The organism is Streptomyces sp. NPDC051214, from assembly GCF_040682375.1.
GTDB lineage: Bacteria > Actinomycetota > Actinomycetes > Streptomycetales > Streptomycetaceae > Streptomyces.
The window spans coordinates 169,101-282,099 of sequence record NZ_JBFBAT010000005.1 but is presented as its reverse complement, the minus strand read 5'-3'; the positions used below and the strand labels follow the sequence as shown (position 1 = coordinate 282,099).

The window sequence follows — 112,999 nt, the reverse complement described above, 5'->3', positions numbered from 1 at the left end:
TGTGTGCTGAGTACGGCGCGGCAGGCCGCGCACATCACTGACCGTCGGAGGGACAAAGCCGTGGAGGTCAAGATCGGCGTGCAGTACGCGCCCCGCGAGATCGTGCTGGAGAGCGGCCAGAGTGCCGAGGAAGTCGAGCACGCGGTGTCCGAGGCGCTGACCGGCAAGTCGCCGCTGCTGAGCCTCGTGGACGACCACGGCCGCAAGGTCCTGGTTCCGGCCGACCGCCTCGCGTACGTCGAGCTCGGTGAGCCGACCGCACGCAAGGTGGGCTTCAGCGCCCTGTAGTTCAAGGCGCTGCACGCATCGCAACACACGAGAACGGCCCGGTGGTTGTCGACCACCGGGCCGTTCTCGTGCGTCGCGATGCGTTGAGGTGACCCGCGGGGGAAGGCTTTGGAGGATTGCATTCCGGCCGCCAGGGGTAAGACCGGCTACGACCGTTTTGCACCTGGCCGCGAGGGAGGGAAGACCCTGTGATTCTGGAAGCACTCGGCTCCGCACTGCTCGGTTTCGCCCTGGCATGGGCGGCGGCCCACCGACTGTCCGCGCGGCTCCCCGCGCGCAAGCTGGTCCTGTCGACCGGCGCGGCCGGCGCCGTGATCGGCGCATTCGTCACACACATGGCCCTGGGCGCAGGCCACGCCCTCGGCACACTCACCGGCGCGGTAGCCGTAGCAACAGCCCTGCTCTCACTACTCCTCCGCCCCACCCGCGGCCACCTACGCCGTCGCTCAGCGACGGCGTAGGGAGCGAAGCTGGGGGCTCCACCGGCGGAGGCGCGACAAACCACAACGCACCCCGCAGGCAACGACGGCGAACGGGCCCCGCAAGGGGCGCGGGGAACGGCGCGACAAGCCCCCACGCACCCCGCAGCCGACCACGGCGGACAGGCCCGGTAAGGGGCGCGGGGAACTGCGCAAGAGACCCCCACCCACCCGCAGCCGACCACGGCGGACAGGCCCGGTAAGGGGCGCGGGGAACGGCGCGAGAAACCACAGCGCACCCCCCAGCCGACAACGGCGACCGGGCCCCGCAAGGGGCGCGGGGAACTGCGCGACAAGCCACAACGCCCCCGCAGCCGACAACCGCTCCAGCCCCGCAGGGTGCCGCGGGGAACGGCGCGGGAAACCCCAACCCACCCGCAGCCAAGACCCCACCCCCGGAGCCCCAGCGACTACGCCGCCAACCCCAACGCAGCCATCCGCTTAGTGTGCGCCTCAGTGATCCGCGAGAACATCCGCCCGACCTCGGCAAGGTCGAACCCATCGGCCACGCCCCCGACCAGCATGGTCGACAACGCGTCACGATCAGCGACCACCCGCTGCGACTGCGAAAGCGCCTCCCCCATGAGCCGCCGCGCCCACAGCGCAAGCCGCCCACCCACCCGCGGATCCGCGTCGATCGCGGCCCGCACCTTCTCCACCGCGAAGCTCGCATGCCCCGTGTCATCGAGCACACCGAGGACGAGACGCCGGGTGTCCCCGTCGAGCCGCGCCGCGACCTCGCGGTAGAAGTCACTGGCGATCGAGTCACCCACGTACGCCTTGACCAGGCCCTCGAGCCAGTCGGACGGCGCCGTCTGCCGGTGGAAGCCGTCGAGCGCCGCCACGAACGGCTCCATCGCCTCGGTCGCGTCCGCGCCGATCGCCGAGAGCCGGTCCCGCAACTGCTCGAAGTGGTGGAATTCAGCCGACGCCATCTTCGCCAGCTCCGCCTTGTCGCCGAGCGTCGGCGCCAGCTTCGCGTCCTCCGCGAGCCGCTCGAACGCCGCGAGCTCTCCGTAGGCAAGCGCTCCGAGCAGGTCCACGACCGCGGCGCGGTAGTTCGGGTCGGCGGAAGCGGTCGTCCAGTCCTGGGCAGCGATTCCCGTGGGTTCGGCAGGTGTGTCAGCGGCGGTGTCAGGCGTCTCCATAAACCGCACAATAGCCCGCGCGCAGCAACGTGTAAGGGCCTGGTCAGTGACTGTGACGACAGTGACGTGACGAATTCGCCAGACACGGCTGCGAGATTCCGGGGTACAGTGGTAATGCGCCCGCCGAATATTCGACGGGCCGTACGAATGAGGATGCCCGGTCGGAGGCCCGATCGGCTCCGACCCGACAGCCCTCCAGGCGGCCCGCACAGTGCGGACGGCACGATGAGGGAACCTCAGCGGTACGAGCGCTCGAGCGCAGGCAGTGGTCCCGCGCCCCCGGCCCCGCCCCCCAAGCAGCCGGCGGTAGTGGCACGGTCACGACCCCCCAGCGTTCGCCTCGGGCCGCGTCTCACAGAAGAGGCAATGCCCTGACTACGACTTTCCGCGATCTCGGAATTCTCTCCGAGACGGCCGAGGCCCTAGAGGCCGTCGGCATCATCAGCCCTTTCCCCATCCAAGAGATGACGCTCCCCGTCGCGCTCTCGGGCAGCGACGTCATCGGCCAGGCCAAGACCGGCACCGGCAAGACGCTCGGCTTCGGACTCCCGCTCCTGGAGCGCGTCACCGTCCCCGCGGACGTCGAGGCCGGCCGGGCCAAGCCCGAGCAGCTGACCGACGCCCCGCAGGCGCTCATCGTCGTCCCCACGCGTGAGCTCTGCCAGCAGGTCACGAACGACCTCCTGACCGCCGGCAAGGCACGGAACGTACGCGTCCTCGCCATATACGGCGGCCGTGCCTACGAGCCGCAGGTCGAGGCCCTCAAGAAGGGCATCGACATCGTCGTCGGCACGCCGGGTCGTCTGCTCGACCTCGCGGGCCAGAAGAAGCTCAACCTCAAGCACATCAAGTGCCTGGTCCTCGACGAGGCCGACGAGATGCTCGACCTGGGCTTCCTGCCCGACGTCGAGCGGATCATCAACATGCTTCCGGCCAAGCGTCAGACGATGCTGTTCTCGGCCACCATGCCGGGCGCGGTCATCGGCCTGGCCCGTCGCTACATGTCGCAGCCCACGCACATCCGCGCCACCGCGCCGGACGACGAGGGCCAGACGGTCGCGAACACGAAGCAGCACGTGTTCCGCGCGCACAACATGGACAAGCCCGAGATGGTCTCGCGCATCCTGCAGGCCGAGGGCCGCGGACTCGCGATGATCTTCTGCCGTACGAAGCGGACCGCCGCCGACATCGCCGAGCAGCTCGAGAAGCGCGGCTTCGCCTCGGGCGCCGTACACGGCGACCTCGGGCAGGGCGCCCGTGAGCAGGCGCTGCGCGCGTTCCGCAACGGCAAGGTGGACGTGCTCGTCTGCACGGACGTCGCCGCGCGCGGCATCGACGTCGGTGGCGTCACGCACGTCATCAACTACCAGTCCCCCGAGGACGAGAAGACGTACCTCCACCGCATCGGCCGCACCGGCCGCGCGGGTGCCAAGGGCATCGCGATCACGCTGGTCGACTGGGACGACATCCCGCGCTGGCAGCTGATCAACAAGGCGCTGAACCTCGGCTTCAACGACCCGGTCGAGACGTACTCCAGCTCTCCTCACCTGTACGAGGAGCTGAACATCCCGGCGGGCACCAAGGGTGTGCTGCCGCGCGCCGAGCGGACCCGTGCCGGGCTGCGCGCCGAGGAGATCGAGGACCTCGGCGAGACCGGCGGCAAGGGCGGCGCGCGTGGCCGCGACCGCGGGCGTGACGGCGGCCGTGACGGCGGCCGTGACCGTGACCGCGGGCGCGCCCCCGAGCAGGAGCGCGAGCCGCGTGAGGCGCGTACGCCGCGTCGCCGCCGCCGCACCCGTTCCGGTACGCCGCTGGATGCGCCGGCGGTGGCAGTCGCCGAGGCCGCGGCACCCGCAGCGGTAGCCGCCCCCGAGGCCGAGCCGACGGAGCCGCGCACGCCGCGTCGCCGCCGCCGGACGCGAAGCGGTGCGGAGGCTGCGGAAGCAGCGATCGAGACGGTCGCCCCGGTGGAAACCGAGGCCCCGCCCACAAAGCCGCGCCGCACCCGCAAGACTACGGCGGAAGCAGCGGTGGACACGGCCGAGGCAACCGAGGCCCCCGCGCCGACGGAGAAGCCCCGCCGCAGGACCCGCAAGGCAGCGGAGCCGGTGACGAAGACGGCAGAGGCCACCGAGCCCGAGGCAGAGAAGCCGCGCCGCCGCACCCGCAAGACTGCGGCGGAAGCAGCGGTGGACACAGCCGAGGCAACCGAGACCCCGGCGCCGACGGAGAAGCCCCGCCGCAGGACCCGCAAGGCAGCAGAGCCGGCAGAGGCCACCGAGCCCGAGGCACCCGCCACCAAGCCGCGCCGCACCCGCAAGGCAGCGGTCGCCACGGCGGAAACCGACACCCCGGCAGAGAAGCCGCGCCGCACCCGCAAGGCTGCGGTCGCCACGGCGGAGACCGACACCCCGGCGGAGAAGCCGCGCCGCAGGACCCGCAAGGCAGCGGAGCCGGTGGCGGAGGTGGCCGAGGCCGGGATCCCCGCTCAGCCGACGGAGGAGACCAAGCCGCGTCGCCGTACGCGCAAGGCAGCGGAGGCTCCGGCCGCCGCCTCCGAGGAGGCCACGGTCACGAAGCCGCGCCGCAGGACCCGCAAGGCGGTGGCCGCACCGGCCGAGGAAAGCTGACGCACTCCACCAAGCAGCAAGCAACACCCGAAGGCCCGGCCCCCAAAGGGGGACCGGGCCTTCGCCCTACCTACCTACCCGCCCACCCACGCACCCGATCACCCCGCATCCACACGACCGCAAAAAAATCCCACCCACATCGCTCTGACCACGGGAAACCGGCTGGAAGGGTGGGAGAAATCTGCACGAAGCACGAGCAAGACGCCCACAGCACACCAGCCGCAAAGCCCAGCCCCGCGCAACTGCGGGCGCTCGGCTGAGCAGCGCAACCCGCGCACCGGGTCGCCCCTGACACCCGCAACGCACCAGCCGAACAACCCCGCCCGTACGACTGCGGGGCCATCGGCGGGCGGGCAGGCGGGCAGGCGGGCAGGCGGGCAGGCGGGCAGGCGGGCAGGCGGGCAGGCGGGCAGGCGGGCAGGCGGGCAGGCGGGCAGGCGGGCAGGAACCGCCTGAGGCCGGGCAAGACACGCGCAACGCACCAGCAAGCAGCCCCACCCACCGCGCTTCGCCGCCCCCGGGGCGACCGGGCCGAGGGCGGTAGGGAGGGCGCGCGAAGCGCGCGCATGACACCCACGGCGCCCCCGCCGACAAGTCCCGCCCCGTGACGGCAGGGCGTTCGGGTGGGCGGGAGCGAAGGATTCACGCGACGCACGGGCAAGACACCTGCAACGCACCAGCCGAACAGTCCGGCGCCCCTTGCAACTGCGGGGCAATCGGGCGGGTGGGCGGGAGATCCGCGCGAAGCGCGGGCAGAACGCTCACGGCGCGTCAGCCGCACAGTCCCCCTACGGCTGCACGGTGCTCGGGCGCGCGAAAAAGGTTCGCGCGGGCATGCCACCCGCGGCGTGCCAGACCAGCCCCGCCCCCCCTGCAACTGCGGGGCTGGCGGGGAGAATCCGCGCGAGCGCGGGCACGACAGGCGCGGCGCAGCAGACGCACAGCCACGCCTCCCCCTGCAACTGCGGGGCGCTCGGGTGGGCGGGGGGGACATTCGCGCGAAGCGCGGGCACGGGATCATCGGCGCGTCAGCCGAACAGGCCCGCCTGCGACTGCAGGGTGCTCCGGCGGCGGGGAAGACCGCACGAAGTGCGGGCACGACAAGCACGGCGCAGCAGACACACAGCCCCGCCTCCCCAGCAACTGCGGGGCGCTCGGGTGGGTGGGTGGGGAAGATCCGCGCGAAGCGCGGGCATGACAGGCACGGTGCGGCAGACGACCAGCCCCGTCCCCTCTGCAACTGCAGGGTGCTCGGGTGGGCGGGTGGGGAAGATCCGCGCGGAGCGCGGGCATGGCGTCATCGGCGCGGCAGCCGAACAGGCCCCCTCCGGCGGGCCGGGAAGCGGGCCGCCGCCCCCGGCAAAGGCACCTCGCACCAGCAGGAGCCCCGCATGGGCCCCGTACCCGCACAACCCCCGCCCCGCCCGCCAGCTAGCCTCAAGGCATGAGCAGGCCCCCGACCTTCACCCCGCCCCCCGGCGTCGACGCCCTGCGCCTGCGAACGGCGCGCGGCGACTTCGCCGCCCTGGACGCCCGCCCGGCCGGCAAGGCCAAGGGCACCGTCCTGCTGCTCCCCGGCTTCACCGGGAGCAAGGAGGACTTCATCGCGCTGCTCAAGCCCCTCGCAGACGCCGGTTACCGAGCCGTCTCCGTCGACGGACGCGGCCAGTACGAGTCCGAGGGTCCCACCGACGACGAACTCCCCTACGCCCAGGACGAGTTGGCCCAGGACGTCCTCGCCCAAGCCACCGCCCTCACGCAACTCGGCGCCGAAGCCACCCCGCACCTCCTGGGCCACTCCCTCGGAGGCCTCATCGCCCGCGCCGCAGTCCTCCGCACCGGCACCCACCAAGCCCCCACCTTCGCCTCCCTCACCCTGATGGCGTCAGGCCCGGCCCAGATCGCCCCCTCGCAGCAGGCGCGCGCCAAGATGCTGACGGACGCGCTCGGCGTTCTGTCGATGGACGAGGCGTGGGCGGCCATCCAGGCGATGGATCCGCCGGAGGAGGCGGACCTCGACGGCGACGCCCTGCGCACCCGCTGGCTGCGGCACAGTCCCGCCCAGCTCATCGCCACCGGCAAGCAGCTCTGCGTCGAGCCCGACCGCGTCGCGGAGCTCGCCGCGCTCCCCCTGCCCAAGCACGTCATCTCCGGCGAGCGCGACGACACCTGGCCCATCCCCTGGCTGGACGACATGGCGGCCCGGCTGCACGCCCACCGCACGGTCATCGCCGGCGCCGAGCACTCCCCCAACACCGACCGCCCCGCGGAGACCGCCGCCGCCCTCATCGCCTTCTGGGACCGCGTCACCACCAGCGAAGGAAGCAACGAGTACCGCTAGTACTGCGTCTGCAAGTGCTCCCAGAACCCGTCCCGCAACGCCCGCCGCAGGTCCGACTGCCCCCGCAGCGAGTAGGCGAGCAGCTTCTCGGCTTCCACCAGGAGCTCCTGGTCCACGGACCCGGGCAGGTACGGATGCCCCGGCAGCAGATCCACCAGCGCCGCACGCCCGCGCGCCGCCAGCCACTTGGCGGCGATCTGCGCGCCCACGAAACGCACGTCCTCGCGCGCGGGCCGCGGCGTGCCCGCACCCTCGTACGTCGCGTACGTCGTGACCGAGCGCCGGGACACGTACGGCTTGAAGAAGTCGAGGTCGAACGTGCGCTGGCTGTCGACCTCCCACAGCAGCGGCTCCGCCTGATTGCGACCCTCGGCGGCCTCGATGCCCCACAGATGCACCCGCGCGCCGTACCCCTGCGCCGCCTCCACCGCCGAGACCAGGTCCTCGTCGCCGCCGATCAGGGCCGCGTCGCTGATGGCGCGGTGCCTGGCGAGTGACTCCAGATCCGTCCGGATGAGGGAATCCACGCCCTTCTGCTGATTGTTCGCGTTCAGGTTTCCCAGGCGGACCTTGACGTCGGGGAGCTCCGCGATCGACTGCTGCTCGACCGTGTGGATACGGCGCCGCGCACCGTCGTACCAGTAGACGCGCAGCAGACGGCTGTCCGCGAAGATCGTGCGGGCCTTGTCGATGAACGCCTCGATCAGCCCCTCCGCGTCCAGGTCGAAGGCGCGCCGGTCCTCGGTGCCGACCGCGAGCCGCCCCGCCGCGGCGTACACGTATCCGGCGTCGACGAAGATCGCGTGCGTGGACGGCGTCTTCGCCACCTCGGCGAGCATGCGCTCGAGGAGGCTGGTGGCGCGCTCCAGCTGGGCACTGATCTGGGTGCTGATCTGAGTGCCGGCCGGTGAGTCGATCTGGGAGTCGATCTCGATCTCGTCGTTCATCGGTGCCATTGTCCCGTTGGTCACGCAGCGAACACAACCGGTTCCGCTACTCGCGAGTAATTAGTCTGTCGAAAAATTTCCTTAGCGTAGGGAATGTTTGCTGGGGGCAACTCGTTGTACCCGTATGGAACGCCGGACACAGCTGTCCCGGTGGCCACCACACCAGTAGTTCTCCTTCAGGAGGATGACCAGACGAAGGGAGAAGCCTTATGCGCTTCGAAATCATGCGACTCGACGACGTCGACGGCGCCGCCGTGGACCGGACCGTCGTAGACGCCGCCTCCGTCAATCGGATCGTGCAGCAGGCCGCAGCGATCGGCCAGCGCATCTATATCCGACCGGCCGAATCCCCGGCCTCGTAACGCCAGGTTGCACGCATAAGTTGGCGCGCACCGATTGCGCGCAGGTTGAAGGGCCCCCGTACACCTTTGGTACGGGGGCCCTTGGCATACCCGATCACCGGGGCCGAGCCCGCTGAGACTGCTGGGACTGTCGGGACTACTGGAACTGCCGGGACTGTCGGGACTGCTGGGACTGCCGGGACAGCTAGGCCCCGTTGATCACCTGAGTCACGCCGTTGATGATCTGCTGCACCGCGATCGCGGACAGCATCATGCCCGCGAGCCGCGTCACCAGGACCACGCCGCCGTCCTTGATGACCCGGATGATCAGCAGCGAGTAGCGCATCACCAGCCACAGCACCACGTGCATCGCCACGATCGCCGCCCATACGGAGATCTGCGTGCCGACGCTGTCGGCGTCCTGGACGGCCAGAATGACGGAGACGATCGCGCCGGGCCCCGCGAGCAGCGGCATGCCGAGCGGCACAAGGGCGACGTTCACGTCCTTGGTCTGCTGGGGCTCGTCCGTCTTGCCGGTGAGCAGGTCGAGCGCGATCAGCAGGAGCAGCAGACCGCCCGCGATCATCAGCGCAGGGACGGAGACATGCAGGTAGTCGAGGATCTGGTGGCCCAGGACACCGAAGACCGCGATGACGCCGAAGGCGACGCAGACGGCCTGGAAGGCCATCTTCTTCTGCACCTTGGCCGGACGGCCGGAGGTGAGTCCGAGGAAGATCGGCGTGATCCCGGGGGGATCCATGATCACAAAAAGGGTGAGGAAGAGGGAGCCGAAGACGGCGACGTCGAACACAGTGATGGCCTTGCAGTGAAGTGAGGTGAAGTGAGCGTACGGAAATGCCGCGCGGGCGCGGCGGACAAGTGGGAGGAAGTGGGACCCGGGAGGGCCCGAGGAGTGGGCGGGCGGGGGAAGTGAGCCCTAAGGCGACGGCCCCGCGCCGGCCACGCACCGACTCCGCGCCAGCTACGCGCCGGCGCGTCCGCCCGCGCCCGGCACCGGGAACGCCCCGGTCGCGCGCCGCGTGATCTCCCCGTAGATCTCGGGGTCGGTGGTGAACTCCCCGAGCACGCAGGTCTTGCGGCTGCCGTGGTAGTCGCTCGACCCGGTGGCGAGCAGACCGAGGTCCGCGGCGATGCCGTGCAGCCGGGTGCGAGTGGCCGGGTCGTGGTCCATGTGGTCGGCCTCGATGCCGTCGAGCCCGGCTGCGGCCAGCGCCGCCATCGCGGCCTCCGGCACCACCTGGCCGCGCTTGACGGCCGCCGGGTGCGCGAAGACGGTGACACCGCCCGCGGCCTTGACCAGGCGGATCGCGTCGAAGGGGTCCAGTTCGTGCTTCTCGGCGTACGCCCGGCCGCCGTCGGCGAGCCAGTCCTGCGTGAAGGCGTCCGAGACGGTGGGTACGACGCCCAGCTCCACCAGGGCCTCGGCGATGTGCGGGCGGCCCACCGAGCCGTCACCCGCGATGCGCGCGACCTGCTCCCAGGTGACCGGGACGTCGAGTGCCCGGAGCTTGTCGATCATCGCCTTCGCGCGGGGCACCCGGTCGTCGCGCACGAGCTCGCGCTCACGGGCGAGCTCCGGCTCGTCGGGGTCGAAGAGATAGGCCAGCATGTGCAGGCCCACGCCGTCGAGGCGGCAGGAGAGTTCGGCGCCGGTGACGAGGGTGAGACCCCGGTCGAGTCCTTCCAGGGCCGCGACGGCCTCCGCGTACCCGCGGGTGGTGTCGTGGTCCGTGAGGGCGACGACATCAAGTCCGGCGGCGGCCGCGTTGCGCACCAACTGCGCCGGGGTGTCCGTGCCGTCGGAGGCGGTGGAGTGGGTGTGCAGGTCGATGCGCACGACGCGGACTCCAGGCTCTGACGGGGCGGGGGCGGACCGGTCCACGAGGGAGGGCCGCAAAGGGGACGCTCAAGGATAACGGGACCGACACGTTCCGCCGCCCGCCGCAAGGGAGACACCCCTCACTCCACCGCCGCGCGCCACCGATGCACCACAGGCACGTCACTGCCGCACCACCGGCCAGCTGAAGCTCCTGCCCCGCCACACACCTCACGGCACAAAGCCCCGACCCCGACCCCACCCACCTCAAGGCATCAAGATCCGCGGCGAAAGCGCCCCGCAGGGCAACAGGTCCACCTCTGCGCCCGCGTCCCGCAAATCAGTGAGGACCAGCTCGTCGTACATCAAAAGCCCCGACTGCTCCGGCCACGCGATCGCCCACAGCCACAGGCCCCGCGCCTCGCCCGCGAAGACCGCCCGGTCGTCCGGCGTGCCCGCCACATGCCACATGGGGGTCGGCCTGCCCGCCGCGAGCAGCTTGGCCTGCGGGGGCTTCTCGACGTTCAGATACGGGCCGGGGTCCGGGCCGTCGACCCCGGCATACCGCGCGCCGAGACCGACGCCGAGCTCCTCGGCGACCAGGACCAGCTCGCCCATGCCGCCGAGCGGCGCGGGCCCCGAGCAGGCCACGGCGGTGGCTCGGCCGCCGCTGCGGTCGTCGCCCGCGCAGGCCACGCCCGTGAACAGCCAGCCGACCGGCAGCGGCCACGGCATCCAGACCGGCACCTGCGCGCGATGCACCACGACCTGGAGCGCCTCGACGCTCGGCGGGATCACAGGTTGCAGCGGATGCACCGTCCCGTGCACATCGCACTGCCAGGAGTCGGCAAAGAGGCCGGGAGCCCTGACCCGGCCACCACACTTCGGGCAACTGGGTTCGCCCCTCATAGCGACCAACGGTCCTCCCCGGTCGTCGCCCCGTCAAGGACGATCACCCGTCCGGTGGCCCTGCCACCAGGCGAAACTAGATGTAGCTTGCATCTTTTAGCTTGGCTAACTAATATGTGTATACGTCAACGATCTCGACGGAAGCCGCTTACGCAGCCGCTAAGGAGCAGGCATGAACACCAGCACAGGAGGTCCAGCCGGAGACCCCGGTGAAGGTCCCGTCGGAGGTCCCATCGGAGGCCCCGCCGGAGCGGACCCGTTCGACGAGGGAGCGACCAGCCTCCTGCGGCAGCCGAAGGCTGTCTGGGCCACCGCCGGCGCGTCCGTCGTCGCCTTCATGGGCATCGGGCTCGTCGACCCGATCCTCCCCTCCATCGCCAAGGGCCTTGACGCGTCCGCGAGTCAGGTGTCCCTGCTCTTCACCTCGTACTTCCTGATCACCGCCGTCGCGATGCTGGTGACCGGGTTCGTCTCCAGCCGGATCGGCGGCAAGAAGACCCTGCTGCTCGGCCTCGCGCTCGTCGTGGTCTTCGCGGGGCTCGCCGGCACCTCGGGATCGGTCGGTGAGCTGGTCGGGTTCCGCGCCGGATGGGGGCTCGGCAACGCGCTCTTCGTGTCGACCGCGCTCGCGGTCATCGTCGGCGCGGCGGCCGGTGGCAGCGCCGCCGCGATCCTGCTCTACGAGTCGGCGCTCGGTCTCGGCATGGCGTGCGGACCGCTGCTCGGCGCGGTGCTCGGCAACGCGAGCTGGCGCTACCCGTTCTTCGGCACGGCCGTCCTGATGGCGGTCGGCTTCCTGTGCATCACGGCGTTCCTGAAGGAGCAGCCGAAGCCGGCGCAGAAGACCTCGCTGCTCGCGCCGATCAAGGCCCTCGGTCACGGTGGGCTCGCGTCGGCCGCCGCCTCCGCGTTCTTCTACAACTACACGTTCTTCACGGTCCTGGCCTTCACGCCGTTCGTCCTGAACATGACCCCGTACAAGTCGGGTGCGATCTTCTTCGCCTGGGGCCTGCTGCTCGCGGTCTTCTCGGTGCTCGTGGCGCCGCGGCTGCAGGCGAGGTTCGGCTCGCTGAAGGTGCTCGGGGGTTCGCTCGTGCTGCTCGCGGCGGACGTGCTGGTGCTCGGGTACGGCAACCACGCCACGGCCATCGTCTGCACGATCCTGTCCGGTGCCTTCATCGGCGTGAACAACACCGTCTACACCGAGCTCGCGCTCGGCGTCTCGGACGCGCCGCGCCCGGTGGCAAGCGCCGGCTACAACTTCGTCCGGTGGTTCGCGGCAGCCGCCGCCCCGTTCTTCGCGCCGAAGATCGAGGAGTGGAGCAACATCCACATCCCCTTCGTGGTCGCGGCCGTCACGGCGGTGCTCGGCGCGGTCGTGGTCTGGGTCCGCAAGGACTCCCTCACGCACGAAGCCGAGGAGCTCGAACCGCAGCACGCGACGGAGGACGGCGTCACCGTCTTCGCCAACTAGGGCTATCAGCAGCGGACTTCAGTCCAGGGACACGGACTTGCGCAGCGGATCGCGCAGGTCCGTCCCGCTGCTCAGCCAGCGCTCCTGAAGGGCGCCCGCGCCGTGCACGCGCTTCCACGCACCCTCGTTCGGCGTCATGGGCAGCAGCGGCAGGAACCGTACGGGATCCATGGGCGCATCCAGTTCCAGGTCCTCCACCAGGCCGCCGGGCTCCGCGACGAGCACCGACGTGAACTGCGCGCCGGGCCACAGCGGTTCACCCACGTCGAGCGAGGCGCCGGGGGCCACGATCAGGCCCTCGACCTGCGGCGACGCGGCCAGTACGGCGAGCGGGCGCAGCACCTTGTCCGTGTCGGCGACCCCGCCTCGCACCGTGAGGATCAGCTCCGCGCGCGGGCCCTTGACCGGGTCGGCCAGCGCGGCGGTGGGATCGGCCATCGGCTGGGCCGACATGCCGAGGGTGGCGTATCTGACCAGGTCCCCGTCCGTGAAACGCAGCACTTCGACGCGGTCGGTGCCGAGGAAGGTCACCGCGGCGCGGGCGTCCGGTTCACCGAGGCCGGTGCGGAGACGGGCCTCGACCAGAGCAAGAACATCAGCCATGACGCGAGCATAGAACTCGTCAGTGGCGGGTAAAGACGGGGCTTGACACTTCAGTCGGCTGATAGTGTTGGCCGCTGGTTCCGGGCAGCACGCAGAGCGCGCTTTCAAGCCCGGGCAGATGACTTGGCGCGCTACGCGCCTGGGACTTCCCCTACGGGGGACCGGCCGGAGGAGGTGGGGCTGCCATGGATCGAAGTCGACCGTGCAGTACCACCCGTTCTTCCGTCTGACATCTCACGCAGCCCTGTAGCTGCCACTGTGCGCCAGTACTCCCCGTGCTCGCGTGCGACGGAAGAGCACTTCGTTTCCACCTGATCTCTCTGTGTTCCCTGATCTGAGTCAGTAGCGAAGCTGCCACCGCGATGGTGCGGTGCTCCCCGCTTTGTGGACGTGCCAAACATCTTCAGCAGGACGTCCCCATTCCGGGTAGTTCCAACCGTCGCAGGCCGCCTCCGTCGAAGGAGCCTGCCCATGTCGATGATCCGTGACCTGCGCGCCGCCGTCCGTCCCTCGCTCCGCAAGGACGGCAGCGCCTACAGCTCGTACGACACCACGCGCGACCCCACCGCCGCCTCCGCCGTCGTCGACTGCGCCGTCTACCGCGACGGCCGCCGCGCGGCCTGCGACGACACGCTCACGCCGCACGAGGCGATGCTCCAGGTGCGTCGCGACGGCGGCTTCGCCTGGATCGGCCTGCACGAGCCGACGGAGGCCGAATTCGCCGGTATCGCCGCCGAGTTCGGGCTCCACCCGCTGGCCGTCGAGGACGCGGTGCACGCACACCAGCGGCCCAAGCTGGAGCGTTACGACGACACGCTCTTCACCGTCTTCAAGACCATCCACTACGTGGAGCACGCCGAACTCACCGCCACCAGCGAGATCGTGGAGACCGGCGAGGTGATGTGCTTCACCGGGCGGGACTTCTTCATCACGGTCCGGCACGGCGGCCACGGCTCGCTGCGCGGCCTGCGGCGCCGGCTCCAGGAGGAGCCCGAACTCCTCGCCAAGGGCCCCTCCGCCGTCCTGCACACCATCGCCGACCACGTCGTCGACGGCTATCTCGCGGTGGCCGACGCCATGCAGGACGACATCGACGAGGTCGAGACCGAGGTGTTCTCCGCCCCGAGCAAGGGCAAGGGCTCCGCGCGCGGTGTCGACGCCGGGCGGATCTACCAGCTCAAGCGGGAGGTCCTGGAGTTCAAGCGGGCGGTCTCGCCGCTGCTCCGGCCCATGCTGCTGCTGAGCGAGCGGCCGATGCGGCTCGTCGACCCGGACATCCAGAAGTACTTCCGCGACGTCGCCGACCACCTGGCCCGCGTCCAGGAGCAGGTCGTCGGCTTCGACGAACTGCTCAACTCGATCCTGCAGGCCAACCTCGCGCAGGCCGCGGTCGCGCAGAACGAGGACATGCGCAAGATCACCTCCTGGGCGGCGATCATCGCCGTGCCGACGGCGGTCTGCGGGGTCTACGGCATGAACTTCGACCACATGCCCGAGCTGCACTGGCGGTTCGGCTACCCGATGGTGCTCGGCCTCATCGCCGGAGCCTGCTACACGATCCACCGGACCCTGAAGCGCAACGGCTGGCTCTAACCCCGGGCGCGGGCGGCTCGATAGGCTGCGCGCATGACAGACACGCTGCTCGCCCAGGCCCTCGTCGAGGAGGCCACCAAGAAGTCCGGCCTCATCTGGGTGCGCGGCGAAGGCCCTGCCCGCGCCCTGTGGCACGTGTGGCACGAGGGTGCGGCGTACCTCGTCGGCGACGGTCCCGGCGAGCAGCCGCTGCCGGGTCTCGTCGACGGCGGCACCGCCGAAGTGACCGTACGCAGCAAGGACAAGGGCGGCCGGCTCATCGCGTGGACGGCGCAGGTGACCGAGCTCGCGCCGCGTTCCGAGGCGTGGGAGGCGGCCGTCGCCGAGCTCAAGGGGAAGCGGCTGAACGCGCCCGACGGCGAGCGGATGCCGCAGCGCTGGGCGGACGAGTGCCGGGTCGTGCGGCTCACCCCGCGGGAGACGATCACCGACCTGCCCGACGGCTCACTCGCGGCCCCGCCCCTGCCGACCGGGGCGACCACCCGCGAGCCGGTGCCAGAGGCGCTGCCCCGGCTGCTGTTCAAGCGGAAGAAGCGGCGGGGCTGACCGGGCCGCGAACCGTGGCCTCTACGAGTCGGGCAGCTGCTCGCCGTAGTCCACCATCTCGTCCTTGGCCGGCTCCTGCAGGGTGAAGTCCCTGCCCCAGTCGCTGAGCCGGAGCGTGCCCGCGTCGCCCGCGCGCTGCAGGCGCAGCGGGTAGGGCTTGCCCTTGAGGGAGACGTCCAGGGTGCCGCCCGCGCCCTTGTCGCCGGTGATCTTGATGCTGGGGTTGCCGGAGGTCGTGCCGCGCTCCCCGGTGGCGAGTGCGCCGTGCAGGGTGAGCATGCCCTCCAGGAGGAGGTCCTTGTCGGTGAAGCCGCTCAGCTGCTCGTAGGACGCGTCTTCCTCGGGGACCTTCACGTACTTGCCGTCGAGCTTCGCCGCGGCGCCCTCGTCCGCCTTGCCGGGCTTCTCGCCGCCCTTGGCGTCCTCGTGGGTCCAGAAGGAGGAGTCGGCCATCAGGAAGAGCTGCTTTCCGATGCGCAGCAGCTGGAAGGTCTCGCCCTTGGAGGTCACCGAGCCGCTGCCGCCCTCGTCCTTGAGCCGCATGTCGAGCTTGTACGTGTGCCCCTTGCTGACCAGGGTGCCCGAGAGCCGCACCGCGGGCGCCGCGTCGGCCGCCGCACGGGACTTGCTCTGGATCTTCGCGGCGGAGAGTTTGCCGATGCCGTTCGTGCCCGCGTCCGGATCCTCTTCGCTGCTGCACCCGGTCAGACCGGTGACCCCCAGGACGAGACCCGCGCACATCGCGCTCACGAGTGCCGTCTTGCGGATACGGCGGACCGGGGGAATCGCTGACACAGGGGGCGCTGCCTCTCGTGGGGACGACGGCTACGGCTACGGCAGTACGGCAGCGTACCCGTGCTGACTAGGTAGATTGTCGCCAGTGCGGCCGGACGCTCCGCCGGGGCGTATCCGACCGGGACGGGCTAGCCTGAAGCCCGCATTGCCTGACAGAACGGCATGAAAAGGTCGCGAGCAAGAGGAGGGGGCGTGCAATGGCGGCAAGCGCCTCCCGGGTCTTCGTGTCCCATCTCGCCGGTACCGCCGTCTTCGACCCGAACGGCGACCAGGTGGGCCGGGTGCGCGATCTGGTCGCGATGCTCCGGGTGAACCGCAGGCCGCCCCGGCTGCTCGGGCTCGTCGTCGAGCTGTCCACGCGGCGCCGCATCTTCCTGCCCATGACCCGGGTGACGGGCATCGAGTCGGGCCAGGTCATCACGACCGGCGTACTGAACGTACGGCGCTTCGAGCAGCGGCCCACCGAGCGGCTCGTGCTCGGCGAGATGCTCGACCGGCGGGTCAAGCTCGTCGAGTCGGGCGAGGAGGTCACCGTCCTCGACGTGGCGGTGCAGCAGTTGCCGGCCCGCCGTGACTGGGAGATCGACCGGGTCTTCGTGCGCAAGGGGAAGGGCGGCACCTTCCGGCGCAAGGGCGAGACGCTGACCGTCGAGTGGTCGGCCGTCGACGGCTTCTCGCTGGAGGAACACGGCCAGGGCGCCGAGAGCCTGCTCGCCACCTTCGAACAGCTGCGCCCCGCCGACCTCGCCAACGTCCTGCACCATCTGACGCCGAAGCGGCGTGCGGAGGTCGCGACGGCCCTCGACGACGACCGGCTCGCCGACGTCCTCGAAGAGCTCCCCGAGGACGACCAGATCGAGATCCTCGGCAAGCTCAAGGAGGAGCGCGCCGCCGACGTCCTGGAGGCGATGGACCCGGACGACGCCGCCGACCTGCTCGCCGAGCTCCCCGAAGAGGACAAGGAACGGCTTCTCACGCTGATGCAGCCGGACGACGCCGCCGACGTACGGCGTCTGATGGCCTACGAGGAGCGCACCGCGGGCGGCCTGATGACGACCGAGCCGATCGTGCTCAGGCCCGACGCCACGGTCGCCGACGCCCTCGCGCGGGTGCGCCAGCAGGACCTGTCCCCCGCCCTCGCCGCGCAGGTCTACGTGTGCCGCCCGCCGGACGAGACCCCGACCGGCAAGTACCTGGGCACCGTGCACTTCCAGCGGCTCCTGCGCGATCCCCCGTACACGCTGGTCAGCTCGATCCTGGACGACGACCTGCAGACCCTCGCGCCGGAAACCACGCTGCCCCAGGTCGCCGGGTTCTTCGCCACCTACGACATGGTGGCGGCCCCCGTCGTCGACGAGGGCGGCTCGCTGCTCGGCGCCGTCACCGTCGACGACGTGCTCGACCACATGCTGCCGGACGACTGGCGCGAGACCGAGTTCCACCAGGAAGAGGTGCCGCGTGCCACCGGCTGACCGCGAGCGGGACAACCGCGCCGAGCCGCGGACCGCTCCCCGCTTCCGGCTCGACCAGCCGCGGCCGCCGCGCCGCAAGTTCCTGCCGGAGTACGACCCCGAGGCGTTCGGGCGGCTCTCGGAGCGGATCGCGCGGTTCCTTGGCACCGGGCGCTTCATCGTCTGGATGACGGTCACGATCATCGTCTGGGTGGCCTGGAACGTCTGGGCGCCCGAGGTGCTGCGCTTCGACCCGTTCCCCTTCCTGTTCCTGACCCTCGCGCTCTCGCTCCAGGCGTCGTACGCGGCGCCCCTGATCCTGCTCGCGCAGAACCGGCAGGACGACCGGGACCGGGTCAACCTCGAACAGGACCGCAAACAGAACGAGCGGTCCATCGCGGACACCGAATATCTGAGCCGTGAGATCGCCTCGCTGCGCATGGGCCTGGGCGAGGTGGCCACCCGCGACTGGATCCGCAGCGAACTCCAGGACCTGGTCAAGGAGCTGGAGGAGCAGCGCAGGGGCCATCGCGTCGTATTCCCGGCGGAGGAGAGCGGCGGGCGTGACGTAGGCGACCGTTGACGGCTCTTTCCGGGGCGGGGTTACCGCGCCGTACTATCGGTCTTATGGCTACGGAAGACGCGGTGCGTGAAGCACTGGCGACGGTGAACGACCCCGAGATCCATCGACCCATCACCGAGTTGGGGATGGTCAAATCGGTCGACATCTCCCCTGACGGGGTGGTGGCGGTCACCGTGTACCTCACGGTCTCCGGGTGCCCGATGCGCGAGACCATCACGAAGAACGTGACCGACGCGGTCGCCGCCGTCGAGGGCGTCACGCGCGTCGACGTCACGCTCGACGTGATGAGCGACGAGCAGCGCAAGGAGCTGGCGAGCGCGCTGCGCGGCGGCACCGCCGAGCGCGAGGTCCCCTTCGCCAAGCCCGGCTCCCTGACCCGTGTCTACGCCGTCGCGTCCGGCAAGGGCGGCGTCGGCAAGTCCTCGGTGACGGTGAACCTGGCGGCCGCGATGGCGGCGGACGGCCTGAAGGTCGGCGTCGTGGACGCGGACATCTACGGCCACTCGGTGCCCAGGATGCTGGGCGCGGACGGCAAGCCCACCCAGGTCGAGGACATGATCATGCCGCCGTCGGCGAACGGCGTGAAGGTCATCTCGATCGGCATGTTCACGCCGGGCAACGCCCCGGTGGTGTGGCGCGGCCCGATGCTCCACCGTGCCCTCCAGCAGTTCCTCGCGGACGTTTTCTGGGGCGACCTGGACGTGCTCCTGCTCGACCTGCCGCCGGGCACCGGCGACATCGCGATCTCCGTGGCGCAGCTCGTGCCGAACGCCGAGATCCTGGTCGTGACGACGCCCCAGCAGGCGGCGGCCGAGGTCGCCGAGCGCGCGGGCTCCATCGCCGTACAGACCCACCAGAAGATCGTCGGCGTCGTCGAGAACATGGCGGGGCTGCCCTGCCCGCACTGCGGCGAGATGGTCGACGTCTTCGGCACGGGCGGCGGCCAGCGCGTCGCCGAGGGCCTCACGAAGACGACGGGCGCCACGGTCCCGGTCCTCGGCTCCATCCCGATCGACGTCCGCCTGCGCGAGGGCGGCGACGAGGGCAAGCCGGTCGTCCTGACGGACCCGGAGTCCCCGGCGGGCTCGGCACTGCGCACGATCGCGGGCAAGCTGGGCGGCCGCCAGCGCGGCCTCGCGGGCATGACCCTGGGAATCACCCCGCGCAACAAGTTCTGAGGCCCTCCCGGGCTTCTGCCGTACGCCGATGGGGGCGCCGCTCGTCATGAGCGGCGCCCCCATCGGCGTATGTGTGTGCGGCGGCCGTACGGGCCCTAGCCGGCCGCGTAGTCGTGGATGTCCTTGACCACGGAGAAGCCCAGGCCGTACGCGCTCATCCCGCGACCGTAGGCACCCAGGTGGACGCCTTCCTCCGTGGAGCCGGCGAGCACCCAGCCGAACTCCGACTCGCGGTAGTGGAACGAGGTCGGCACCCCGTCCACCGGGAGCGAGAGCGTCGACCAGTCCTCGCCCTGCAGATCGTCCGCGAGGACCCAGGCCGTCTCGGTCTGCTGGTCCAGCCAGTCGTCACGCAGGCTGTGGTCCATCTGGCTGGGCCAGGTGAAGGACAGCAGCCCCACTCCGGCGAGCCAGGCCGCGGACGACACCGACGTCGCCTCGAGCAGGCCCGTGCCGTCCGGGCTGCGCCGCACCGGGTTGGCCGCGACGGTCACCACGGCCGCGAAGCGCTCCTTGTCGTTGTTGCCGAAAGGCCCGTCACTCCGTACCGACGGCTCATCGCCGTGCCCGATGGAGCCGTGCTCCACCGTGCCGTCCGCGGCGGTGCCGACCTGCATCAGCCAGCGCTCGCCCGTGAAGGCCTCGTCGAGGCCGTACCAGGGGAAGGGCGCCAGCAGATAACTGTCGACCGTGCGCCGGGCGGAGGGCATCGCCTGTGCGGTGCCGTCCGCGGCCGGCGCCTGTGCGCCTACGCGACTTGTCGTCTCCATGTACCCGGCCGCCTCCTCGTTCTCATAGGTCCGCAGGGCCCGCCCCCCTCGGGCGTCCTCAGCCGGACAACAAGGCAGGATAGCCACACCCGTTCCGGAAGCCGGGACACCGGTCGGCGGTCGGGTGACTCGAAAGGTGCGCCGACGGGCGTGCTCAGGGGCGCGGCGGGGGTGCCTCGGAGGAGGTCAGGTGGCGTCCGCGTCGAACGGCGGATGGTCGCCGGGCGCGGCCTTCTCGGGCTTCTTGTCCATGTCGATACGGCCGTCCTTCTTGGCCATGTCGACACGGTCGCCGCCCCCGTCGGACGCGGCATCGGAGGATTCACTCTCCCGCCCGTGCACGGCGTCGGTGACCTCGGCCATCTCCTTCTTCAGGTCGAAGCCGTTCCGGATTTCCTTCAGACCGAGCTCGTCGTTGTCGAGCTGCTTGCGGATGAAGGTCTTCGGATTCAGGTCCTCGAACTCGAAGTCCTTGAATTCCGGGCCGAGTTCACTGCGGATGTCCGCCTTGGCGCTGTCCGAGAATTCCCGGATCTTACGAATGGTCCGCGAGGCGTCCTGAATGAGCTTGGGCAGCTTGTCCGGGCCGAAAACGAGCACGGCGAGGATGATCAGCGCCACTACCTCGAGCGGGCCAATGTCTGAGAACACCTTGAGCTCCTTGCCATCCGGACCGCGTCCACGGTACCTGGCGTTCCTGTCCGTCCGGTAGCCGCTGGGCGACAGACGTGGATCAGTTCCCGTCCGAGGCGCCGAGCACCAGCGTCACTTTCCGGTCCTTTCCCGCGCGCTTGACGGTCAGTTCGAGGCGGTCCTTGGGACGGTGGGCCCGGATCTTGACGATGAGTTCGTCGCCGGAGTGGATGCGCCGGCCGTCCACTTCGGTGATGACGTCGCCGGGCTCGATCCCGGCGCGGTCGCCCGGACCACCCTTGTTCACGGCGGGGCCGCCGTCCTTGCCCTTCTCGCCGACGCGGGCGCCGTCACCCGTGTACTCCATGTCGAGCGTGACACCGATCACAGGGTGCGTGGCCTTGCCGGTGTTGATCAGCTCCTCGGCGACGCGCTTGCCCTGGTTGATGGGGATGGCGAAGCCGAGGCCGATGGATCCCGCCTGGCCGCCGCCGGGGGCCGAGCTGTCGTCGGCGGAGCGGATGGCGCTGTTGATACCGATGACGCGGGCCTGGGAGTCGACCAGCGGGCCGCCGGAGTTTCCGGGGTTGATGGGTGCGTCGGTCTGGAGCGCGTCGACGTAGCTGACGTCGCTGCCGTCGCCCTTCTCGCCGCCGGCGGTGATGGGGCGCTCCTTGGCGCTGATGATGCCGGAGGTGACGGTGTTGGCCAGGTCGAAGGGGGCTCCTATGGCCACCACGGGGTCGCCCACCTGCACGTTCTCGGAGTTGCCGAGGGGCAGGGGCTTGAGTCCGCGTACGCCGGAGACCTTGACCACGGCGAGGTCGTAACCGGCGTCGCGGCCGATGACCTCTGCCTTGGCGATCTCTCCGCCGCTGAACGTCACCGATATCTCGCCGCCCGTCCCGGCGGGTTCGACGACGTGGTTGTTGGTGAGGATGTGGCCCTTGCCGTCCAGCACGAAGCCGGTGCCGGTGCCTTGCGCCTCGTCGCCGCTGACGTGCAGCGTCACGACGCCGGGCAGCGAGCTCGCCGCGATCCCGGCGACGCTGTCCTTGGCCCGGGCCTTGTCCTGCGCGTCCGCCTGCGGCAACTCGATGTCCGAGACCCCCGCGTTCCGCTCGACATAGGCCCCGACGGCCCCGCCGATCCCACCGGCCACAAGAGCGATGACGGCAATCCCGACCAGAACGGCCCGCCGCCCCCGCTTCTTCTGCTTCCCCGCATCAACAGGAACGGCCCCACTCTGCTGAAGGGGCGCATTCCAGGGGTCGTAGGGCTGCCGGGGCGGGGCGGCGACGGGTTGGGGCTGTTGGGGGGCTGAGTGGGGCTGGGACTGCTGCGGGGCCTGGTGAGGCTGGGGCTGCGGGGTGATTCCGTGGGCGGGGGTCGGAGCCGGGCCCGGGGTGCCGTGGGGCGGAGTCCCGCCGTGCTGCGCCGCCGGGAGCTGCGTGCCGTGCGCCGGGGTCGCCGCGGGGTGCTGTACGGGCGGGGCGGGGGCCCAGGGGCCGGGCTCACCGTAGGGCGGGGTGCTGTACGGATCGGGGTCGTGCAGCGGACGGGGGCGCTCGGCGGAGCTGCCGGGGGCGGTGGCCGAGTCGGGCGGAGTCGCGGTGCCGGAGCTGGGCTCGGCAGGCGGAGTTGGGGCGGCGTCGGACGGGGTGCCCGCAGCGTCGGCGGGGTAGCCCGCAGCCGGGTCACCCGGAGCGGTGCTTGCCGACGCACCGGAAGCCTGGGCGGGAACCCCCGGGGCAGCCTGAGTCTCGGAGCCGGGTTCCGTAGGCGCAGCCCCGGCGGCATCGGGCAGCGGGCCTGCAGCGTCGGCCGAGTAGCCCGCAGCCGGGTCACCCGGAGCGGTGCCCGCCGGCGCGCCGGAGGTCATGGCGGCCGGGGGCGCGGTGCCGGGGGCTGAGGTGGTCGGGGCGGGTGGTGTTGCCGCGGCCAGGGTGAAGTCGCCTGAGGCGTCCTCCGCTCGGCCGGTGGCGGCTGTTCCCGCGTCGGGGCCGCCCTGGCCCCCGCCGTCAGCCGCGGAGGCCGACCTGGGGCGGCTCCACCATTTCGCCTTCGTGGGCTTGCCCTCGTCCATGCTCTCCCCACACCTGGCCTACGGCGGACGCCGATGACGTGCTCATCTCCGCGCCCGCCACCAACCTCGGGCAGGCACGGCCCACCGAGGATTCAACCAGGTTCCCGCGCCGAAGCGCAGAGCACGTCAGCGTATCTGCGAAGTGCCCTGCAGCGTGCCCTCGACGGGCGAGGACGCCGCGCCCACCGTCGGCACGCTGCCGGTGGAGGACCCGCTGTCCTGTACGACGGGAGGGACCGGACGGATCAGCGGGGACATGATCGCCGCACCGGTCAGCATCGGCGCCGCGACCTGCTGCCCCGCGTACACCGGCTCGGGCTGCTGGACACGAGGACCTCGCGCGGGCACTCCGGGCAGCAGCGGCCCGGTCGCCTGCGTGGGCGCGACCGGCGCCGCGAGGACCCCGGGACGCTGGCCCTGCACCGACAGCGGCCCGCTGCCACGGCGGCGCACCGAATCGGGGGCCGCGGTGACCCCCGAGCCCGGCGAACGCATCGGCGACGCGTTGCTCTTGGCGTTGCCCGAGGTGTTGCTGTTCGAGCTGTTGCTCGTGCCGGAGCCCGCGCGCGGGTCACCCGGGTCGGCGGGAATGCCCGTCGTGACACCGCCAAGGGCTATCGCGGCCAGCGACACCGCACCCGCGGCGGCGAAGGCGAACCGCCGCCCGCGCCACAGCGACCGCTCGGCCTCGGCACGACCGACATCACGGCCGACGTCACGGCGGTCGACGTCATGGATGCGGAAACCGCGCCCCGAACCCGGCAGCACCGCGGCATGGCTGCCCGACGGCGCATAGCCGAAGGTCTCGGTCCGCACGCCGAAGACGCCGCTCGGCGGCAGCCCTGACTCGCTGTCCGCGGTGGCGAAGCCGCCGCTTCCCGGGGCCCTGGGGCCCGAAGGAGGCTCGCTGCCACCGCCGGGAAGGCCTTGCAGCCGGGCGAGGAAACTCTCGGAGGGAGGCGGCGGCGCCGCCTCGGCGAAGACACTCTTGAGCCGGCGCTGCGCGTCGGCCTCGGTCTTGCACTTCGGACAGGTCGCGAGATGAGCGAGAACCCGCTCACGCGCGTCATGGCCCAACTCACCGTCCACCAGGGCGGCGAGTCGGTCCCCCAGATGCTGCTCGGCCAGATGCCGCTCGGCAGGATTCGACCGTGATCCACTCACGCGGTCGCGCCCCCTCCTCCCAGCGCCACGGCTCCTGCGAGCGAGCGGCGCTCGGCGCGGGCTTCGGGCGACCGGTGCTGAAGGGCCTTGCGCAGCTGCGAACGGCCACGGTGGATACGGCTGCGGACCGTGCCCAGCTTGACGCCGAGCGTCGCGGCGATCTCCTCGTACGAGAGACCTTCGATGTCGCACAGGACTACTGCCGCACGGAACTCGGGTGCGAGGGTGTCGAGGGCCTGCTGGACGTCCGCGTCGAAGTGCGTGTCGTTGAAGACCTGCTGCGGCGACGGCTCACGGCTCGGGAGGCGCTCGGCCGCGTCGTCCCCGAGGGCGTCGAAACGGATGCGCTGCTTGCGGCGCACCATGTCCAGGAAGAGGTTCGTGGTGATGCGGTGCAGCCAGCCCTCGAACGTGCCGGGCGTGTAGGTCGACAGGGACCGGAAGACACGGACGAAGACCTCTTGCGTGAGGTCCTCGGCGTCGTGCTGATTGCCGGTCAGGCGGTATGCGAGGCGATAGACGCGTCCGCTGTGCGTGCTGACGATCTCCTCCCAGGTGGGCGGAGTCCACGCCTGCGATTCCGCATCAGCGGCAAAGGTCGCGGTCTGAGCGGAGTTGGCGGTGTGGAATCGGTCAGCGGTGTCGGTCACGGATTTCGGCTCACCCGCCAACCCGAGAAAGCGCCTCAGCGCTCCTCCCCGATCCGCGGACGCAGCCGCACCTCCCCTGTCGGCTCTGGTGGTGTCCAGTGGAGCCCCTACCATAACCACCTCGCCCGTTAGCTCCGGATAAGCGTTTTTACTGGAATTTGGTACGGGCTTCCTGCCAGGTGTCCTGCCTGGTCGCAGGGCCCGCAGCCAGTCTTGATCCATTCGTTACCCCCGGCGTCCGCCTACCCCTACTAAACGCCCGGTCCCATCTGCGGGTTCCCACCCCCAACGGATACAGTCACGGCCAGGCACCCACGGGGACAGGAGAGGGCCATTACCGGCAACCGGCAGACGAGCTGGGCGTTCGCCGACGCCTTTGTCGCCGAGGACGAGGCCACACGCTGGGCCCGTGACCGGGCCCAGGACGCGGGCCTGCCCTCGGTGTCTCCGGGTACCGGCGCCGCGCTGCGCCTGCTGGCCGCCACGGCGGACGCCAAGGCCGTCGCCGAGATCGGCACGGGCACGGGCGTGTCCGGGCTCCACCTGCTGCACGGGATGCGGCCCGACGGCGTGCTGACCACCGTCGACCCCGAGCCCGAGCGCCAGCAGTTCGCCCGGGAGGCCTTCCGCGCCGCCGGGTTCGCCGGCAACCGCGCGCGTTTCATCCCCGGCCGCGCACTCGACGTACTCCCGCGCCTGGCGGACGGCGGCTACGACCTCGTGTTCTGTGACGGCGACCGCACGGAGTACCTGGACTACCTCGCTGAATCGTTGCGCCTGCTGCGCCCCGGCGGGCTCGTCTGCTTCGAGGGTGCCTTCTCCGACGGCCGGACGGTGGACTCCGGCCCGCAGCCCGTCGAGGTGCTGCGCATCCGCGAGCTCCTGCGCACCGTGCGCGAGAGCCAGGACCTGATGCCGGCGCTGCTCCCGGTGGGCGACGGTTTGCTTTGCGCCGTCAAGCGCTAGCCCCCACGCCCCCGCGCCCCTTCGGGGCGCTCTCACCCCGGAGCTCTCACCCCGGACATAGCACTGCCCCGGCATGTCTTGACGATGCCGGGGCAGTGAAAAGTGTGGGCGCTTCCGCGTCAGCCGACGACCTTCTTCAGGGCGTCGCCGAGTGCATCGGCCTCGTCCGGAGTCAGTTCGACGACAAGTCGCCCGCCGCCTTCGAGCGGAACGCGCATGACGATGCCCCGCCCCTCCTTGGTCACCTCGAGCGGGCCGTCGCCCGTTCGCGGCTTCATGGCCGCCATGCTCGTTCCCCTTCCTGAAACCAGCTCATCGCAGCCGACAACCCAGGTGTCACCGGCATCGAACACATTGCTTCCAGGCCATTATCCCGCATGGCAGGACCCGATGACCAACATCGGTCTGCATCGCTTGCGCAACGCGCGCCCGCAAAACCACTCAATTCGGCGATGTGGCTGCGATACTTCGCCGCCCCTTACGCCTCCATGGCCAGGAATTCTTTGACGCAGGTCACATATCTCCCCTCATGTCGGAGCCCGATGATCTCCGTCATGCTGGGCTCGGACAAAGATGACCGGCGCAGGACCACTGGAGGGGATTCACCATGGCCGACACCGTGCTCTACGAGGTGAGCGACGGGCTCGCGACCATCACGCTCAACCGCCCCGAGGCGATGAACGCGATGAACGTCGAGGCCAAGGTCGCCCTGCGGGAGGCGGTGGAGTCGGCCGGGTCGGACCCCGCGGTCCGTGCCGTGCTGCTCACCGCGACCGGGCGCGCCTTCTGTGTGGGGCAGGACCTGAAAGAACACGTCGGTTCCCTCATGGCGGACCGCGCCGCGGGCACCGGACAGACGATGAGCACGGTGCGGGAGCACTACAACCCCGTCCTGCGCGCGCTGACCGGGATGGCCAAGCCGGTCGTCGCCGGGGTCAACGGCGTCGCGGCGGGCGCCGGCCTCGGCTTCGCCCTCGCCGCCGACTACCGGATCGTCGCGGACACCGCGCGTTTCAACACGTCTTTCGCCGGGGTCGCGCTGACCGCCGACTCGGGCGTCTCCTGGACGCTGCAGCGCGTGATCGGTCCCGGCCGCGCGAGCGACCTGCTGCTGTTCCCGCGCAACATCGGCGCGCAGGAGGCGTACGACCTGGGCATCGCCAACAGGGTCGTCCCCGAGGCCGAGTTGGCGGCCGAGGCGGAGAAGCTGGCCCGCACCCTGGCCGAGGGCCCCACCCTCGCCTACGGGGCCCTCAAGGAGTCGCTCGCCTACGCGGCGGGCCACACCCTGGAGGAGGCCCTGGAGAAGGAGGACGAGCTCCAGGCCAAGGCGGGCGCGTCCGAGGACCACGCGATCGCCGTCCAGGCGTTCCTGGACAAGGCGAAGCCCAAGTACCTGGGCCGCTAGGCCGCGCTAGCCGCCCTCGGGGACGCGGATCACGCAGTCCTCCAGGTGGTCGTTCACCAGGCCGCAGGCCTGCATCAGGGCGTACGCCGTGGTGGGGCCGACGAATCGGATGCCGCGCTTCTTCAGGGCCTTGGACAGGGCCGTGGACTCGGGCGTGATCGCCGGTACGTCGGCCAGCGCGCCCGGCGCCTTGCGGGATGCCGGGTCCGGCGCGTGCGACCAGATGAGCTCGTCGAGCTCTCCCTCGGACCAGTCGGCGAGCACGCGCGCGTTGGCGAGGGTCGCGTCGACCTTGGCGCGGTTGCGGATGATGCCGGGGTCGGCGAGGAGCCGCTCCCGGTCGGCGTCCGTGAACCGCGCGACCTCGGCGATCTCGAAGTTCGCGAAGGCGGCGCGGAAGCCCTCGCGGCGGCGCAGGATCGTGATCCAGGAGAGGCCCGACTGGAAGGCCTCCAGGCAGAGCCGCTCGTACAGCGCGTCGTCCCCGCGGACCGGGCGGCCCCACTCCTCGTCGTGGTACGCCACGTAGTCCTCGGTCGACAGGCCCCAGGGGCAGCGGAGTCTGCCGTCCGGGCCCGCCACAGCATCGCCGCTCATCGTCCGTCCTCCTCTTCGGCCGCGTCCTTCAACAGATTCGGTGCCTTCGGGCCCGTCTGGTCCTCCGGCATCGCCGGGGCGTGCGTCTTGAGGAGGCCGGGGCCGCCGACCGCGGTGGCCTGGGCGCCCGCGAGGGCCGCCTCCAGCTCCGCGATGTGGGCGTCGCGCTCGGCGAGTTCGGCGGCGACACGGCCGAGCGCGTCGTCCACGTCCGCCATCCGGTAGCCCCGCACGGTCAGCGGGAAGCGCAGCGCCTCCACGTCCGCGCGGCGCAGGGCACGGTCCGGCGGCAGCGGGTCGGTGAACCGCTCGGCCGGCACGTCGGGCAGCACGGCGCGCTCCCCGCCGCCCAGCACGGCCAGGGTCACCGCGCCGACCACCACGACGAGGGCGATGACCAGGAACAAGAACAAGACCATCTCTTCAGGCCCCCACGCTCGACTGCCGTGCTGAAACTGTCAGGCTCTGATCGTGCCATGCCCCTGTGACAGTTAAGGTCGCAGGCGGCCGGACCACGGCACCGACGAAGGAGGCTCACCGGGGATGCTCAGGCTTGGCAGGCGTGAATTCGACGCGCACGAGCCGGTGATCATGGCGATCGTGAACCGGACCCCTGACTCCTTCTACGACCAGGGCGCCACGTTCCGTGACGAGCCCGCGCTCGCCCGCGTGGAGCAGGCGGTGTCGGAGGGCGCCGCCATCATCGACATCGGCGGGGTCAAGGCCGGTCCGGGCGAGGAGGTGACGGCCGAGGAGGAGGCGCGCCGTACGGTCGGTTTCGTCGCCGACGTGCGCAAGCGGTTCCCCGATGTCGTCATCAGCGTCGACACGTGGAGGCACGAGGTCGGCGAGGCCGTCTGCGAGGCGGGCGCGGACCTCCTGAACGACGCGTGGGGCGGGGTCGACCCCCGGCTCGCGGAGGTGGCCGCGCGGTACGGCGTGGGCCTGGTGTGCACGCACGCGGGCGGCGCCGAGCCGCGTACCCGCCCGCACCGCCTTGCGTACGACGACGTCATGGCCGACATCCTCTCGGTCACCCTGGGCCTCGCCGAGCGCGCGGTCGCGCTGGGGGTGCCGCGTGAGTCCGTGATGATCGATCCCGGGCACGACTTCGGGAAGAACACGCGGCATTCGCTGGAGGCGACGCGGCGGCTCGGGGAGATGGTCGACACCGGGTGGCCCGTCCTGGTGTCCCTGTCCAACAAGGACTTCGTGGGCGAGACGCTCGACAAGCCGGTCAAGGAGCGGGTGCTCGGGACGCTGGCCACGACCGCGGTGTCGGCCTGGCTGGGGGCGCAGGTGTACCGGGTGCACGAGGTCGCCGAGACGCGGCAGGTCCTTGACATGGTCGCCACCATCGCCGGGCACCGGGACCCGGCCGTGGCCCGCCGGGGACTGGCGTAGCGAGGCGCACGGCCACCGGGCGGGCCAGGTGTGGGCCCGCCCGGCAGAAGGGCCTTAGCGGCCGACTTCCTTGGTGACCAGGGCGACCGCCTCGTCCACGTCGTCCGTGACGTGGAAGAGGTGCAGGTCGTGCTCGGAGGCCTTGCCGCCCGCCACCACGGTGTCGCGCAGCCAGTCGACGAGTCCGCCCCAGTACTGCGAGCCGAAGAGGACGATCGGGAAGCGGGTCACCTTGCGGGTCTGGACGAGGGTGAGGGCCTCGAAGAGCTCGTCCAGGGTGCCGAGGCCGCCGGGCAGGACCACGAAGCCCTGGGCGTACTTCACGAACATGGTCTTCCGCACGAAGAAGTAGCGGAAGTTCACGCCGATGTCGACGTGTTCGTTGAGGCCCTGTTCGAAGGGCAGCTCGATGCCGAGGCCGACGGAGACGCCCTTGGCCTCCCGCGCGCCCCTGTTGGCGGCCTCCATGGCGCCGGGGCCGCCCCCGGTGATCACGGCGAAGCCCGCGTCGACGAGCGCCTTGCCGATGCGGACACCCGCCTCGTACTCCAGAGATCCGACCGGCGTGCGCGCCGAGCCGAAGACGCTGATGGCGCTGGGGAGTTCGGCGAGCGCGCCGAAGCCCTCGACGAACTCCGACTGGATGCGCATGACCCGCCAGGGGTCGGTGTGCACCCACTCCGACTGGCCCTCGGCGTCGGTGTCGAGGAGACGCTGGTCGGTGGTGCCCGGGGTGATCTGCTCACGCCGCCGCACCACGGGCCCCAAGTGCTGCTCGTCCCGCGGGCCCTGCCCTTCTGGACTACCCATGAACATCCCCTTCCGCTGACACTCTTGCTCGACGTGCCACTTCAGCGTAGGTCTACGGGCGTTACAGGCGTCGCATCCTCAACAGAACTCAGGATGTCAACCAGGCGCTGAGCCGCTTCTCCGCCTCCGGGATGAGAGAGGCATCGACCCTCTCGTCGATCTTGTGGGCGAGCAGCGGGTTACCCGGGCTGTAGTTCACGGCGGGCACGCCGAGCGCGCTGAAGCGGGAGACGTCCGTCCAGCCGAACTTGGGCTGGGCCGTGCCGCCGACCGCCGCCATGAAGGCCGCGGCGGCCGGGTGGTCGAGGCCGGGGCGCGCGGCGCCCGTGTGGTCGTCGACGACGAACTCGTCGATCTCGCAGTCGGCGAAGTAGTCGCGCACGAAGGCGAGCGCCTCGTCCTCGGAGCGGTCCGGCGCGTAGCGGAAGTTGACGACGACGGTGCACTCGTCGGGGATGACGTTGGTCGCGACGCCGCCTTCGACGCGTACGGCGTTGAGGCCCTCGTGGTACTGAAGGCAGTCGACGACCGGCTTGCGCGGCTCGTAGGCGGCGAGCTTCGCGAGGATCGGCGCGGCCTTGTGGATGGCGTTCGAGCCCATCCACGCGCGCGCGGAGTGCGCGCGCGTGCCCTTCGTCTTCAGGAAGACCCGCAGGGTGCCCTGGCAGCCGCCCTCGACCTGGTTGTCCGTCGGCTCCAGGAGGACCGCGAAGTCGCCCGCGAGCCAGTCGGGGTGGGCCTCGGCGACGTGGCCGAGGCCGTTCAGGTGGGCGGCGACCTCTTCGTTGTCGTAGAAGACGAAGGTGAGGTCGCGGTTCGGCTCGGTCACGGTCTGCGCGATGCGCAGCTGGACGGCGACGCCCGACTTCATGTCGCAGGTGCCGCAGCCCCACAGGATGCCGTCCTCGTCCAGGCGCGAGGGCACGTTGTCCGCGATCGGGACCGTGTCGATGTGCCCGGCGAGGATCACGCGCTCGGCCCGGCCCAGGTTCGTGCGCGCCACCACGTTGTTGCCGTGCCGGTCGACCGTGAGGTGCGGCAGGCCGCGCAGGGCCGTCTCGATCGCGTCCGCGAGGGCCTTCTCCTGGCCGCTCGGCGAGGGGAAGTCGACCAGCTGGGCGGTGAGCGCGGCAGCGTCGAGCGTGAGGTCGAGCGACGCGTCGTGTGAGGTCTGAGCCATGCTTTCGACCCTAACGCCCCTCGGCGCGCCGCCCTGTCGGTGGCCTCCAGTACCTTGGTCGCGTGCCTGAGCCCCCCACCCTCGTCCGGCGCGGCCGCCTCCTCCGTATCGGGGCCGCGGTCGCGGTCCTGCTCGCGCTCGTGGGCTATGTGGTCGTCCAGTACGTCTTCGGGGGCAAGGCCGCGCCACGCTGCCAGGTCGTCTCGGGCAACGGCGACGGCGCGTCGTACGAGTTCGGCGCCGAGCAGGCGGAGAACGCGGCGACGGTCGCCGCCGTGGGCACCTCCCGCGGCATGCCGGAGCGGGCGGTCACCATCGCCCTGGCGACGGCCCTGCAGGAGTCGGGCCTGCGCAACATCAGCCATGGCGACCGGGACTCGCTCGGTCTCTTCCAGCAGCGGCCCTCACAGGGCTGGGGCAACGAGCAACAGATCATGGACCCCGCTTACTCGGCGGCGCGTTTCTACGACCACCTCAAGGACGTCCCGGGCTATTCACGGCTCCCCCTGACCGTCGCCGCGCAGCGCGTACAGCGCAGCGGCTACCCCCAGGCGTACGCGAAGCACGAGCCGGACGCCGTGCTCCTCGCCGCCGCGCTGACCGGCCGCGCCCCCGCCACCCTCACCTGCGAGGGCCGCACGGCCGACGAGCCGGGCGATCCGGCGAAGGTACGGGCCGCCCTGGTCCGCGACTTCGGCCGCGAGGTGGCGCCAAAGGGCGGCAGCGGGGCCGGCGGCGACACCGTCACCGTGCCGGTCGGCTCCACGGCGTCGGGCGCGGGGGGCGGCGAGCAGCGGGGCTGGGAGCTCGCGCACTGGGCGGTGGCCCAGGCGTCCGCGCTCGGCATCGAGCGCGTCTCGTACGGCGGCCGGGAGTGGAGCGCCGAGGGCTCAGGGAAGGAATGGCGCAAGCCGGGCAAGGCGGGCGCGACGGGCGCGGACGGGCGGCCCACGGACGGCGGAACGGGCACGGGCGACGTCCGAATCGTCCTTGGGCAGTAGTACGGCGGATCACCCGATCGAGTCACGCCGATCACTCATGGACCAAGTGCCGCCCAGAGGTTCGCGCACACCTGTCGGCATCCACCGGACCCCTTGCGAACACAGGGGATTGACGTTTCAGCAACCTCGCGTGAGCTGATCGTTTTGCCCGTTTTTATCCACAGCCGATTATGCGATGCATTGCCAATTCTTTGCGTTGGCCCACCGCAACCTTCGAGGGCTTCGAGCGGTAGTCACTGCGTCCGAACGCCGGGCCCCATCCGGCCGGACACACCAACGTTCTCCCCCGTCTGAAGGAGCATCATGTCCCTCCCCCTGACCCGCCGGATCGCCCGCGCCGCGCTGCTCATCGCAGCGGGGGCGGCTCCCGTGGTCGGTGCGGCCGGCTCCGCAAGCGCCGCCCAGCTTCCGGCCGCCCCCGACCTGGGCGGTGTCTCCGCCCTGGACACCGCCGGTCTGGGCAACACCGTCGACGGCGCAGCTCAGAACACCACCGGTCTCGCGGGTGAGACCGGCAGCAAGGCAGTGAAGAAGGGCGTGCCGACCGCGGGCAAGGTCGTCGGGTCGGGCGCCAAGACCGCGACTCCCGCCGCGCAGAAGGCCGCGGGCGACCTCGCGGGCAGCGCCGGTGACGTGGTCGGCGACACCGCGGGCACCGCCACCAAGGGCGGCCTGCCGACCGACACCGTGGGCGAGGGCCTGCCGACGGACGCGGTCACCAAGGGCGGCCTGCCCACCGACCAGCTGCCGGTCAAGAGCCTGCCGCTCGGCTGACCGCCGCGCATCTGAGAGGAGGGCCCGGAGCCACTGGCTCCGGGCCCTCCTCACGCGTCGCCCACCGAACCGAGCGGTCAGTGGCTCAGGCGAGCCGCTCGACCGCCGCGGCCACCCGCTCGTCCGACGCCGTGAGCGCCACACGGACGAAGCGGTCGCCCGCCGGGCCGTAGAAGTCGCCGGGTGCCACCAGGATGCCCAGGTCCGCGAGGTGCCCGACGGTGTCCCAGCAGGACTCGTCGCGGGTCGCCCAGAGGTAGAGGCTGGCCTCGCTGTGCTCGATGCGGAAGCCGTGCTTCAGGAGGGCGTCGCGCAGGGCGGTGCGCCGGGCCGCGTACCGCTCGCGCTGCTCATGGACGTGCTGGTCGTCGCCGAGCGCCGCGACGACGGCCGCCTGCGTCGGAGCGGACGTCATCATGCCGCCGTGCTTGCGGATCTGGAGCAACTCGCCGAGGACGCCCGCGTCACCGGCGATGAACGCGGCGCGGTAGCCCGCGAGGTTCGACCGCTTGGAGAGCGAGTGGACGGCGACGATCCCCTCGAACGAACCACCGCACACGTCCGGGTGCAGGACCGAGACCGGCTCCGCCTCCCAGCCGAGCTCCAGGTAGCACTCGTCGCTCACGAGCAGCACCCCGTGCTCGCGCGCCCAGGCCACGGTGCGGGTCAGCTCGTCCTTGGACAGGACGCGACCGGTGGGGTTGGAGGGCGAGTTGAGCCACAGGAGCTTGAGGTTCGTCGGGTCGAGGTCCGTCGGGTCGTCGTACGAGACGTACTCTGCGCGGGCCAGACGCGCGCCCACCTCGTACGTCGGGTAGGCGAGGCGCGGGTAGGCGACGACGTCACCCGGGCCGAGGCCCAGCTGGGTCGGGAGCCAGGCCACCAGTTCCTTGGAGCCCACGACCGGCAGGACGTTCCGGTGCGTGACCTCGCGTGCGCCGAGGCGCCGCTCGCACCAGCCGGTGATCGCGTCGCGCAGCTCGGGCGTGCCCCACACCGTCGGATAGCCCGGCGAGTCCGCCGCCGCGACCAGCGCTTTCTGGATCAGCTCGGGGACCGGGTCGACCGGGGTGCCCACCGACAGGTCGACGATGCCGCCGGGGTGGGCGGCCGCCGTGGCCTTGTACGGCTCGAGCTTGTCCCAGGGGAAGGCGGGAAGGCGGCCGGAGAGACCGGAGACTACGGACACGTGCTGACTCCCGTACTGCGTGTACGTCCTGCGTGTATGGGGAAATGCCTCGGTCCCGCACGGCGACATGTGCCGTACGGGACCGGGGCGGCGCTTCAAGCTGCCGTTACTGGTTCTGCGGCGGCAATGCGGCGATGAAGGCGTGGTCGCGCTCGATCAGGCCGAGCTTGCTGGCACCACCGGGCGATCCGAGCTCGTCGAAGAACTCGACGTTCGCCTTGTAGTAGTCCTTCCACTCTTCAGGAGTGTCGTCCTCGTAGAAGATCGCCTCGACCGGGCAGACCGGTTCGCAGGCTCCGCAGTCGACGCATTCGTCCGGGTGGATGTACAAGGACCGGGAGCCCTCGTAAATGCAGTCGACCGGGCACTCCTCGATGCACGCCTTGTCCTTGACGTCGACACAAGGCTGCGCGATGACGTAGGTCACGCTGTCGTTCCTCCTCGATACGGGCGCTGGCGGGCCGTCCTCAGGCTCCGCTCGCCTGGCGCGCGGGAGCGCGGCGTCGTCGATGCCCGCCTCTAGTATCTCCGTTCCCGGGCATGATCCGAACAGGAGGGGCGTACAGAGCTGTGGAATTCACTGCGGGCGGACGGCTTGAGGTGCGCATCAGCCCTGCTGACGTGGGCAAACGGGTGTCGGTACGCCGCCTGAACGAAGGGCCTGAGGCGGGCGGGAAGTTCACTGACACGGTGGGTGTTCTCACATCGTGGAACGACGGTGTGGTACTGATCACACGCCGCGACGGCGAGCGTGTCCACATCGCGGAAAGTTCCCTGGTGGCGGGCAAGGTGGTCCCCTCCGCCCCGGCCCGCAGGCGCGGCCCGGCGGCGTCCTACCGTGAGCTGGCCCGGGTGGCGGCGCGCGCCTGGCCCCCCGTGGAGAGCGAGCCGCTCGGCGAGTGGGAGCTGCGCGCGGCGGCCGGATTCACCCGGCGGGCCAACTCGGTGCTGCCGCTCGGCGATCCGGGACGGCCGCTGGACGAGGCCCTCGCTCGGGTACGTCAGTGGTACGCGGAGCGGGAGCTGCCCGCGTACATCCAGACCGCGACCGGGGCCGACGACACCCAGGAGCTGCTCTGCGCCGAGCTCGAGGACCGGGGGTGGGAGCGCGAGGTGAGCTCCGCGATCCACGTCGGCGCTCTCGCGCCCCTCGGCGAGGCGGACGTGCCCGGAGCAGGGGCGGAGCAGGTGCTCCTCGCGCGCTCCTTCGACGAGGCGTGGCTGCGCCGGTACAAGCGGTTCAAGGTGCCGGGGGCGCATGTGCGCAAGGTGCTGGCGGGCGGCCCCTCGGTGTGGTTCGCTTCCGTGCCCGGGGCCTCTCCTGACGCGGGGCCCGCCGCGATCGGCCGGTGCGTCGTGGACGGACGCTGGGCGGGATTCATGGCGGTCGAGGTGGATCCGGCGCACCGCAGGCAGGGACTGGCGACGGCGGTGATGGCCGCGCTCTCCCGGCAGGCGCTCGCCGAAGGCGCCTCGGCGGCCTGGCTGCAGGTCGAGGACGACAACGAAGGTGCGCGGGCGCTGTACGGCGGTCTTAGCTTCGCCGCGCACCACACGTACCACCACTATCGATACCCGTCGGCTCGGTAGCTCCTACCGGTCGGCTCGGTAAGTAAGGCACGAGGCACGCATGCACGAGGAGTCAAGGACGGCCGCGTCCCGGCGGCGGTTCGCCGAGGAGGCCAGGTCCGAGCGGCCCGACCTTTCCCTGCTGTGCCTCCTGCTGAGCGCGGAGGCGGACCCCGGGCTCGACGACGACGGCATCGACGCGGCGCAGATCGAGCTCGACCGGCTCGCCGGGCAGCTGCCCTACCGCCCCGGCGGGGCCCGGGAGTGGGCGGCCGCCCTCGCCGAACTCCTCGGCTCGCGGTGCGGGTTCATGGGCACGCCCGCCGACTACCAGCGCCTGGAGTCCTCCCTGCTGCACGAGGTGCTCCGGCGCCGCCGCGGCCTTCCGATCCTGCTCTCGGTGGTGTGGATCGAGGTGGCCCGCCGGGCGGGAGCACCCGTGTACGGCGTCGCGCTTCCCGGTCATTTCGTCGTCGGCTTCGGCACCCGCGAGGAGCAGGTGCTCACCGACCCGTTCGCCGGCGGGCGGCTGCTCACGGGCGCGGACGCGGAGCTGCTCGTCGCCGGGTCGTCGGGCGGCACGGTGTCCGCGTCGATGCTGACGCCCGCCGATCCGCTGAACATCGTGCTGCGCATCCTGAACAACATCCGCGCCTGGGCGGCGGCCCGCCCCGAGCGCTCGGACGTGGCGCTCTGGGCCGTGGAGCTCTCCCTGCTGCTTCCCGCCCACCCGGCACGGTTGCGTTACGAGCGGGCTCAACTCCTGGTGCAGCGAGGGGACTTCCTCGCGGGCGCCGCCGAGCTGGAGGAGTACGCCGACGTGGTGACGGCGGTGGAGCCGACCACCGCGGACCGCGTGCGGGACCAGGCGCGGGCCGCCAGGGCGATGCTCAACTGAGGGCTCTGGCCGTGCGGGCGTAGCGCCCCGGAGCGATGCCCACCATCCGCTTGAAGTGCCGGGTGAGGTGCGACTGGTCGTAGAAACCGGCGGCGGTCGCCACCTCTCCCGGCGGCTGACCGGCGAGGAGGAGGCGGCGGGCGCGGTCGACGCGGCGGGACATCACGTACTGGTGCGGCGCGATGCCGTAGGCCCCGCTGAAGGCGCGCACGAGGTGCGTGGGGTGGGCGTGGACCAGGCGTGCCGCCTCGTCCAGGGTCACGCCGTCGAGGAGCCGCTCGTCGAGGAGTTCGCGGAGGTTCCGGGCGACGCCTCGCCCGGTGTTCTGGGCTACGCCTCGCCCGGTGTCGCCAAAAGCGTCCGTGGCGGCCCTGGGGCGCAGGTGGTCGCGCAGGCGCTCGCTGATCAGGGCCAGGCGGCTCTCGGCCTCCAGTTCGTCGCCCCGGCACGCCAGGGCCGTGTGCAGCTGGCCCACGCGGGTGCGCAGGACGGGGTCGACCAGGTCGGGGCCGTCCACCGCGGGGCCGATGAGGCCGGCGTCCAGCTGCGTCATGTCCAGGTAGAGCACGCGTTTGCGGAAACCGCCGGGGGTGGCGGGCGAGCCGTTGTGCGGGACCTGGGGCGGCAGCAGGGAGACGGTGTCACCGGGAGTGCCGTGCTCGTGACGGTCGAGGTCGTAGCGGACGGCTCCGTCGTCGACGATCAGCAGGGTCCACGCGTCGTGGACGTGCATCGGGTACGCGTGCTCCGTGAAGTGGGCGTGGAAGACCTCCACGACACCCGCGACCGGCGGGCGCCATGCGGATATTTCCTGCCGGACCACCATGCAAAGAACGTACAAGACGTGGCGGCGGTCCACTCGGCAGTCTCAGTGCATGAGAACCACCGCTGAGACAGAAACCGCCGCCGCGACGGCGGACGAGGCCCCCGTCCGCTTCGACACGAAGATCGCCGTCCTGCTCCGTGACGACCTGGAGCCCTGGCAGCGCCTCAACGTGACCGCGTTCCTGGTCAGCGGGCTCGGCACGGCGGCTCCCGAGGTCATCGGCGAGCCGTACGAGGACGCCGACGGCACCCCCTACCTGTCGATGATCCGCCAGCCCGTCCTGGTCTTCGAGGGGACGAAGGAGACCATGGGCGCCGCTCACAAGCGCGCCCTCTCGCGTTCGCTGCCGAGGGCGGTGTTCACGTCCGACCTGTTCACCACCGGCAACGACCGGGACAACCGGGCCGCGGTGCGCGCCGTGCCGACGGATCAGCTCGACCTGGTGGGGCTCCTCGTGCACGGTCCGCGCAACGCGGTCGACAAGGTCCTCAAAGGGGCCCGGATGCACCCTTGACCGACGGGGCCGGGGCCAAGGGGTGAGATCGGAGCGCTATCGATCGGCCCGGCAGGGCACGAAGCACCTATGCACCCCCAATCCCCCGAACGGCGACGCCTCTTCGCCGATCAGGCACGGGCGGCGCGGCCCGATCTCGCGCTGCTGTGCCTGCTGATCGGCGCGGAGGCGGACCCGGATCTCGACGACGCGGGCATGCGCGCGGCGCGGCGCGTCCTCGACCGTCTCGCCGACCAGCTGGCCGACCAACTGGCCGAGCGGCTGCCCGGCAGGGCCGGCGGCCCCCGGCCCTGGGCACTCGCGCTCGCCGACCTGCTCGGCGCGCGCTACGGCTTCAAGGGCAGGCCCGGCGACTACCAGCACCTGCGGTCCGCACTGCTGCACGAGGTGCTCCGACGGCGCAGAGGCCTGCCCATCCTGCTCTCGGTGGTGTGGATCGAGGTCGCCCGTCGTGCGGGCGTGCCCGTCCACGGGGTGGCCCTGCCCGGCCACTTCGTGGTCGGCTTCGGCACCCACGACGAGCAGATCCTCGCCAATCCCTTCGCGGGCGGCGACGTACTGACCCCCATGGACGCGGAGTTGCTGGTCGCCGGGGCCACGGGGGCGCCGCTCGTGCCGTCGATGCTGAGTCCCGCCGGGCCCCTGGACATCGTCCTGCGCGTCCTCAACAACATCCGCGCGTGGGCGGCGGCCCGGCCCGAGCGCTCGGACGTCGCGCTCTGGGCGGTCGAACTCTCCCTGCTGCTGCCCGCGCACTCCGACCGGCTGCACTACGACCGCGCCCAACTCCTGGTGCAGCGTGGCGATTTCCTGGCGGGCGCCGTGGAGATCGAGACGTACGCCGACGCTCTGGCCGCGACGGACGAGGCGGCCGCGGCACGGCTGCGGCAGGAGGCACACGGGGCGCGGGCGATGCTGAACTGAGGTCTGGCGGGGGGTGGTTCAGAGCCAGCCCTTGTCGCGGGCCACCTTGACCGCCTCGGCGCGGTTGCGTACGGCGAGCTTCTGGATGGCCGTCGAGAGATAGTTGCGGACCGTGCCCGCGGAGAGGTGCAGGGCCGTGGCCAGCTCGGCGTTGGTGGCGCCGTCGGCGGCCGCCCGCAGGATCTCGCGCTCACGGTCGGTCAGTGGGTTCGCGCCCCCGGCGAGCGCGGCCGCCGCGAGCGTGGGGTCGATGACCCGCTCCCCCGCGAGGACCTTGCGGACCGCGTCGGCGAGCTGGGCCGCGGGGGCGTCCTTGACCAGGAAGGCGTCGGCGCCTGCCTCCATGGCGCTGCGGAGATAGCCGGGGCGGCCGAAGGTGGTGAGGACCACGATCTTCACCTCCGGCAGCTCCGCGTGAAGTTCGGCCGCCGCCTCGATGCCCGTCAGGCCGGGCATCTCGATGTCGAGGAGCGCCACGTCCACCGTGTGCTCGCGCGCCGCTGCCAGCACCTCGTCGCCGCGGGCCACCTGCGCGACCACCTCGATGTCCGGCTCCAGGCCGAGCAGCGCGGCCAGTGCCTCGCGGACCATCGACTGGTCCTCGGCGAGGAGCACCCTGACGGCGGGCCCCGCACTGTTCGTCCTCATGCGGAGGATCCTAGAGCCGAAGATCCCGAAGCCGACCCGCCGGTGCCTTCCCCCGCCTCCGCGTCTTCGTCCGCCCGCGCCGCCGGTTCGAGCGGCACCCTCGCCGTGAGCCGGAAGCCCCTGCGCACGCCGGGGCCCACGTCGAGGACACCGCCGACCGCCTCCACCCGCTCGGTCAGGCCCGCCAGGCCGTTGCCCTGAGCGGCGCCGGAACCGCCCCTGCCGTCGTCCTCCACCGTCAGCTCGACCACCGGCCCGTCGAGGGTGTGCCGTGCGGTGAACGCCACCGTGCAGCGGCGCGCACCGCTGTGCCGCACGACATTCGTCACCGCCTCGCGCAGCGCCCAGGCCAGCGCCGTCTCGCCCTGTTCGCCGGGCAGCACGACGGGCGCCTCGAGCGGTACGTCGGCCTCGACACCGGCAGCGGTCAGCGCCGTGCGCGCGCCCGCCAGCTCACCGGCGAGGGTGCGCCTGCGGTAGCCGGAGACCGCCTCGCGCACGTCCACCAGGGCCTGGCGGCTGACCTGCTCGATGTCGGCCACCTGCTGGGCGGCCTTGTCGGGGTGGGCCGGGAGCATGCGTCCGGCCAGCTCGCTCTTCAGGGTGATGAGGGAGAGGGAGTGGCCGAGGAGGTCGTGCAGATCGCGGGCGAGCCGCAACCGCTCTTCGTTCGCGGCCAGTTGGGCGACGGTGGCCCGTGCCTGGCGCAGCTGGATCGTCGTACGCACCAGCTGGCGCACCCCGGTCATCGCGAAGCCGACCAGAAGGGTCAGCACGGCGAGGCTGCCGAGCAGGTCCTCGACGCTGTCGGTGCGCAGGCCGATCGCGATCATCACGCCCGTGACGGCCGGGATGACCCACATGGCGTACCCCAGCGGCAGCACGGCCCCGGCGGACACGGCCACGTACACGAAGAGCCCGAGCCAGGCCGTGCCGAAGGCGAACGAGAGGACGACCGCCAGCGTGAGCAGCACCCCGAACGACACGTGCACCACACGCCAGTCGAGCACCCTGGAGGTGTAACGGAAGACCAGGGTCAGATAGCAGACCACGAAGGCCGCGAGGCCGAGCCAGCCGAACGCCGTGACCGCCGCCCCGCGGTCCGCGTCCAGCAGGTCCTCCACCGGACCGGCGAGGAAGACCAGCCAGATGCCGATCCAGAGCGCCTTGGTCAGCAGCTGGCGGCGGCCGGCCGGTGGATGCCCGAAGGTGTCCATCGGGTGGGCCCGCTCGGTGCGGTCGGTGTCGCTCACGCCTTCGATGTGTCCTTCCGGTACAGCCATGCCGCGCCGCCCGCGAAGAGGACGAAGTACCCGACGAGGAGTACGACGTCCTGCGCGTGCGGGGCTTCGCCCAGTTCGATGGCCTGTCCGAGGGCAGCGTACGCATGGGTCGGCAGCCAGGTCGCGATGTCGCTCAGCCACCCCGGGAAGGTCGCCGTGGGCATCCACAGGCCGCCGAGCACGGAGAGCCCGAAGTACACGATCATCGTGACCGGGCGCACGACGTCGCCGGTCGCGAGATAGCCGATGGCCACGCCGAGCGCCGCGAAGACGAGGCTGCCCGCCCAGATCGCGCCGGTCAGGGCGAGCCACTGCCAGGCTTCCATGCGTACGTCCTTGACGGCCGCGGCGACCACGAACACCACGACGATCGACGGCAGGCTGACCACGGCGGCGCTCGCGGTCTTCGCGATGACGTAGCCGCGCCCCGGCAGGCTCGTCAGCCGCAGTTGGCGTACCCAACCGCTCTCGCGCTCCTTGGCGATGCGCTCGCTGTTGCCCATGAGGACGGCGGTGAGGGCGCCGAACGAGGCCATCGACACCATGAAGAAGGCGGGCAGCGCGAGGCCCGTGTCGCCCACCATCTCCTTGCTGTCCTGGCCGCCCGCGATGATCAGGAAGAGCATCGACGGATAGATCACCGAGAAGAACAGGAACTTCTTGTTCCGCAGGGCGCGGACGATCTCCAGCTTGATCAGCATGCTCCGGCCTCCTTCCTGGCCTCCTCGGCGGCGGTGATCGCCACGAAGGCCTGCTCCAGGCCGAGGCCCGCGACCTCGAGGTTGCGGGGGTAAAGTCCGAGCCCGTAGAGCGCGTGCACGGTGGCGTCGGCGTCCGTCGACCGCAGGCGTACGGACTGGCCGGAGACGTCGACGGCGGTGAGGAACGGCAGGGCGCCGAGCTGCGACGCGAGTGCGGCGTCCAGCTCGGGGAGGTCGAAGGAGATCCTGCGTGCCCCTGCCCTCGCCTTGATCTCGGCGGCCGTGCCGTCCGCGAGGAGTCGGCCGCGGTGCAGGACGAGGACCCGGTCCGCGATGGCGTCGGCCTCTTCCAGGTAGTGCGTGGCGAACAGGACCGTGCGCCCCTGGTGGGCCTGCTCGCGCATGGTCGCCCAGAAAGCCTGGCGCGCGGTGACGTCCATGCCCGTGGTCGGCTCGTCGAGGACGATCAGGTCGTTCGCTCCGGCGGTCGCGAGTGCGAATCGCACACGCTGTTCCTGCCCGCCGGACAGCTTGTCGACCTTCCGGTCGGCGAGCTGGGTGAGGCCCGCGGCCGCCAGCACGTCGTCCGCGCGGTGCGGCCTCGGGTGCAGATCGCAGGCGAGCCGCACCAGCTCGCGGACGGTGACCTCCGCCATCAGGCCGCCGCTCTGCAGCATCGCGCCGACCCGGCCCGCGGTGATCGCCTGGCGCGGACTCGTGCCGAAGACCCGCACGGTGCCGCTGTCCGCGTCCCGCAGGCCGAGGAGCAGGTCGAGCGTGGAGGACTTGCCCGCGCCGTTCGGCCCGAGGAGCGCGACGGTCTCGCCGGGGCGGAGGGCGAGCGTGAGCGCGTCCACCGCGCGGACGTCCCCATAGCTCTTGGTCACGTTCTCGAAGCTCACCGCGGTGGCGGGCGGTGCTGCGGTCGTCGTCATGCGCCCCATCGTCGCCGGGGGCGGGGGCACGGCGGCAGTGTCGTGTGTGTTGGGTCCGGGATGACAGATGTCATGCCGTCGCGCTCTTACCTGCCGGAGGCCGGACGGATCACTGACGTGAGCCGCCCGGCCTCCGGGTGCGTACGGGGATCAGCTCGCGTTCGTCTCGATCACACCGATCCGCTCCGCCGGCGTCTTGCCGATCAGCGCCTTGTTCATCGCGGCGGCCACGTCCGTCGGCTGGACCGGCGTCTTGTCGCCGTTGCCGCGCTGGATCAGGATGCCGTCGAAGACGTTGCCGTAGAGCTTCTTGAGCTCGACGGTGTTGTAGTGCACCTGGAGCGTGCCGTTCTTGAGCACCTTCGTCTCGAGTACCTTCGGCAGCGACTTCGCCGGGCCGAACGGGATCGACGCATTGCCCGCCTTGATCGTGACGTTGGCCGACATGGCGGGCTTCGCGAAGCGCGTCATGAACTTGTCGACCTCGGCGTTGGGAACGGTCGGCTTGCGGGTCGTGACGGGCAGCTCGACGGTGCCGGCGCTGCCGTTCTCGACCTGCCTCTTGTACGCCTCCGAGACGGCCTTCGTCGACGCGGCGACGTCGATGCCGTTGCCCGCCTTGCCGTACACGGGGACGGCCTTGCCGGGCACGAACTTGACCGTGCCCTCCTTGGCCGAGCCGGAGCCGCCCGCGGCGCGCTCCAGGGCGGCCGCCAGCTTCTCCTCGTCCACGGGCATGACGGGCTCGGCGACGCGCGCACCGCCGAAGAGCGAGCCGATCACCGAGACGGGGTTGTAGTCGCTGCCCGCGGCCTCGCGGACGGTCGCCTGGCTGTCCAGGGTCAGGCCCGCCTGGTCGGGGCTGAGCGTGACCGTCTCGCCGTCGACCGACAGCTTCAGGGGCTTGGCGACGCGCTCACCGATCTGCGCGTCGAGCTTCTTGACGGCCTCGTCACGCGTGCCGCCGCCGATGTCGACGCCGAGCGCGGTGGTGCCCTTGGGCACGTCGGCGTGGTTCATCAACAGCCCCGCGCCGTACGCACCGCAGGCCACGACGACCACGGCGACGGCCACGAGAACGAGCTTGTTGCGCCCCTTCTTCTTGGGCGCAGCCGCGGCGACGGGCACGTTCGGCTGCACCGGCTCGGGCAGCTTGGGCGGGGTGTGCGGCACGGGCCCGTCGGCCTGCGGGGCCGTGGCGAACGGCGAGTTCTGCGCGGGCGGCACCACGGGGATGCCGCTGGTCAGGGTGTCACCGGAGACGTTGGTCCCCGGAGAGGGCGCGCTCGGGCCGCCCGGGATGGAGCCGGGGCCACCGGGCACCGGACCGCCCGCCACGGGGGGCCGCGGGCCGCCGCCGGGGCCCTGGAGCGGGCCCGCCTTCTGCGGCGTGAGGATGGCGGTGTCGTCGCCCATCACGGGGGCTCCGGCGCCGGCGCCCGAACGGGCCGCGGGATTGGCCGGGTTGGGGCGATTGCCGGGATTGCCCTGACTGCCGGTATTGCCGGGATTGCCGGGTCCGCCCTGATTCGGGGCCGCCATCGGGTTCGCCCGGCCCGCCGGGTTGGCCTGGTTCGCCGGGTGCGACGGATCGGCGGGCTTCGGCGCCAGCGGCCCTTCGCCGGTCACCGGTCCGCCGGTCGGCCCCGAAGGACCACGGCCGCCGTCACCGGCGGCATTTCCGGAGAAGTACGGCAGGTCCCCGCGCTGCGGGTCGCCGCCCTGCGGCGCACCCGTGCCGAGCGGACCGGCCGCCACGGCGCCGGACACGTCGAAGGAGCCCGTACCCGCACCGGAGCCACTGCCGCCCGAATTGCCGGAATTGGGGGCGGGGTTCCCGCCGTTCGTCGCCGGACCGCTCTTGCGCGGCGCGAACCAGTCGCTCGTCTTCTCCTCCGCCGGAGCGGAGGGCGACGAGGGCCCGGCGGCGGCAGGCCCCGCGGGCGCGGAGCCCGATGCGGGAAGCCCGGCGGAACCGGGTCCGCCCGCGCCGTTGGCGGATCCCTGGCGCCCGGCGCCGTCCCCGGCGTCGGCCGCCGCGCGGCCCCCGTCCAGCGGGCGTGAGGCGCCGGGGTCGCTGTCCGTGACGGGCGTGCGCATGACGACCGGTGGGATGGGCCGCGACCCGGGGATGTTGATCCGGATACGCGTGGTCAGCGTGGTCTCGGTCTTGGGCTCGTCGGGCCGCTCCTCGGCGGCCTGCCGCTGCGCGCCGTCCACGGCGCCGTCCGACGCACCCTGAGCGGGGGAGCCGTACGGCGGCGTCCCCGAGGGGTAAGCGGCTCCACCGCGCCCCTGGGGCCCGGAGGACGAACTGTCAGTTTCACGACTCAAGGCAGGTTCTCCCGGTTGGCTCCGCCGCCCGTGCTCCCCGCGCGGAAGGAAATTCCCTCCGGCCGGAGGCTGGGGGAGGCTCGGCGGCGCGCACCACCATACTGGCCGCCGTCGGCACTCATCCTGTGACCGCCGTCAAACCCGTGCGGGACACGGGTTGAAGTGGTACGTCACTTGCCAAGTCGGGCGGCGGGCCCGCCTGGTTGCGGTCGCTGTCCGAGGGTGGCACACATCACAGCGACCGCCATCCCGCCCAGCAGGTAGGCGTACGAGCCGAGTCCCGCCCCGAAGAGGAAGTCCCCCTCGGGCCGGCTGGCCGTGAGCAGCATGACGGATACGAGCCAGCCCGCCGCCGGCGCGACCGCCCCCGCTCTGGTGCCGACGGCACGCGCCCCTCCGTGGAAGAGCCCCGCGGCCCCGAGGAGCGCGAGCAGCAACCCGCCCGGGAACCAGGCCCCTTGGACGAGTGCGCCCGCGGTGCCGACGACCGCTCCCAGCACGAAGAGGCCTCCGTACGAGGCGATGCGGCCGAAGTTCGGCGGCTGCGCGAGGGCGCTGCCGCCCGGCGGGGACGCGGCGGACGACGAGCCGGAGGCCGGCGACGACGGCGACGTGGCGCGGGAACGAGTACTCACGGCGTCGTCACCCCTTCGAGCTTCTCGGGCCCCGCGTCCGCGAGTCCCGCGAACAGATCGGTCTCACGTTCGCCGTCCATCGCACCGCTTCCTCCTCGCACCAGCTCGTAGTACTCCACATCGAAGATCGGCTGCGCGAGCCCGTTCGACAGGACGAAGAGCGGTCCCTGCACCTCGATCTGCGTGGCGTGCGCGCGCATCGCCGCCGCCTTCGCCGGGGCGAAGGCGGTCCCGTCGATCTCCGCCGTGATCCGCTCGTCGTCCGTCACACCGGGCACGTCCGCGACCACGCCGGGGGTCGTGAACGGTGAGTGCCGCAGGGCCCCCTCCATCCACCGGAACCGCTCTTCGACGACGGAACGCGGCGCACGGTTCCAGTAGATCTTGGCGATGGTGTGAGGTTCGCCAAGATCCGCGCGGAAGGCGCTCTCGGCCGCGAGGTCCGCCGCGCGCATCGCGACGCGGTGGGCCTGGATGTGATCGGGGTGGCCGTATCCGCCGTCCGGGTCGTACGTCACGAGCACCTGGGGGCGCACCTCGCGGATCACCTCGACGAGGTGCGCGGCGGCGTCGTCGAGATCGGCGGACCAGAAGGCGCCCGCACGGTGGTTCTGCTCGACGCCCATCATCCCGGAGTCGCGGTAGCGGCCGGTGCCGCCGAGGAAGCGGTGGTCGGCGACGCCGAGCTGCTTCATCGCGGCGGCCAGCTCACCGATGCGCTGCGGGCCGAGCGCGTCCTCGCGGTCGGGCGCGAGATGGGCGAGGCCGGGCGGGATGACCTCGCCCTCCTCGCCCAGCGTGCACGTCACCAACGTGACATGGGCGCCTTCGGCCACGTACTTGGCCATCGTCGCGCCATTGTTGATCGACTCGTCGTCGGGGTGCGCGTGCACGAGCAGCAGACGCCGGGCGGGCAGTTCCGTCATGGGACCACCCTACGAGCACCCCGCGCACTGATCAGAACGTGCTGCGCACGGATCAGAACTTGATGTCGCCGATCATCCCCGCCACGTTCGTCGTCAGCTCGTTGATGGTCGGGGCGATGGAGGAACTCGCCAGATAGAAGCCGAGCAAGACACAGACGATCATGTGGCCCGCTTTCAACCCTGACTTCTTGACCAGCAAGAAGACAATGATCGCCAGCAGCACCACCGCCGAAATCGAGAGTGCCACGGCGGCTCACCTCCAAGTCCCAGACCCTGCACCAGTGCGGACGCCAGCAGGTACATACCCACTAAGCGCTACGGATCATAACTATCCGTGGGTCCGCATGAGTCGGAGCACGGCAGCACAAGGGGGCGCATGCCCCATAGGCTCGGGGGATGACCACCGAGACGCCCGGAACCGCCGGGCCCGCCGAGAGTCACGCGCAGCGGCTCTCCTTCCCCCGCCTGCACGCCCGCACGCAACGCTTCACTCTCGGTGCGCCCCGCGCGTTCACGGTGGCGCCGGACGGGTCCCGCGTCGCCTTCCTGCGCTCGTCGTCCGGCACGGACAGGGCGAACCAACTCTGGGTCCTGGACCTGGCGGACGGCGTCACCGAGCGTGTCGCGGCCGACCCCGATGCCCTCCTGAAGGGCGCGGTCGAGCGCCTCTCCGCCGCGGAGCGCGCCCGCCGCGAGCGCAGCCGCGAGGGCGGCGCGGGCATCGTGGGTTACGCGACGGACGCGGCGGTGGAACTCGCCGCCTTCGCCCTCTCCGGACGCCTCTTCGCCGCGGAGCTTCGCGTGGGCACGGCACGTGAACTGCCCGCCCCCGCACCGGTGATCGACCCGCGCCCCTCCCCCGACGGCCGCCACATCGCGTACGTCGCCGGGGGCGCCCTGCGGGTAACGGGCGCCGACGGGGAAGGCGACCGGGCCCTGGTGGCGCCCGAGCCGGACTCCGTCGAGAAGGAGACCGTGACGTACGGCCTCGCGGAGTTCATCGCGGCCGAGGAGATGCAGCGTTCGCGGGGTTTCTGGTGGTCGCCGGAGTCGGACCGGCTCCTGGTCGCACGCGCCGACGACGCTCCCGTACGGCGCTGGTGGATCGCCGATCCCGCGCACCCGGAGACGGAGCCCTCCCGGGTCGCGTACCCGGCGGCGGGCACGGCCAACGCGGACGTGCGCCTGTTCGTCGTGACCCTGGACGGCGCCCGCACCGAGGTGATGTGGGACCGCGCCCGCTACCCCTATCTGGCGCGCGTGCACTGGTCGTCGGCCGGTGCGCCGCTGCTCCTCGTCCAGTCCAGGGACCAGCTCAGCCAGCTCTACCTGGCGGTGGACCCGGACGACGGCTCGACCCGCATGGTGCACGCGGAAGAGGACCCGCAGTGGCTGGAGCTCTTCCCCGGCGCCCCGTCCTGGTCCCCCAGCGGACGACTGGTCCGGATCGTGGACGAGGGCGGCGCTCGGGTCCTCGCGGTGGGCGAACGCCCCCTGACGGGCCCGCAGCTGCACGTCCGCGCCGTGCTCGACGTGGCGGACGACGACGTGCTGATCTCGGCGTCGGCGGGTGCGGCAGCGGCGGCCCCGGAGACCGGAGAGGTGCACGTCTACCGGGTCAACGAACTGGGCGTCGAGCGTGTCTCGACCGAGCCCGGGGTGCACTCGGCGGTCCGCTCGGGAGGCCTCACGGTCCTCGTGACGGCCACGCTCGACCAGCCGGGCTCACGCGTCCAGGTACTGCGCGACGGCAAGCAAGTGGCGACCGTCGCCTCGTACGCGCGGCATCCGGAGCTCACGCCGCGCGTGACGCTGACCGAAGGGGGCGCACGCAAGATCCCGTGCGCCGTCCTGCTCCCCACGGACTACGTGGAGGGTTCGGGGCCCCTGCCGGTGCTCCTCGATCCGTACGGCGGTCCGCACGGACAGCGGGTCGTCGCCGCCCACAATCCGTACCTCACGTCCCAGTGGTTCGCCGACCAGGGCTTCGCGGTGATCGTCGCGGACGGCCGCGGTACTCCGGGGCGCTCTCCCGCCTGGGAGAAGGAGATCCGCCGGGACTTCACCCTGACCCTGGACGACCAGGTGGACGCGCTCCAGGGCCTCGCGGATTCGTTCCCCCTCGACCTCTCCCGGGTCGCCATCCGGGGCTGGTCCTACGGCGGTTACCTCGCCGGGCTCGCGGTCCTTCGCCGCCCCGACGTCTTCCACGCGGGCGTCGCGGGGGCGCCGGTGACGGACTGGCAGCTGTACGACACGCACTACACGGAGCGGTACCTGGGCGATCCCGTCGCCGACCCGGCGCCGTACGCCCTGAGCTCCCTCGTCACCGAGGAGGGCCTGGTGGCTCCGGAGGCCCCGCACCGGCCGCTGATGATCGTGCACGGCCTCGCGGACGACAACGTGGTGGTGGCGCACGCGTTGCGCCTGTCGTCAGCGCTGCTGGCCGCGGGGCGCCCCCACGAGGTTCTGCCCCTGTCGGGGGTCACGCACATGACTCCGCAGGAACAGGTGGCGGAGAACTTGCTGCTGCTGCAGGTGGACTTCTTGAAGAGGTCGCTGGGGCTGTCCTAAGCGCGGGCGATCGGCCGGGGCGACATGGCTTGCCCCGGCCGACCTACGGCACCCGCACGGCCGTACGGGGCTTAGCCTGCCGGGGGCGTATATCGCCGGCGCGACGGTGCGATTGCCCGCGTGTAAAGCACGAACAGGCTTCGTCCCCAACCCCGCCCCTTCCCGAAAACCCGCTCTGGCGCGGGGGCCTTGGGTGCCGTCATCACCGGCTGCGCCGAGCTCGTCCTCAAACGCCGGACGGGCTAGTTCTTTCAGCCCCTCCGGCGTTTGAGGAGCGGGGTCTGGGGCGGAGCCCCTGCGCGGCGGAGCCGCAAATGTCACAGCCGGGAAGGGGTGGGATTGGGGAGAGCCCCGCAGGGAACGCCTGAACCCCGCCCCCCCTACGGCACCACCTGTTTCTCCTCCGCGAAGTGGCACGCCGAGTCGTGGGCGGCGGGTCCCTCTTCGTAGCGGAACTCCGCGGGAACGGCCAACGCCGGCACCTCCAAGGCACACCGCTCCCTCGCCTTCCAGCACCGCGTACGAAACCGGCACCCCGAGGGCGGATTGGCGGGCGACGGCACGTCCCCGGAGAGAATGATCCGCTCCCGGTGCTCGCGGGCCTCAGGGTCGGGCACCGGCACAGCGGACAGCAACGCCTGCGTGTACGGATGCGTCGGATGCTCGTAGATCTCCGCATCGGAGCCGATCTCGACGATCCGCCCCAGGTACATCACCCCGACCCGGTCGGAGATGTGCCGCACGATCGACAGGTCGTGCGCGATGAACACGTACGAGAGATCGAACTCGTTCTGGAGTTGGTCGAGCAGGTTCACCACCTGAGCCTGGACCGAGACGTCGAGCGCCGACACCGGCTCGTCCGCCACGATGATCTCGGGCCGCAGCGCAAGACCCCGCGCGATCCCGATGCGCTGGCGCTGGCCGCCGGAGAACTGGTGCGGATAGCGGTTGATGTACTCGGGGTTGAGACCGACCACATCCAGCAGCTCCCGCACCTTCTGCCGCCGCGAGCCCTTCGGCGCGACCTCCGGATGGATCTCGTACGGCTCCCCGATGATGTCGCCGACCGTCATACGGGGATTCAGCGAGGTGTAGGGGTCCTGGAAGACCATCTGGATGTTGCGCCGCACGGCCTTCAGCGCCCGCCCGGACAGCTTGCTGATGTCCTCGCCCTTGTAGCGGATCTCGCCCGCCGTCGGCCGCTCCAGGTTGACCAGCATCTTGGCGACCGTCGACTTGCCGCAGCCGGACTCCCCCACGATGCCGAGCGTCTCGCCGTGCCCGAGGTCGAAGTCGACGCCGTCGACGGCCTTGACCGCGCCGATCTGCCTGCGGATGACGATGCCCTGGGTGAGCGGGTAGTGCTTGACCAGGCCCCTCACCTGGAGGATCGGCTCGCGGCCCGACGCCGAGCCGTGCGCGGCGAACTCGTGCTCCGCCCGCGCCTTGTGCAACAGCTGCCGTGCGGTCTCGCCCTCGTCCTCGAGCTGCTTCTTGCTGATGTGCTCACCGTGCGGCATCGAGCGTCTCCTTCCAGAAGTGGCAGGCGCTCCGGCGGTCGGCGGCCAGGCCTTCGTAGGCCACTTCGTAGAGCGGCGGCTCGTCGGTCCTGCACACGTCCCGTGCCATCGGGCAGCGGGGGTTGAAGGCGCAACCCGGCGGGATGTTCATGAGGTTGGGCGGCAGGCCCTTGATCGCGTAGAGCTCCTGGCCCTTCTGGTCGAGCCGGGGAATCGACTCGAGCAGACCGCGCGTGTACGGGTGCGCCGGCGCCTTGTAGATCTCGTGGACGGGGGCCTTCTCGACGATGCGGCCCGCGTACATGACGGCGATGTTGTCGGCGACGTCCGCCACGACGCCCAGGTCGTGGGTGATCAGGATCAGGCCCATGTGCAGCTCGCGCTGGAGCTCGGCGAGGAGCTCCATCACCTGGGCCTGCACGGTCACGTCCAGGGCGGTGGTCGGTTCGTCGGCGATGATCAGCGAGGGTTCGAGCGCCATCGCCATGGCGATCATGATGCGCTGGCGCATGCCGCCGCTGAACTGGTGCGGATACTGCCCGACGCGTTCCTTGGCCGCCGGGATGCGCACCCGGTCCATCAGCTCGACGGCCTTGGCCCTGGCGTCCTTGCGGGACATCCCCTGGTGGACGACGTACATCTCGCCGAGTTGCTGGCCGACGCTGACCACGGGGTTCAGTGACGACAGGGCGTCCTGGAAGATCATCGCCATTCCGGCGCCGCGTGTCCTGCGCCGCTCCTCCGCCTTGAGCTTGAGGAGGTCCTGGCCCTTGAAGAGGATCTCGCCGGCGGTGATCTTTCCGGGCGGCATGTCGAGGATGCCCATGATGGCCTGCGCGGTCACGGACTTGCCGGAACCGGACTCGCCGAGCACGGCGAGCGTCTCGCCCTCGCTGACGGTGTAGTCGACGCCGTTGACGGCCTTGGCGACGCCGTCCCTGGTCCGGAACTCCACGTGCAGGTCGCGCACTTCGAGCAGCTTGGACGCCCCCGGGGTGGAGCCCCCCGGGGCCTGGGATGCCACGGTTGCCATGGGCGCCTACCTCAGCTTCGGGTCGAGGGCGTCGCGCACCGCGTCGCCGAGCATGATGAACGCGAGCACGGTGATCGCAAGGGCTCCGGCGGGCCAGAGCAGCATGTGCGGGGCGTTGCGGATGTACTGGGAGGCGGCCGAGATGTCGATCCCCCAGCTCACGGTCGGCGGCTTCAGTCCCACGCCGAGGTACGAGAGGGTCGCCTCCAGGGCGATGTACGTGCCGAGCGCGATGGTGGCGACGACGATCACCGGGGCGACGGCGTTCGGCGCGATGTGCCGGAGCAGCATCCGCGAGTTGGACGCGCCGAGCGCCCGCGCCGCCTGGACGTAGTCGTTCTGCTTGGCGGTGATGACCGAGCCGCGAGCGATGCGTGAAAGCTGCGGCCAGCCGAGCAGGACCATGAAGCCGATCACCGGCCAGACGGTGTTGCTGGTGACGACCGACAGGAGCACCAGGCCGCCCAGTACGACGGGGATGGCGAAGAAGACGTCGGTGATGCGGGAGAGGATCGCGTCCCAGACCCCGCCGAAGAAGCCGGCGAGCCCGCCGAGCACGCTGCCCAGGATCGCGACGCCGAGCGTGGCGCAGACGCCGACGGTGACGGAGGCGCGGGCTCCGTACACGGTCCGCGTGTAGACGTCGCAGCCCTGGCCGTCGAAGCCGAAGGGGTGGCCGGCCGTGGAGCTCTTCTGGGCGTTGGCTAGGTCGCAGTCGAGCGGATTGCGGGAGGCGATGAGGGACGGCCAGATCGCGATGACGACGAGGAAGAGAATGATGAGCGCGGAGATGATGAAGATCGGGTTCCGTCGCAGCTCGCGCCAGGCGTCGGACCACAGGCTGCGGGCGGGGGTCGCGGGGCCGCTGCCTTCGGGGCCGCCGGGGGCCTTGTCCAGGGTCGACCCCTCGGTCGCCGCGAGGTCCATGGCGCCGCCCATCCCGGTCGGGGCGATGGCTCCGCTTGTTCCGTCCGGTTCTCGGGGGTCAGGCATAGCGGATCCTCGGGTCGAGTACGGCGTACAGGAGGTCGACGATCAGGTTGGCCACCAGGAAGACCAGGACGAGTACGGTCACGAAGCCGACGACGGTCTGGGTGCTCTGGCGCAGGATGCCCTGGTAGAGCTGGAAGCCGACGCCGTGGATGTTGAAGATCCGCTCGGTGACGATCGCGCCGCCCATCAGCGCGCCGATGTCCGTGCCGATGAAGGTGACCACCGGGATGAGTGAGTTGCGCAGCAGGTGCCGGGTGATGACGCGGCGCCTGGGCAGTCCCTTCGCGATGGCCGTGCGGACGTAGTCGGCGCGGCGGTTCTCGGCGATGGAGGTCCGGGTGAGCCGGGTGACGTACGCCAGGGACACCGAGGCGAGCACGAGCCCCGGCACGATGAGTTCGTTGAGGGGCGCCTCCGAGGAGACGGAGGGTTTCATCACGCCCCATTCGACGCCGAGCAGCAGCTGGAGCAGCAGGCCGGTGACGAAGGTGGGGATGGCGATGACGACGAGCGTCAGGAGCAGTACGACGGTGTCGATGGGGCGCCCGCGCCGCAGGCCGGTCACCACGCCCAGCGAGATTCCGATGACGATCTCGAAGACGATCGCGACGAGCGTCAGCCGGATGGTCAGCGGGAAGGCCGTCGACATCAGTTCGGTGACCTTCTGCCCGTTGAAGGCGGTACCGAAGTCGCCGGTGAAGACATTGCCCATGTAGGTCACGTACTGCTGCCACACGGGCTTATCGAGGCCGAATTCCTTCTTCAGCTGCGTGGCTGTCGCGGGGTCGCACTTCCGGTCCCCGCAGAGGCCCGCGATGGGGTCGCCCATCACGTTCACCATCAGGAAGATCAGCAGCGTGGCGCCGAAGAAGACCGGGATCATCTGCAGCAGACGCCGGATCACATAACGTCCCATGAGGGCTCCATAAGTAGGGGAAGCGGTCGTCCGGCGCGTGTTCGCTCGCGCCGGACGACCGCTCCCCGGGCCTCAGCTGACCTTGATCTCGTTGTAGACCGGGACGCTGAACTGGTTCAGTTCCACGTCCGACACCCGGTCCGAATAGCCGGCGCTGCCGTTCTGGTACCAGAGCGGAATGACCGCCATCTGCTCGGCGAGCACCTTTTCGGCGTCCTGGAAGGTGGACACGGCCTTCTTGGTGTCGGTCTCGGCGTTGGCCTTGTCGACGAGCTCGTCGAATTTCTTGTCGGACCATTTGCCGTCGTTCGACGGGGCGTCCGTGTAGTACAGCGGCTGCAGGAAGTTCTGGATCAGCGGGTAGTCCATCTGCCAGCCCGCGCGCCAGGCGCCGTCCAGCTTCTGCTGGGAGGCCTTGCTGCGGAAGTCGGCGAAGGTGCCGACCGGGCTCGCGACACAGGACTTGTCGTTCCCGAGGGCCTTGTTGATGCTGTTGCAGACGGCGTCGACCCATTCCTTGTGCGAGCCGGTGTCCGCGTTGTACGTGATCTTCAGTGTGCCGCCGGGGATGCCGCCGCCGTCCGCGACCAGCTTCTTCGCCTGGTCCGCGTCGTACTTGCAGGGGTCGCCGCAGAGCCCGGACTTGTAGCCGCCGGCCTCGCCGAGCACCGGGGACGTCCAGTCGGTGGCCGGGGTGCGGGTCTTCTGGAAGATGGTCTCGGTGATCTGCTCGCGGTTGATCGCCATCGAAAGTCCCTGCCGGACTTTCTCCATCCCGCTCTTGGACCACTTGCTGTCGTAGAAGGGAAAGGCCAGCGTCTGGATGATGCCCGCGGGGGTGTTGATGTAGCGGTCACCCAGATCGTTCTTGGCGTTCTTGAGCTGCGAGGCCGGAACGTCGTCGACGAGGTCGAGATTGCCCGCCATCAGATCGGTGTAGGCGGTGTTGTTGTCGGTGTAGACCTTGAGGTCCACCCCGCCGTTCTTCGCCTTGTCCGCACCGCTGTATCCGTCCCACTTCCGCAGGGACATCTTGGAACCCTTGGCGTACGAGTCCACGGTGTACGGGCCGTTGCCGACCGGCTTGGCGAGCCATGCGTCGTGGTCGTCGTAGAACGCCTTGGGCAGCGGCGCGAAGGCCGGGTAGCCGAGGGTCTTGGGCCAGGTGGAGAACTTCTGCGTGAGCTTGACGGTGAAGGAGGTGTCGTCGACGACCTTCAGACCGGAGAGCTTGTCGGCCTTGGCGTCCCCCTTCTCCGGGTGGACGTCCTCGTACCCCTCGATGTACCCGAAGAAGTAGGCGTTCTTCTGGTTGTTCTTCAGATGCGCGCCGTAATTCCAGGCATCGACGAAGGACTTGGCGGTAACGGCCTCACCATTGCTGAACTTCCACCCGTCCTTGATCTTCACGGTGAAGTTCTGCGAGTCCTTGGTGTCGATCTTCTCGGCGATCATGTTCTTGGCCTCGCCGGTCTTCGGGTCGTACCGCATGAGACCCCGGAAGAGCATGTCGAGCACCTTGCCGCCCTGCACCTCGTTGGTGTTGGCGGGCTCCAGCGGGTTCTGCGGATCACCCCAGGAGGACCCCACGATCCCGGTGCCGTCGCCACCACCACCGCCGCTGTCCCCGCCTCCGCCACAGGCGGTCGCCGCAAGCGCGACGGTCACCGCACATGCGGCCCACTTGGCGTGCGTGGCTCCACGCATGAAGAGCCTCCCTCTCAGGCCTAGGTCCGACGCTCAATGTCTGACTCAGGCCCAAATACACCCCAATGCGTGGTGCCCCGCATCTTTATGGGGGCTTTCCGGGGCTAGTAGGACTGGGAAACCCCCGGATGCCACCGGGAAGGCCGTCAGGCGGGACGGCACTCGGTTGCTCGCTACCCTCGGAGCATGGAGTACGCGAAGATGCGCGCGATCGCCGAGGAGCTGGGCGCCTATGCCGAGAGCCTCGAAGGGACCTGGAACGTCGAGATCGGCCCCTCAGGCCCGATACTCGCCATGATGTGCCCCTCGAAGCGCCACGAGGGCACGGTCCGGCGCATCTGCAAGCAACTGGACAAGCAGCTCCTTGCCACCCATCCGGGCTACATCTGCGCGAACGGCCCGGAAATCGAGCACCCCTCCATCGGCCGCATGCGCCGCCCCGACGCCCTCGTGATCCCCGAGGCCGTGCTCGACGAGGAGGGCATCGCCGTCGACGCCACGCAGGTGCTCGCGGTGATCGAGATCGTCTCGCCGTCCAACCCGGCCAACGACTACGGCGAGAAGCTCGCCGAGTATCCCGCCATGGGCATCGAGCACTACCTGATCGTCGACCCCCGTACCGGCACGATCGAAGTGCACTCCGAGCCGTGCGCGGGCCGGTACGGGAACAAGGAGCCGTACATCTTCGGCGACACGGTGCCGTTCGGCCCCTGGACAGTGGAGACGGCCGCTTTCCGGCGCTACGGAAGGCCTGGGAACGCCGACAGCTGAAGCCGTCGACCGCGCCCGTCAGCCACTCGACTCCACCTCCGTCTCCACCACCGACACCCAGCCCCGCCACCGCTCGACACTCACGCGCAGCCGCGAGGAGGACTCGGTGGTGCCGGACCAGTAGGGGGCGGGCCCCTCCGTGTGCTCCCGCAGGCCGCATTCCGTCAGTGCGTCACGCAGGAGCGACACCTCGTCCGCCGCGACGGACGCGCTGTCGTACTCGGTGACACGCTGCCGGGCCGTGGCCCCCTTGTCGCTGTAGTACTCCGTGCCGTACTGGACCTGGTCCGGCGCCTTCCGACCGGCGTACGCGTACGAGCCCGGGCAGCTGTCGTCGCCACCCACCCGCGGCAGCGGCACGTCCACCATGGCCTCCCCCTCGTCGCCCTTCCAGTGCCACTTCGCGGCCTGCGGCATCTGCTCCGGCGCCAGCAGGCGCACGACACCGCCCACCATGAAGGGGTTCGTCTTCGGCGTGGCCGCGGGCCGGACCTCCCTGCCGTCCCCGCCGCCCGGCAGCATCGCCCACCCCGCCCCCGCCACCAGCGTCGTGACCGCGGCGGCCACAGCGACCCTCCTGCGCGCCGTCCGCCTCGCGCCCCGCTCGCGCAACTGCGCCCCGCTCGGCATCCCTACCGTGACGTCGTCCAGCAGTTCCTCGACCTCAGCCATGGTGGGCCGTCCCTTCCGCGGTGAAAGCAGTCGTGTCGGTCAAGCGCTCCTCCAGCGCCTTGCGGGCCCGGCTCAGCCGGGTGCGGACCGCACCGTTCGAGGCGCCCGTCTCCTGGGCGACCTGCTCCACGGGCAGGTCGAGCAGATGGTGCAGCACCACCGCCCGGCGTTGCTGCGGCGGCAGTTCACGCAGAGCGGCCAGCAAAGCCACCCGGTCCGCGGACAGCCCCGGTACGTCCGCCGCGGCGCCGTGCCTGAGCTGCGCCCGCAGCCGGTTCCGCGTCCTGCGCCAGGTACTGATCGCGAGCCGGGACGCCACCGTCCTGACCCACGGCAGCGGATCCCCCTCCCGCGTCAGCCGCTCCCACCGCTGCCACGCCCGCACATACGCCTCCTGCACCGCGTCCTCCGCCTCCGCCAGATCACCGGTCATCGCGTAGACCGTGGCGACCACGCGCTTCGCGGTGGCGGCGTAGAACGCGTCAAATTCCGCGGCGCGATCTGGATCTCTCGACTGCGTCGTCATCGTCCCCCGTCCGTCCTCAGGTTCTGCTTCTGACCTGGACACGCTCGGCGGCGGTCGGACGTTACACACGAAAAATGGGGGCGCCCGGAACCAACTGGTTCCGGGCGCCCCCATCACGTGCGGCCAAAAGCCGACGCCGAGACTACGCCGCGTGTACGACGTCCTTTTCCTCCGCGAAGTGGCACGCCGACTCGTGTGCTGCCGGGGTGTCCAGGCCCGCGAAACGCTGCGGGATCGCGAGCAGCGGGGTCTCCTCCGCGCACTTCGCCTCCGCCTTCCAGCAGCGGGTGCGGAAGCGGCAGCCGGAGGGGGGGTTGGCCGGGGACGGGACGTCTCCGGTCAGGATGATGCGCTCGCGGCCCTCGCGCGCCTCCGGGTCCGGCACCGGGACAGCCGACAGGAGCGCCTGCGTGTACGGGTGCGTCGGGTGCTCGTAGATCTGCTCGTCCGAGCCGATCTCCGCCATCTTGCCGAGGTACATCACGCCCACGCGGTCCGAGATGTGCCGGACGATCGACAGGTCGTGCGCGATGAAGAGGTAGGAGAGGTTGAACTCGTCCTGCAGCTTCCCCATCAGGTTGATGACCTGGGCCTGGACGGAGACGTCCAGGGCCGAGACCGGCTCGTCGCAGATGATGATCTCGGGGTTGAGGGCCAGACCGCGCGCGATGCCGATGCGCTGGCGCTGACCGCCCGAGAACTGGTGCGGGTAGCGGTTGATGTACTCGGGGTTCAGGCCCACCACGTCCAGGAGGTCCTGGACCTTCTGGCGGCGCGAGCCCTTGGGAGCCACCTCGGGGTGGATCTCGAAGGGCTCCCCGATGATGTCGCCCACCGTCATACGGGGGTTCAGGGACGTGTACGGGTCCTGGAACACCATCTGGATGTTGCGGCGGACCGCCTTCAGGGCGCGCCCCGAAAGCTTGGTGATGTCCTGGCCCTTGTAGAAGACCTCGCCGGCCGTGGCCCGCTCCAGGGTCATCAGGAGCTTGGCGACCGTGGACTTGCCACAGCCGGACTCGCCCACGATGCCGAGCGTCTCGCCCTGGTAGAGGTCGAAGGAGATCCCGTCGACCGCCTTGACCGCGCCGATCTGCTTCTTGATCAGGATGCCCTGGGTCAGCGGGAAGTGCTTCACCAGGTTGCGGACCTGAAGGATCGGCTCGCCGCGCTCCACCGGCGCCTCGATGGCCGCGACGGCCTCCTCGGCGGTGGCCGCGTCGACCGTTTCCACGTCGGAGACGTTCGGGGTGGCGTCGGCGGGCTCGTCCGTCTTCGAGAGCTTCGAAGCCTTCGTCGGCTCAGCCATGGATCGTCTCCTTCCAGAAGTGGCACGCGCTGCCGCGGCCCGGCAGATCCGTGCCGTCCTGCTCCGTCACCGGCACCAGGGCCGGGACGTCCGTACGGCAGATGTCCTGCGCCTTGGGGCAGCGCGGGTTGAAGGCACAGCCGGACGGGATGTGGAGCAGGTTGGGCGGCAGGCCCTTGATCGCGTAGAGCTCCTGGCCCTTCTGGTCGAGCCGGGGAATCGACTCGAGCAGACCGCGCGTGTACGGGTGGGCGGGGCGCTTGTAGAGCTCGTGCACCGGGGCCGTCTCGACGATCCGGCCCGCGTACATGACCGCGATCTTGTCCGCGACGTCGGCGACCACGCCGAGGTCGTGGGTGATCAGGATCAAGCCCATGTTGTACTCGCGCTGCAGATCGGCCAGGAGGTCCATGACCTGCGCCTGGACCGTCACGTCGAGAGCCGTGGTGGGCTCGTCGGCGATGATCAGGTCCGGCTCCAGGGCGAGCGCCATCGCGATCATGATGCGCTGGCGCATACCGCCGGAGAACTGGTGCGGGTAGTCGTTCACCCGCTCCTTGGCGGCCGGGATCTTCACCCGGTCCATCAGCTCGATGGCCTTGGCCTTGGCTTCCTTGCGGCCGAGCCCGTCGTGCACCCGGAACATCTCGCCGAGCTGGTAGCCCACCGAGAGCACGGGGTTGAGCGACGAAAGCGCGTCCTGGAAGATCATGGCGATCTTGCGACCGCGGATCTTCCTGCGCTCCTCGTTGGACATCTTGAGCATGTCCTGGCCGCGGAAGAGGATCTCGCCCTGCGGGATCTTCCCCGGCGGCATGTCGAGGATTCCCATGATCGCCTGAGCGGTCACGGACTTGCCGGAGCCGGACTCACCGAGGACGGCGAGCGTCTCGCCCGCGTCCACGCTGTAGTTGACGCCGTTGACCGCCTTGGCCACGCCCTCACGGGTGTGGAACTCGACGTGCAGGTCCTTGACGTCAAGCAGCCTGCCGCCCTTTTCCTCGCCCGAGCGGGGGGCGGGAACCGAGTCTTCCTTGATGTCGATGCTGGTCATTTACGCCTCCCTCAGCGCAGCTTCGGGTCGAGGGCTTCGCGTACGGCGTCACCCATCATGATGAACGCCAGCACCGTGATACTCAGCATTCCTGCCGGGAAGAACAGCGTGTGCGGGTTGTTCCGGATGTCCTGCGTGGCGTCGGAGATGTCGCCGCCCCAGGAGATGGCGCCGTCACCGAGGCCGAGGCCCAGATACGACAGCGTCGACTCGGCCACGATGTACGTGCCGAGCGAGATGGTCGCCACGACGATCACCGGAGCCAGCGCGTTCGGCAGGATGTGGCGGAACAGGATCCGCTTCGTCCCGGCGCCGAGCGCGCGCGCCGCCACCACGTAGTCGGCGTGCTTGGTCGTGATCACCGCACCGCGCATCACGCGGGCGATCTGCGTCCAGCCCAGGAAGGCGAGGGCGCCCATGACGACCCATACCGTGCGCTCGGTGAAGGCGTTCAGGACGACCATCGCGCCGAGCAGGAACGGGATGCCGAAGAACACGTCGGTGAGCCGGGAGATGAGGCTGTCCCAGAAACCGCCGAAGTAGCCGGCGAGCATGCCGCACAGTCCGCCGAAGAGGGTGACCAGGATGGTCACGCCGACGCCGACGAGGATCGAGTTGCGCGCGCCGTGCACGACACGGGAGTAGATGCTGCGGCCGACCCTGTCGTATCCGAACCAGTCCGCCTGGAAGAAGTGGGTGAGCTCGGGCTTCCCCAGGAAGTGGTTGACCTGGTCGCCGCTGTCCGGGTTGGCGTCGGTGAACAGGCCCGGGAAGGCCGCCACCACCAGCAGGACCACGATCAGGAACGCGGAGATGACGAACAGCGGATTGCGCCGCAGCTCCCGCCACGCGTCGTTCCACAGGCTGCGCGGCTTGCCCGGCGCGGGGCCGGCGGCGATCGCGTCGACGGGTGCGTCCGGCGTCACGGCCTTCTCGTCGGCAGCCGTGGTCTTGGTGAGGTCAGGCATAACGGATCCTCGGGTCCAGGACCGCGTAAAGCAGGTCGACGATCAGGCTGGCTGCGAGGTACACGAGCACCAGGACGGTGACGACACCGACGATGACCGCGCCCTCACGGCGGGCGAGAGCCTGGAAGAGGAGGTTGCCGACGCCCGTCACGTTGAAGATGCCCTCGGTGATGACCGCGCCACCCATCAGGGTGCCGACGTCCGTTCCGAGGTAAGTGACCACGGGGATCAGGGAGTTGCGCAGCAGGTGCCGGGTGATGATGCGCTGGCGCGGCAGGCCCTTGGCCACCGCGGTGCGCATGTAGTCCGCCTGCCGGTTCTCGGCGATCGACGTACGGGTCAGTCTTGCCACGTAGGCGAGGCCGACCATGCCGAGCACGATCGCGGGAACCAGCAGCTGGCCCATGTTCTCGGAGTCCTGGACCGTGGGTGTGATCCACCCCAGCTCATTGCCGAAGAACAGCTGGCACAGCAGACCGACCACGAAGATCGGAACGGAGATCACCAGGAGCGTGAAGAGCGTGACCGTGTTGTCCACGAAGCGGCCGCGCTTGATGCCGGCCAGCACGCCGAGCGTGATCCCGACGATGAGCTCGAACGTCCAGGCCATGGAGGCCAGTCGCATCGAGACCGGGAACGCCTGGGTGATCTCGTCCAGGACGGGCCGGTTGCCGGCGATCGTCTTGCCGAAGTCTCCTTGCAGCAGACCGCCCATGTAATGCAGATACTGCTGCCAGAGCGGCAGATCCAGACCGCGGTCGTGGCGAATCTGCGCCACCTGCGCCGGGTCCGGCGGCTTGTCGCCCCACAGCGCCCTGACCGGGTCGCCGGGGAGCACGTTGACCATGATGAAGATCAACAGGGTTGTCCCGATGAAGACCGGGATCATCTGGAGCAGTCGCCGCGCGACATATCGCCCCATTGGTGCCTCCGTCCAATCCGGAGCCGCCCGAAGCGACGCCCGGGATCGCCGGGCGTCGCTTCGGGGAAATGGCTCCGACGCCTACTTCTCGAAGACCTCGATGTCGGTGAGGACGGGGTCTCCGGCCTGGTCGAACTTGACGTCCTTCACGTTCTTGGAGTACGCGGAGAGCGTCTTGTTGTACCAGAGCGGGATGCCCGGGAACGTCTCTGCCAGGCGCTTCTCAGCCTGCTGGTAGAGCGTCGCGGACTCGTCGATGGTCTTGGCCGCGTCGGCCTTCTTGGTCAGCTCGTCGAACTTCTTGTCCGAGTAGCCGCCCTTGTTGCCGTCGACGCCCGTGCCGTAGAGGTCGGCGAGGAAGTTGCCGTTGAACGGGTAGTCGAGCACCCAGCCCGACCGGTACATCGCCTTGACCTGCTTCTTGTCCCGGACCTCGGTGTCGGCCTGGAAGTCGGTCTTCGGGTCGCCGGTGCACTTCACGCCGGTCGACTTGGTGATGCTGTTGCACACCGCGGTGACCCAGCCCTTGTGGGGCTGGTCGGCGTTGTACTGGATGGTGATCGCGTTGCCGGGAATGCCGCCGCCGTCCTTGACGAACTGCTTGGCCTTCTTCGGGTTGAACTTGCAGAACTCACCGCAGGCGCCGGCCTTGTAGCCCTTGACGCCCTTGGCGACCCAGCCCGTGGCGGACTCACGCGTACCGGCGAAGGTGGTCTTCGCGATGGTGTCGCGGTCGATGGCCATCGACAGGCCCTGGATGACCTTGACGTCGACGTCCTTGAACGCCTTGCTGTAGAACGCCGGGTTGACCGTGTTGATCGCCGAGAAGTCCTGCTCGATGGCGCGGTCGCCGAAGTCCTGCTTGAAGTTCGCGAGCTCGCTGTCCGGGATCAGCGGCATCGTGTCGACGTTGTCCGAGCGCAGGTCGTTGTACGCGGCCTGCGGCGTCGTGTACGCCTTGAAGTTGATGCCGCCGTTCTTCGGCTTGTTGGCACCCTTGTAGCCGGACCACGCGGTCACCTGGACCGACTTCTTGTGGTCCCAGCTCTTGAACTTGTAGGGGCCGTTGCCGACCGGCGCCTCGCCGTACTTCTTCGGGTCCTTCAGCGCTGCCGAGGGCATCGGGTAGAAGGGCGCGTAGACGAGCTTGTACGCGTAGTACGGGATACCCGTGTTCAGCGTGATGGTGAAGGTGTTGTCGTCGACGACCTTCAGGCCCTCCATCGCCTTCGACTTGGCCTTGCCCTTCTCGGGGTGGACCTTGTCGTAGCCGACGATGTCGCGGTACCAGCCACTGTTCTGCTGACCGTTGGCCGGGTCGGCCGCCCAGTTCCAGGCGTCGACGTACGACTTCGCGGTGACGGCTTCACCGTTGTGGAACTTCCAGCCCGACTTCAGCTTGACGGTCCACACCTTGTTCGCGCTGTCGGGGGTGACCGACTCCGCGTTCTCGTAGGTGATGTTGCCCTGCTTGTCGTAGTGGACCAGGCCCGTGAAGAGCGAGTCGATGACGACGCTGCCGTACGCCTCCATGGTGTTGGAAGGCTGCAGGGCGTTCTGCGGCTCGCCGTTGGCGTAGCTGACGATCCCCTTGGGGTCGACCTTGCCACTGTTGCCGCTGTCGCTGTCGCCGCCACCACAGGCCGTTGCCGTCAGCGCCACGACACCCGCTATCGCGACCCACTTGGCGCTCTTGGCACCACGCATGGGGTTCCTCCTCATGAGTCCACTTGTTCACTACAAGAGGGGGTACAAGAAACCGCGCCGACACCCCTGACGGCGCGTAGATCGAAGTACCCCAGTGTGCTCGTGAGTCGGCGCTCCCCACAGCGCGTGACCCATTGACCCGAGCTATACGCGGTCAACTATTAGCCATGAGGTACCGCCCGACCACACTCTTTTGGTCTCGGTTCAATCACACCTGGTGCGTACAACTTCCAAAATCCGGACAAACCGATCCGAGATAGATGGTTGCGAAACGGACGTGTTACACATCTAACGGTCAACGGTGTCCGTATTCCGGACAGATGGTCCAGGAAAACCGGTTGCGGCGGACCGCGCCGGAGGCGACTCGGAGCGACTTCGGGGGCGGCTCTGCGGACGCGCGTAGATGCGCGGAGAGTCGCGGGGGCGGTATGACCCGTCGCCCCCGGGGCCCGGGCCAGCGTAGTGCCCCTGAGGGCCCCGCAAGGGGGTAACCCCGCAGACGCACGGGGGCCGGTCCCCGCCTCTCCCCGGAGGGAAGGGTGGGAACCGGCCCCAGATGCCGAATTCACCGGAAGGCCGCGGCAGTTGCGCCGGGCCCAGGTTTTAACCGGGCTTTGCTCCGACGTCAGCCGTGCTTGGCGCGCGAGGCCGTGCGGCCGCGCTGCTTCTGGTCCAGGACGACCTTGCGGATACGCACGGTCTCCGGGGTCACCTCGATGCACTCGTCGTCGCGGCAGAACTCCAGGGACTGCTCGAGCGAGAGCTTGCGGGCGGGCACGACGTTCTCCGTCGTGTCCGCGGAAGCCGCACGCATGTTGGTGAGCTTCTTCTCCTTGGTGATGTTCACGTCCATGTCGTCGGCGCGCGAGTTCTCGCCGACGATCATGCCCTCGTACACCTCGGTGCCGGCCTCGGTGAAGATGACACCGCGCTCCTGGAGGTTGACCATCGCGAACGGCGTGACCGAACCCGAGCGGTCCGCGACGAGCGAGCCGTTGTGACGGGTGCGCAGGTCGCCGAACCACGGCTCGTGACCCTCGAAGATCGAGTGCGCGATGCCGGTGCCGCGGGTCTGGGTCAGGAACTCCGTGCGGAAGCCGATGAGGCCACGCGACGGAACGATCCACTCCATGCGGATCCAGCCGGAGCCGTGGTTGGTCATCGTCTCCATGCGGCCCTTGCGGGTCGCCATCAGCTGCGTGATGGCGCCGAGGTGCTCCTCGGGCGAGTCGATCGTCATGCGCTCGATCGGCTCGTACGTCTTGCCGTCGATCTGCTTGGTGACGACCTCGGGCTTGCCGACGGTCAGCTCGAAGCCCTCGCGGCGCATCTGCTCGACCAGGATGGCGAGCGCGAGCTCACCACGGCCCTGGACCTCCCAGGCGTCGGGACGCTCGGTGTCCAGGACACGGAGCGAGACGTTACCGATGAGCTCCTTGTCCAGACGGTCCTTCACCTGACGGGCGGTGACCTTGTGGCCCTTGCCGCCCTTGCCGACGAGCGGCGAGGTGTTGGTGCCGATGGTCATGGAGATCGCGGGCTCGTCGACCGTGATCAGCGGGAGCGCGATCGGGTTCTCGGGGTCGGCGAGGGTCTCGCCGATCATGATGTCCGCGATACCGGCGATGGCGCAGATGTCACCGGGTCCTGCCTTCTCGGCGGGCTTGCGGGTGAGCGCCTCGGTCATCATCAGCTCGGTGATGCGGACGTTGGACTGCGAGCCGTCACGCTTGATCCACGTGACGGTCTGGCCCTTGCGCAGCTCGCCCTGCTCGACACGGCACAGCGCGATACGGCCGAGGAAGTTGTCGGCGTCCAGGTTCGTGACGTGCGCCTGGAGGGGCGCGTCCTCGTCGTACTTCGGGGCCGGGACGGTCTCCAGGATCGTGGAGAAGAACGGCTCCAGGTTCTCGCTGTCGGCCGGGACGGTGCCGTCCTCCGGCTTGGTCAGCGAGGCGACGCCGTCACGGGCGCAGGCGTAGACGATCGGGAACTCGATCTGGTCCTCGTCCGCGTCCAGGTCCAGGAAGAGGTCGTACGTCTCGTCGACGACCTCGGCGATGCGGGAGTCCGGACGGTCCGTCTTGTTGATGCAGAGGATCACCGGCATCTTCGCGGCGAGGGCCTTGCGCAGGACGAAGCGGGTCTGGGGCAGCGGACCCTCGGAGGCGTCCACGAGGAGGACGACCGCGTCCACCATCGACAGGCCGCGCTCGACCTCACCACCGAAGTCGGCGTGGCCGGGGGTGTCGATGATGTTGATGGTGATGACGTCGCCGCCATCCTTGGGGTGGTACTTGACGGCCGTGTTCTTGGCCAGGATCGTGATGCCCTTCTCACGCTCCAGGTCGTTCGAGTCCATCATGCGGTCGTCGAGGGACTCTGCCGCATGCGCGGCGAAGGAGCCGGCCTGCTTGAGCATGGCGTCGACCAGGGTGGTCTTGCCATGGTCGACGTGGGCGACGATGGCAACATTACGAATGTCATGGCGCGTGGGCATACGAGCTGCGCTTCTCCCGGGAAGAGTGGATGGCCGCGCGTACGGTCCGGCACGCGTGCCCTGCCGGGCAGAACACGCCACGGCCTCACCCCAGTCTACGTCCCTCACGCGGAGGAGACCTCCGCGGGGGGCTGGCGGGGGGTCTGACCTGGGGTTTCACTGGTCTCGGCCAGGCGCTTGGAGCGTGCGGCGCCGGCTCGCGGTCGTCCGGTCGCGGGCGCGGGGCGGGGTCGGGGAAAAGGGGCAGGGGTGTGCCGGGTCAAGGGGCGGGGACGACCTTGCCCGCCGAGGGGGTCGGCGGGCAAGGGAGTTGAGGGGAATCTGAGCCTGACCTGCGGCGGAGCTACTTCGCCGCGGGCTTTGCGCCCTGCTTCAGGAAGCCCATGTCCTCGTAGTTCGGCACCTGGAACCCGAACGCCCCCGCGTTCGCGAGGTTCGTGCGGGCCGCCATCAGCTGGGGGCGCTGATAGAGGGGAATCGATCCTGCTTCGGCCCAGATGCGGGCGTCCGCCTTCTTGACCAGCGCACGGCTCTCGTCCTCGTCGAGCTCCCCCATCGCCTGGTCGAACAGTTGATCGATGTGATCCGTACCGACCCGCGTGTAGTTCTGCTCGACGTTCAGCGACCCGTCCGCGGCCGGCACCGGCTTGGCGAAGATCGGGCGCGCGTCCGTGGCCGGGAAGGCCGTCGCGGGCCAGGAGTAGAGAGCGAGGTCGTACTGACCGGAAGCGATGTGGTCCTTGAAGTAGCTGTCGTCGGCGACCTTCGCCGTCTCCGTACGGATGCCGATCTTCTCCAGCATCCGCGAGATCCGGTCGGCCACCGTCCGCAGCGACTCCGAGCCCTCCCCGGACGGCAGGACGAAGCGGAGGGTGAGGGGCTTGCCGTCCTTGGCCATGGGGCCGCCCGCCGCAGCGGTCGCGGCCGGCGCCGCGGTCCCCTTGGGGGCGTACGCACCGGGCGCACCACCCTTGGCCGCCTGCTTGTCCGCGCGCTTGTCGGCACGCTTCTCCGCCTGCTGCTTGGCGTGCCCGCCGGGGTCCTTCTTCTTCTCCTTGTCCGCCTCACCGGGAGCCGCGAGGGTATCCGCCTGCCGGGTCAGCGCCGCCCGCTGGTAGGCCGCCGCCGGAGCGGGCGCGAGCACCGAGGTGCCACTGTCGCCCGGCTTCTGGTCGTCCTCGCCGACGACGTACGTGCCGTCGTCACCCGAGTCCCCGTCGGCACCGGAGTCCGAGTCGGAGTCGGATTCGGACTTGGCCTTCTTGGTGTCCGCCTCGCCCCCGGCCGTCTTCCCCTTCGGCTCCTTCAGCGGACCGCCCGGCGTCCACCCCGCGTCGGCCAGCAGCGCCCGCGCCTCCGCGGTGTCCTGGTCGCCGAGGGCCCCGCTGTTGTCCGCGTACGCGTGCTGGCCGGCGAGGGCCAGGTGGCTGCCGACCGGCTCGGCGGGCAGGCCGAGCGGCGCGAGGACCGCCTTGGCGAGCTCCTCGCGGTCGAGGGCCCTGGCCACCGCACGCCGTACCCGGTCGTCGGCGAGCGGGCCCTCGGTGCCGTTGAGGGCGAGCTGGGTGTAGGCCGGTTCGAGGGACTTGCGGACGGTGTAGCCCCGCAGGCCCGACTGTTCGTCGGCGTACTTCTTGATCGCCTTGTCGGTCCGCTTGCGGGCCAGCTGCTCGGAGTCCGCCGCCTCCTCGTCAGAGCCGTGGGCGACCGCCCAGGACCGCAGCGCCTTGGCGGGGGTCAGCTGCGCCTCGGGGCCGTGGCCGAGCGGGCCCTGGACGCCCTTGTCGCGGGCCGCGTTCGTGATGCGCCGGGCCTCGGGGGCCTCGATCTCGGCGAGGTCGACCTTGCCCTCGGCGAGCGCGGCGGCCCGCTTCTCGCGCGGCACCTCCCGCAGCACCAGCTTCGAGAGCTTCGCCGGCCTGCCCCACCAGCGCGGATTGCGCACCAGCGTGACCTCGTCCGCCTTGCTGTCGAAGTCCTGCACCGCGAACGGACCCGCGCTCACCTTGAGCTTGCGCCGCGCGCCGTCGTTGAAGGTGTCGGGAGTGCCCATGACCTCCTTCGGGTACAGCGGCGAGAAGAGCGAACGCCAGTCCGCGTACGGCTTCGCGAAGGTGACCCGCACCTCCAGGTTGTCCGCGCCGCGCTCGATCTTCTCGATGCGGTCGTAGCCCGCGTTGCGTGCCGTCCAGTACGCGCTGTCCTTCCCGGACAGGGCGCGCTGCTGCGCGGCGAAGTCATCGGCGCCGATCTCCCGGCCGTCGCTCCAGACCGCCTGCTGGTTGAGCTTGTAGAGCACCACCTGCTTGGGCTCGCGCTCGACGACCTCCGCGGACTCCAGGAAATCGCTGTTCCGCTGCGCCCTGCCCTGCGCGTCGAGACGGAACATCGACGGCAGGACGGCTCCCGCGATCCGTGACGTGCCCGCGTCCGCGTCCGACTGGAAGGAGTTGAGGGTCTCCGGCATCGACTCGACGGCCCAGTTCATGGTCCCGCCGTCGGCGACGAGATCCCGGGCCGCGGGCGCGATGTCCTGGCCGGCGGTCGGGGAGCCCGCCTCGTCCTGAGAGCTGCAGGCGGCGAGGGCGGGCAGGGCTAGCACGCCCGTGGCGAGGAACACGGCAGATCTCAGTCTGGCGCGGTCTGGGGACATGACGGGTACCTCCGGGGCTCGCCCGGCCGCCCGCTACCAGGACCGGGCCGGGTTTGATCACGTTTGGCGGTATATGGAGCTGATCACATCTATCGATCCACTGAAGGGGACGGGACCCGGCGCACGGGGACGACACGGCGTGGGGGCACCAGATCCCACTCGTGCGGCCCAACCGCGCGTGACCGAGCGTGACGAAGGCCCCGGCCAGCGCCCGAGGCACGGCAACGACGGCGGCGTACACCCCGGCGCATTTCAGCGCGTACGAGCCGGGAATCCCTGCAGATCCCTTCACAAGCCGGGATGTGACGCGCGACACTCGCAGGCGCATGAACGTTGCCGCCGCACCCCTGAAGTGAGGGCAAGTCATGGCTCTGCAGGATGATCTGACGGCTGTTCAGCGATGCGTCGACGATCTGGTCCGCACCGTCGGCAAGCTGGAGCAGCAGGTCGGCGAGGGTTCCCGGGGCGGTCTTGCCGGGATCGACGTGCGCCGCGTCCGCACGGACGCCGACCGTCTGCGCGAAAGCGTCGCGTTCCTGCGCGCCGCGGCCCAGGATCCCGCCGCCGCCCCGGCGAAGCGGCCCGACCTGGTCACCATCCCCGACGCGCCGTACGACAGCTCACTGTGGACGGACTCCGACGACGAGGGCCTCGGCGCGCGCGACCGGCGTGCCCCTTGAGCTGCCGCACCCGCCCCGAGCACCGCCTCGCTGAGCACCGCCTTTCTGAGGACCGCCGATCTGAGGACAAAGGAGTGGAGCCTCGTTGGCCACTGGCACGGAACCCCATCTGAAAAGCGGTCAGGATCCCGGCGGCGTGCGAGCGGCGACGCGCGCCGCGATCAGCGCTGCCCATCTGCGGACCGACCGCTGGTGGCTTGCGCCCGCGGCGACCGCCGCCGGCCTCTTCGCCTTCATCGTCTACTCGACGTGGCGGGCCTTCGCGAACGCTGACTACTACGCGGCGCCCTACGTCTCCCCGTTCTACTCGCCGTGCCTCGCCGAGAACTGCGAGCCGATGCGGTCAGGGCCCAACTGGGAGATCTTCGGCAGCTGGTGGGGCCTCTCCCCCGCCCTGCTCATCCTGATCTTCCCGCTCGGCTTCCGCCTGACCTGCTACTACTACCGCAAGGCCTACTACCGCGGCTTCTGGGCCTCACCGCCCGCCTGCGCGGTGGCGGAGCCGCACAAGAAGTACTCCGGAGAGACCCGTTTCCCGCTCATCCTGCAGAACATCCACCGCTACTTCTTCTACGCGGCGGTTCCGGTGGCGGGCATCCTCACGTACGACACCGTGCTCTCGTTCCGCGATGAGCACTACGAGTGGGGCCACATGGGCCTCGGCACGCTCATCTTCCTGGTCAACATCACGCTGATCTGGGCGTACACCCTCTCCTGCCACTCCTGCCGGCACATCGTCGGCGGCAAGCTCAAGCACTTCTCCAAGCATCCCGTGCGCTACCGCATGTGGCAGTGGGTCGGGAAGCTGAACGCCCGTCACATGCTGCTCGCCTGGGCCTCCTTGGTGAGCGTGGCGCTCGCCGACTTCTACGTGTATCTGATCGCGTCCGGCGTCTTCGACGATCCGAGGTTGTTCTGATGTCTCAAGTGGAGCGGCAGCAGTGGGATGTTGTCGTCGTGGGAGCCGGAGGAGCGGGCCTGCGGGCCGCGATCGAGGCACGTGAGCAAGGCGCCCGTACGGCCGTGATCTGCAAGTCCCTGTTCGGCAAGGCCCATACGGTGATGGCCGAGGGCGGCATCGCCGCCTCCATGGGCAACGTGAACTCCGGCGACAACTGGCAGGTCCACTTCCGCGACACCCTGCGCGGCGGCAAGTTCCTCAACCAGTGGCGGATGGCCGAGCTGCACGCGCGCGAAGCTCCCGACCGCGTCTGGGAGCTGGAGACCTGGGGCGCCCTGTTCGACCGTACGGCGGACGGGCGGATCTCCCAGCGCAACTTCGGGGGGCACGAATACCCCCGTCTCGCGCACGTCGGCGACCGGACCGGACTCGAGCTGATCCGCACGCTCCAGCAGAAGATCGTCTCCCTCCAGCAGGAGGACGAGCGCGAATTCGGCGACTACGAAGCGCGCCTGAAGGTCTTCCAGGAGTGCACGGTCACCCGCGTGCTCAAGGAGGGAGAGCGGGTCAGCGGAACGTTCTGTTACGACCGCGAGTCCGGCCGCTTCTTCGTCCTCGAGGCGCCGAGCGTGGTCCTGGCCACCGGCGGCATCGGCAAGTCCTTCAAGGTGACGTCCAACTCGTGGGAGTACACGGGTGACGGGCACGCGCTCGCGCTGCTCGCCGGGGCGCCCCTCCTGAACATGGAGTTCGTGCAGTTCCACCCGACAGGCATGGTCTGGCCGCCTTCGGTGAAGGGCATCCTGGTCACCGAGTCGGTGCGCGGCGACGGCGGGGTGCTGCGCAACTCCGAGGGCAAGCGGTTCATGTTCGACTACGTACCGGACGTCTTCAAGGAGAAGTACGCCCAGTCGGAGGAGGAGGGCGACCGCTGGTACGAGGACCCCGACCACAACCGCCGCCCCCCTGAGCTGCTGCCCCGCGACGAGGTGGCGCGCGCCATCAACTCCGAGGTGAAGGCGGGTCGCGGCTCACCGCACGGCGGGGTCTTCCTGGACGTCTCCACGCGCATGCCCGCCGAGGTCATCCGGCGCCGACTGCCGTCCATGTACCACCAGTTCAAGGAGCTGGCGGACGTCGACATCACCGCCGAGGCGATGGAGGTCGGGCCGACCTGTCACTACGTGATGGGCGGTATCGCGGTCGAGTCGGACACCGCCGCGGCACGCCGCGTGCCGGGTCTGTTCGCGGCCGGAGAGGTCGCGGGCGGCATGCACGGCTCCAACCGGCTCGGCGGCAACTCCCTCTCCGACCTGCTCGTCTTCGGGCGACGGGCGGGGCTGCACGCGGCGCGGTACGCCTCCGGGCTCACCGGGCCGGGCGCCAGGCCGGTGATCGACGACGTCCAGGTGGACACGGCGGCGGCCGAGGCACTGCGGCCGTTCAGCGCGGAGGGCCCCGAGGACGGGGCGACGCCGGAGAACCCTTACACCCTCCACCAGGAACTCCAGCAGACGATGAACGACCTGGTCGGCATCATCCGCCGCGAGGCGGAGATGGAGCAGGCCCTGGAGAAGCTGGCGGAGCTACGGGTACGGGCACGGCGGGCCGGCGTCGAGGGTCACCGCCAGTTCAACCCCGGCTGGCACCTCGCGCTCGACCTGCGCAACATGCTCCTCGTCAGCGAGTGCGTGGCACGGGCCGCCCTGGAGCGCACGGAGAGCCGCGGCGGCCACACCCGCGAGGACCATCCGGGCATGAACCGCGCATGGCGCCGGGCGAACCTTCTCTGCCAACTCACGGACCCATCGGGCGGGTTGGCGGCGACGGATCCCGTACGCGGCCAGATCGACCTGGTGCGGGTCACCACCGAGCCCATCCGAGACGACCTGCTTGCTCTCTTCGAGAAGGAAGAGCTGGTCAAGTACCTGGCCGAAGAGGAGCTTTTCGAGTGAGTGCCACTACGCCGAGTCCGGGTCCGAGTCCGAGTCCGATTCCGAGTTCTCCCGGTGCTTCCAGTACGTCGTACGACGCCCGGTTCAGGGTCTGGCGCGGGGACGTCGGGGGCGGCGACCTGGAGGACTTCGAGGTCGAGGTCAACGAAGGCGAGGTCGTCCTCGACATCATCCACCGCCTCCAGGCGACCCAGGCCCCCGACCTGGCGGTGCGCTGGAACTGCAAGGCGGGCAAGTGCGGTTCGTGCTCGGCGGAGATCAATGGCCGGCCGCGGCTGATGTGCATGACGCGGATGTCGGTGTTCGACCGCGAGGACGTCATCACGGTGACGCCGCTGCGGGCCTTTCCCGTGGTGCGGGACCTGGTGACGGACGTCGGCTTCAACTACACGAAGGCACGGGAGGTACCCGCCTTCGTGCCGCCGGAGGGCCTCGGTCCGGGCGAGTACCGCATGCAGCAGGCGGACGTGGACCGCTCCCAGGAGTTCCGCAAGTGCATCGAGTGCTTCCTGTGCCAGGACACGTGCCATGTGGTGCGCGACCACGAGGAGAACAAGGCGGCCTTCGCCGGGCCGCGCTTTCTGATGCGGGTCGCGGAGCTGGACATGCACCCGCTGGACGCGGCCGCGGAGAGCGGCCTCGACCGGAAACGGACCGCGCAGGACGAGCACGGGCTCGGGTACTGCAACATCACCAAGTGCTGTACGGAGGTGTGCCCCGAGGGCATCAAGATCACGGACAACGCGTTGATTCCCTTGAAGGAGCGCGCGGTTGACCGGAAGTACGATCCGCTGGTCTGGCTCGGGGACAAGATTCGGCGGCGGGGAGAGAAGTGACGTAGGCCTGGGGGATCTGGGGGTAATCCCCCAGGCCGAAGACTCGAGATTTCCCCCATGGTCACGGGGCCGGGGCGAGATCAGCATGGAGGCATGAACTCTTCCTCGGCTGTGACTCGTTCGGCTTCGCGCTCAGCTTCGCGTTCGGCCGTGACCCGGCGTTCGGTGCTCGGTCTCGCGGCGGCCGGTCTGGCGGCGGCGACGCTGGCCGCCGCCCCGGCCCCCGCGCAGGCCGGGCCCGCGCAGGCCCGGCCCGTGAATGGTCAGGCGCAGCTTCCCGCGCCCACGGGACCGCACCGGATCGGCACGGTGTCGACCCGCGTCGTCGACACCTCACGGCACGATCCCTGGGTGGAATCCGTGCCGTACCGGGAGCTGATCATCAGCGTCTGGTATCCGGCGGCGGGCAGGGCGGGCGGCGCGGCCGGACATCGCCTCGCTCCGTACATGACGCCGGGAGCGGCGGATCGCTGGAACGCCACAGCGCCCCACGGCATACCGAAGGACGCGATCGACTTCGCCGCCCTACGCACGCACGCACGGGAGGGAGCGCCGGCCGACACGAGCGGGGGCCGCCGCCCGGTCCTGCTGTACGCGGCGGGTGCCAACGACCCACGCACGTGGGGGACTTCAGCGGTGGAGGAGCTCGCGAGCCACGGCTATGTGGTGGTGACGATCGACCACACCTACGAGGCGCCGGGCGTGCAGTTCCCCGACGGCTCGGTCAAGGACGACGCCCCGCTCCGTGCGGCACTGGCGGAAGCGGAACAGAACGAAGCACTGCCCGCGCTCCTCAAGAAGGTCCTGGACGTCCGGGTGGCCGACTCGAAGTTCGTCATCGACCGCCTCGGCGCGCTGCCGAACGGCCTCTCCAAGGTCGTGGACCGCGAGCGGGTCGGCATGTTCGGCCAGTCCGCGGGCGGCATCGCGGCAGCCGAGACCATGTACGAGGACGACCGGGTCAAGGCGGGCATCAACATGGACGGCACCCTGGAGAACAACCCCGAGCCGAACGGCACGCATCTGACGCCGGTGGCCCGGCACGGCCTGAGCGGCCCGTTCCTCCTCATGGGCCGACAGGGCAGTGACCGTACGACGGAGCCGTCGTGGCGCGCGTTCTGGTCCCACTCGACCGGCTGGAAGCGGAACCTGACCTTGCGGGGCTCCATGCACCAGACGTACACGGACCTCGCCGCGCTGCTCCCGCAGGCCGGGGTGGACGAGAAGGTGATCGAGGAACACATAGGCACGGTCGACCCGGGCCGCGCGGTGGCAGCGCAACGGGCGTACACGACGTCGTTCTTCGACCGATGGCTGCGAGACCAGGACGATCACCTGCTGGACGGACCGTCGGGGAAGTACCCGGAGGTGGAGTTCGCGGGGTGAGGCGCTTGAGGCACGGTCTCGCTGCGCGGGGTGCGGGAGGCGGCTTACGCTCCCGGGATGGGGACGACTGATCGATTGCTCGGCTCGGGTCGCACCGCGGATGTCTTCGCGCTGGACGACACATGGGTGCTGCGCCGCTACCGGGACGGGGCCGACGCGACGGATGAGGCCGCCGTCATGACGTATCTGTCGGAGCACGGGTATCCCGTGCCGCGGGTGCGTCCGGCCGAGCCCGGGGCGCCGAGCACCGACCTGGTCATGGGGCGGCTCGTGGGGCCGACCATGGCGGAGGCCGCGATGCGGGGCGCGATCACGCCGGAGGAAGCGGCGGTGATCCTCGCCCGGTTGCTGCACACGCTGCACGCCCTGCCGGCCCGCTCATCCACCTCGCCCACGGACCACGTCCTGCACCTCGACCTCCACCCGGAGAACGTGATCCTCACGCCGGAGGGCCCCGTGGTGATCGACTGGACCACCTCGGAGGAGGGCGCGCCCGGACTCGACTGGGCGATGTCGGCGCTGATCCTCGCGGAGGTCGCGGTGAGCGGCAGGCCCGAGGCGACGGGGTCACGCATCGCCCTGGCCACCCTCCTGACGGACGCGGCGATCGACGTGAGGGCCACGGCCGACACCCACCTCGCGGAGGCGCGCGCACGACGGGCGGCGAATCCCACGCTGGGGGCGGACGAGGTGCGGTGGCTGGAGGCGGCGGTGGAACTGGTGCTGGCGTAGAGCCGGTGTCGGTGCCGGGTCGGTGTCGGTGCCCGTGCCGGTGTCGGTGCCGGTTTCGGTGTAGAGCCGGTACTCGTACGGGCGTACTGCTGGGCGGTGCTGTGGCATCACAGGGCACTGGAGGCACCGGTCGTGCTCCCGGTCGCGCACGTCCGAAGACGGTCATACGCTCCCAAATGTGACGCCGCCCTCGCACATGGCCGTGCGGGCGACAGCGGCAGCCACCGCACTGCTCGCGTGGTGCCTGCTGCTCCTGTCCGCCCCCGTGGCACTCGCCGCCCCGGCCGATGATCCGGTCACGCTCTCCCGTGACGGCCAGATCACCGACAAGGTGGGCGCCCTCGGTGACCGCGAGGGTGCCACCGAGCGGGCGCTCGACCAGCTCTACGCCGACCGCGGCCTCCAGCTCTTCGTCGTCTACGTGCGCGACTTCTCCGGTCGCGGCGCGCAGGACTGGACGGACGCCACGGCCGAGCGGAACGGGCTCGGCCTGGACGACCTGCTGCTCGCCGTGGCCACGCACGACCGCCAGTACGCCTACTCCGCCGACGTCGGCGGACGGCTCACCGAGGAGCAGCTCCGGGACGTCGCGACCACCGCGATCAAGCCCGCCCTGCGGCAGAACGACTGGGCAGGGGCCGCCATCGGTGCCGCCGACGGTTACAGCGCGGTGCTCTCCGGCCGGCCCGTCCCCACCCCGGCCATCACCCCGGGAGCCGCCGACCCGGGAGGCGGCGGCAGTGGTGACGAGACGGCGGCCGGTGACCTCGTGCTGCCGATCGTGGTGGTCGGCGGCGCGGGCGCCCTGGCGGCGGTGGCGTACGGGCGGCGGAAGAAGCGCAGCACCACGCGTACGACGCCCGGTGGGGGCGGCTGGGGCAAGGGAGCGGCGGGCGTGCAGCAGACGACGCTCCCCGAACTCGACAAGCGGAGCAAGCAGCTCCTGGTGGAGACCGACGACGCGATCCGCACCAGTGCGGAGGAACTCGGTTTCGCCACCGCGCAGTTCGGCGACGAGGCGGTGCGGCCCTTCACGGACGCCCTCGCGTACGCGCGTGCCGAGCTGACCACGGCCTTCAAGCTGCGCCAGCAGCTGGACGACGCCTACCCGGAGGACGACACGACCCGGCGCACGATGCTGGACGAGATCATCGCGCGCTGCACCGAGGCCGGCCGCCGCCTCGACGCGGAGGCCGCGGGCTTCGACCAGCTGCGCGCACTCGAACGCGACGTGGCGGGGGCCCTGAACCACGCCGAGCAGATCTTCCGGGACGTCACGGGCCGCACCACCGCGGCCGAGACCACCCTCGGCACGATCCGCGAACGGTACGCGCCGTCCGCGTCGGCGCCCGTGCTCGGCCACGTCGAGCAGGCCAAGGACCGGCTCGTGTTCGCCACGACCCACCTGAACGAGGCCCGTCAGGCCATCGACGCGCGCGACAACGGCAAGGCCGCCGTCCACCTGCGTGCCGCCGAGGGCGCCGTCGACCAGGCAGCCACCTTCGTGGACGCCGTCGAGCGCCTCGCCGCCGAGCTTGCGCTGGCCGCGGAGAAGCTGCCCGCCGCGCTCACCGAGACGGAGACCGACCTCGCCGAGGCGCGCGGCCTCCTCGAAGGCACCGGGGCGCGGGCCTCCACGGCCGATCTGCACGGCCGTATCGCCCGTGCGGAGACGGTGGTCTCCGAGGTCCGCAAGGCGATGGCGGCGGGCCCGCACGACCCGATCGACGCCCTGCGCCGGGTGGAGGAGGCCGACACGGTCCTGGACGAGTCCCTCAAGGGCGCCCGCGAACGCGAGGTCACGAGCCGCCGCGCCGCGGCCCTCCTCGGTCAGGCCCTGCTCACCGCGCGCAGCGCCGTGGGAACGGCGGCGGACTTCATCGACACCCACCGGGGCGGGGTGGGCAGCGAGGCGAGGACCCGCCTGGCCGAGGCTCAGCGGCACCTCTCGGGCGCGGAGGCCGCCCAGGACACCGACGCCCCCGCCGCGCTCGCCGAGGCCCAGCAGGCCGACGCCCAGGCCCGCCAGGCCCAGCAGCTCGCCGAGCGAGACGTACGCGGCTACGGCAACCCCTACGGAGGAGGCGTCGGCGGGCGCGGCGGCGGCATGGGCGGCGCGGTCCTCGGCGGCATCATCCTCGGCGAGCTCTTCGGCGGCATGGGCCGAGGAACGGGCGGCGGAGGCGGCGGCTTCGGAGGGAGCGGCTTCGGCGGAGGCGGCCCCGGAAGCTTCGGCGGCGGGGGAACCCGGGGGCGGATGGGCGGAGGCGGAAGGTTCTGAGACTCGCCCGCCCAAGCACCCAAGCCTCTCCCACCGCCCCACCTGTATCCCTCCCGTGTCCCTCCCACCGCCCCTCCCTCAACCCTCATAAGAAGGAGCCAGCATGACGAAGCAGACGATCCTCGGGCGCGTGGCGCAGCTCGCCAAGGCCAACATCAACTCCCTCCTGGACCAGGCCGAGGACCCGCAGAAGATGCTCGACCAGTTGATCCGCGACTACACGAACAACATCCGGGAGGCGGAGGAGGCGGTCGCGACCACCATCGGCAATCTGCGGATGCTGGAACTGGACCACAAGGAGGACCAGGACGCGGCGGCCGAATGGGGCTCCAAGGCGGTCGCCGCCAGCAAGAAGGCGGACGAACTGCGCTCGGGCGGAAGCGACGTGGAGGCCGACAAGTTCGACGGCCTCGCCAAGGTCGCGCTGCAGCGGCAGTTGCAGTCCGAGCGGGAGGCCAAGGACGCCGAGCCGACGATCGCCTCCCAGACCGAGGTCGTCGACAAGTTGAAGTCCGGTCTCGACCAGATGAAGATCAAGCTGACCGAGCTGCAGTCGAAGCGCGATCAGCTGGTCGCCCGCGCCAAGACCGCGCAGGCGCAGAACCAGATGATGGACGCCGCGCAGAGCATCGATGTCCTCGACCCGGCGAGCGAGTTGAGCCGCTTCGAGGACAAGGTGCGCCGCGAGGAGGCCAGGGCGCTGGGCAAGCAGGAACTCGCCGCGTCCTCCCTCGACGCGCAGTTCGAGCAGCTGGACAGCCTGGGCGACACGGCGGAGGTCGAAGCCCGCCTCGCCGCCCTCAAAGCCACCACATGACCCCGTAGGCGTACTCAGAACAGGCTGAGCAGCGCCTCCGCCGCGTCCATCGGCTGCACCCCGCTGTCCGGCAACGGCATCTCGAACCACACCGTCTTGCCGCGCGGCGTCCTGCGCGAGCCCCAGGCGGCGCTCAGCAGGCCGACCAGCTGCAGCCCGCGACCGCCCTCGTCCGTGTCACGCGCCCGGCGGCGGCGCGGCTGGACGAGCCCCGCGTCCCACACCTCGCACACCAGGGTGCGGTCGAGCAGGAGCCGCACCCGGATGTCGCCCTCGCCGTACCGCAGGGCGTTGGTGACCAGTTCACTGACCAGCAGTTCGGTCGTGTCGCAGAGGGGGTCCAGGTCCCAGGAGCGCAGCTGCGCGCAGGCCAGTTCGCGGGCCCGGCCCACCGACTTCGGGTCGCGCTCCAGCGTCCAGTCACCGACGGCTTCGGCCGGCAGACCCTGGATGCGGGCCATGAGGAGCGCGATGTCGTCCTCTCCGTGGTGGGTGTCGAGGGTGTTCAGGACGTGGTCGCAGACGTCCTCGAGGGCGGGCGCGGGGTCGTCGAGCGCCCGTACGAAGGCGTTCAGGCCCTCGTCGAGGGGGTGGTCGCGGGATTCGACGAGGCCGTCCGTGTAGAGCGCGAGCAGGGCGCCCTCGGGCAGTTCGACCTCGACCTCCTCGAAGGGCTCGCCGCCGACGCCGAGCGGCATGCCGGGCGGCACGTCGAGCATGAGCGGCGATTCGCCGGGTTCGACGAGCACGGGCGGCAGGTGTCCCGCGTTGGCGAAGGTGACGCGGCGCGTGACGGCGTCGTAGACCGCGTAGACGCACGTGGCGAGGTAGACCTCGGAGAGGTCCGTCTCGCTCGCGGAGCGCGTCTGGCGGGCCGCTCGGGTGGCCTGCTGGGTGCCCGAGGGGTCGCCGAGGCCGCGGGCGATCTCGTCGAGCGCGGAGAGCACCTCGGCGGGCTCCAGGTCCAGGAGCGCCAAGGTGCGTACGGCGGTGCGCAGTTCGCCCATGGCGACGGCGGCGCGCAGGCCGCGTCCCATGACGTCGCCGACGACCAGCGCGGTGCGGTGGCCCGGCAGTTCGATGACGTCGAACCAGTCGCCGCCCACCTCGGTGGCCGCGTTGCCCGGCAGATAACGGCAGGCGATGTCCAGTCCTGACGCCTCGGGGTCGTCGGGCGGGAGCAGGGACCGTTGCAGTATCAGCGCGCGTTCGTGCTCGCGGCGGTAGAGGCGGGCGTTGTCGATGCAGACGGCGGCCCGTGCGGCGAGCTCGACGGCGAGGGCGCGATCTCGCTCTCCGAAGGGCTCGCTCCCCTTCGTGCGGGAGAACTGGGCGAGGCCGACGACGGTGTCGTGGGCGACCATCGGCACCGCGAGCGTCGACTGGACGAGCCCGCCGGTGAGCCTGCTCGCGGAGCCGTCGTCGGCCGCCGAGACGAGCCTGGGCCGTGCCGTGCGCAGGGCGTCGGCGCAGGGGGATGTGAAGCCGAAGCGGTGCACGGCGCCCACGTCGACGGGGTGGCCGCCGTCCGGGAAGGGCGCGTCGGCGACGGCGCTCGCGAAGGCCACGCGGCGCAGCTCGGCGCTCCCGTCGGCGAGGCCGGGAGGTGTCTCGTCGCCGTCGAGCAGCCCTTGGTAGAGGTCCACGGAGGCGAGGTCGCAGAAGCCGGGGACGGTGACGTCGAGCAGTTCGCGCGCGGTCGTCTCCAGGTCCAGGGAGTTGCCTATCCGGGCGCCCGCTTCGTTGAGCAGGGCGAGGTTGCGGCGGGCGTGGGCGGCCTCGCGGGCGGCGGCGTGCCGCCGGGTGACGTCGGTGCCGAGGCCGGCGATGCCTATGGGGCGGCCCGAACCGCTGTGCACGCGGTAGAGGTTGATCGACCAGTGGCGGCGGTCGTTGCTGCCGGGGGCGGGGCCGACGATCTGCATGTCCGTGACGGCGTCGCCGGTCTCCAGGACCCGCTTGAGGGCGGCGGCCATGCGGTCGGCCTCGTGGCGCGGCAGATAGTCGTGGACCGTGCGGCCTCGGTGGTCCTCGACGCCGCCCCCGAAGACCGCGGCGAAGCGGCGGTTGGCCCGCTGCACCTTCAGGTCGGTGCCGAACAACAGGAACCCGAAGGGAGATTGGCCGAAAATGGCCTGCGACGCGGCGAGGTCGGTCTCGATCTGCCGCAGCGCCCGTACGTCGACGACGATGCAGACGGCGGCGCGATCGCCCTCCTCGGTCTCGGTCGGCATCACATAGACCTCGGCGATGCCTTCGGAGCCTTTGAAGGAGCCTGCGCCGGACCCGCCAGGCCCATCGAACCCGTCAGTCAGGCCGGACCCGTCAGGCCCGTCGGCCCGCGCGGGCGTCCGGAAGGGGACGGATCCGGTCCACTCCCTGCCGTCCAGGATCTCCGCCATCTTGCGGTGCCCGCTGCTGCGCAGCTCGGCCGGGACGAACGCCTCGATCGGGTCCCTGCCCACGGCGTCGTCGGCGGCCACTCCGAACAGCCGCTCGGCACGCAGGCTCCACTGGTCGATGAGACCGTCGGGGCCGATCGAGAACGAGGCCACCTTGATGTAGTCATAGATGGAACCGGGTGGACTGCTCTGCCACATCACGTCATCCGCAGCTTCGCCCCTGGCGTCGCCCGACGGCCCGTCCTGCTCCGTCGCCTTCGCTGGTATCTCGCTCACGCGAACCGTCCCCTCCAGCTCACCACGTCCGGCACCGGTCACCGGATGCGGCTGCCCGCAGTATCCAGCACTACGGAGCCATGCCACACGGCGTTCACGATCACAGCACGGACTCAACCCTTTTTGGCCCGTGACCGTCTTGTGTCCGTCTCACGCTGCCAGTCTTCTAACCCGGCAGCACCAGCTCGAACCACACCGTCTTCCCCGTCTTCCCCGTCCTGCCCTGTCGCGTCCCCCAGCGCCGCGAGGCGCGGGCCACCAACTGGATACCCCTGCCCCCCTCGTCATCAGGCGCGGCGTCGCGCTCCCGGGGCGGGTCGGGCAGCGGATCGGAGACCTCGACGAGGAGTGTGCCCAGGGGTCCGGGCCGGCGTTCGAGCCGTACTCCGATGGGGCCCGAGGCATGCCGCAGGGAGTTGGTCACCAGTTCGCTCACGAGGAGGACGGTGACATCACCGAGGGCGGCGAGGCCCCAGGCTCCCAGCTGCTTGCGGACGACGGCACGGGCCATGCGCACGGCGCCCGGGTCCGCGGGAAAATCCCACTCGGCGCAGTCGCCTTCGGTGTCGATCACGCCGATCACTTCCAGACCAGCAACAGCGGACCCTTGTCCGGTTTCATGGGGTTAATGGGCACATACCCGATATCCCGCCGGAATTACCGCTTACCAAGGCGCACTGTGGCACGAACGGCGTAGGTGGGGCTCAAGTGCGGGAAGACATCACCTCGCGCGCTCCCCTAGCCGCACCCGGTCACGGCCGCCACCGCCGGAATGTCCGCGTCCAGCCAAGGGACCGACCAGACCTCGTCCGGCGAGAGCCAGCGCAGTTCGTCGTGGTCCTCCAGGGGCTCGGGCGCTCCGGAGCGGAGCTTCGCCGTCCACACCCACATGACGTACCCCGGCTTGAGCGGCCATTCGCCCGGCACGCGCGCGACCGGCTCGGCGTCGACGCCCAGTTCCTCGCGCAGCTCCCGCACCAGGGCTTCCTCGGGGCGCTCGCCGGGCTCGACCTTCCCGCCGGGCAGTTCCCAGCGGCCCGCGAGCTCGGGGGGCGCGCTGCGCCGAGCCGCGAGCAGGCGTCCGTCGTCGTACAGGGCGGCGCCCACCACGATCCGTTCCGTCATGCGGCGGAGCCTATGCGGTCAGTGCGCGCTGCCGTTCTGGCTCAGCTTCTCCACCCAGTACAGCTGCTTGTGGCCGTCGTCGTCGAGGCTGTGCGCGATCTTCTCGGCCTCGGCCTTCGTCGCGTACCTGCCCACCCTGTAGCGGTTGCCGTTGTCGTCCTGGCGTATCACGAACCAGGGCAGTACGACCGTTCCGTCATTCATCGCGCCCCTCCGCTCGCCGCCCTCGGCGCGCGCCACGCCTCGATCAGTAAGGAAACCGCAATCCGCATATGCCCGAGCCTACGCCCGACCTTTACTCAGCGGATACGACTTTGCACAAAGAGGTACGCAATTGGCCAACGTCGAGGGGGCGCACTCTGTCGAGTGCGCCCCCTGGTGACAACGGGCCGACGGTGCGAGCCGGCCTACGCCCCGCGTCAGTCGGCCCGCACCGTCGGCATCGGCATGAGCACCGGCGTACTCGACGGCGCCGTACGGCAGACGTCGCCGCACTCCGCGTCCAGCGAACAGCAAAGCGAGCAGATCGGGCCCGACTGCACGGGGCAGTCCGCGATGTCGGGAAGCTCGTACGCCGTCTCGCAGACACCGCACGCGTACATGGCCGTCACGTCGGGGACGTCGACGTGCGGGCCGTTCACCGGATTCGGACGCGCCAGGTAGTACTTGCCCTTGGTCGCCCAGGCGATCAGCGGGCACAGGATCAGGGCCAGGCCGGCCGCGATGAACGTCGAGAAGGCTTCCGCGTACTGACCGAAAAGGCCGAAGAAGGCCAGGATCGACACCACCGAAGCGATCACCATCGAACCGAAGCCCGCCGGGTTCACCGCGTACAGATAGGCCCTCTTGAACTCGATGTACGGGGGGCTCCAGCCCATCCTCTTGTTGATGACGAGGTCGGCGGCGACGGCCACGATCCACGCGATGCCGACGTTCGAGTAGAAGCCGAGCAGCTTGTTGAGGGCCGCGAACATGTTCATCTCCATCAGCGTCAGCGCGATGGCGAGATTGAGGAAGATGTACCAGACGCGGCCCGGGTGCCGGTGCGTGATGCGGGAGAAGAAGTTCGACCAGGACAGCGAGCCGCTGTAGGCGTTGGTCACGTTGATCTTTATCTGCGAGACGATCACGAAGAGGGCCGCCGCGGGCAGCGCAAAGGAACCGAGCCAGGGTTTCAGGGCCTCGATCTGCGGGGCGATCGGCTCCAGCGCGTGCGTCCTGCCCACGGCTTCGAGCGCGGCGAACGCCAGAAGCGCGCCGCCCAGCTGCTTGGCCGCGCCGATGACGACCCAGCCGGGGCCCGCCGCGAGAACGGCCAGATTCCAACGCCTCTTGTTCTGCTCGGTCTTGGCCGGCATGAAGCGCAGATAGTCCGCCTGCTCGCCGATCTGGGCGATGAGCGAGAGCGCGACGCCCGTGCCGAGCCCGAAGGCCACCCAGGAGAAGCCGCTGCCCGCCCCCTCGGTGCCTCCGAAGGAGCCGAAGGCGCCCCAGGCGTCCGGCGCCTCGAAGGCGAGCACCACGAAGGGCAGCACCATGCCGATGAGCCAGATCGGCTGCGTCCAGGCCTGCACCTTGGCCAGGGCGCCCATGCCGCGGAAGACGATCGGGATCACGATGAGGGTGGTGATCAAGTAGCCGATCTCCACCGGGAGTCCGACGGCCTGGTGCATGGCCTGGGCCATGATCGAGCCTTCGAGCGCGAAGAAGATGAACGTGAAGGAGGCGTAGATCAGCGACGTCAGCGTCGATCCGAAGTAGCCGAAGCCCGCGCCGCGGGTGACCAGGTCCATGTCCAGGCCGTACTTGGCGCAGGCCCGCGCGATCGGGATACCGGTGACGAAGATGATCGTCGCGGCACACAGGATCGAGGCGAGTCCGCTGGTGAAGCCGTAGGTGAAGACGATGGATGCGCCGATCGCGAAGTCCGCGAGATAGGCGATGCCGCCGAGTGCGGTCGACGCCACCATCGTCGGCGACCAGCGCCGGAAGGAGTGCGGCGCGTACCGCAGGGAGTAGTCCTCGCGGCTCTCGTCGGCCGCCATCTTCGCGTAACTGCGCTTGGGTGGTGGTCCTGCGGCTGCGCTGGTGTCGCGGGTGGCCGTATCCGTCATGAGGGTTCCTGTCGTCCGACCGGATTGCGGGTACGGGCGACGAAGCTAGGAGCCGTACATGACAAGACATCACAGGGCCTGATTGCTCCGGCGTTACGGAAGCGGGGCGGGCGTTAACTCGCGATCACGGCAGGCGGACGCGTCCGTCCGGCATGCGGGCGTACGCCGGAGCGCCCGGTCATTTCACCGGCAGGTGGTATGCGATGCGATACCGGTCCGCGGGGACCACGATGTCGGCCGTCTCGACCGGCTTGCCCGATGCGTAGTACGTCCGCTGGACGACGATCACCACATGGCCGGGGACACCGCCGAGCGCCATGAGCTCCTCCGCAAGCCCCGGGCGCGCGCCGACCTCCTCCGCGACGTTGTCCACGACCACGTCGATGGCCGCCATGCGCTCGACCACTCCACAGCCGCCCAGCGGCCCCTCCTCGGGGAGCATCACCGGAGTGCGTCCGGTCACGGCGAGGGGCTCCCAGGAGGTGGAGAGCATCATCACCTCGCCCGCGTCGCGGTAGACGTACTTGGTGCACATCGCGCGGTCGCCCGCGCGGATGCCCAGCCGCTCGGCGATCGCACTGGCCGCCTCCACCTGCTCGCTGCGGGACTCCCAGGTGCCGCGCGCGCCGTCCTCCGCCTGCTCCTGACGGAACGGCGTGGAGCCGCCGGAGGCCCGATAGCCGGTGCGTGCCACACGGCGGGGCACGGGGCGCTCGCGCACGTACGTGCCCGAGCCGGAACGTCCTTCTACCAGGCCCTCGGCCATCAGGACCTTGCGTGCCTCGAGGGCGACCGTGTCCGACACCCCGTACTCCTCGCGGATCCTGGCCTGCGAGGGGAGTCGGGTGTGCGGCGGCAGCGAACCGTCGACGATCTTCTTGCGGAGATCACCCGCGACACGCAGATACGCCGGCTGTTCACCGAAAGTCACTGGCCACTCCCATCAGGTTGACAGACAGCAACAGCCTGGCAACCGTGGGTTGTTGGCCGCAACCCAAGGCCAAGGAATCACCCGAAGTGATGATTTTGAGGTGCCCAGGTCTTTACACAGGGGCTTTCCGCAGCTATGGCGATCACCCTTCCGGGACACCCGGGACACCTCACGAGGCGGGGCTCAGGCGCTCTCGCCCCGGATGGCGAGGAAGCGGGCGACCGCCGATCGCGCGATCTGACTCCCCCAGCCACCCCAGTTCACGTCGAAACAGTGGTCCGCCCAGGGGAGTTCGACGTACGTCGCAGGGGCCCCCACGGCATCGAGCCGCCGCGCCAGCTCGCGCGCCTGCGCCACCGGCACCGCCCGGTCCGCGCTGCCGTGCAGCAGCAGCGTGGGCGGCACATCCGTCCGTACGAGCTTCGCGGGCGAACCCAGGAGGTATCGGGCGGGGACGGCCTTGGCCGAACCGCCCATCAGACGCGGGATCATGGGGTCGCCGCGCAGCGCGGTCCCCGCGATGAGGCGACCCATGTCGGTCGGCCCGTAGAGGGAGATCACCCCGGCGACGGAGCTGTCACGCACCGCACAGGATGACGGGACGCGGTCATCACCCTCCGTGTAGGCGGCCGCGAGCGCGAGGTTGCCGCCCGCCGAACTGCCCGCGAGGACCAGGCGGTCGGGATCAATGCCGAACACGCGCGCGTGGCGCCGCACCCAGCCCACGGCGCACTTCACGTCGCCGATCTGGTCGAGCTGGGTCACGTGGGGCGCGAGCCGGTAGTCGATGTCGAAGACCGACCAGCCCCGCGCGTTGAACCAGCGGTTCCATGCCGGGCTCTGACCCCGATGCCCCTTGTTCCAGCCTCCCCCGTGCACCCAGACCACGGCCGGATGCCGCACGCCGTCCCGCTTCGGCAGGGTCCAGAGGTCCAGCTTTCCGCGCCGCTCACCGATGCGCGCGTAACGGCGGGTGCGGTCGCCGTCGGGGGCCTTGGCGTAGTTGACGCCCTCGAAGTAGTCCCCGGGGGCCAGGGATTGCCCGTGCTCCTCGGCGGTGCGGTACGCGGCGGCGTAGGGCATGACGCCGTACACGAGCGCGACGAAGGCGGTCAGCACGGCCATGCCCGCGCACCAGGGATACCGCCGCCCCGCGGCCACTCCGGCGACCAGGCCGAGGACCGCGGGCGGCACGATCACGAGCCCCCAGGAGGTGATCGCTCCCGCGACGAGCACCAGCAGGGAGATGCGGGGCAGCGGGGCCGCGACGAGCACGACCAGAGCGGCGTTCAGGAGAGCGACGACGACGAGAAGCCCGCGGGAGAGGTGCGCGACACACGAACGCCTGGTCCCGTTCCTGACGTTGCGGCTGCCCCTTGGGGAAGAGTCCGGCGCCGCGGGCCTCGGACCTCGCCGGCCGGCGACGGTCGGCGTCACGACGGTCGTCACGCCGAAGAACTATCACAGAAGCGGACAAAAGGCCCTTAAGCTGAGTGGTTGAGTGGCCGCGCCTATCCACGAGTACGGTGCTCCAGACGCGAACGGGCCGGTCGCGAACGGGTTGGTCGGGAACGGACCAGTCGGAAACGGGCCGGTCGTCGCGAGGAGGCCGCGCATCGCGTGCGGCGCCAAGCGGGGGGATCACATGGCCATATCCGCCGTCACGGTGAGAGCCGTCAACAGGCTGACCGCGCGCTGGGCCGACACGGCCCCCGCGCACAGCGGCACCGTCTTCTCCGCGGCGGGCGTATGGCCCCTGCTGGCCTTCCTGGCGGCCGGAGCGCACGGCGAGGCCCGGTCCGAGCTGACCGAGGCCGTCGGGCTCCCGGCGGACCACGCGGCGGGCGCGGGGCGGCACATGCTGGCATCGGTCGACGCGATGCGGGGCGTGGACGCGGCCATCGGGCTGTGGACCAAGCGCACCCTGGAGCTGCGCGAGCAGTGGTCGGCAGACCTCCCCCTGGCGGCGCTCGGCGTACTCACCGGGGATTCCCGAGCGGACGCGGCGGCTCTGGACGCGTGGGCGTCGAAGCGCACCGGGGGTCAGATCGACCGCATGCCCCTCCGCCCCGACGACGACGCGGAGTTCGTCCTCGCCAGCGCGCTGGCCCTGCGCACGGAGTGGTTCCGGCCCTTCACCGAGGGCGCTCTGTGGCCCGAGAGCGGACCGTGGTCGGGCCGCGAGCTCGCGTCCCTGTACCGCACCACGTCACTCCTCGACCGCGTCGGCGTCGCCGAGACCCCGGCCGGGCCCGTCACCGAGCTGAAGGTCATCGGCGACACCGGAGTCGACGTCCATCTCCTCCTCGGGGAGGAGCGGATGAGCCCCGGACAGGTCCTCGGCGCGGGCGTCGACATCCTCGCGCGCACGCGTGCGGTGCTCCCCGGCCCGCGACTGCCCTACGGGGACGTCGGCCCCGGACTGAGCGTGCGCAAGGTGCGCTGCACGCGCCCCATGCCTTCGGCCCTGAACGTCACCACTGTGCCGTTCACGCTGTCGGCGCGGCACGACCTGCTGGCCCACAGCCCGCTGTTCGGCCTGACCACGGCCACGACGGACACGGCTGACGGCCACTTCTCCGGCATCAGCCCGCTCCCGCTGACGGTCAGGAAGGGCGCGCAGGCGGCGACCGCCACCTTCGGAGCACTCGGTTTCCGGGCCGCGGCGGTCACGGCCTTCGAGGCGTGCGCCTCGGGCATCCCCGAAGAGCGCTACCTCACCACCGATGTCGACGCCGTCTTCGACCGCCCCTTCGGCTTCCTCGCCGTCCACCGCACCTCGCGCCTCGTCCTCGCGGCGGGCTGGGTCGCCGACCCGGAGCCGTTTCGCGAGGACGAGGTGGGGAGCTAGAGGAGGGCACTCAGAGAGTCACCCAAGGGAGCCCTCAGAACTGCAGCGCCCAGGAGTCGATCTTCCCGGTGTCCCGCGCCGCGTTGTCGCTCACCCGCAGCTTCCACGTCCCGTTGGCCGTCTCCGAGGAGGCGTTCACCGAGTACGTGGTGTTGATGTCGTCCGAACTGCCGCCGGTCCCGTAGCCCTTCAGCGTGTACGCGGTGCCGTCGGGCGCGATCAGCTGCACCTGGAGGTCACCCACGTAGGTGTGCTTGATGGCGACCGGCACGCTCAGGGCGGCGGGGGCGGAGCCCGGGACGCCGCTCACGGTGACCGGTGATTCGACCGTGGCGTTGTCGTTGATCGCGTAGTCGGTCGTGTTCTCGAACTTGGGGCCCGGGGGGTTGGTCGAGCCGGGACCCACGTTCAGGAGGCGGTTGGGCGAACCCGACCCGGGGCTGGTGACGACGCCCGTGGAGGCCGCCGCGACCAGCGCCGCGGAGACCTGCGCCGGGGTCGCCGTGCGGTTGTCGGCGAGGTAGAGCGCCGCGGCGCCCGCGGTGTGCGGGGACGCCATCGACGTACCGGAGATCGTGTTCGTCGCGCTGTCGCTGCTGTTCCAGGCCGAGGTGATGGACGAGCCCGGCGCGAACAGGTCGAGGACGCTGCCGAAGTTGGAGTAGCTCGCCTTGGCGTCGGTGCTCGTGGTGGCGCCGACCGTGATGGCCTCGGTCACGCGCGCGGGAGAGCGCGTGGAGGCGTTGACGGATTCGTTGCCCGCCGCGACCGCGAAGGTGATGCCGGAGGCGACGGCGTTGCGGACGGCCGCGTCCAGGGCGCTGTCGGCGCCGCCGCCGAGCGACATGTTCGCGACGGCGGGCTTCACCGCGTTCTGGGTGACCCAGTCGATGCCGGCGACGACCTGCGCGGTGGTGCCCGAGCCCTGGTTGTTCAGGACGCGCACGCCGACGATCTTCGCCTTCTTGGCGACGCCGTGCAGGGTTCCGCCGACCGTGCCCGCGACGTGCGTGCCGTGGCCGTGGCCGTCCTGTGCGGTGTTGTCGTTGTCGATCGCGTCGTATCCGTAGGAAGCACGGCCACCGAAGTCGCTGTGGCTGATGCGGACGCCGGTGTCGATGACGTACGCCGTGACGCCCTCACCGGCGGAGTCCGGATAGGTGTACGAGTTGTTCAGCGGGAGCGTCTTCTGGTCGATGCGGTCCAGGCCCCAGGACGGCGGGTTCGGCTGGGTGGCGTCGACCGTGAACGTGCGGTTCTGCACGACGGACTCGACCGCCGGGTCCGCGGCGAACTTCCTGGCCTCGGCCGCGGAGAGCTCGACCGCGTAGCCGTTGAGCGCCTTCTTGTACGTGCGCTTGATCTCGGCGCCGTACTCCTCGGCCAGCGCCTTGCCCGCCTTGGAGCCCGCCTTCGCGGCATCCTCGTCGAGACTGACTATGTAGCTGCCCGGTATCGCGCCGGGGACCCCGGCGTTCTCGACGGTGCCTTCGGCCTGACCCGGCTGAGCCGCCGCCGGGAGGGCGGAGACGAGGCCGAGGGCGAGGGCTGCGACCGCTGTCGCGCTGATCCCGGCCATTCTTCGGCGGGTATGACGCATCACTGCCATCTGAGGGGTCCTCCTCAATAGGTGGCGCGCTGGTGGGGGGTGGTGCCGGTGGTGCTCACGTGCACGACGGCAGGCACAGGGAAGGCAGGGGCATGTCAATTCGACGGCGTCAATGCGACGGCGATCCACCTGCTCTTGCCTCCGTCGGGACGAAAGATTGGCGGACCCATAGGAATCTCACAAGGGTCAGGACCGGACGTAACATGACCGCCACGCACCCGTCATGACACATCAGCCCCAACTGCCCCAACTAGCCTGCGTACATGACAGCATTGCCGGATTGTTTCTGCCCCACCGACGGAACCCGCGTCCCCGCGGGCACGCTCGCCTGGTGCTGCCCCGTCTGCCGTGGCCCGCTCGACCTGGACTTCTCCCCCAATCCCGCATCGCTGAAATCGTTGAACGGAAGGGTCAATTCCCTGTGGCGGTACGCGGAGTCCCTGCCGCTGCCCGCCCCCGCTTTCTCGCTCGGCGAGGGCCGCACACCCCTCGTACCGCTGGATGGCGCGATCTCGGCCAAGCTCGACTTCCTGATGCCGACGCTCTCCTTCAAGGACCGCGGCGCGGTCATGCTCGCCGCCCTCGCACAGCGGCTCGCCCCGGATCGGGTGATCGCCGACAGCAGCGGCAACGCGGGCACGGCGGTCGCCGCGTACTGCGCGCGGGCCGGACTGCCCTGCACGGTGTACGTCCCCGAGGGCACGTCACCGAAGAAGCTGGAGCAGATCGGAGCGCACGGCGCGCGCCTCGAGGTCGTCCCCGGCGACCGCGAGAAGACGGCCTGGACGGCCCGGACGGCCGCCGACGAGCCGGGCACCTTCTACGCCTCGCACGTCCACAACCCCTACTTCCTGCACGGCACCAAGACGTACGTCCACGAGCTCTGGGAAGACCTGGGCGGCCGCCTCCCGGACGCCCTCGTCCTGCCCGTGGGCAACGGCACCCTGCTGCTCGGCGCGGTCCTCGCGGTACGGGAACTGCACGCGGCGGGCCTGATCGCGAAGGCGCCCACGCTGTACGCCGTGCAGGCCGCCGCGGTCGCCCCGCTGGCCGAGGCCTGGCGCGCGGGAGCCGACGAGCCCCTGGGGAACACCCCGGCGGCGCCCACGCTCGCGGAGGGCATCGCGATCCCGCGCCCGCCCCGGGCCCGGCAGATCCTGCGGGCCGTACGCGGCTTCGGCGGCGGTTTCCTGACGGTCACGGAGGACCAGATCCGCTCCGCCCAACGTGACCTGGCGAGCCGGGGGTTGTTCGTGGAGGCCACCGGGGTCGCGTGCTGGGCGGCCGTACGGGACGGCGCGCTGGGCGAGCGGAGCGCGGTGGTGCCGCTGTGCGGGGCGGGCCTGAAATCAGGACTGGCGGGCACCTGAGCGCGCCGCGAACTGGACTCGCACACAGAGGAGTTGACAGTGCACGTCCAATGGTCACAGCTCAGCCCGCGAATGGCCGGAGGCCTGCCCTGAGCTGGGCTCTGGCCGTACGCTTGTCGCCACCATCGATTTGACGGTGCCGCACCACGGATTCACATGAGTGCTGACTGCTGGCTGCTGGTGGCGATCGGGAGGTCACGGGGGTGGAAGGGCGCAGCCCGGCGAGGGTTCGCAACGAATTGGTCGCCGACATCGTCGACGTACTGCAGGATTCGAGCACGGTACGACAGGAGAACAGCGCCGACCTATGGGTGCGCATGCTGAGCGACGAGCTGGCATCCCCCGTGGACCCCTTGCGCAACGCGGCGCTGCGGCCCTGGCTGCTGCAGCTGGTGGAGCACTGCGCGCAGGTCCCTGACGGCCTCACGAGTCTGGTGCGCTGCCTGCAGTATCTGGAGCAGCAGTCCTCCGCGATTCTGTCGCTGCGGCGGCTCGTGGACGAATGGGAGGCCGTGGAGTTCTTCGACGGCGCCGACCTGCATCCTTTGCAGCCGATCCTGCGGGACATGCGCTCGTCCGCAGGGCTCGCCACGCTCGCCCGGCGCGCCAGCCGGTCGCGCACGCAGGAATTGCCCGCGTGGTGCGACACGGGATGGGCAGTCTTCCTACGACTGGCCGGCGACAACACCGCCGCGAAGGAACTCCCCGTCAGCATGGCGTTCCTGGCCCTGGCCGCCGAACGGCTCGTGGAGGACGGACAGATGGAGGCTGCGGAGGACCTGCGTCGCTGGAACCGTCAGCAGGCCAGGGCCTGGGGGCTCGAGGAGCAGATCGCCGACTGGCAGCGCAGCGGCCTGGCCCAGCAGGCCCCGCCGCCCATGGTGCCCGCGTACCTGATGATCCAGTTCGAGCCCGACGGAGTGGATCCCGACCGCTATTTCCTCTCGCACTGGCGCCAGTCGGACGCCGAGGGCTGGCATCCCGTGCCGGGCGAGACCCTGCATCTGCACCGCGACGAGCTGCCCGCCGAGGTCGAGGTCCTCATCGAGCAGACCGAGGAGCGCTGGGCGGACCTGAGGCAACCTGTCGTCCTGGAATTCATCCTCCCGTGGGAATTGCTGGGGGAGCCCGTGGAGTGGTGGCACAAGGAGTCCTCCTCCTCGTCGCCGACACCCCTGGTGATGGACTACGCCGTGCTCATCCGGTCCTTCGAACGCCTCCGGAAAGCCGCCTGGCACCGCCCCTGGCACAAGAAGTGGCGCCAGCTCAAGGAACAGCCCGCCGACAGCCACTCGTACATCAACCCTCCCGGTCAGTCGCACTTCCACCTGGAGCGCGAACTGAAGGAGGACGACCACGCGGTCTGCCTGGTCCTGAGCCAACCGCCCGGCACCGACTGCCCGGCCAGCCACCAGGAGTTCATGGCCGGCCTGCGGGCGGGTGTGCCCGCGATGATCTGGCACCGCGGCGACTGCGGTGACCCCGCGTTCAAGGAAGCGGTCGCCGAGATGGTCCAGGACCGGGGCCTGTCCAGCCTGGTGACGCGCGCCGGGAATTGGCGCAAGGAGGCTCTGGCGCTGGGACCCGAGGGCTGGGACAACCACGTCGGACGCCACCTCGCGATCCTGCTCGACGACCCGGAACGCAGACCCGGGCCACCGGGCCCCGACCGTGCGCCGGTGACGAGTTGAACGGGCCCCGCCGACCACAGGCCCAGGTCCGCGAACCCACCGAGCGGCTCCTCCCCGCCGAGCGGCCCCTTCCCGCCCGGCGCACGCAGTCGCGGGCCGGGCGCACGCATGTACGAGCGGGGAGCACGACGCATTCCGCCGCAGGCACGACTTACCCGGCCGAAGGCGTGACTTCTAGCACGATTTCCGTGCGCCCCGGCCCATGCCGCCGTACCCCCTTGCTTGCAGTACGGGCGCACTGTCACGCTGCGCTTGTGGATGTCACGCACGCCCGCGCTCTGCGGGACTCCGCACAACTGTCCAGGCCGCCTCGACGCCTTGAGGGCGCATATGCATGACGACGGAGGGCAGCGGGGACCGGCTACGCGGGCACGACGTGAGGCCGCGTCCGTCCTCGGCCGACTCGGCCGCGCCAGGTCCGGCCGGGCCGGCGGACAGGAGCGCGCCGAAGCGGTCCTCGTCCTCGACGGCCATCTGACCATGAAGGTCTGGGACCAGGCGGTCGACGACCTGGTCGGTGAGCTGAAGCGCGGCGGGGACTTCGCGCGCGTACGCGTCCTGCGCCTGCGCGGCACCGACGAGACCGACCCCGCCCGGGTCAGCCCCGAGGAACCGCTCGGCGGCATCACGGACACCCGCCGCGTGATCCTCGTCCTGACCGACGGCCTCGCGGCCGGCTGGCGGTCGGGCGCCGTCATGCCCCTGCTGCGTGCCTGGGGCCGCACCTGCCCGGTCGCCGTGGTGCACGTGCTCCCCCAGCAGCTGTGGTTCCGCACTGGCCTCGACGTCTGCCGGGTGCGGTTGCGCGCCGCTCACCCCTGGGCGGCCAACAGCGAGCTCGACTGGGAGCTGCGCGAGGCGCCGGTCGAGTCGCGCGACCCGGGCGAGCCGGGGGTCGAGGGGGACACGGTCCTCGTGCCGGTCCTGGCCCTGACCAACCGCTGGGCCGAGGCGTGGACCCAGCTCCTCACGGGCCCCGAGCCGCAGTGGCTCGAGATGTCCGCCGTCCGGGCGCGGGAGTGGAAACGCAGGCCCGACGCCGCGCGCGCCCTGCCCTGGACGAACGACGTGCCCGACCCGCGCAGCACGGTGCCCGCGTCGGAGCGCGTGTCGGACTTCCGCGCGGGCGCCTCTCCCACGGCCTTCACGCTGGCGACGCGCTTAGCGGCCGTACCGCTCAGCCTCCCCCTCATCTGGAAAGTCCTGGAGACCACGCCGGGAGCGGGCCCGGTGCACGCCTCCGAGCTCCTGCTGAGCGGCCTCGTCCGGCCCAGCGGGGAACAGGGCGACGACATCACGGACGTGACGTTCTCCTTCGCCCCCGACATCCGCGAGGAGCTCCTTGCCCTCGGCCGCCGCAGCGACACGGCGAGAATCCTGCACGACGTACGCGCGTTACTGGCGGCCGACGGCACGGAGACCCCCTCGCTGCTCCCCTCCCCCGCCGAACCGCTGGACACCCTGGCCATGCCCCGGGTGAACAGCCGGAACATCGACTTCCTGCGCGTGGAACTCGCCGCGCTGAGGGCACTCTCCGGACGTTTCATGCAGCGCGCCGCCCTGCTGGCAGGGGTACTTGGCTGGCACGATCGTCGATACGCCGTCAGCCTGGAGAAAAGCGGTCAGACCCCCGTCTCTCGGCCCCATCCCGAAGGAGCATTGGTGATGTCGACTACGCCCCAGCAAACGATCGAGGGGGACCGCACATCACTGCCGCGCGTTTGGGGAAATCTGCCGCCCCGCAACCCGAACTTCACCGGTCGCGCGGAGCTGCTCGAACTGCTCGGGGAGCGTCTGCGCGAAGGCACGACCACGGTCCTTCCCGAGGCGATCCACGGCATGGGCGGCGTGGGCAAGACCCAGCTCGCCATCGAGTACGCGTATCGCCATCAGAGTGAGTACGACATCGTCTGGTGGATTCCCTCCGAGCGGCCCGGCCAGATCGGTCAGGCGCTCGTGGAACTGGCCGGGCGCCTGGGCCTGGAGACCAGCACCGAGGCGAACATCGCGGGCCCCGCGGTGCGTGAGGCACTGCGCGAGGGCCGGCCGTACTCCCGCTGGCTGCTGATCTTCGACAACGCCGACAACCCCGAGCAGGTACGCCACTACTTCCCCACCGGCGGCAACGGCACGATCCTGGTCACCTCCCGCAACAGGCGGTGGGGCCTGGTCGGCGGCTCACTCGAGGTGGACGTCTTCACCCGCGAGGAGAGCAAGGAACTCCTGCGCCACTCCGGACCGCCCCTCCAGGAGGACGAGGCCGACCGTCTCGCCGAGGCCCTCGGAGACCTGCCGCTCGCTCTGGAGCAGGCGGCCGCGTGGCGTGCGGAGACGGGCATGCCCGCTTCGGAGTATCTGCGCCTCTTCGAGAACAAGCGGACCGAGCTTCTCGAGACGTCCCCTCCCCCGGACTACCAACTGCCGGTCGCGGCCGCGTGGAACGTCTCCCTCGACCACCTGGAGACCCGCAGCCCCTCGGCCCTGCGCCTGCTGCAGCTCTGCTCGTACTTCGCCCCGGACCCGATCTCCCGGTCCATCTTCTCCGGCCTCGGGAACAGCAGCATCTTCCCCGAGCTCGACGCGACCCTGAACGACCCGATGCGGCTCGCGCGCGCCATAAGGGAAGTGAACCGCTACTCCCTCGCCCGCATCGACCACCGTACGAACTCCATCGAGATGCACCGTCTCGTGCAGCTCGTCCTGAACAACCGCATGTCCCCCGAGGAGCAGGCCCGGATGCGGCACGGGGCGCACACCCTGCTGGCCGCGGCGGACCCCAAGTCGCCGGTCGCCCCGGCCAACTGGCCCAAGTACGCGGAGCTCTACAGCCACGTCATCGCGTCCGACGCGGTCAAGTCGGACCAGCCCTGGGTGCGCCAGCTCGTCCTGAACGTCGCCCTGTACCTCTACCACTGGGGCGACCACGACGTGGCGCTCGACTTCTCCGAGCGGGCCTGGCAGACCTGGCGGGACGTCTTCGGCGAGGAAGACCAGATGACGCTCATCATGGGGCAGCGGCTGGGCTTCTTCTACTGGGCCGTCGGCCGCCACCGCGAGGCCGCGGCCCTGGTCGCCGAGATCAGGGCGATCTACGAGCGCACGGCGCCGACCGACCGTGAGGACTCCCGGGAAGACGCCCTGGACGCGATCAACCTCGAGGCGGCCGTGCGCCGTGTCGAAGGCGACTTCGCCCTCGGCGCCCAGCTGGACGCCACGGTGTACGAGCGGGCGCGCAGGGCCTTCGGTGAGGAGGACCCGACCACCCTCAACACCGCCCACAACCTCGCGGTGAGCCTGCGTCTGATGGGCGAGTACCGCCAGGCGTACGAACTCGACCAGCAGACCCTGGCGTTGAAGCTGCGCGTCCTCGGCCAGGACCACCAGCAGACGCTGCACACCGAGCTCAACGTCGCCATCGACATGCGCGAGACAGGGGACTACGTCGGCGCACGGGCCCGCCATGAGGCCGTCATGATGGCCTATCGCGAGGTCTTCGGCCGCGGGAACCCCGCCGCCATCGGCACGGTGCGCCAGCTCAGCGAGGCCTGCCGCAAGGAGGGCGACCACGCCAGGTCCCTGGAGATGGCCCTCGACGCCAGCTCACGCTTCACCCGCAGGTACGGCGACAACCACCCCCAGTCGCTCTCCGCCGCCCTGACCCTGTCCATCGCCCTGCGCGAGAACGGCGACCTCCAGGCGGCCCGTGAGCGCGGCGTCAAGGCCTGCCAGGGGTACCGCGAGATCTTCAATCCGAGCCACCCGCACGTCCTGTCCGCGGACATCGACCTCGCGGTGACGTTGCGTCTGCTCGGCAGGGCCGACGAGGCGCGCCGGCTCGACGAAGCGGCCCTGTCCTCGCTCACCGAACGGCTCGGCCCCGCCCACCCCATCGCGCTGGCCTGCGCCATCAACCTGGCCAGCGACCTGGCCGCGCTCGGCGACCACGACGCGGCGCGCGTGCTCGGTGAGGCGACCCTCGAGCGCTGCCGTGCCACGCTCGGCGAGGACCACCCGACCACGCTGGCCTGCGCCGTGAACCTGGCGACGGACCTCGTGGCGGTGGGCGAGGAGGCCGACGGAAACACCTTGCGGGCCGACACGATCGCACGGATGGAGCGCGTGCTCGACGAGCCCCGGCTCCGCTCGGAGAACGCCGCCCCGCACCCGGCCACCGTCCAGGCCAAGGCAGGACAGCGGGCCAACTGCGACATCGACCCGGTTCCGCTGTAACCGGCCCCGGCGGGGGCCCGCGCCCCCGCCGCGCTAGTCCAGGTCCGTCTCGCCCGGCCCGAGCCCCAGCCACGTGGCGAGCTCCACGGGATCGGCGCCCCGCCCCGTGGCGTGCTCCAGCGCGCTCTGTACGGCGCGCGCCCGCTCCGGGTGGTGGCGCAGCAGGCGGGAGGCGTCCCTGTGCTCGGTGGCCCCGGCCAGGGCCCTGCCGAGCCCCGCCCAGGCGTCGGACGCCGTCTCCTTGCCCGCGAGTTGGGTGACGAAGGCCTCCCGCGCCCCGCTCAGGTCACCCCGCGCGAGCAGCAGGTCGGCGGCGGTGACGCCCTCGATGTCGCTCGGATCGGCCGCCGGGGCGCCGAGGCGGTAGCGGGCCAGGACGGCGGCGGTGTCCAGGTAGCGGGTGTCGGCGACCGGGGCGAGTTCGGGCGGCGCGGCGAGCGCGGCGGGAGGCCGTGCGTCCCCTCGCCGCCAGGCCTCCACCGCGTCCTGAACGGCCGCGGCGGGCGGCCGCAGGTGGTGGGCCCGCCAGCGGGCGCGGTGGTCGGCCGCGACCTCCTGTGCCAGCGCCAGTTCGGCGGGCGGCACGGGCTCGGCCATCCACTCCTCGCACCTCTCGCGCAGTGTGCCGAGGAGCCGCCGCCCCAGGGCGGTCAGACGGTCGTGGCGGTGGACGAGATCCACGGTCGACGACACCTGGGCGCGCCAGAGAGCGAACTCGAAGTGGGCCATCGGGGCGTACGCGGCATCGGCCGCATGCCGGTGGACGGACCAGAACCGGGCCACACCGGCGAAGGCGTAGATCCCCTGGAGCAGCCCGCCCAGCGGCCGCGGATCGTCCCGCCAGGGAGCGTAGAAGAGCTGCTCCGGCGCCCCCGGCGGTGCCGACGGTTCGCTCAGCGGCCCCAGATGGATCAGGCCGCCCAGCTTGGTGTGCTGGAACTCGTGCACCAGCGTCGCGGCGAGCTGTGCCACGTCGTCGGGACGCGACGCCATGACGCCGCCGAACGCGTCCCCGGCCGTGACGCTGTGCGGCCGGTATCTCTCCCTGGCCGGGGTGGGCGCGAGCGACATCAGACCGACGCGCATCGCCTCCGTGCTCTGCGGCTCGTCGCGCCGCAGGATCTCCCACGCGCCGGTGAGCAGCTCCTGCCAGGTCCGCGCCTCATCGGCGGACAGGAGGCGGGGCGGGCTCGGGTGCGGGAACGTGCGATAGGGGTCCAACTCGTCGAGCAGCAGGACCTTCCCGGGGCCTGTCGGCTCCAGCTCAAGTCGGCGCACCGCGTGCCAGCCCGGCGCCGAACGGGACCACTCGGGCCCGGCCGTCACCGTCTCCCGGCCCGCGGTGATCCGCAGCCGCCCCTCCCGCGCGTCGACCTGGGCCGTACCCCACGGCTCGGCCGCGTCCGCGAACACCGCGCACCCCAGAGTAGGCAGCGGCACCCGGCCGTGGCGTACCGGAACGGTCAGGGAGAAGTCGAGGCCGGCCCGCGCGCCGACGGCGGCGGCAAGCGCCGAAAGGTGCCCCGCGACCACCCACAGGGGCGCGTCCTCGTACGCCGTCGCGCCGCGCAGCCTGCGCAGGGCGAGCGACAGCCACATGCCGGTCTGCGGGCTCATCAGGATGTTTTCGAACACCCGGGGCGCGCGCTGTTGGGTGCGCGCGAGCAGCGTCCAGGCCGCCCGGTGCGCCATGGGGGCCGTCCCCGCGGGATGCGGCGGGTCACCCTCGCCCAGGCTGTCGGCGAGGGCCCGCACCAGCAGCAGACGGCGGCTGCGCTCGGCGGTGAGGAGCTCCTCCACCGCCGCGCCGCCGCCCTCGCCCCGCGCGAGAGCGAGAACGCTCGGCGCCGAGAGCCGGTGGAACGCCAGGCCCTTCGTCGCCGTGCGCCCGTCCGACATGGCCGCCCCACGGCTATCCGACATGGGTGCTCCACGGCGCGGCGAGGGCCGCGGCCGGGTCAGTCGAAGCGGGAGGGGCTGTACGACATGGTGACGGCGCGGGCGTCGTCGATGTGGCGCAGCAGGGGTTCGAGCGACCCCGCGATGGCACTGCCGTCCATGGAGAGCAGCGCTTCAAGAGAAACCCCCGAGAGATCTACGAGATCGGACTCGACGGCAGGCATCGATTGCTCCACGGCTGCCAAGTCCCCCTCCGTGATTCCGTGCATGCGCCATCCCTTTCCCCCTCATGATGACCCAGCACGGCACGCTGCGAAACCCCGCATCCGAGCCGTGCCCGACATCAAGTCAGCAGTATCGCTTGGCCAGTTGAGCTGCCTCGCGGTCGACGGCCGCCACTTCCGCGGACGGCCCCTCCAGGAGCCGGACGGTCTCCAGGAGCTGATCGAGTGTGCCCCGATAGCGGAGGCAGGTGTGGACGATGCCGTAAATGTCCATCCTGAGTCTGTGGTCCCTCGGCCGGTTCGCGGCGATCTCCCCGTCGATGCTGGCGAGCAGCAGAGCCAGGCTGCCCGGGTCCTTCAGGGACGGTACGCGCGTCAACGCGTCAACCAGCGGCATGAGTTCACGCAAGGGCAGGTCAGAGGGGAGATGCGCCAGGCTGGGAGGCGCCGCCGGCCCCTCCGCTCCCGCCGCGGAGGCGAGCCCTCCGGGCAGCGGCAGGCCCGCGTCCACGTGCAGGCGTTCCAACTCGGCCGAGGACAGTGCGCCGTACCAGTGCTCCACCCTGTGCGCCGCGAGCCGCCCCAAACCGTCCGAGCGGTGGTGGGCGCTGATGACACCGACGAGTGCACCGCCGGACCAGACCACCGCGCCGGACATTCCCTCCCAGGGCGAGCGCTCCGGTTCGGGGTCCTCGCGCGGCGCGAGAACGGCCAGTTCGAGTGTGCCCTCGCGGCGGTTGGACAGGGCGGAGACGGTCCCCGAGACATGGCAGGAGTCGCGGTACTGGCTGGGGGCGCCGTCGTCCAGGAGGCGCATCCGGTCGTCCCGCAGCTTGAAGCGGGGAAAGCCCATGGCGCTGACGGTGAGCACCACGTCGGACTCGGGCACGGCGCCGTAACGGGGGCTCTCGACGGCCGGGCACCGCTCGGGCGGTTCGGTCGTGATCTCCAGGAGCGCCAGGTCCACCGCCTCGGCGAGCAGCACGACGCGTACGTCGGCGCTCCACTCCCCCGGCAGATCGGCGTCGAAGCGCACCCGCAACGACGTCACCGGCCCGGCGACCACATGTGCGGCCGTCAGCACGGACCTGTCCCCCACGCGGTATCCGGACCCGCGTCGTCCGGGCGATCCGCCCGGCCTCTCCACCAGCACCTCGGCGACCCGCGCCGCCTCAAGACCCTCTGCCGCCCGCATGGTGTCCGGGCTCAGCGTTCGCGCGGGGTCCGGTCACCGCTGACCCAGGGCCGCTGATCGGTGTCGCGGACGCGGGGCTCCAGGCTGAGGGTGACGCGATGGGTGGTGCTGTGCGCCTGTTGGCCGGAGGCACCTGCCTCGACGACCCAGAAGCGGATCCTGCCGTCCGCACCGGCGGACCGCTGTACGGCGAACTCCGCCTCCAGCTGTACGGGACCCAGCTCGAAGCGCAGCGTGTCGTCATCGGCGTCCTGCGCCGCGGCCATGGCGGCGGCGAGTTCCCCACGTAACTGCGCGATCATCTCGGCGAGTTCAATCACGCCGGGCCTCTACCCCCGGCGTGTCGCCCCCACACCGTGGAGGCGACACGGCGAGAGCCGAGGGGGCCGGCCGGCACGACGACGGCCGGCCCCTTGGAGCAAGATCAGCCGTTGCCCTGACCGTTGCCCGAGAGCACCGGGATGTCGGACAGGATGTGCGACAGCGGCTCGTCGCCCTTGGCCTGCGTGGAGTTCTCGGTGCACTGCTGGTTCTGCGGCGCCGACAGGATCGGGATGTCCTGGACTCCGACGTTCACGAGCGCGACGAGCGACTGGAGGTTCGCCTTGACCGGGATACCGACGCAGGGCTTGTTCAGCGTGCCCTGGACGAGCGTGAGCTGGGGGCTCTGGTTGCCCTTGGTCGCGGAGTTGCCGAACGCCGTCTCGGCGCCGTTGCCGCTGAGCGACGTGGTGCCTCGGTCGTCACCGATCGCCAGGGCCTGGGGGGCCATCCCTGCCGAGATTCCGGCGACAGAGGCGGCAATGGCCGCGGATGCCCACAGCTTGTTCATTTTGATTCCCTTCAAGAGCGGGCTCCCTTGGCAGAGCCGCGTGATGATCAACTGTCTGACACGGTGATGGTTGCGACGTTCGACCCGGTTGGCGTAGTAATCAGAGCACCGTCAACGGCATTCCAGGGTGTCGCCGCGTACGGTCGCCGGGCTGCCGAACCGCGGTGGATCACTCAGCCTGGCCTGCGAGTCGGGGTCCGTGAGGGGCTGGTCCCGCTCGAGGGCCGTGAAGACCTCGTCGGCCTTGGCCCGGTCCCACCGGAGTGAGCCGTTCGCGCTGAAGCCGCTGACCGGCACGGTGGTGAACTCCATGGACGACGCCGGGATTCTGCCGAGCTCCGTCGCGAGCTGCAGGATCTGCTCGGTGCTGAACCCCCGGTCGACCGACGCCGCGCCGGCCAGCGCCCGGCCGAGCTGCGCGGCCCTGACCGGGTCGGCCAGGACGTTGCCCGTACGTACGGCGCCCATCGCGGCGACCAGGAAGCGCTGCTGGCGCTGGATCCGCCCGAAGTCGGCGCTGGTGTCCACGTGCCGGGAGCGGACGTACTGCAGGGACCGGCCGCCGTTGAGCAGGTGACTGCCGGGCGCGAGGTCGAGCTTCGTCGTCTTGTCCTTGAGGGGGCGGGGCGTGCAGACCCGCACGCCGCCCACCGTGTCGACGCTGTCCATGAAGCGCCGGAAGTCGAGCTGCAGATACCGGTCGACGCGTACGCCGGTCATCGCCTCGACCGTCCGCACCGACAGCGCGGGACCGCCCTGCGCGTAGGCGCCGTTGATCTTCCCCGTGCGCGCGGGACGCACCTTCCCGGTGGCCTTGTCGCGGTGCGCCGGGATGTCGGCGTGAGAGTCCCTGGGGAGGCTGACGACGCTGACGCGGTCCCCCGCCTCGGAGACGTGGACCAGCATGAGCGTGTCCGTGCAGTCACAGGCGACCCCGCCCGCGCGATAGTCCCGCTTCTCCTTGCGTGTGATGGTGTCGCGGCCGTCCGTCCCCATCAGGAGGATATTCGTACCGCTTCCCTCGTTCGGTCGATTCTTCATGTCGCCGAAGACATCGACGCGTTGAACAGGCAGCGGCAGCGCCGTGGCATTTCCCATCGCAATGGTGACGCCGATCAGAAGAGCCCCCGGAACGGCGACCCGCAGTTTTGGCGCGCGCCGGGCTCCGGTCGGTGGGTGCAAGTGAGTGCGCAAGCTGGACTCCGCTGCGGGGGAACCGGGACGAAGAAACGGTAAACCGCTCTACGCCACTGCGGAGCACGAGAGTTCACGGCACGCAGGAACAACAACTCGTTCGCCCTAAGCTGTTCGGTTTCCCTGGATTCCACGCCTGGAACAGATGGTCCGACACACGCCCGTCGATGGCGAGGGAACATGGCTGACTTCACGCATGAATGGAAGCGGCAGGGCCTCATCCCGGTGAGCAGGAATTCTCCGGAAAGCCGCGTCGATGATCCCATCTTCAGGTCACTGCAGGCTTCCTGGGAACGGCAGGGAAAAACCGTTCCGGGCCGCCCGGACCAGGAATGGCAAGCTCTGATGTCACGCGATCACTGGCCGAGGGGCTGACGGCAGGGGACCGCGGAGAGCACGGAACGCGGCAGCGGGCCGCCGGTGAACGGCGGCCCGCTGTGCAGTGCGAGGGGGATCAGCTGTTGCCCTTGCCGTTGCCCGAGAGCACCGGGATGTCGGACAGGATGTGCGACAGCGGCTCGTCGCCCTTGGCCTGCGTGGAGTTCTCGGTGCACTGCTGGTTCTGCGGCGCCGACAGGATCGGGATGTCCTGGACTCCGACGTTCACGAGCGCGACGAGCGACTGGAGGTTCGCCTTGACCGGGAGACCGATGCAGGGCTTGTTCAGCGAACCCTGGATCAGCGCCATCTGCGGGCTCATGTTGCCGTACGTGGCGGAGTTGCCGTACGCCTGCTGAGCGCCGTTGCCGCTGAGCGACGTGGTGCCGTGGTCGTCACCGATCGCCATGGCCGACGGAGCGGCGGCGGCCGACATGCCGACGACGGAGACGGCAACCGCGGCTGCAGCCATACCCTTCTTAATCACAAGTAATTCCCTTCTGGAGAAACCCCGTTCGCCGGAGCGCTCTGATTAACTCCACGCCCTGCGCATGGTTGCTCCGTTTCACTCTGATGGCCCAACGATGGGCTGACACGGAACCAAACGAGTGAAGTCCCGAAACTCAAACTCCTGCCGACCGGTTGGTCAGCGTGCAGTGACTCGAGCTTCTGCCAGAAAAGGAACACACAAAAATGATGAAGAAGGCTATGGCCACGGCGGCGGTTGCCGTTTCCGTCGTCGGTATGTCCGCTGCCGCGGCCCCTTCGGCGCTGGCCATCGGTGACGACCACGGCACCACATCCCTCAGCGGCAACGGTGCCAAGCAGGCGTACGGCAACTCTGCGACGCACGGCGACATGAGCCCCCAGCTCTCCCTCGTCCAGGGTTCGCTGAACAAGCCCTGTGTCGGTCTCCCGGTCAAGGCGAACCTCCAGTCGCTCGTCGCGCTCGTGAACGTCGGAGTCCAGGACATCCCGATCCTGTCGGCGCCGCAGAACCAGCAGTGCACCGAGAACTCCACGCAGGCCAAGGGCGACGAGCCGCTGTCGCACATCCTGAACGACATCCCGGTCCTGTCCGGGAACGGAGAGCTCAACGGCTGATCTGCCGGCGTGAGAACGCTCGGGCTGCCTGCCTGTTCCAAGGCCTGGCAGCCCGAGCTTCTTCGTTTTTGCATGCGTTAATTCGGGTGAATTTACTGGTTGGTCGAAAATCGACGGTTTCTTCCGGACCGTCAACTCGTTTGCAGACTGCGGGTCATGGAGCGGGACGCAATGTGGTTCTCGCTCGGTTTCGACTGCCAGATCGGCATGACCACAGAGAAGGGAACATCTGTGAAGCACAAGAAGAGCGCAACGATCATCGCCGGTGTCGTGATGGCCATGAGCATGGCGGCCCCCGCGTTCGCCGACGCCGGCGCCGAGGGTGCGGCCGTCGGTTCCCCGGGCGTCCTCTCCGGCAACGTCGTCCAGGTCCCGGTCCACGTCCCGGTCAACCTGTGCGGCAACACCGTCGACATCATCGCCCTGCTGAACCCGACGTTCGGCAACACCTGCGCCAACACCTGAGGTAGCACCAGCCACCTGGCTGTGACTCTCATGGCCGGCCTTGGACGTCGCTACGACTCCAAGGCCGGCTTTCCACTGCTCAGAGGAAGACAACTAGATGCGACAGGTCATTGGTAAAGGAATGCTCGCGACCGCGGCCGCGACCAGCATCCTCTCCCTGTCCGGCTCGAACGCGTACGCCGCGGGCGCGGACGGCGGCGCGACGGGTTCGCCCGGAATTTTGTCCGGGAACAGCGTGCAGGCCCCCGTGGAAGTGCCGGTGAACGCCTGCGGCAACAGCGCGAACGTGGTCGGCGTGGGCAACCCCGCCATGGGCAACAGCTGCGCGAACACCAGCGCCCCGCACAGGCACGCCGACGCCCCGCACCGAGCGCCTTCGCAGGAGCGCGCGGAGACCAGGACGGGCGGCGGCCACGGCCACGGGTACGGCGACGACTCGGACGGCGGGTCCCACTCGGGCACGCACGCGGGCACCCAGTCGACGGCTCAGGGCACGGCCAGTCACTCGCCCGGCGTCCTGACGGGCAACAACGTGCAGACGCCCGCGGACGTGCCGGTCAACGCCTGCGGCAACACCGTCGACGTGGTGGGTCTGCTCAACCCGGCCGCCGGCAACGGCTGCGCCAACGGAGCGTCCGCGCCGACGTCCCCGGGGCACGAGACGCCCACCTCGCCCGATTCGCCCTCCACCCCCGAGACGCCTCCCCGGGCCGCCGAGCCGCCCGTCGACCGCGCCATGCCGCCCACGGAGGCCGGCCGGCCTCCGCACGCCGCGTCCTCGACCTCGGCCGCCCGGCAGGTGCAGTCGGCCGCGCAGGAGGCGCCGGACACCGTCGCCCGGCTCGCCGAGACCGGAAGTGACCACGACCTGCTCGCCGCGGCCGCCGCGAGCGCCGCTCTGCTGGTCGGCGGCGGGATTCTGTACCGCCGCGGGTTCGCCTCTTCGCGCCGCTAGTCCGCCCGGACAAGCCGCTGGCGGGGAAGAGACACCCGAGGGTCTCTTCCCCGCCAGAACGGGAGGGGGGCCGGCCCGCGAAGGGGGTGTTGCCTACCCACGGCATGGAGCCGACGGCTGGCGGAGGGCAACCAGGCCCGTCCCATACGACAGAGTCCACCACTTGATCGCCCGGGACGAAGAACCGATTCACCCGTTCGCCGAGGGCATCACCTGATCGGGTCCCCAGGAGCCGGGTTGCGGCTCAGCGCTTGACGGCGCCCAGGAGCGCACGGCGCCCTCGCCCGCCGGCCGGCGCCGGAACGGTGGAGCTCAACGGAGTGCGGCGCAGGCTGCGTTGGACGCCTCGTACCAGCCTCCCGGCCGTGAAAGAGGCGCCGTGCACGAAGCGCATGGCCGGGCCGAAGCTGGACGCCGTGACCAGGCCCGCCAGGAACAGGCCGGGGTACGAGGACTCGAACTCCGCGGAGGCGCACGGCTCTTCGGCGGCGTTCACCGCCAGGCTGCCGCGCAGGCCGGGGTCGAGCAGGCCGAGGCGAGCGCTGGTCGCCCTGAAGCCGGTGGCCGCGATGACGTGGTCCGTGTCGAGGTCCGGGCCCGCGCCGTCGCTCCCGACGGTCGCCAGGCGCACCCGGCCCGATGCGACCGACGCCGTGGCGACCTCGTGGCCGAGCAGCACCTCGACGCGTGACTCGACCCGGTCGCGCACCCACCAGGCCCCCGCCGGGCCGAGCGCCGACGCCGAGACGCGGGCGCGGGTGGCCTCGGGGAGCCGCCGGAAGCCGCCCGGCACCTCGGCGTAGAACCAGTTGCGCCAACCGCAGCCCAGGCCGCTGTGCGGGGCGCGGACGGACTCCCGCCACGGGCGCTTCCAGGCGGGCGGCACGGCGTTCCAGTTCAGCCGGTCCGACCGGGCGAGGACCCGTACGCGCGTGCCCTGCTCGGCGAGGAGCGCCGCGGTCTCCAGGGCGGCCTGGCCGCCGCCGATCACGGTGACGTCCCGGTCGCGGAAGCGGTCCAGGTCCCGGTGGTGGCTGCTGTGCGAGACGTGTGGCGCGCCGAGGCCGTGCAGCGCGGCGGGGATCTCGACGAAGGGCAGCACGCCGACGGCGAGGGCCACCGTGCGGCTCCGGATGGCCTGGCCGTCGTCGGTGACCACCTCGAAGCCCCCGGGGCAGGTGCCGACCCTGGCCACCATGCGCTCGTCGACGTCAGGCACGGCGTGCTGGGCGAACCACAGGCCGTACGAGGCGAACGTCTCCACGGAGAGGGGTTCGCCGTGCCGGGCCCGCGTTCCGTTGCGCTCGCAGTACGCGGCCAGGCCGTGGCGGCGCCGGGGGTCGGACAGGTTCGACGCCCAGGGCTCCGACTTCAGGAACATGCCCCGCGGCATGTGGTCGCGCCAGGACGCCATGGGTCTGCCGAAGACGCGTACGTCGAGTCCGGCGCCCGCGGCGTGTGAGGCGATGGAGAGCCCGTAGGGACCGGCTCCGACAACCAACAGGTCATGCATCAGCGACTGCTCGCTCTCTTGTCGTCGGTACGGGCGCCGGCGGCGCGGCCGGGGCCGTCGGGCGCGCCGTCCGCCGCATGCGGCCCAGGGCCCGCCGTGTCACGTGCCGGGACCACAGCATCCACAGGGCGCGGGCGGGGGCCATGTCGTCCTGGGCGTGCCAGGCGAACTCGCGGCGGTGTGCCGCGGTGGAGGCGGGGCCAGCCGCCGTCAGGGCGCGCAGGGCGGCCAGAGGGGAGTAGTTCTCCACGACGAAGGAGCGGCCGGGGAGGGCGGCGGCGGTCGGCAGCGGCCGGTGGGTCATGTCCAGGTGCTGGGCGCGCACCACGTCCAGGTCGGTGCCGTCGGCGAAGAGCCGGAACTGGGCGCCGGGCCGCGGGTTGAAGTCGAGCAGACAGTGCTCGCCGGTCGCGGGGTCCACCCGGAAGTCCAGGTCGAAGATGCCCCGGTAGCCCAGGGTGCCGACGAGTCTGTCCACGGCGGCCCGCAAACCCGGGTCGGGTGTCCACTCGCCCACCGCCGTCAGGCCCGCACCGCGCGGCCAGGAGCGGTGCTTGCGCCCGGAGCCGCCGCCGCGCACGGCTCCCGCGCGGTCCACGTATCCGTGCACGAACCAGTCGTGGCCGGGGGCGTCCGGCAGGAAGGCCTGCAGGAGCAGGCGGCTGCCCGCCTCCTCGCTGCGCCGGTACAGCTCCTGGGCCTGCCCTGCCGACCGCACCAGGACCGTGCTGCGCAGCCCCGTCCCGGTGGGGACCAGCCACGGGCGGCTCCACTTGGCCACTAAGGGCAGGCCCAACTGGCGTACGGCGGCCGCTGCCTGGGCCGGGGTCTCGGGCAGGAGGGTCACCGGGTGCGGGATGCCCGCCTCGGCACACACCTCGGTCAGCGTGGCCTTGTCGGCGACCCGTTCCGCGAGTCCGCGGGCCTGGTCGGGCAGGAGGTAGGTCTCGGCCAGCTCCCTCTGCAGTCGGCCGATCGCGAGGGCGCCCGCGTCGTCCATCGGGATCAGCACGGACGGCCTGGCGACCCGGTGGGAGATGCGGCGCAGTACGACGGCGATCTCCCGGAGTGACGCGCCCGGCGGGGGCGGGGGGTGCGTCTGGTGCAGATAGCGGGATCTGCGCACCGGGCTTTCCGCGGAATCCGCGGCCGCCACATGCACCTCCACTCCGGCGCGGCCCAATGACCGGACGGCTCCGAGTGTTCCGTGATGAAAAGGGTTCCGGTCGATCCGCAGCAGAACCGCGGGGACCCGGGTGTCGAGAGTGAGCACGGCCAAATTCTCTCAATTCCGTCCCCCATGCGGGCGATGGGCACGCCCAGAGGATTAGCGGCTCGATTGGCGCAATAGAAATACATATGACTGAGTGTCAGTGGATGAGGAGCAGCATGAGGAGCGACCATGGCCTTGCAGAGACGCCGGACCCCCAGTAGACGACTCGCATTCACCGCCACCGGAATCGTCCTGTCAGCGGCGCTCGCCGTCGGATCCGGCCACGCGTGGGGCGCGGGCCAGGACCCCGGTCCACCGGCCTCCCAGGCCGGCACGAAGCCCGCCTTCGGGGCCTACCTCACCTACGGGCCGCAGGGCGTGGAGCGCATGGCCGAGCTCAGCACATGGCTGGGCGGCGCCGAGCTCAGCGTCGGGCACACCTACCTGCCGGGCGACCGGTGGAGCAACATCGAGGGGGCGCCGAATTTCCTGGAGAGCTGGGCCGAGTGGCGGCGCGCGAAAGATGACCGGCTCTTCGTGCTCAACGTCCCCATGATGGAGCGCAACGAGGACCGCGTCGGCGACTGGGAGGTCCGTTCGCTGCTCCGCCGGGGCGCCGCGGGTGAGTTCGACGAGCATTACCGCACCCTCGCCGAGCGGCTGGTGAAGCTCGATGTGCCGGACACCGTGGTGGTGCTCGGCTGGGAGATGAACGGCACCACGTACACCCATCGATGCGGTCCCGATCCGGAGTCCTGGAAGAAGTACTGGAAACGCATCGTCACGACGATGCGCTCGGTGCCGGGCCAGAAGTTCAAGTTCGATTTCACGCCGAACAGGGGCCGGGACGCCATTCCCTGGACGCAGTGTTATCCGGGCGACGACGTCGTGGACATCGTGGGCATGGACTCGTACGACCAGCCGACGGGCACCGATTTCGCCGAGCAGGTCAGCGAGCCGTACGGACTGAAGCAGCACGTGGAATTCGCCAAGGCGCACGGCAAGGCGATCTCCTACCCGGAGTGGGGCCTTTTCCGTAACGGCGACAACGAGGAATACATGCGGAAGATGCTCGCCTGGATGGACGAGCACAAACCGCTGTACAACACCGTCACCGACTACTGCCCGCACGGCGTGTGGCAGTGCGAGGAGAATCCCAGGTCGTCCAAGGCCTACCGCTCGCTGCTCTTCGGCCGTACGGACACCGGACCGACCACCCCGGAGCCGACGCAACCGACGCAGCCCACGCAGCCGCCGAACTGTTCCCCGCTGAACCTGGGCGACTGGGTCGAGCACTGGCTGGGCGGGAAGCTGTGCATGCGCCTGGACTGGTACAAGCGGTCGTAGGCGGGTCCGCCCGGGAGCGCTCAGGTTTTCGCCGGGCGCTCCCGGAGTTCCTGGTGTTCCCGGCGTTCTCGGCGTTTGCGCAGGAACTCCTTGCCCCTGCTGCGGGCCGCCGCCTCCCACGCGGCGGCCCGCAGCACGGGGGCGGTGCGCCGACGGGCGAGGAGGAGCCGGTGGTTGGTGGCTTCCTCGGGGCGCCAGTGGTGCTTGTACGGTTCGTTGCCGCGCAGGAGGCTGAGCACCCGGCTCCGCTCGCCCTCGACATGCTGCGTGCAGGCGTTCAGGAGCATCGTCGCCACGTCCACCTTCCGCTCGCGGAGCCGCGGGTGCGCCCCGTACAGATAGCCGCCGACGAGGTGGGGCGAGAGGAGGGTCAGATCGGCCGCCACCACGTCGTCGTCGAGCCGGAACTCGGTGACCACCGCGTCGCCCGACCTGACCATGAGCCCCACCGACCTGATGAGGTGCTCGGAGAACCGCGGCTGCAGATGCTCGGACGTCACCTTGCGGCCCTGCCACTGGAGTTGGTGCAGCTGAAGGAGCGTGCGCACCGACGCGTCCACCTCGTCGTGCCGTACGACCCGTCGCTCGACGCCGAGCGCGTCCAGCTTCCGGATCTTGGCGCGCGCCCGCTGGGCCCGCGGTGCGGGAAGCCGCCCGAGCAGCTCCTCCATCGACGTGGCGGGCAGCTCCAGGCAGAGCGAGTCCGCGAGGCGGAGCCGGGGCCCGCGCCAGCGTTCGTAGATGCGTTCCACCGCGGCTCCGGAGCGGACCTCGCGGAAGTCGATCAGGGCACCGCGGGCCAGCTTCGCCAGGCCCTCGGCCAGCGCGTCCGCGGCCTCGTCGGCGCAGGTGTCGTCGATCAGCACATCGGTGAAGTCGGAGATCGCGCCGCCCAGCGGTACGAGCGCCGGGAGCGGGAGGTACGCGCGCATCAGCGGCGCCGCGGCGACCAGCTCGCCGTCCTTGCGCACGAGGACCACGCGCAGCCGCCCGCGCGTGCCGTAGGAGAGCCACCACGAGTGCAGCCACGCATGACTCTGGAACGGCGTCGCCGTCCGGCACGTGCGGTGCAGCCGGGCCCACGCCGACGCGAGGCGCCCGAACTCCGCCTCGTCCGTGCAGAGTTCGGCCTTCAGGGCGTCGCCCGCCACGCCCGTCACCTCTCCCGGTCGATGTCGGCGGACTGCGCGGGGCCCGGTACCGCGGCCGACGGTGCGTCCTCGCCGCGGCGCGGCCGTACGAGGAGGGCCAGCCCCCCGAGCAGGCCTCCCGCACAGGCGCCCACCAGGGCGGTCATGGGCGCCGACGCCGAAGCGGGGGCCTCGGGCCGCACCGCCCGGGAGAGCTGCAGGAGGCGTACCCGCGTGCTGTCCTTGGTGTGGTTCGCGTTGTTGGTCAGGGAGCGCGAGACCGCGTTGGCGATGTCGCGGGCCTTGCCCGGCTTGGCCGCCGTCGCCGAGATGGAGATCATCGGGGCGTCGGGCGAGGTGGCGGCCCGCACGCTCTCGCGCAGTGTCTCCGGCGAGACGCCCGACTCCACCTGGGCGTCGCCGAGCACCGCGATCTGCGTGGCGACGCGGCCGTACGCGGTGGCGAAGCCCAGCGCGGCGGTGGGGTCGGAGTCCTTCTGCGGGACGGCGATCACATAGCTGGTCGCGGTGTACTCGGGGGTCGCGACCGCGCCGTACACGCCGCCGGTGAGGGCGCCGAGCGCGGCCCCGGCGGGCAGCAGCCACCACGCGGGCAGCCGCTTCACGCGGGCCAGCATCAGGGCCGGGTCGGCTGGGCGGTACCGCCTGCTGAGGGTATCGGTCATCAGGAACTCACTCTCGGAGTCGAGCCGGAGGCAGCTGCCTCGTAGACGTGCATCAGCTGTGCGGCGCTGCGGGTGATGCTGTAGTGCCGTGCGGCCTGCGGGGCGAGGCGCGGCCGTGGCCCCGCCGATCTGGCCCGCAGCAGCGCCCCCGCGAAGGAGTCCGCGTCGCCCGGCACGCGCTCGGCGCCGGGGGCGGTGTCCGGCGGGAGATCCTCGACGGCGGGACACCGGACGTAGACCACCGGCAGTCCGGCGGCGAGACCCTCCACGACGGCCAGGCCGAAGGCCTCGTCGGGGGACGGCGACGCGAGGACGTCCATGGCCGCGAGGAACGCCGGGAGCCCGGCCGCCCCCTCGGACAGGTAGGACTGCTCCCCCGCGAACACCACGCGGTCCGCGACGCCCAGCCGTGCCGCCGCAGCCCGCAGCCCGGCCTCCTCGGGACCGCCGCCGACCAGCAGGACGCGCACGTCCCGTGGCAGCGCGGCCAGGGCACGCAGCAGGACGTCGAAACGCTTGCCGGGGGCGAGCCGGCCGACGCCGCCGACGACGAACGCCTCGTCCGGAAGGCCCAGTCGACGGCGTACGGCGACCCGGGCGCGGGGGTCGAAGCGGAACCGCTCGACGTCGATGCCGTTCGGCACGACGTGGATGCGCTGCCGGGGCACCCCCCACCGGCTGAGCCGCTCGGCGACGGACGGGGAGACCGCCACCGTGGCCCGCCCCAGGCGCTCGCCGGTCAGGTACAGCGCACGGACGCCCGGGGTCAGCGGCCTGCCCTCCATCTGCGCGTCGCCGAGGGAGTGTTCGGTGGCCACGACGGCGCGCGTCCCCGCGAGGCGGGCGGCGATGCGCCCGTAGAGGCAGGCGCGGAACAGGTGGGTGTGCACGAGGTCGTATCCGCCGCCGCGGATGAGTTTCACCAGGCGCGGCACGGCGCCCAGGTCGCGGTTGCCGGACATGCCCAGGTGGACGACGCGTACCCCGTCGGCCGTGAGGCCGTCGGCGACCGGGCCGGGGTTGGTGAGGGTCACGACGTCGCACTGGGCGGGCAAGTGGCGTAGCAGCAGACGCAGTTGCTGTTCGGCGCCGCCGACTCCCAGGCCGGTGATGATGTGCAGGGCCTTCATTCGCTCACCGCCGGTTCGCGGACCGTGCGGCGGCGCAGCCGGTTCAGCCGCAGCTTCAGCTGGAGCCGCAGGGCGGTGTCCTCCTGCCCGATATGGACGCGGGGCAGGGCGTGCATCCCGGTCAGGGGGCCGGGGGAGATCGCACAGGCGTAGCGGTAGCCGGCCGCTCGTACGGTGTCGACCACGCGCTGGTCGACGGTGCCGTACGGGTAGCAGAAGCCCTCCACCTCGCGGCCGATGAGGTCGGACAGGGCGACCCGGCTGCCGCTGGTCTCCTGCCACAGGAGCCGGTCGTCGGCCTGGGTGAGGTCGACGTGCGTCAGGCCGTGCGAGGCGACCTCCATCCCCTCGGCGGCGGCGACGCGGATGCCCGCCGCGTCGAGCAGCGGTTTGCGGGGGCCCAGCGGGTCCCACGCGTTGTCGCCCGCGCGGCGGCCGGGGAGCACGAAGACGGTGGCGTCGAAGTCGTAGTGGTGCAGGAGCGGCAGGGCGTGGGCGACGAAGTCGGTGTATCCGTCGTCGAAGGTGAGGCCGACCAGGTCGCGTCCCTCGCCGCGGGCGCGCGCCGTGAGGAGCCGCGACATGCTCACCCCGCGCAGGCCCTGGCGCCGCAGCCAGCGCAGTTGGGCCGCGAGGCGTTCGGGCGTGACGGTGATCTTGTAGGGGTCGTCCGCGCAGGTGTCCACGGAGTGGTACATCGCCACCCACATCGGCGCCTGTGGCAGCCAGTGCCGCGTGCGCCGTGAACGGGGGGTCTCACCGAGTGCTGTGTCAACGGACATGCGTGAGCTTTCGTGTGGCGGATGTGACGGAGCGTGCGACGGAGCGGAGGACGGGCCCGACGGCCTCGGCCCTCAGGGCCCAGAGCACCAGGACGAACACGGCGGAGACGGTCGAGGCGCCGGCGGCGAAGGCGGCGAACGGCGATCCGAGTGCGCTCGCGACGGCGGCGCCCGCCCCGGTGGCGCACACCGCGGCGGCCACGGGCTTGGCCAGCTCGCCGAGCACCCCGCGGACCCGGATCGGCACATTGCGCGGCCCCATCCCGCACAGCAGCACGCAGGCCGCGACGCTGATGCCCGCCGCGTTGGCGAGCGCGATGCCGCGTACGCCCCACAGGTCCACCGCCCAGCTGCCGGCCCCGGCGGTCGCGGCGACCCCGAGTGCCATCGCGCCCAGTGGGAACCACGTGGCCCGGCCGCCGGAGAAGTAGGAGCGGGTGAGCGCCCCCACCAGCGTGTGGCCGAGGAGCCCCAGGGCGTACACGCGCATCACGGCCGCCGTGGCGACGGTGTCGTCCGCGGTGAACGCGCCGCGTTGGAAGAGGAGGTGGATGAGCTGGGGCGCGCAGGCGATCACCACGGCGGTGCCGAGGAGCACCACGCAGCCGGCCAGGCCCAGGTCCCGCTCGACGCGTGACCTCGCGCGCCTGACGTCGCCTTCGGCCAGGGCCCGCGCGACGACGGGGAGCGTGACCGTGCACAGCATCAGGGAGAGGATCATCGGCACCTGCGCCACTTTTTGCGCGTAGTTGAGGTGCGAGATGGCCCCCGAGGGCAGCGAGGACGCCAGGAAACGCTCGATGAGCACCTGCGACTGCCGGCACAGCGCGAACAGCAGCACGGTCGCGACGAGGGTGCCGCTCATCAGCGCGGGGGCCGAGGGACCCACGGCCTTCTCGTCGGGCGCGTCCGCCGTGTCGCGGGTGAGCTGACGCCAGAGCGAGGGGGCCTGGACGAGCACCATGAGTACGC

102 protein-coding genes (1 of these 102 running past the window's edge) are annotated in these 112,999 nt (G+C 70.7%); 38 read left to right on the top strand and 64 right to left on the bottom strand.

Features of this window, described 5'->3' with window-relative positions; all coding sequences use genetic code 11:
* The first annotated feature begins 60 nt into the window (after positions 1-60).
* Together AB0M70_RS15205 and AB0M70_RS15200 are read left to right on the top strand one after the other, a co-directional pair.
* Positions 61-288: a DUF3107 domain-containing protein gene (locus tag AB0M70_RS15205; protein WP_055565193.1), complete on the top strand. Its 228-nt coding sequence runs from the start codon at positions 61-63 to the stop codon at positions 286-288.
* A gap of 188 nt (positions 289-476) precedes the next feature.
* Positions 477-749, top strand: a complete 273-nt coding sequence (locus AB0M70_RS15200; protein WP_365820276.1) for a hypothetical protein — start codon at positions 477-479, stop codon at positions 747-749.
* Between the two features lie 428 nt (positions 750-1,177).
* On the opposite strand, the gene AB0M70_RS15195 is transcribed toward AB0M70_RS15200, so the two are convergent.
* Positions 1,178-1,915 carry a ferritin-like fold-containing protein gene (locus tag AB0M70_RS15195; protein WP_363209124.1) on the bottom strand — a complete coding sequence of 246 codons (738 nt, stop codon included), beginning with the start codon at positions 1,913-1,915 and terminating at the stop codon, positions 1,178-1,180.
* Positions 1,916-2,286: 371 nt separating this feature from the next.
* On the opposite strand from AB0M70_RS15195, the gene AB0M70_RS15190 reads away from it, so the two are divergent.
* Together AB0M70_RS15190 and AB0M70_RS15185 are read left to right on the top strand one after the other, a co-directional pair.
* Positions 2,287-4,545 (top strand): DEAD/DEAH box helicase, encoded by a 2,259-nt coding sequence (locus tag AB0M70_RS15190; protein WP_365820683.1) that lies wholly within the window; start codon positions 2,287-2,289, stop codon positions 4,543-4,545.
* A gap of 1,444 nt (positions 4,546-5,989) precedes the next feature.
* Entirely contained in the window at positions 5,990-6,886 is an 897-nt protein-coding gene (locus AB0M70_RS15185; RefSeq protein WP_365820274.1) for an alpha/beta hydrolase, read from the top strand.
* Here AB0M70_RS15185 and AB0M70_RS15180 read toward each other — a convergent pair.
* Positions 6,883-7,833, bottom strand: coding sequence for an NYN domain-containing protein (locus tag AB0M70_RS15180; RefSeq protein WP_365820272.1), 951 nt, complete (start codon positions 7,831-7,833; stop codon positions 6,883-6,885). The two genes, AB0M70_RS15185 and AB0M70_RS15180, sit on opposite strands and share 4 nt — an antisense overlap.
* 209 nt (positions 7,834-8,042) lie before the next feature.
* Here AB0M70_RS15180 and AB0M70_RS15175 point away from each other — a divergent pair, with 209 nt between their 5' ends.
* On the top strand, positions 8,043-8,195 hold the full coding sequence (locus AB0M70_RS15175; protein WP_167829028.1) for a hypothetical protein: 153 nt from the start codon (positions 8,043-8,045) through the stop codon (positions 8,193-8,195).
* Positions 8,196-8,379: 184 nt separating this feature from the next.
* Here the strand turns inward: AB0M70_RS15175 and AB0M70_RS15170 are convergent, their stop codons facing one another.
* The 3 genes from AB0M70_RS15170 to AB0M70_RS15160 form a co-directional block, all read right to left on the bottom strand.
* Complete coding sequence (locus AB0M70_RS15170; protein WP_365820270.1) at positions 8,380-8,985, bottom strand: MarC family protein; 606 nt, start codon at positions 8,983-8,985, stop codon at positions 8,380-8,382.
* A gap of 171 nt (positions 8,986-9,156) precedes the next feature.
* The gene (locus tag AB0M70_RS15165; RefSeq protein ID WP_365820268.1) at positions 9,157-10,032 is read right to left on the bottom strand and encodes a PHP domain-containing protein; all 876 of its coding nucleotides are present in this window, start codon (positions 10,030-10,032) and stop codon (positions 9,157-9,159) included.
* Positions 10,033-10,278: 246 nt separating this feature from the next.
* The gene (locus AB0M70_RS15160; RefSeq protein WP_365820266.1) at positions 10,279-10,920 is read right to left on the bottom strand and encodes a DUF6758 family protein; all 642 of its coding nucleotides are present in this window, start codon (positions 10,918-10,920) and stop codon (positions 10,279-10,281) included.
* A 172-nt stretch (positions 10,921-11,092) separates the two neighbouring features.
* Here AB0M70_RS15160 and AB0M70_RS15155 point away from each other — a divergent pair, with 172 nt between their 5' ends.
* Positions 11,093-12,394: an MFS transporter gene (locus AB0M70_RS15155; protein ID WP_365820264.1), complete on the top strand. Its 1,302-nt coding sequence runs from the start codon at positions 11,093-11,095 to the stop codon at positions 12,392-12,394.
* An 18-nt stretch (positions 12,395-12,412) separates the two neighbouring features.
* On the opposite strand, the gene AB0M70_RS15150 is transcribed toward AB0M70_RS15155, so the two are convergent.
* On the bottom strand, positions 12,413-12,997 hold the full coding sequence (locus AB0M70_RS15150) for a suppressor of fused domain protein (RefSeq protein WP_365820262.1): 585 nt from the start codon (positions 12,995-12,997) through the stop codon (positions 12,413-12,415).
* A gap of 471 nt (positions 12,998-13,468) precedes the next feature.
* On the opposite strand from AB0M70_RS15150, the gene AB0M70_RS15145 reads away from it, so the two are divergent.
* Both AB0M70_RS15145 and AB0M70_RS15140 read left to right on the top strand, forming a co-directional pair.
* The gene (locus tag AB0M70_RS15145; RefSeq protein WP_365820260.1) at positions 13,469-14,590 is read left to right on the top strand and encodes a magnesium and cobalt transport protein CorA; all 1,122 of its coding nucleotides are present in this window, start codon (positions 13,469-13,471) and stop codon (positions 14,588-14,590) included.
* Positions 14,591-14,623: 33 nt separating this feature from the next.
* Positions 14,624-15,136, top strand: a complete 513-nt coding sequence (locus AB0M70_RS15140; RefSeq protein ID WP_365820258.1) for a hypothetical protein — start codon at positions 14,624-14,626, stop codon at positions 15,134-15,136.
* 21 nt (positions 15,137-15,157) lie between these two features.
* Here the strand turns inward: AB0M70_RS15140 and AB0M70_RS15135 are convergent, their stop codons facing one another.
* Entirely contained in the window at positions 15,158-15,931 is a 774-nt protein-coding gene (locus AB0M70_RS15135; RefSeq protein ID WP_365820256.1) for a hypothetical protein, read from the bottom strand.
* 197 nt (positions 15,932-16,128) lie between these two features.
* On the opposite strand from AB0M70_RS15135, the gene AB0M70_RS15130 reads away from it, so the two are divergent.
* Genes AB0M70_RS15130 through AB0M70_RS15120 form a run of 3 tightly spaced genes read left to right on the top strand, consistent with a single transcriptional unit; the run spans position 16,129 to position 19,143 of the window.
* Positions 16,129-17,403 carry a CBS domain-containing protein gene (locus AB0M70_RS15130; RefSeq protein WP_365820254.1) on the top strand — a complete coding sequence of 425 codons (1,275 nt, stop codon included), beginning with the start codon at positions 16,129-16,131 and terminating at the stop codon, positions 17,401-17,403.
* A complete protein-coding gene (locus tag AB0M70_RS15125; RefSeq protein ID WP_365820252.1) occupies positions 17,390-17,965 on the top strand; it encodes a DUF1003 domain-containing protein in 576 nt (191 codons plus the stop codon). The genes AB0M70_RS15130 and AB0M70_RS15125 overlap by 14 nt, the downstream gene beginning before the upstream one ends.
* 44 nt (positions 17,966-18,009) lie before the next feature.
* Positions 18,010-19,143, top strand: a complete 1,134-nt coding sequence (locus AB0M70_RS15120) for an Mrp/NBP35 family ATP-binding protein (protein WP_365820250.1) — start codon at positions 18,010-18,012, stop codon at positions 19,141-19,143.
* A gap of 95 nt (positions 19,144-19,238) precedes the next feature.
* Here the strand turns inward: AB0M70_RS15120 and AB0M70_RS15115 are convergent, their stop codons facing one another.
* The 5 genes from AB0M70_RS15115 to sigE form a co-directional block, all read right to left on the bottom strand.
* Positions 19,239-19,913, bottom strand: a complete 675-nt coding sequence (locus AB0M70_RS15115) for a hypothetical protein (RefSeq protein WP_363209109.1) — start codon at positions 19,911-19,913, stop codon at positions 19,239-19,241.
* A gap of 186 nt (positions 19,914-20,099) precedes the next feature.
* Positions 20,100-20,564: a sec-independent translocase gene (locus AB0M70_RS15110; RefSeq protein ID WP_365820248.1), complete on the bottom strand. Its 465-nt coding sequence runs from the start codon at positions 20,562-20,564 to the stop codon at positions 20,100-20,102.
* Positions 20,565-20,646: 82 nt separating this feature from the next.
* Positions 20,647-22,632, bottom strand: a complete 1,986-nt coding sequence (locus tag AB0M70_RS15105) for a trypsin-like peptidase domain-containing protein (protein ID WP_365820246.1) — start codon at positions 22,630-22,632, stop codon at positions 20,647-20,649.
* A gap of 126 nt (positions 22,633-22,758) precedes the next feature.
* The gene (locus AB0M70_RS15100; protein WP_365820244.1) at positions 22,759-23,796 is read right to left on the bottom strand and encodes a zf-HC2 domain-containing protein; all 1,038 of its coding nucleotides are present in this window, start codon (positions 23,794-23,796) and stop codon (positions 22,759-22,761) included.
* Positions 23,793-24,560: an RNA polymerase sigma factor SigE gene (sigE, locus tag AB0M70_RS15095; protein WP_363209104.1), complete on the bottom strand. Its 768-nt coding sequence runs from the start codon at positions 24,558-24,560 to the stop codon at positions 23,793-23,795. The genes AB0M70_RS15100 and sigE overlap by 4 nt, the downstream gene beginning before the upstream one ends.
* Before the next feature lie 153 nt (positions 24,561-24,713).
* Between sigE and AB0M70_RS15090 the strand changes: the two genes are divergently transcribed.
* Positions 24,714-25,412 (top strand): O-methyltransferase, encoded by a 699-nt coding sequence (locus AB0M70_RS15090; RefSeq protein ID WP_365820682.1) that lies wholly within the window; start codon positions 24,714-24,716, stop codon positions 25,410-25,412.
* Between the two features lie 119 nt (positions 25,413-25,531).
* On the opposite strand, the gene AB0M70_RS15085 is transcribed toward AB0M70_RS15090, so the two are convergent.
* Entirely contained in the window at positions 25,532-25,699 is a 168-nt protein-coding gene (locus AB0M70_RS15085) for a DUF3117 domain-containing protein (RefSeq protein ID WP_003966491.1), read from the bottom strand.
* 320 nt (positions 25,700-26,019) lie between these two features.
* On the opposite strand from AB0M70_RS15085, the gene AB0M70_RS15080 reads away from it, so the two are divergent.
* Positions 26,020-26,820, top strand: a complete 801-nt coding sequence (locus tag AB0M70_RS15080) for an enoyl-CoA hydratase-related protein (protein ID WP_365820242.1) — start codon at positions 26,020-26,022, stop codon at positions 26,818-26,820.
* 6 nt (positions 26,821-26,826) lie between these two features.
* On the opposite strand, the gene AB0M70_RS15075 is transcribed toward AB0M70_RS15080, so the two are convergent.
* Both AB0M70_RS15075 and AB0M70_RS15070 read right to left on the bottom strand, forming a co-directional pair.
* Complete coding sequence (locus tag AB0M70_RS15075) at positions 26,827-27,417, bottom strand: DNA-3-methyladenine glycosylase I (RefSeq protein ID WP_365820240.1); 591 nt, start codon at positions 27,415-27,417, stop codon at positions 26,827-26,829.
* Positions 27,414-27,836 carry a DivIVA domain-containing protein gene (locus AB0M70_RS15070; RefSeq protein ID WP_365820238.1) on the bottom strand — a complete coding sequence of 141 codons (423 nt, stop codon included), beginning with the start codon at positions 27,834-27,836 and terminating at the stop codon, positions 27,414-27,416. Before AB0M70_RS15070 ends, AB0M70_RS15075 begins: the two co-directional genes overlap by 4 nt.
* 124 nt (positions 27,837-27,960) lie before the next feature.
* Between AB0M70_RS15070 and folP the strand changes: the two genes are divergently transcribed.
* Positions 27,961-28,821, top strand: a complete 861-nt coding sequence (gene folP / locus AB0M70_RS15065; protein WP_365820236.1) for a dihydropteroate synthase — start codon at positions 27,961-27,963, stop codon at positions 28,819-28,821.
* Between the two features lie 54 nt (positions 28,822-28,875).
* Here folP and AB0M70_RS15060 read toward each other — a convergent pair whose 3' ends face one another.
* Positions 28,876-29,631, bottom strand: coding sequence for a TIGR00730 family Rossman fold protein (locus AB0M70_RS15060; RefSeq protein WP_365820234.1), 756 nt, complete (start codon positions 29,629-29,631; stop codon positions 28,876-28,878).
* Positions 29,632-29,719: 88 nt separating this feature from the next.
* Positions 29,720-30,811 (bottom strand): succinyl-diaminopimelate desuccinylase, encoded by a 1,092-nt coding sequence (gene dapE / locus AB0M70_RS15055; protein ID WP_365820232.1) that lies wholly within the window; start codon positions 30,809-30,811, stop codon positions 29,720-29,722.
* A gap of 62 nt (positions 30,812-30,873) precedes the next feature.
* Between dapE and AB0M70_RS15050 the strand changes: the two genes are divergently transcribed.
* Together AB0M70_RS15050 and AB0M70_RS15045 are read left to right on the top strand one after the other, a co-directional pair.
* Positions 30,874-31,812 carry a heavy metal transporter gene (locus AB0M70_RS15050; RefSeq protein ID WP_365820230.1) on the top strand — a complete coding sequence of 313 codons (939 nt, stop codon included), beginning with the start codon at positions 30,874-30,876 and terminating at the stop codon, positions 31,810-31,812.
* Positions 31,813-32,115: 303 nt separating this feature from the next.
* Positions 32,116-32,586 carry an ATP-binding protein gene (locus AB0M70_RS15045; RefSeq protein ID WP_365820228.1) on the top strand — a complete coding sequence of 157 codons (471 nt, stop codon included), beginning with the start codon at positions 32,116-32,118 and terminating at the stop codon, positions 32,584-32,586.
* A gap of 85 nt (positions 32,587-32,671) precedes the next feature.
* Here the strand turns inward: AB0M70_RS15045 and AB0M70_RS15040 are convergent, their stop codons facing one another.
* Together AB0M70_RS15040 and fdxA are read right to left on the bottom strand one after the other, a co-directional pair.
* Positions 32,672-33,775, bottom strand: a complete 1,104-nt coding sequence (locus tag AB0M70_RS15040) for a bifunctional succinyldiaminopimelate transaminase/glutamate-prephenate aminotransferase (RefSeq protein WP_365820226.1) — start codon at positions 33,773-33,775, stop codon at positions 32,672-32,674.
* A gap of 106 nt (positions 33,776-33,881) precedes the next feature.
* Positions 33,882-34,202: a ferredoxin gene (fdxA, locus tag AB0M70_RS15035; RefSeq protein ID WP_030573070.1), complete on the bottom strand. Its 321-nt coding sequence runs from the start codon at positions 34,200-34,202 to the stop codon at positions 33,882-33,884.
* A 143-nt stretch (positions 34,203-34,345) separates the two neighbouring features.
* Here fdxA and AB0M70_RS15030 point away from each other — a divergent pair, with 143 nt between their 5' ends.
* Both AB0M70_RS15030 and AB0M70_RS15025 read left to right on the top strand, forming a co-directional pair.
* Positions 34,346-35,365 (top strand): GNAT family N-acetyltransferase, encoded by a 1,020-nt coding sequence (locus AB0M70_RS15030; RefSeq protein WP_365820224.1) that lies wholly within the window; start codon positions 34,346-34,348, stop codon positions 35,363-35,365.
* A gap of 40 nt (positions 35,366-35,405) precedes the next feature.
* Entirely contained in the window at positions 35,406-36,242 is an 837-nt protein-coding gene (locus tag AB0M70_RS15025) for a transglutaminase-like domain-containing protein (protein WP_365820222.1), read from the top strand.
* On the opposite strand, the gene AB0M70_RS15020 is transcribed toward AB0M70_RS15025, so the two are convergent.
* A complete protein-coding gene (locus AB0M70_RS15020; RefSeq protein ID WP_365820220.1) occupies positions 36,235-37,068 on the bottom strand; it encodes an AraC family transcriptional regulator in 834 nt (277 codons plus the stop codon). The genes AB0M70_RS15025 and AB0M70_RS15020 overlap by 8 nt on opposite strands.
* Positions 37,069-37,117: 49 nt before the next feature.
* On the opposite strand from AB0M70_RS15020, the gene AB0M70_RS15015 reads away from it, so the two are divergent.
* Positions 37,118-37,582 carry a DUF2000 domain-containing protein gene (locus AB0M70_RS15015; RefSeq protein ID WP_365820218.1) on the top strand — a complete coding sequence of 155 codons (465 nt, stop codon included), beginning with the start codon at positions 37,118-37,120 and terminating at the stop codon, positions 37,580-37,582.
* 69 nt (positions 37,583-37,651) lie between these two features.
* On the top strand, positions 37,652-38,506 hold the full coding sequence (locus AB0M70_RS15010; protein ID WP_365820216.1) for a transglutaminase-like domain-containing protein: 855 nt from the start codon (positions 37,652-37,654) through the stop codon (positions 38,504-38,506).
* An 18-nt stretch (positions 38,507-38,524) separates the two neighbouring features.
* Here the strand turns inward: AB0M70_RS15010 and AB0M70_RS15005 are convergent, their stop codons facing one another.
* From AB0M70_RS15005 to AB0M70_RS14970, 8 genes are all read right to left on the bottom strand, one after another.
* Positions 38,525-39,154 (bottom strand): response regulator transcription factor, encoded by a 630-nt coding sequence (locus AB0M70_RS15005; RefSeq protein ID WP_365820214.1) that lies wholly within the window; start codon positions 39,152-39,154, stop codon positions 38,525-38,527.
* Complete coding sequence (locus tag AB0M70_RS15000) at positions 39,151-40,371, bottom strand: sensor histidine kinase (protein WP_365820681.1); 1,221 nt, start codon at positions 40,369-40,371, stop codon at positions 39,151-39,153. Before AB0M70_RS15000 ends, AB0M70_RS15005 begins: the two co-directional genes overlap by 4 nt.
* A 32-nt stretch (positions 40,372-40,403) precedes the next feature.
* The gene (locus AB0M70_RS14995; protein ID WP_365820212.1) at positions 40,404-41,138 is read right to left on the bottom strand and encodes an ABC transporter permease; all 735 of its coding nucleotides are present in this window, start codon (positions 41,136-41,138) and stop codon (positions 40,404-40,406) included.
* A complete protein-coding gene (locus AB0M70_RS14990; protein WP_365820210.1) occupies positions 41,132-42,073 on the bottom strand; it encodes an ABC transporter ATP-binding protein in 942 nt (313 codons plus the stop codon). Before AB0M70_RS14990 ends, AB0M70_RS14995 begins: the two co-directional genes overlap by 7 nt.
* A gap of 150 nt (positions 42,074-42,223) precedes the next feature.
* Entirely contained in the window at positions 42,224-44,407 is a 2,184-nt protein-coding gene (locus tag AB0M70_RS14985) for a hypothetical protein (RefSeq protein ID WP_365820208.1), read from the bottom strand.
* A 170-nt stretch (positions 44,408-44,577) separates the two neighbouring features.
* Positions 44,578-44,931, bottom strand: coding sequence for a DUF6113 family protein (locus tag AB0M70_RS14980; protein WP_365820680.1), 354 nt, complete (start codon positions 44,929-44,931; stop codon positions 44,578-44,580).
* Between the two features lie 107 nt (positions 44,932-45,038).
* Complete coding sequence (gene mshB, locus AB0M70_RS14975; RefSeq protein WP_365820206.1) at positions 45,039-45,968, bottom strand: N-acetyl-1-D-myo-inositol-2-amino-2-deoxy-alpha-D-glucopyranoside deacetylase; 930 nt, start codon at positions 45,966-45,968, stop codon at positions 45,039-45,041.
* Positions 45,969-46,020: 52 nt separating this feature from the next.
* Positions 46,021-46,215: a hypothetical protein gene (locus AB0M70_RS14970; protein ID WP_344521425.1), complete on the bottom strand. Its 195-nt coding sequence runs from the start codon at positions 46,213-46,215 to the stop codon at positions 46,021-46,023.
* A 149-nt stretch (positions 46,216-46,364) separates the two neighbouring features.
* On the opposite strand from AB0M70_RS14970, the gene AB0M70_RS14965 reads away from it, so the two are divergent.
* Positions 46,365-48,542 (top strand): prolyl oligopeptidase family serine peptidase, encoded by a 2,178-nt coding sequence (locus tag AB0M70_RS14965; protein WP_365820204.1) that lies wholly within the window; start codon positions 46,365-46,367, stop codon positions 48,540-48,542.
* A 380-nt stretch (positions 48,543-48,922) separates the two neighbouring features.
* Here AB0M70_RS14965 and AB0M70_RS14960 read toward each other — a convergent pair whose 3' ends face one another.
* The 5 genes from AB0M70_RS14960 to AB0M70_RS14940 all read right to left on the bottom strand — a co-directional run bounded on the left by AB0M70_RS14960 (position 48,923) and on the right by AB0M70_RS14940 (position 54,711).
* Positions 48,923-50,062, bottom strand: coding sequence for a dipeptide ABC transporter ATP-binding protein (locus AB0M70_RS14960; RefSeq protein WP_365820202.1), 1,140 nt, complete (start codon positions 50,060-50,062; stop codon positions 48,923-48,925).
* Positions 50,049-51,095 carry an ABC transporter ATP-binding protein gene (locus AB0M70_RS14955; RefSeq protein ID WP_365820200.1) on the bottom strand — a complete coding sequence of 349 codons (1,047 nt, stop codon included), beginning with the start codon at positions 51,093-51,095 and terminating at the stop codon, positions 50,049-50,051. Before AB0M70_RS14955 ends, AB0M70_RS14960 begins: the two co-directional genes overlap by 14 nt.
* Before the next feature lie 6 nt (positions 51,096-51,101).
* Positions 51,102-52,088 (bottom strand): ABC transporter permease, encoded by a 987-nt coding sequence (locus AB0M70_RS14950; protein ID WP_365820198.1) that lies wholly within the window; start codon positions 52,086-52,088, stop codon positions 51,102-51,104.
* On the bottom strand, positions 52,081-53,004 hold the full coding sequence (locus AB0M70_RS14945; RefSeq protein ID WP_363209078.1) for an ABC transporter permease: 924 nt from the start codon (positions 53,002-53,004) through the stop codon (positions 52,081-52,083). The genes AB0M70_RS14950 and AB0M70_RS14945 overlap by 8 nt, the downstream gene beginning before the upstream one ends.
* Positions 53,005-53,076: 72 nt before the next feature.
* Positions 53,077-54,711 carry an ABC transporter substrate-binding protein gene (locus tag AB0M70_RS14940; RefSeq protein WP_365820196.1) on the bottom strand — a complete coding sequence of 545 codons (1,635 nt, stop codon included), beginning with the start codon at positions 54,709-54,711 and terminating at the stop codon, positions 53,077-53,079.
* 186 nt (positions 54,712-54,897) lie between these two features.
* Between AB0M70_RS14940 and AB0M70_RS14935 the strand changes: the two genes are divergently transcribed.
* On the top strand, positions 54,898-55,482 hold the full coding sequence (locus AB0M70_RS14935; protein ID WP_365820194.1) for a Uma2 family endonuclease: 585 nt from the start codon (positions 54,898-54,900) through the stop codon (positions 55,480-55,482).
* 18 nt (positions 55,483-55,500) lie between these two features.
* Here the strand turns inward: AB0M70_RS14935 and AB0M70_RS14930 are convergent, their stop codons facing one another.
* The 9 genes from AB0M70_RS14930 to AB0M70_RS14890 form a co-directional block, all read right to left on the bottom strand.
* Positions 55,501-56,154, bottom strand: coding sequence for a hypothetical protein (locus AB0M70_RS14930; protein WP_365820192.1), 654 nt, complete (start codon positions 56,152-56,154; stop codon positions 55,501-55,503).
* Complete coding sequence (locus tag AB0M70_RS14925) at positions 56,147-56,680, bottom strand: SigE family RNA polymerase sigma factor (protein ID WP_365820190.1); 534 nt, start codon at positions 56,678-56,680, stop codon at positions 56,147-56,149. Before AB0M70_RS14925 ends, AB0M70_RS14930 begins: the two co-directional genes overlap by 8 nt.
* Before the next feature lie 142 nt (positions 56,681-56,822).
* Complete coding sequence (locus tag AB0M70_RS14920) at positions 56,823-57,989, bottom strand: dipeptide ABC transporter ATP-binding protein (protein WP_365820188.1); 1,167 nt, start codon at positions 57,987-57,989, stop codon at positions 56,823-56,825.
* Positions 57,982-59,043, bottom strand: coding sequence for an ABC transporter ATP-binding protein (locus tag AB0M70_RS14915; protein WP_365820186.1), 1,062 nt, complete (start codon positions 59,041-59,043; stop codon positions 57,982-57,984). Before AB0M70_RS14915 ends, AB0M70_RS14920 begins: the two co-directional genes overlap by 8 nt.
* An 11-nt stretch (positions 59,044-59,054) precedes the next feature.
* On the bottom strand, positions 59,055-60,011 hold the full coding sequence (locus AB0M70_RS14910; RefSeq protein WP_365820184.1) for an ABC transporter permease: 957 nt from the start codon (positions 60,009-60,011) through the stop codon (positions 59,055-59,057).
* Positions 60,004-60,933 carry an ABC transporter permease gene (locus AB0M70_RS14905; protein WP_360767861.1) on the bottom strand — a complete coding sequence of 310 codons (930 nt, stop codon included), beginning with the start codon at positions 60,931-60,933 and terminating at the stop codon, positions 60,004-60,006. Before AB0M70_RS14905 ends, AB0M70_RS14910 begins: the two co-directional genes overlap by 8 nt.
* An 81-nt stretch (positions 60,934-61,014) precedes the next feature.
* Positions 61,015-62,640, bottom strand: coding sequence for an ABC transporter substrate-binding protein (locus tag AB0M70_RS14900; RefSeq protein WP_365820182.1), 1,626 nt, complete (start codon positions 62,638-62,640; stop codon positions 61,015-61,017).
* 625 nt (positions 62,641-63,265) lie between these two features.
* Positions 63,266-65,140 carry a translational GTPase TypA gene (gene typA, locus AB0M70_RS14895; RefSeq protein WP_365820180.1) on the bottom strand — a complete coding sequence of 625 codons (1,875 nt, stop codon included), beginning with the start codon at positions 65,138-65,140 and terminating at the stop codon, positions 63,266-63,268.
* A gap of 343 nt (positions 65,141-65,483) precedes the next feature.
* Positions 65,484-67,793, bottom strand: a complete 2,310-nt coding sequence (locus AB0M70_RS14890; RefSeq protein WP_365820178.1) for an ABC transporter family substrate-binding protein — start codon at positions 67,791-67,793, stop codon at positions 65,484-65,486.
* A gap of 365 nt (positions 67,794-68,158) precedes the next feature.
* Between AB0M70_RS14890 and AB0M70_RS14885 the strand changes: the two genes are divergently transcribed.
* The 8 genes from AB0M70_RS14885 to AB0M70_RS14850 all read left to right on the top strand — a co-directional run bounded on the left by AB0M70_RS14885 (position 68,159) and on the right by AB0M70_RS14850 (position 77,381).
* Positions 68,159-68,473 (top strand): hypothetical protein, encoded by a 315-nt coding sequence (locus AB0M70_RS14885; RefSeq protein WP_365820175.1) that lies wholly within the window; start codon positions 68,159-68,161, stop codon positions 68,471-68,473.
* A gap of 85 nt (positions 68,474-68,558) precedes the next feature.
* Positions 68,559-69,392 (top strand): hypothetical protein, encoded by an 834-nt coding sequence (locus AB0M70_RS14880; RefSeq protein WP_365820173.1) that lies wholly within the window; start codon positions 68,559-68,561, stop codon positions 69,390-69,392.
* Positions 69,392-71,329, top strand: a complete 1,938-nt coding sequence (locus AB0M70_RS14875; protein ID WP_365820171.1) for a fumarate reductase/succinate dehydrogenase flavoprotein subunit — start codon at positions 69,392-69,394, stop codon at positions 71,327-71,329. Before AB0M70_RS14880 ends, AB0M70_RS14875 begins: the two co-directional genes overlap by 1 nt.
* Before the next feature lie 38 nt (positions 71,330-71,367).
* Positions 71,368-72,165, top strand: a complete 798-nt coding sequence (locus AB0M70_RS14870) for a succinate dehydrogenase/fumarate reductase iron-sulfur subunit (RefSeq protein WP_365820679.1) — start codon at positions 71,368-71,370, stop codon at positions 72,163-72,165.
* A 150-nt stretch (positions 72,166-72,315) separates the two neighbouring features.
* Positions 72,316-73,551, top strand: coding sequence for a hydrolase (locus tag AB0M70_RS14865; protein WP_365820169.1), 1,236 nt, complete (start codon positions 72,316-72,318; stop codon positions 73,549-73,551).
* A 57-nt stretch (positions 73,552-73,608) separates the two neighbouring features.
* Positions 73,609-74,283 carry a phosphotransferase gene (locus tag AB0M70_RS14860; RefSeq protein ID WP_365820168.1) on the top strand — a complete coding sequence of 225 codons (675 nt, stop codon included), beginning with the start codon at positions 73,609-73,611 and terminating at the stop codon, positions 74,281-74,283.
* A gap of 196 nt (positions 74,284-74,479) precedes the next feature.
* Positions 74,480-76,564, top strand: coding sequence for a TPM domain-containing protein (locus AB0M70_RS14855; protein WP_365820678.1), 2,085 nt, complete (start codon positions 74,480-74,482; stop codon positions 76,562-76,564).
* Between the two features lie 103 nt (positions 76,565-76,667).
* Complete coding sequence (locus AB0M70_RS14850; protein WP_365820166.1) at positions 76,668-77,381, top strand: PspA/IM30 family protein; 714 nt, start codon at positions 76,668-76,670, stop codon at positions 77,379-77,381.
* A 14-nt stretch (positions 77,382-77,395) separates the two neighbouring features.
* Here AB0M70_RS14850 and AB0M70_RS14845 read toward each other — a convergent pair whose 3' ends face one another.
* The 7 genes from AB0M70_RS14845 to AB0M70_RS14815 all read right to left on the bottom strand — a co-directional run bounded on the left by AB0M70_RS14845 (position 77,396) and on the right by AB0M70_RS14815 (position 85,678).
* A complete protein-coding gene (locus tag AB0M70_RS14845; RefSeq protein ID WP_365820164.1) occupies positions 77,396-80,059 on the bottom strand; it encodes a SpoIIE family protein phosphatase in 2,664 nt (887 codons plus the stop codon).
* 166 nt (positions 80,060-80,225) lie between these two features.
* Entirely contained in the window at positions 80,226-80,642 is a 417-nt protein-coding gene (locus tag AB0M70_RS14840) for an ATP-binding protein (RefSeq protein WP_365820162.1), read from the bottom strand.
* Between the two features lie 155 nt (positions 80,643-80,797).
* Complete coding sequence (locus AB0M70_RS14835; RefSeq protein ID WP_365820160.1) at positions 80,798-81,184, bottom strand: (deoxy)nucleoside triphosphate pyrophosphohydrolase; 387 nt, start codon at positions 81,182-81,184, stop codon at positions 80,798-80,800.
* An 18-nt stretch (positions 81,185-81,202) separates the two neighbouring features.
* Positions 81,203-81,388: an SPOR domain-containing protein gene (locus AB0M70_RS14830; RefSeq protein WP_365820158.1), complete on the bottom strand. Its 186-nt coding sequence runs from the start codon at positions 81,386-81,388 to the stop codon at positions 81,203-81,205.
* Between the two features lie 215 nt (positions 81,389-81,603).
* Positions 81,604-83,298, bottom strand: coding sequence for a hypothetical protein (locus AB0M70_RS14825; RefSeq protein ID WP_365820156.1), 1,695 nt, complete (start codon positions 83,296-83,298; stop codon positions 81,604-81,606).
* A 178-nt stretch (positions 83,299-83,476) separates the two neighbouring features.
* Positions 83,477-84,229: a GntR family transcriptional regulator gene (locus AB0M70_RS14820; RefSeq protein WP_365820154.1), complete on the bottom strand. Its 753-nt coding sequence runs from the start codon at positions 84,227-84,229 to the stop codon at positions 83,477-83,479.
* 183 nt (positions 84,230-84,412) lie between these two features.
* Positions 84,413-85,678: an alpha/beta hydrolase gene (locus AB0M70_RS14815; protein WP_365820152.1), complete on the bottom strand. Its 1,266-nt coding sequence runs from the start codon at positions 85,676-85,678 to the stop codon at positions 84,413-84,415.
* Between the two features lie 196 nt (positions 85,679-85,874).
* On the opposite strand from AB0M70_RS14815, the gene AB0M70_RS14810 reads away from it, so the two are divergent.
* A complete protein-coding gene (locus AB0M70_RS14810) occupies positions 85,875-87,080 on the top strand; it encodes a serpin family protein (protein ID WP_365820150.1) in 1,206 nt (401 codons plus the stop codon).
* Positions 87,081-87,114: 34 nt separating this feature from the next.
* Here AB0M70_RS14810 and AB0M70_RS14805 read toward each other — a convergent pair whose 3' ends face one another.
* Positions 87,115-88,689, bottom strand: a complete 1,575-nt coding sequence (locus tag AB0M70_RS14805) for a S8 family serine peptidase (RefSeq protein ID WP_365820148.1) — start codon at positions 88,687-88,689, stop codon at positions 87,115-87,117.
* Positions 88,690-88,952: 263 nt separating this feature from the next.
* Between AB0M70_RS14805 and AB0M70_RS14800 the strand changes: the two genes are divergently transcribed.
* The 3 genes from AB0M70_RS14800 (at position 88,953) to fxsT (ending at position 95,980) form a co-directional block, all read left to right on the top strand.
* Positions 88,953-90,059 carry a threonine synthase gene (locus AB0M70_RS14800; protein ID WP_365820146.1) on the top strand — a complete coding sequence of 369 codons (1,107 nt, stop codon included), beginning with the start codon at positions 88,953-88,955 and terminating at the stop codon, positions 90,057-90,059.
* Positions 90,060-90,262: 203 nt separating this feature from the next.
* Positions 90,263-91,750, top strand: a complete 1,488-nt coding sequence (locus tag AB0M70_RS14795) for a hypothetical protein (RefSeq protein WP_365820144.1) — start codon at positions 90,263-90,265, stop codon at positions 91,748-91,750.
* A 330-nt stretch (positions 91,751-92,080) separates the two neighbouring features.
* Positions 92,081-95,980 (top strand): FxSxx-COOH system tetratricopeptide repeat protein, encoded by a 3,900-nt coding sequence (gene fxsT, locus AB0M70_RS14790; protein WP_365820142.1) that lies wholly within the window; start codon positions 92,081-92,083, stop codon positions 95,978-95,980.
* A gap of 33 nt (positions 95,981-96,013) precedes the next feature.
* Here fxsT and AB0M70_RS14785 read toward each other — a convergent pair whose 3' ends face one another.
* The 7 genes from AB0M70_RS14785 to AB0M70_RS14755 form a co-directional block, all read right to left on the bottom strand.
* Positions 96,014-97,903 carry an HEXXH motif domain-containing protein gene (locus AB0M70_RS14785; protein WP_365820140.1) on the bottom strand — a complete coding sequence of 630 codons (1,890 nt, stop codon included), beginning with the start codon at positions 97,901-97,903 and terminating at the stop codon, positions 96,014-96,016.
* Positions 97,904-97,938: 35 nt separating this feature from the next.
* Positions 97,939-98,148, bottom strand: coding sequence for a hypothetical protein (locus tag AB0M70_RS14780; protein WP_363209049.1), 210 nt, complete (start codon positions 98,146-98,148; stop codon positions 97,939-97,941).
* 79 nt (positions 98,149-98,227) lie between these two features.
* Positions 98,228-99,298, bottom strand: coding sequence for a trypsin-like peptidase domain-containing protein (locus AB0M70_RS14775; RefSeq protein WP_365820138.1), 1,071 nt, complete (start codon positions 99,296-99,298; stop codon positions 98,228-98,230).
* An 11-nt stretch (positions 99,299-99,309) separates the two neighbouring features.
* Positions 99,310-99,618, bottom strand: coding sequence for a trypco2 family protein (locus tag AB0M70_RS14770; protein ID WP_365820136.1), 309 nt, complete (start codon positions 99,616-99,618; stop codon positions 99,310-99,312).
* Between the two features lie 104 nt (positions 99,619-99,722).
* On the bottom strand, positions 99,723-100,130 hold the full coding sequence (locus AB0M70_RS14765; protein WP_365820677.1) for a rodlin: 408 nt from the start codon (positions 100,128-100,130) through the stop codon (positions 99,723-99,725).
* Positions 100,131-100,241: 111 nt separating this feature from the next.
* On the bottom strand, positions 100,242-101,171 hold the full coding sequence (locus AB0M70_RS14760) for an LCP family protein (protein WP_365820134.1): 930 nt from the start codon (positions 101,169-101,171) through the stop codon (positions 100,242-100,244).
* A gap of 607 nt (positions 101,172-101,778) precedes the next feature.
* Complete coding sequence (locus tag AB0M70_RS14755) at positions 101,779-102,189, bottom strand: rodlin (RefSeq protein ID WP_344521470.1); 411 nt, start codon at positions 102,187-102,189, stop codon at positions 101,779-101,781.
* A gap of 206 nt (positions 102,190-102,395) precedes the next feature.
* On the opposite strand from AB0M70_RS14755, the gene AB0M70_RS14750 reads away from it, so the two are divergent.
* The 3 genes from AB0M70_RS14750 (at position 102,396) to AB0M70_RS14740 (ending at position 104,226) form a co-directional block, all read left to right on the top strand.
* Positions 102,396-102,806, top strand: coding sequence for a rodlin (locus tag AB0M70_RS14750; protein WP_365820131.1), 411 nt, complete (start codon positions 102,396-102,398; stop codon positions 102,804-102,806).
* Between the two features lie 273 nt (positions 102,807-103,079).
* A complete protein-coding gene (locus AB0M70_RS14745; protein WP_365820676.1) occupies positions 103,080-103,271 on the top strand; it encodes a chaplin in 192 nt (63 codons plus the stop codon).
* A 97-nt stretch (positions 103,272-103,368) separates the two neighbouring features.
* The gene (locus AB0M70_RS14740) at positions 103,369-104,226 is read left to right on the top strand and encodes a chaplin family protein (RefSeq protein ID WP_365820129.1); all 858 of its coding nucleotides are present in this window, start codon (positions 103,369-103,371) and stop codon (positions 104,224-104,226) included.
* Between the two features lie 244 nt (positions 104,227-104,470).
* On the opposite strand, the gene AB0M70_RS14735 is transcribed toward AB0M70_RS14740, so the two are convergent.
* Together AB0M70_RS14735 and AB0M70_RS14730 are read right to left on the bottom strand one after the other, a co-directional pair.
* Positions 104,471-105,739, bottom strand: coding sequence for an NAD(P)-binding domain-containing protein (locus tag AB0M70_RS14735; RefSeq protein WP_365820127.1), 1,269 nt, complete (start codon positions 105,737-105,739; stop codon positions 104,471-104,473).
* Positions 105,732-107,012, bottom strand: coding sequence for an ATP-grasp domain-containing protein (locus AB0M70_RS14730; protein WP_365820125.1), 1,281 nt, complete (start codon positions 107,010-107,012; stop codon positions 105,732-105,734). Before AB0M70_RS14730 ends, AB0M70_RS14735 begins: the two co-directional genes overlap by 8 nt.
* A 129-nt stretch (positions 107,013-107,141) precedes the next feature.
* On the opposite strand from AB0M70_RS14730, the gene AB0M70_RS14725 reads away from it, so the two are divergent.
* Positions 107,142-108,299 (top strand): glycosyl hydrolase, encoded by a 1,158-nt coding sequence (locus AB0M70_RS14725; RefSeq protein ID WP_365820123.1) that lies wholly within the window; start codon positions 107,142-107,144, stop codon positions 108,297-108,299.
* Between the two features lie 20 nt (positions 108,300-108,319).
* On the opposite strand, the gene AB0M70_RS14720 is transcribed toward AB0M70_RS14725, so the two are convergent.
* From AB0M70_RS14720 to AB0M70_RS14700, 5 genes are all read right to left on the bottom strand, one after another.
* Positions 108,320-109,450 carry a GNAT family N-acetyltransferase gene (locus AB0M70_RS14720; RefSeq protein ID WP_365820121.1) on the bottom strand — a complete coding sequence of 377 codons (1,131 nt, stop codon included), beginning with the start codon at positions 109,448-109,450 and terminating at the stop codon, positions 108,320-108,322.
* 5 nt (positions 109,451-109,455) lie between these two features.
* Positions 109,456-110,115: a lipopolysaccharide biosynthesis protein gene (locus tag AB0M70_RS14715; protein WP_365820119.1), complete on the bottom strand. Its 660-nt coding sequence runs from the start codon at positions 110,113-110,115 to the stop codon at positions 109,456-109,458.
* Positions 110,115-111,245 carry a glycosyltransferase gene (locus tag AB0M70_RS14710; RefSeq protein WP_365820117.1) on the bottom strand — a complete coding sequence of 377 codons (1,131 nt, stop codon included), beginning with the start codon at positions 111,243-111,245 and terminating at the stop codon, positions 110,115-110,117. The genes AB0M70_RS14715 and AB0M70_RS14710 overlap by 1 nt, the downstream gene beginning before the upstream one ends.
* On the bottom strand, positions 111,242-111,955 hold the full coding sequence (locus AB0M70_RS14705; protein WP_365820675.1) for a polysaccharide deacetylase family protein: 714 nt from the start codon (positions 111,953-111,955) through the stop codon (positions 111,242-111,244). Before AB0M70_RS14705 ends, AB0M70_RS14710 begins: the two co-directional genes overlap by 4 nt.
* 61 nt (positions 111,956-112,016) lie before the next feature.
* A protein-coding gene (locus tag AB0M70_RS14700) for a lipid II flippase MurJ (RefSeq protein ID WP_365820115.1) crosses the window boundary here: on the bottom strand, positions 112,017-112,999 show its 3' portion. The gene runs 688 nt beyond the window's last position; only the last 983 of its 1,671 coding nucleotides appear in the window; its start codon lies beyond the right edge, outside the window; it ends in the stop codon at positions 112,017-112,019.

What these genes read in the sequence shown, in the direction of transcription:
- AB0M70_RS15195 (WP_363209124.1), bottom strand. Translation starts at nt 1,915, where the DNA reads ATGGAGACGCCTGACACCGCCGCTGACACACCTGCCGAACCCACGGGA.
- AB0M70_RS15185 (WP_365820274.1), top strand. Translation starts at nt 5,990, where the DNA reads ATGAGCAGGCCCCCGACCTTCACCCCGCCCCCCGGCGTCGACGCCCTG.
- AB0M70_RS15180 (WP_365820272.1), bottom strand. Translation starts at nt 7,833, where the DNA reads ATGAACGACGAGATCGAGATCGACTCCCAGATCGACTCACCGGCCGGC.
- AB0M70_RS15175 (WP_167829028.1), top strand. Translation starts at nt 8,043, where the DNA reads ATGCGCTTCGAAATCATGCGACTCGACGACGTCGACGGCGCCGCCGTG.
- AB0M70_RS15160 (WP_365820266.1), bottom strand. Translation starts at nt 10,920, where the DNA reads ATGAGGGGCGAACCCAGTTGCCCGAAGTGTGGTGGCCGGGTCAGGGCT.
- AB0M70_RS15155 (WP_365820264.1), top strand. Translation starts at nt 11,093, where the DNA reads ATGAACACCAGCACAGGAGGTCCAGCCGGAGACCCCGGTGAAGGTCCC.
- AB0M70_RS15150 (WP_365820262.1), bottom strand. Translation starts at nt 12,997, where the DNA reads ATGGCTGATGTTCTTGCTCTGGTCGAGGCCCGTCTCCGCACCGGCCTC.
- AB0M70_RS15145 (WP_365820260.1), top strand. Translation starts at nt 13,469, where the DNA reads ATGTCGATGATCCGTGACCTGCGCGCCGCCGTCCGTCCCTCGCTCCGC.
- AB0M70_RS15140 (WP_365820258.1), top strand. Translation starts at nt 14,624, where the DNA reads ATGACAGACACGCTGCTCGCCCAGGCCCTCGTCGAGGAGGCCACCAAG.
- AB0M70_RS15130 (WP_365820254.1), top strand. Translation starts at nt 16,129, where the DNA reads ATGGCGGCAAGCGCCTCCCGGGTCTTCGTGTCCCATCTCGCCGGTACC.
- AB0M70_RS15120 (WP_365820250.1), top strand. Translation starts at nt 18,010, where the DNA reads ATGGCTACGGAAGACGCGGTGCGTGAAGCACTGGCGACGGTGAACGAC.
- AB0M70_RS15115 (WP_363209109.1), bottom strand. Translation starts at nt 19,913, where the DNA reads ATGGAGACGACAAGTCGCGTAGGCGCACAGGCGCCGGCCGCGGACGGC.
- AB0M70_RS15105 (WP_365820246.1), bottom strand. Translation starts at nt 22,632, where the DNA reads ATGGACGAGGGCAAGCCCACGAAGGCGAAATGGTGGAGCCGCCCCAGG.
- sigE (WP_363209104.1), bottom strand. Translation starts at nt 24,560, where the DNA reads ATGGTAGGGGCTCCACTGGACACCACCAGAGCCGACAGGGGAGGTGCG.
- AB0M70_RS15085 (WP_003966491.1), bottom strand. Translation starts at nt 25,699, where the DNA reads ATGGCGGCCATGAAGCCGCGAACGGGCGACGGCCCGCTCGAGGTGACC.
- AB0M70_RS15080 (WP_365820242.1), top strand. Translation starts at nt 26,020, where the DNA reads ATGGCCGACACCGTGCTCTACGAGGTGAGCGACGGGCTCGCGACCATC.
- AB0M70_RS15075 (WP_365820240.1), bottom strand. Translation starts at nt 27,417, where the DNA reads ATGAGCGGCGATGCTGTGGCGGGCCCGGACGGCAGACTCCGCTGCCCC.
- AB0M70_RS15070 (WP_365820238.1), bottom strand. Translation starts at nt 27,836, where the DNA reads ATGGTCTTGTTCTTGTTCCTGGTCATCGCCCTCGTCGTGGTGGTCGGC.
- folP (WP_365820236.1), top strand. Translation starts at nt 27,961, where the DNA reads ATGCTCAGGCTTGGCAGGCGTGAATTCGACGCGCACGAGCCGGTGATC.
- AB0M70_RS15060 (WP_365820234.1), bottom strand. Translation starts at nt 29,631, where the DNA reads ATGGGTAGTCCAGAAGGGCAGGGCCCGCGGGACGAGCAGCACTTGGGG.
- dapE (WP_365820232.1), bottom strand. Translation starts at nt 30,811, where the DNA reads ATGGCTCAGACCTCACACGACGCGTCGCTCGACCTCACGCTCGACGCT.
- AB0M70_RS15045 (WP_365820228.1), top strand. Translation starts at nt 32,116, where the DNA reads ATGTCCCTCCCCCTGACCCGCCGGATCGCCCGCGCCGCGCTGCTCATC.
- AB0M70_RS15025 (WP_365820222.1), top strand. Translation starts at nt 35,406, where the DNA reads ATGCACGAGGAGTCAAGGACGGCCGCGTCCCGGCGGCGGTTCGCCGAG.
- AB0M70_RS15020 (WP_365820220.1), bottom strand. Translation starts at nt 37,068, where the DNA reads ATGGTGGTCCGGCAGGAAATATCCGCATGGCGCCCGCCGGTCGCGGGT.
- AB0M70_RS15015 (WP_365820218.1), top strand. Translation starts at nt 37,118, where the DNA reads ATGAGAACCACCGCTGAGACAGAAACCGCCGCCGCGACGGCGGACGAG.
- AB0M70_RS15010 (WP_365820216.1), top strand. Translation starts at nt 37,652, where the DNA reads ATGCACCCCCAATCCCCCGAACGGCGACGCCTCTTCGCCGATCAGGCA.
- AB0M70_RS15005 (WP_365820214.1), bottom strand. Translation starts at nt 39,154, where the DNA reads ATGAGGACGAACAGTGCGGGGCCCGCCGTCAGGGTGCTCCTCGCCGAG.
- AB0M70_RS15000 (WP_365820681.1), bottom strand. Translation starts at nt 40,371, where the DNA reads ATGGACACCTTCGGGCATCCACCGGCCGGCCGCCGCCAGCTGCTGACC.
- AB0M70_RS14995 (WP_365820212.1), bottom strand. Translation starts at nt 41,138, where the DNA reads ATGCTGATCAAGCTGGAGATCGTCCGCGCCCTGCGGAACAAGAAGTTC.
- AB0M70_RS14990 (WP_365820210.1), bottom strand. Translation starts at nt 42,073, where the DNA reads ATGACGACGACCGCAGCACCGCCCGCCACCGCGGTGAGCTTCGAGAAC.
- mshB (WP_365820206.1), bottom strand. Translation starts at nt 45,968, where the DNA reads ATGACGGAACTGCCCGCCCGGCGTCTGCTGCTCGTGCACGCGCACCCC.
- AB0M70_RS14965 (WP_365820204.1), top strand. Translation starts at nt 46,365, where the DNA reads ATGACCACCGAGACGCCCGGAACCGCCGGGCCCGCCGAGAGTCACGCG.
- AB0M70_RS14960 (WP_365820202.1), bottom strand. Translation starts at nt 50,062, where the DNA reads ATGCCGCACGGTGAGCACATCAGCAAGAAGCAGCTCGAGGACGAGGGC.
- AB0M70_RS14955 (WP_365820200.1), bottom strand. Translation starts at nt 51,095, where the DNA reads ATGGCAACCGTGGCATCCCAGGCCCCGGGGGGCTCCACCCCGGGGGCG.
- AB0M70_RS14950 (WP_365820198.1), bottom strand. Translation starts at nt 52,088, where the DNA reads ATGCCTGACCCCCGAGAACCGGACGGAACAAGCGGAGCCATCGCCCCG.
- AB0M70_RS14945 (WP_363209078.1), bottom strand. Translation starts at nt 53,004, where the DNA reads ATGGGACGTTATGTGATCCGGCGTCTGCTGCAGATGATCCCGGTCTTC.
- AB0M70_RS14940 (WP_365820196.1), bottom strand. Translation starts at nt 54,711, where the DNA reads ATGCGTGGAGCCACGCACGCCAAGTGGGCCGCATGTGCGGTGACCGTC.
- AB0M70_RS14935 (WP_365820194.1), top strand. Translation starts at nt 54,898, where the DNA reads ATGGAGTACGCGAAGATGCGCGCGATCGCCGAGGAGCTGGGCGCCTAT.
- AB0M70_RS14930 (WP_365820192.1), bottom strand. Translation starts at nt 56,154, where the DNA reads ATGGCTGAGGTCGAGGAACTGCTGGACGACGTCACGGTAGGGATGCCG.
- AB0M70_RS14925 (WP_365820190.1), bottom strand. Translation starts at nt 56,680, where the DNA reads ATGACGACGCAGTCGAGAGATCCAGATCGCGCCGCGGAATTTGACGCG.
- AB0M70_RS14920 (WP_365820188.1), bottom strand. Translation starts at nt 57,989, where the DNA reads ATGGCTGAGCCGACGAAGGCTTCGAAGCTCTCGAAGACGGACGAGCCC.
- AB0M70_RS14915 (WP_365820186.1), bottom strand. Translation starts at nt 59,043, where the DNA reads ATGACCAGCATCGACATCAAGGAAGACTCGGTTCCCGCCCCCCGCTCG.
- AB0M70_RS14910 (WP_365820184.1), bottom strand. Translation starts at nt 60,011, where the DNA reads ATGCCTGACCTCACCAAGACCACGGCTGCCGACGAGAAGGCCGTGACG.
- AB0M70_RS14905 (WP_360767861.1), bottom strand. Translation starts at nt 60,933, where the DNA reads ATGGGGCGATATGTCGCGCGGCGACTGCTCCAGATGATCCCGGTCTTC.
- AB0M70_RS14900 (WP_365820182.1), bottom strand. Translation starts at nt 62,640, where the DNA reads ATGCGTGGTGCCAAGAGCGCCAAGTGGGTCGCGATAGCGGGTGTCGTG.
- typA (WP_365820180.1), bottom strand. Translation starts at nt 65,140, where the DNA reads ATGCCCACGCGCCATGACATTCGTAATGTTGCCATCGTCGCCCACGTC.
- AB0M70_RS14890 (WP_365820178.1), bottom strand. Translation starts at nt 67,793, where the DNA reads ATGTCCCCAGACCGCGCCAGACTGAGATCTGCCGTGTTCCTCGCCACG.
- AB0M70_RS14885 (WP_365820175.1), top strand. Translation starts at nt 68,159, where the DNA reads ATGGCTCTGCAGGATGATCTGACGGCTGTTCAGCGATGCGTCGACGAT.
- AB0M70_RS14875 (WP_365820171.1), top strand. Translation starts at nt 69,392, where the DNA reads ATGTCTCAAGTGGAGCGGCAGCAGTGGGATGTTGTCGTCGTGGGAGCC.
- AB0M70_RS14860 (WP_365820168.1), top strand. Translation starts at nt 73,609, where the DNA reads ATGGGGACGACTGATCGATTGCTCGGCTCGGGTCGCACCGCGGATGTC.
- AB0M70_RS14855 (WP_365820678.1), top strand. Translation starts at nt 74,480, where the DNA reads ATGGCCGTGCGGGCGACAGCGGCAGCCACCGCACTGCTCGCGTGGTGC.
- AB0M70_RS14850 (WP_365820166.1), top strand. Translation starts at nt 76,668, where the DNA reads ATGACGAAGCAGACGATCCTCGGGCGCGTGGCGCAGCTCGCCAAGGCC.
- AB0M70_RS14835 (WP_365820160.1), bottom strand. Translation starts at nt 81,184, where the DNA reads ATGACGGAACGGATCGTGGTGGGCGCCGCCCTGTACGACGACGGACGC.
- AB0M70_RS14830 (WP_365820158.1), bottom strand. Translation starts at nt 81,388, where the DNA reads ATGAATGACGGAACGGTCGTACTGCCCTGGTTCGTGATACGCCAGGAC.
- AB0M70_RS14825 (WP_365820156.1), bottom strand. Translation starts at nt 83,298, where the DNA reads ATGACGGATACGGCCACCCGCGACACCAGCGCAGCCGCAGGACCACCA.
- AB0M70_RS14810 (WP_365820150.1), top strand. Translation starts at nt 85,875, where the DNA reads ATGGCCATATCCGCCGTCACGGTGAGAGCCGTCAACAGGCTGACCGCG.
- AB0M70_RS14805 (WP_365820148.1), bottom strand. Translation starts at nt 88,689, where the DNA reads ATGGCAGTGATGCGTCATACCCGCCGAAGAATGGCCGGGATCAGCGCG.
- AB0M70_RS14800 (WP_365820146.1), top strand. Translation starts at nt 88,953, where the DNA reads ATGACAGCATTGCCGGATTGTTTCTGCCCCACCGACGGAACCCGCGTC.
- fxsT (WP_365820142.1), top strand. Translation starts at nt 92,081, where the DNA reads ATGCATGACGACGGAGGGCAGCGGGGACCGGCTACGCGGGCACGACGT.
- AB0M70_RS14785 (WP_365820140.1), bottom strand. Translation starts at nt 97,903, where the DNA reads ATGTCGGATAGCCGTGGGGCGGCCATGTCGGACGGGCGCACGGCGACG.
- AB0M70_RS14780 (WP_363209049.1), bottom strand. Translation starts at nt 98,148, where the DNA reads ATGCACGGAATCACGGAGGGGGACTTGGCAGCCGTGGAGCAATCGATG.
- AB0M70_RS14775 (WP_365820138.1), bottom strand. Translation starts at nt 99,298, where the DNA reads ATGCGGGCGGCAGAGGGTCTTGAGGCGGCGCGGGTCGCCGAGGTGCTG.
- AB0M70_RS14765 (WP_365820677.1), bottom strand. Translation starts at nt 100,130, where the DNA reads ATGAACAAGCTGTGGGCATCCGCGGCCATTGCCGCCTCTGTCGCCGGA.
- AB0M70_RS14760 (WP_365820134.1), bottom strand. Translation starts at nt 101,171, where the DNA reads ATGAAGAATCGACCGAACGAGGGAAGCGGTACGAATATCCTCCTGATG.
- AB0M70_RS14750 (WP_365820131.1), top strand. Translation starts at nt 102,396, where the DNA reads ATGATGAAGAAGGCTATGGCCACGGCGGCGGTTGCCGTTTCCGTCGTC.
- AB0M70_RS14745 (WP_365820676.1), top strand. Translation starts at nt 103,080, where the DNA reads ATGGCCATGAGCATGGCGGCCCCCGCGTTCGCCGACGCCGGCGCCGAG.
- AB0M70_RS14740 (WP_365820129.1), top strand. Translation starts at nt 103,369, where the DNA reads ATGCGACAGGTCATTGGTAAAGGAATGCTCGCGACCGCGGCCGCGACC.
- AB0M70_RS14735 (WP_365820127.1), bottom strand. Translation starts at nt 105,739, where the DNA reads ATGCATGACCTGTTGGTTGTCGGAGCCGGTCCCTACGGGCTCTCCATC.
- AB0M70_RS14725 (WP_365820123.1), top strand. Translation starts at nt 107,142, where the DNA reads ATGGCCTTGCAGAGACGCCGGACCCCCAGTAGACGACTCGCATTCACC.
- AB0M70_RS14715 (WP_365820119.1), bottom strand. Translation starts at nt 110,115, where the DNA reads ATGACCGATACCCTCAGCAGGCGGTACCGCCCAGCCGACCCGGCCCTG.
- AB0M70_RS14710 (WP_365820117.1), bottom strand. Translation starts at nt 111,245, where the DNA reads ATGAAGGCCCTGCACATCATCACCGGCCTGGGAGTCGGCGGCGCCGAA.
- AB0M70_RS14705 (WP_365820675.1), bottom strand. Translation starts at nt 111,955, where the DNA reads ATGTGGGTGGCGATGTACCACTCCGTGGACACCTGCGCGGACGACCCC.